This window comes from Pseudomonas sp. 22526 (assembly GCF_052044735.1).
GTDB classification, from domain to species: Bacteria; Pseudomonadota; Gammaproteobacteria; order Pseudomonadales; family Pseudomonadaceae; genus Aquipseudomonas; species Aquipseudomonas piscium.
This window is the reverse complement of sequence record NZ_JBQENK010000002.1, coordinates 254,100-364,076: the sequence shown is the minus strand read 5'-3', so window position 1 is coordinate 364,076 and position 109,977 is coordinate 254,100. Positions and strand designations below refer to the sequence as shown.

At 63.0% G+C, this 109,977-nt stretch carries 111 protein-coding genes and 1 pseudogene (1 of these 112 cut by a window edge); 62 read left to right on the top strand and 50 right to left on the bottom strand.

Annotated features, from left to right (window positions below; all coding sequences use genetic code 11):
• The 3 genes in view from ACTJKT_RS04085 to tldD are tightly spaced (at most 58 nt apart) and all read left to right on the top strand, a layout consistent with a single transcriptional unit that may run on beyond the window.
• A protein-coding gene (locus tag ACTJKT_RS04085; RefSeq protein ID WP_440786272.1) for a YhdP family protein crosses the window boundary here: on the top strand, positions 1 to 207 show its 3' end. The gene continues 3,597 nt to the left of window position 1, outside the view; the window shows 207 of its 3,804 coding nt (coding positions 3,598-3,804); its start codon lies off the left edge, out of view; its stop codon occupies positions 205 to 207.
• Between the two features lie 58 nt (positions 208 to 265).
• The gene (locus ACTJKT_RS04080) at positions 266 to 1,105 is read left to right on the top strand and encodes a carbon-nitrogen hydrolase family protein (RefSeq protein ID WP_440786271.1); all 840 of its coding nucleotides are present in this window, start codon (positions 266 to 268) and stop codon (positions 1,103 to 1,105) included.
• Between the two features lie 27 nt (positions 1,106 to 1,132).
• Positions 1,133 to 2,575: a metalloprotease TldD gene (tldD, locus tag ACTJKT_RS04075; protein WP_007929903.1), complete on the top strand. Its 1,443-nt coding sequence runs from the start codon at positions 1,133 to 1,135 to the stop codon at positions 2,573 to 2,575.
• Positions 2,576 to 2,623: 48 nt separating this feature from the next.
• On the opposite strand, the gene yjgA is transcribed toward tldD, so the two are convergent.
• Positions 2,624 to 3,145 (bottom strand): ribosome biogenesis factor YjgA, encoded by a 522-nt coding sequence (gene yjgA / locus ACTJKT_RS04070; protein ID WP_025806420.1) that lies wholly within the window; start codon positions 3,143 to 3,145, stop codon positions 2,624 to 2,626.
• Positions 3,146 to 3,253: 108 nt separating this feature from the next.
• Here yjgA and pmbA point away from each other — a divergent pair, with 108 nt between their 5' ends.
• The 6 genes from pmbA (at position 3,254) to ACTJKT_RS04040 (ending at position 8,634) form a co-directional block, all read left to right on the top strand.
• Entirely contained in the window at positions 3,254 to 4,600 is a 1,347-nt protein-coding gene (gene pmbA, locus ACTJKT_RS04065; protein WP_440786270.1) for a metalloprotease PmbA, read from the top strand.
• Between the two features lie 252 nt (positions 4,601 to 4,852).
• A complete protein-coding gene (locus tag ACTJKT_RS04060; RefSeq protein WP_007929895.1) occupies positions 4,853 to 5,248 on the top strand; it encodes a hypothetical protein in 396 nt (131 codons plus the stop codon).
• The gene (locus ACTJKT_RS04055) at positions 5,241 to 6,617 is read left to right on the top strand and encodes a class II fumarate hydratase (protein WP_440786269.1); all 1,377 of its coding nucleotides are present in this window, start codon (positions 5,241 to 5,243) and stop codon (positions 6,615 to 6,617) included. Before ACTJKT_RS04060 ends, ACTJKT_RS04055 begins: the two co-directional genes overlap by 8 nt.
• Before the next feature lie 27 nt (positions 6,618 to 6,644).
• Positions 6,645 to 7,094, top strand: coding sequence for a hypothetical protein (locus tag ACTJKT_RS04050; protein ID WP_440786268.1), 450 nt, complete (start codon positions 6,645 to 6,647; stop codon positions 7,092 to 7,094).
• A 1-nt stretch (position 7,095) separates the two neighbouring features.
• Positions 7,096 to 7,707, top strand: coding sequence for a superoxide dismutase (locus tag ACTJKT_RS04045; protein ID WP_440786267.1), 612 nt, complete (start codon positions 7,096 to 7,098; stop codon positions 7,705 to 7,707).
• Between the two features lie 33 nt (positions 7,708 to 7,740).
• Positions 7,741 to 8,634, top strand: coding sequence for a ZIP family metal transporter (locus ACTJKT_RS04040; RefSeq protein WP_440786266.1), 894 nt, complete (start codon positions 7,741 to 7,743; stop codon positions 8,632 to 8,634).
• Positions 8,635 to 8,664: 30 nt separating this feature from the next.
• Here the strand turns inward: ACTJKT_RS04040 and ACTJKT_RS04035 are convergent, their stop codons facing one another.
• From ACTJKT_RS04035 to ACTJKT_RS03990, 10 genes are all read right to left on the bottom strand, one after another.
• Positions 8,665 to 8,937: an HPr family phosphocarrier protein gene (locus ACTJKT_RS04035; protein WP_025806425.1), complete on the bottom strand. Its 273-nt coding sequence runs from the start codon at positions 8,935 to 8,937 to the stop codon at positions 8,665 to 8,667.
• Between the two features lie 16 nt (positions 8,938 to 8,953).
• Entirely contained in the window at positions 8,954 to 9,811 is an 858-nt protein-coding gene (gene rapZ / locus ACTJKT_RS04030; RefSeq protein WP_038630614.1) for an RNase adapter RapZ, read from the bottom strand.
• 2 nt (positions 9,812 to 9,813) lie between these two features.
• A complete protein-coding gene (gene ptsN / locus ACTJKT_RS04025; protein WP_063428375.1) occupies positions 9,814 to 10,278 on the bottom strand; it encodes a PTS IIA-like nitrogen regulatory protein PtsN in 465 nt (154 codons plus the stop codon).
• A 12-nt stretch (positions 10,279 to 10,290) separates the two neighbouring features.
• Positions 10,291 to 10,596 (bottom strand): ribosome hibernation-promoting factor, HPF/YfiA family, encoded by a 306-nt coding sequence (gene hpf, locus ACTJKT_RS04020; RefSeq protein ID WP_007929872.1) that lies wholly within the window; start codon positions 10,594 to 10,596, stop codon positions 10,291 to 10,293.
• A 79-nt stretch (positions 10,597 to 10,675) separates the two neighbouring features.
• Complete coding sequence (locus ACTJKT_RS04015) at positions 10,676 to 12,169, bottom strand: RNA polymerase factor sigma-54 (RefSeq protein WP_009047001.1); 1,494 nt, start codon at positions 12,167 to 12,169, stop codon at positions 10,676 to 10,678.
• A gap of 182 nt (positions 12,170 to 12,351) precedes the next feature.
• A complete protein-coding gene (gene lptB / locus ACTJKT_RS04010) occupies positions 12,352 to 13,077 on the bottom strand; it encodes an LPS export ABC transporter ATP-binding protein (protein ID WP_007929870.1) in 726 nt (241 codons plus the stop codon).
• Positions 13,077 to 13,622 carry a lipopolysaccharide transport periplasmic protein LptA gene (gene lptA / locus ACTJKT_RS04005; RefSeq protein ID WP_007929869.1) on the bottom strand — a complete coding sequence of 182 codons (546 nt, stop codon included), beginning with the start codon at positions 13,620 to 13,622 and terminating at the stop codon, positions 13,077 to 13,079. Before lptA ends, lptB begins: the two co-directional genes overlap by 1 nt.
• The gene (gene lptC / locus ACTJKT_RS04000; RefSeq protein ID WP_025806428.1) at positions 13,609 to 14,181 is read right to left on the bottom strand and encodes an LPS export ABC transporter periplasmic protein LptC; all 573 of its coding nucleotides are present in this window, start codon (positions 14,179 to 14,181) and stop codon (positions 13,609 to 13,611) included. The genes lptA and lptC overlap by 14 nt, the downstream gene beginning before the upstream one ends.
• 8 nt (positions 14,182 to 14,189) lie before the next feature.
• Positions 14,190 to 14,714 (bottom strand): KdsC family phosphatase, encoded by a 525-nt coding sequence (locus ACTJKT_RS03995; RefSeq protein WP_092417979.1) that lies wholly within the window; start codon positions 14,712 to 14,714, stop codon positions 14,190 to 14,192.
• Positions 14,714 to 15,688 carry a KpsF/GutQ family sugar-phosphate isomerase gene (locus tag ACTJKT_RS03990; RefSeq protein WP_025806429.1) on the bottom strand — a complete coding sequence of 325 codons (975 nt, stop codon included), beginning with the start codon at positions 15,686 to 15,688 and terminating at the stop codon, positions 14,714 to 14,716. Before ACTJKT_RS03990 ends, ACTJKT_RS03995 begins: the two co-directional genes overlap by 1 nt.
• 275 nt (positions 15,689 to 15,963) lie before the next feature.
• Between ACTJKT_RS03990 and ACTJKT_RS03985 the strand changes: the two genes are divergently transcribed.
• The 10 genes from ACTJKT_RS03985 to hisC all read left to right on the top strand — a co-directional run bounded on the left by ACTJKT_RS03985 (position 15,964) and on the right by hisC (position 23,928).
• A complete protein-coding gene (locus ACTJKT_RS03985) occupies positions 15,964 to 16,773 on the top strand; it encodes an ATP-binding cassette domain-containing protein (RefSeq protein WP_009042197.1) in 810 nt (269 codons plus the stop codon).
• The gene (gene mlaE, locus ACTJKT_RS03980; protein ID WP_440786265.1) at positions 16,773 to 17,570 is read left to right on the top strand and encodes a lipid asymmetry maintenance ABC transporter permease subunit MlaE; all 798 of its coding nucleotides are present in this window, start codon (positions 16,773 to 16,775) and stop codon (positions 17,568 to 17,570) included. The genes ACTJKT_RS03985 and mlaE overlap by 1 nt, the downstream gene beginning before the upstream one ends.
• Positions 17,570 to 18,037, top strand: coding sequence for an outer membrane lipid asymmetry maintenance protein MlaD (gene mlaD, locus ACTJKT_RS03975; protein ID WP_097305599.1), 468 nt, complete (start codon positions 17,570 to 17,572; stop codon positions 18,035 to 18,037). Before mlaE ends, mlaD begins: the two co-directional genes overlap by 1 nt.
• A gap of 10 nt (positions 18,038 to 18,047) precedes the next feature.
• Positions 18,048 to 18,701 carry an MlaC/ttg2D family ABC transporter substrate-binding protein gene (locus ACTJKT_RS03970; RefSeq protein WP_097305598.1) on the top strand — a complete coding sequence of 218 codons (654 nt, stop codon included), beginning with the start codon at positions 18,048 to 18,050 and terminating at the stop codon, positions 18,699 to 18,701.
• A complete protein-coding gene (locus ACTJKT_RS03965) occupies positions 18,698 to 19,003 on the top strand; it encodes an STAS domain-containing protein (RefSeq protein ID WP_440786264.1) in 306 nt (101 codons plus the stop codon). Before ACTJKT_RS03970 ends, ACTJKT_RS03965 begins: the two co-directional genes overlap by 4 nt.
• A 115-nt stretch (positions 19,004 to 19,118) precedes the next feature.
• Positions 19,119 to 19,370 carry a BolA family protein gene (locus ACTJKT_RS03960; RefSeq protein WP_007929860.1) on the top strand — a complete coding sequence of 84 codons (252 nt, stop codon included), beginning with the start codon at positions 19,119 to 19,121 and terminating at the stop codon, positions 19,368 to 19,370.
• Positions 19,371 to 19,392: 22 nt separating this feature from the next.
• Positions 19,393 to 20,658: a UDP-N-acetylglucosamine 1-carboxyvinyltransferase gene (gene murA / locus ACTJKT_RS03955; RefSeq protein ID WP_025806432.1), complete on the top strand. Its 1,266-nt coding sequence runs from the start codon at positions 19,393 to 19,395 to the stop codon at positions 20,656 to 20,658.
• A 127-nt stretch (positions 20,659 to 20,785) separates the two neighbouring features.
• On the top strand, positions 20,786 to 21,421 hold the full coding sequence (gene hisG / locus ACTJKT_RS03950; RefSeq protein ID WP_440786263.1) for an ATP phosphoribosyltransferase: 636 nt from the start codon (positions 20,786 to 20,788) through the stop codon (positions 21,419 to 21,421).
• 123 nt (positions 21,422 to 21,544) lie between these two features.
• Entirely contained in the window at positions 21,545 to 22,873 is a 1,329-nt protein-coding gene (gene hisD / locus ACTJKT_RS03945; RefSeq protein ID WP_210688315.1) for a histidinol dehydrogenase, read from the top strand.
• A 2-nt stretch (positions 22,874 to 22,875) separates the two neighbouring features.
• Complete coding sequence (gene hisC / locus ACTJKT_RS03940; protein WP_440786262.1) at positions 22,876 to 23,928, top strand: histidinol-phosphate transaminase; 1,053 nt, start codon at positions 22,876 to 22,878, stop codon at positions 23,926 to 23,928.
• A gap of 53 nt (positions 23,929 to 23,981) precedes the next feature.
• On the opposite strand, the gene algW is transcribed toward hisC, so the two are convergent.
• Positions 23,982 to 25,136, bottom strand: a complete 1,155-nt coding sequence (algW, locus tag ACTJKT_RS03935) for a Do family serine endopeptidase AlgW (protein WP_025806436.1) — start codon at positions 25,134 to 25,136, stop codon at positions 23,982 to 23,984.
• Positions 25,137 to 25,238: 102 nt separating this feature from the next.
• Here algW and ACTJKT_RS03930 point away from each other — a divergent pair, with 102 nt between their 5' ends.
• The 3 genes from ACTJKT_RS03930 (at position 25,239) to cysN (ending at position 29,050) form a co-directional block, all read left to right on the top strand.
• The gene (locus ACTJKT_RS03930) at positions 25,239 to 25,997 is read left to right on the top strand and encodes a Nif3-like dinuclear metal center hexameric protein (RefSeq protein ID WP_025806437.1); all 759 of its coding nucleotides are present in this window, start codon (positions 25,239 to 25,241) and stop codon (positions 25,995 to 25,997) included.
• Positions 25,998 to 26,221: 224 nt separating this feature from the next.
• Entirely contained in the window at positions 26,222 to 27,139 is a 918-nt protein-coding gene (gene cysD, locus ACTJKT_RS03925) for a sulfate adenylyltransferase subunit CysD (RefSeq protein ID WP_007929849.1), read from the top strand.
• Between the two features lie 12 nt (positions 27,140 to 27,151).
• Positions 27,152 to 29,050: a sulfate adenylyltransferase subunit CysN gene (cysN, locus tag ACTJKT_RS03920; RefSeq protein ID WP_097305593.1), complete on the top strand. Its 1,899-nt coding sequence runs from the start codon at positions 27,152 to 27,154 to the stop codon at positions 29,048 to 29,050.
• A 130-nt stretch (positions 29,051 to 29,180) separates the two neighbouring features.
• Here cysN and ACTJKT_RS03915 read toward each other — a convergent pair whose 3' ends face one another.
• The 3 genes from ACTJKT_RS03915 to ACTJKT_RS03905 all read right to left on the bottom strand — a co-directional run bounded on the left by ACTJKT_RS03915 (position 29,181) and on the right by ACTJKT_RS03905 (position 32,587).
• Positions 29,181 to 30,086 carry an acyltransferase gene (locus tag ACTJKT_RS03915; RefSeq protein WP_440786261.1) on the bottom strand — a complete coding sequence of 302 codons (906 nt, stop codon included), beginning with the start codon at positions 30,084 to 30,086 and terminating at the stop codon, positions 29,181 to 29,183.
• Positions 30,087 to 32,186: a phosphate acetyltransferase gene (pta, locus tag ACTJKT_RS03910; RefSeq protein ID WP_440786260.1), complete on the bottom strand. Its 2,100-nt coding sequence runs from the start codon at positions 32,184 to 32,186 to the stop codon at positions 30,087 to 30,089.
• Positions 32,187 to 32,248: 62 nt separating this feature from the next.
• The gene (locus tag ACTJKT_RS03905; protein ID WP_080693479.1) at positions 32,249 to 32,587 is read right to left on the bottom strand and encodes a DUF3565 domain-containing protein; all 339 of its coding nucleotides are present in this window, start codon (positions 32,585 to 32,587) and stop codon (positions 32,249 to 32,251) included.
• On the opposite strand from ACTJKT_RS03905, the gene ACTJKT_RS03900 reads away from it, so the two are divergent.
• The 3 genes from ACTJKT_RS03900 to ACTJKT_RS03890 all read left to right on the top strand — a co-directional run bounded on the left by ACTJKT_RS03900 (position 32,556) and on the right by ACTJKT_RS03890 (position 34,970).
• A complete protein-coding gene (locus ACTJKT_RS03900) occupies positions 32,556 to 33,041 on the top strand; it encodes an FKBP-type peptidyl-prolyl cis-trans isomerase (RefSeq protein ID WP_007929845.1) in 486 nt (161 codons plus the stop codon). The genes ACTJKT_RS03905 and ACTJKT_RS03900 overlap by 32 nt on opposite strands.
• A 135-nt stretch (positions 33,042 to 33,176) precedes the next feature.
• The gene (locus tag ACTJKT_RS03895; RefSeq protein ID WP_097305590.1) at positions 33,177 to 33,659 is read left to right on the top strand and encodes a glutathione peroxidase; all 483 of its coding nucleotides are present in this window, start codon (positions 33,177 to 33,179) and stop codon (positions 33,657 to 33,659) included.
• A gap of 207 nt (positions 33,660 to 33,866) precedes the next feature.
• Complete coding sequence (locus ACTJKT_RS03890) at positions 33,867 to 34,970, top strand: NADH:flavin oxidoreductase (protein ID WP_440786259.1); 1,104 nt, start codon at positions 33,867 to 33,869, stop codon at positions 34,968 to 34,970.
• A gap of 121 nt (positions 34,971 to 35,091) precedes the next feature.
• Here the strand turns inward: ACTJKT_RS03890 and ACTJKT_RS03885 are convergent, their stop codons facing one another.
• Together ACTJKT_RS03885 and cysZ are read right to left on the bottom strand one after the other, a co-directional pair.
• Positions 35,092 to 36,291, bottom strand: a complete 1,200-nt coding sequence (locus tag ACTJKT_RS03885) for a glycosyltransferase family 4 protein (protein ID WP_440786258.1) — start codon at positions 36,289 to 36,291, stop codon at positions 35,092 to 35,094.
• 40 nt (positions 36,292 to 36,331) lie between these two features.
• On the bottom strand, positions 36,332 to 37,087 hold the full coding sequence (cysZ, locus tag ACTJKT_RS03880; protein WP_440786257.1) for a sulfate transporter CysZ: 756 nt from the start codon (positions 37,085 to 37,087) through the stop codon (positions 36,332 to 36,334).
• Positions 37,088 to 37,399: 312 nt separating this feature from the next.
• On the opposite strand from cysZ, the gene trxB reads away from it, so the two are divergent.
• Positions 37,400 to 38,356 (top strand): thioredoxin-disulfide reductase, encoded by a 957-nt coding sequence (gene trxB, locus ACTJKT_RS03875; RefSeq protein WP_025806445.1) that lies wholly within the window; start codon positions 37,400 to 37,402, stop codon positions 38,354 to 38,356.
• A 195-nt stretch (positions 38,357 to 38,551) separates the two neighbouring features.
• On the opposite strand, the gene ACTJKT_RS03870 is transcribed toward trxB, so the two are convergent.
• The 6 genes from ACTJKT_RS03870 to ACTJKT_RS03845 all read right to left on the bottom strand — a co-directional run bounded on the left by ACTJKT_RS03870 (position 38,552) and on the right by ACTJKT_RS03845 (position 41,658).
• Positions 38,552 to 38,893, bottom strand: coding sequence for a HopJ type III effector protein (locus ACTJKT_RS03870; RefSeq protein ID WP_440786256.1), 342 nt, complete (start codon positions 38,891 to 38,893; stop codon positions 38,552 to 38,554).
• On the bottom strand, positions 38,886 to 39,182 hold the full coding sequence (locus ACTJKT_RS03865; RefSeq protein ID WP_009047021.1) for a DUF1244 domain-containing protein: 297 nt from the start codon (positions 39,180 to 39,182) through the stop codon (positions 38,886 to 38,888). The genes ACTJKT_RS03870 and ACTJKT_RS03865 overlap by 8 nt, the downstream gene beginning before the upstream one ends.
• A 94-nt stretch (positions 39,183 to 39,276) precedes the next feature.
• Positions 39,277 to 39,648 (bottom strand): dihydroneopterin triphosphate 2'-epimerase, encoded by a 372-nt coding sequence (folX, locus tag ACTJKT_RS03860; protein WP_007929829.1) that lies wholly within the window; start codon positions 39,646 to 39,648, stop codon positions 39,277 to 39,279.
• Positions 39,649 to 39,650: 2 nt separating this feature from the next.
• Positions 39,651 to 40,211 (bottom strand): GTP cyclohydrolase I FolE, encoded by a 561-nt coding sequence (gene folE / locus ACTJKT_RS03855; protein ID WP_025806447.1) that lies wholly within the window; start codon positions 40,209 to 40,211, stop codon positions 39,651 to 39,653.
• Positions 40,212 to 40,232: 21 nt separating this feature from the next.
• Positions 40,233 to 40,943, bottom strand: a complete 711-nt coding sequence (gene folM / locus ACTJKT_RS03850) for a dihydromonapterin reductase (RefSeq protein WP_440786255.1) — start codon at positions 40,941 to 40,943, stop codon at positions 40,233 to 40,235.
• A 145-nt stretch (positions 40,944 to 41,088) separates the two neighbouring features.
• Entirely contained in the window at positions 41,089 to 41,658 is a 570-nt protein-coding gene (locus tag ACTJKT_RS03845) for an antibiotic biosynthesis monooxygenase (RefSeq protein ID WP_440786254.1), read from the bottom strand.
• Between the two features lie 213 nt (positions 41,659 to 41,871).
• Between ACTJKT_RS03845 and ACTJKT_RS03840 the strand changes: the two genes are divergently transcribed.
• Entirely contained in the window at positions 41,872 to 42,831 is a 960-nt protein-coding gene (locus tag ACTJKT_RS03840; RefSeq protein ID WP_440786253.1) for a MerR family transcriptional regulator, read from the top strand.
• Between the two features lie 30 nt (positions 42,832 to 42,861).
• Here the strand turns inward: ACTJKT_RS03840 and ACTJKT_RS03835 are convergent, their stop codons facing one another.
• Both ACTJKT_RS03835 and ACTJKT_RS03830 read right to left on the bottom strand, forming a co-directional pair.
• Positions 42,862 to 43,467 carry a hypothetical protein gene (locus ACTJKT_RS03835; RefSeq protein WP_440786252.1) on the bottom strand — a complete coding sequence of 202 codons (606 nt, stop codon included), beginning with the start codon at positions 43,465 to 43,467 and terminating at the stop codon, positions 42,862 to 42,864.
• A gap of 55 nt (positions 43,468 to 43,522) precedes the next feature.
• Positions 43,523 to 43,996, bottom strand: coding sequence for a PAS domain-containing protein (locus ACTJKT_RS03830; RefSeq protein WP_440786251.1), 474 nt, complete (start codon positions 43,994 to 43,996; stop codon positions 43,523 to 43,525).
• A gap of 155 nt (positions 43,997 to 44,151) precedes the next feature.
• Here ACTJKT_RS03830 and ACTJKT_RS03825 point away from each other — a divergent pair, with 155 nt between their 5' ends.
• Positions 44,152 to 44,607, top strand: coding sequence for a flavodoxin (locus tag ACTJKT_RS03825; protein WP_016701722.1), 456 nt, complete (start codon positions 44,152 to 44,154; stop codon positions 44,605 to 44,607).
• Here the strand turns inward: ACTJKT_RS03825 and ACTJKT_RS03820 are convergent.
• Positions 44,588 to 45,484 carry a LysR family transcriptional regulator gene (locus ACTJKT_RS03820; RefSeq protein WP_440786250.1) on the bottom strand — a complete coding sequence of 299 codons (897 nt, stop codon included), beginning with the start codon at positions 45,482 to 45,484 and terminating at the stop codon, positions 44,588 to 44,590. The genes ACTJKT_RS03825 and ACTJKT_RS03820 overlap by 20 nt on opposite strands.
• A gap of 109 nt (positions 45,485 to 45,593) precedes the next feature.
• On the opposite strand from ACTJKT_RS03820, the gene ACTJKT_RS03815 reads away from it, so the two are divergent.
• The 9 genes from ACTJKT_RS03815 (at position 45,594) to ACTJKT_RS03775 (ending at position 56,538) form a co-directional block, all read left to right on the top strand.
• Positions 45,594 to 45,980: a CidA/LrgA family protein gene (locus ACTJKT_RS03815; protein ID WP_007929806.1), complete on the top strand. Its 387-nt coding sequence runs from the start codon at positions 45,594 to 45,596 to the stop codon at positions 45,978 to 45,980.
• Complete coding sequence (locus ACTJKT_RS03810; protein WP_025806455.1) at positions 45,970 to 46,656, top strand: LrgB family protein; 687 nt, start codon at positions 45,970 to 45,972, stop codon at positions 46,654 to 46,656. The genes ACTJKT_RS03815 and ACTJKT_RS03810 overlap by 11 nt, the downstream gene beginning before the upstream one ends.
• Before the next feature lie 152 nt (positions 46,657 to 46,808).
• Entirely contained in the window at positions 46,809 to 47,591 is a 783-nt protein-coding gene (locus ACTJKT_RS03805; RefSeq protein ID WP_440786249.1) for a class II aldolase/adducin family protein, read from the top strand.
• Positions 47,591 to 48,493 (top strand): alpha/beta fold hydrolase, encoded by a 903-nt coding sequence (locus ACTJKT_RS03800; protein WP_440786248.1) that lies wholly within the window; start codon positions 47,591 to 47,593, stop codon positions 48,491 to 48,493. The genes ACTJKT_RS03805 and ACTJKT_RS03800 overlap by 1 nt, the downstream gene beginning before the upstream one ends.
• A 213-nt stretch (positions 48,494 to 48,706) precedes the next feature.
• Positions 48,707 to 49,618, top strand: coding sequence for an SDR family oxidoreductase (locus ACTJKT_RS03795; RefSeq protein ID WP_025806458.1), 912 nt, complete (start codon positions 48,707 to 48,709; stop codon positions 49,616 to 49,618).
• Positions 49,619 to 49,723: 105 nt separating this feature from the next.
• Complete coding sequence (locus ACTJKT_RS03790; protein WP_440786247.1) at positions 49,724 to 50,080, top strand: hypothetical protein; 357 nt, start codon at positions 49,724 to 49,726, stop codon at positions 50,078 to 50,080.
• Between the two features lie 577 nt (positions 50,081 to 50,657).
• Entirely contained in the window at positions 50,658 to 52,451 is a 1,794-nt protein-coding gene (locus ACTJKT_RS03785; RefSeq protein ID WP_440786246.1) for a DUF1302 domain-containing protein, read from the top strand.
• Positions 52,452 to 52,474: 23 nt separating this feature from the next.
• Entirely contained in the window at positions 52,475 to 53,842 is a 1,368-nt protein-coding gene (locus tag ACTJKT_RS03780) for a DUF1329 domain-containing protein (protein ID WP_440786245.1), read from the top strand.
• Positions 53,843 to 53,991: 149 nt separating this feature from the next.
• Positions 53,992 to 56,538, top strand: a complete 2,547-nt coding sequence (locus tag ACTJKT_RS03775) for a LuxR C-terminal-related transcriptional regulator (RefSeq protein WP_440786244.1) — start codon at positions 53,992 to 53,994, stop codon at positions 56,536 to 56,538.
• Between the two features lie 27 nt (positions 56,539 to 56,565).
• Here ACTJKT_RS03775 and ACTJKT_RS03770 read toward each other — a convergent pair whose 3' ends face one another.
• On the bottom strand, positions 56,566 to 57,357 hold the full coding sequence (locus ACTJKT_RS03770; RefSeq protein ID WP_440786243.1) for an IclR family transcriptional regulator: 792 nt from the start codon (positions 57,355 to 57,357) through the stop codon (positions 56,566 to 56,568).
• Positions 57,358 to 57,523: 166 nt separating this feature from the next.
• On the opposite strand from ACTJKT_RS03770, the gene hmgA reads away from it, so the two are divergent.
• The 4 genes from hmgA to ACTJKT_RS03750 all read left to right on the top strand — a co-directional run bounded on the left by hmgA (position 57,524) and on the right by ACTJKT_RS03750 (position 62,388).
• The gene (gene hmgA, locus ACTJKT_RS03765; protein ID WP_025806463.1) at positions 57,524 to 58,828 is read left to right on the top strand and encodes a homogentisate 1,2-dioxygenase; all 1,305 of its coding nucleotides are present in this window, start codon (positions 57,524 to 57,526) and stop codon (positions 58,826 to 58,828) included.
• A gap of 3 nt (positions 58,829 to 58,831) precedes the next feature.
• Positions 58,832 to 60,136, top strand: a complete 1,305-nt coding sequence (fahA, locus tag ACTJKT_RS03760) for a fumarylacetoacetase (protein WP_440786242.1) — start codon at positions 58,832 to 58,834, stop codon at positions 60,134 to 60,136.
• Between the two features lie 15 nt (positions 60,137 to 60,151).
• Positions 60,152 to 60,790, top strand: a complete 639-nt coding sequence (maiA, locus tag ACTJKT_RS03755; RefSeq protein ID WP_440786241.1) for a maleylacetoacetate isomerase — start codon at positions 60,152 to 60,154, stop codon at positions 60,788 to 60,790.
• Positions 60,791 to 61,008: 218 nt separating this feature from the next.
• A complete protein-coding gene (locus tag ACTJKT_RS03750; protein WP_440786240.1) occupies positions 61,009 to 62,388 on the top strand; it encodes an MFS transporter in 1,380 nt (459 codons plus the stop codon).
• 479 nt (positions 62,389 to 62,867) lie between these two features.
• Here the strand turns inward: ACTJKT_RS03750 and ACTJKT_RS03745 are convergent, their stop codons facing one another.
• Entirely contained in the window at positions 62,868 to 63,671 is an 804-nt protein-coding gene (locus ACTJKT_RS03745; protein ID WP_440786239.1) for a SirB1 family protein, read from the bottom strand.
• Between the two features lie 183 nt (positions 63,672 to 63,854).
• Here ACTJKT_RS03745 and ACTJKT_RS03740 point away from each other — a divergent pair, with 183 nt between their 5' ends.
• The 4 genes from ACTJKT_RS03740 (at position 63,855) to ACTJKT_RS03725 (ending at position 68,168) form a co-directional block, all read left to right on the top strand.
• A complete protein-coding gene (locus ACTJKT_RS03740) occupies positions 63,855 to 64,874 on the top strand; it encodes a Leu/Phe/Val dehydrogenase (protein ID WP_440786238.1) in 1,020 nt (339 codons plus the stop codon).
• A 97-nt stretch (positions 64,875 to 64,971) separates the two neighbouring features.
• A complete protein-coding gene (pdhA, locus tag ACTJKT_RS03735) occupies positions 64,972 to 66,069 on the top strand; it encodes a pyruvate dehydrogenase (acetyl-transferring) E1 component subunit alpha (protein WP_440786237.1) in 1,098 nt (365 codons plus the stop codon).
• Complete coding sequence (locus ACTJKT_RS03730) at positions 66,062 to 67,048, top strand: alpha-ketoacid dehydrogenase subunit beta (protein WP_440786236.1); 987 nt, start codon at positions 66,062 to 66,064, stop codon at positions 67,046 to 67,048. The genes pdhA and ACTJKT_RS03730 overlap by 8 nt, the downstream gene beginning before the upstream one ends.
• A gap of 10 nt (positions 67,049 to 67,058) precedes the next feature.
• Positions 67,059 to 68,168, top strand: coding sequence for a dihydrolipoamide acetyltransferase family protein (locus ACTJKT_RS03725; RefSeq protein ID WP_440786235.1), 1,110 nt, complete (start codon positions 67,059 to 67,061; stop codon positions 68,166 to 68,168).
• A 156-nt stretch (positions 68,169 to 68,324) separates the two neighbouring features.
• On the opposite strand, the pseudogene ACTJKT_RS03720 reads toward ACTJKT_RS03725, so the two are convergent.
• Positions 68,325 to 68,582: pseudogene (locus ACTJKT_RS03720) on the bottom strand (YebG family protein); the annotation flags it as partial.
• Between the two features lie 352 nt (positions 68,583 to 68,934).
• On the opposite strand from ACTJKT_RS03720, the gene ACTJKT_RS03715 reads away from it, so the two are divergent.
• Entirely contained in the window at positions 68,935 to 69,435 is a 501-nt protein-coding gene (locus ACTJKT_RS03715; RefSeq protein ID WP_440786234.1) for a phosphate-starvation-inducible protein PsiE, read from the top strand.
• On the opposite strand, the gene ACTJKT_RS03710 is transcribed toward ACTJKT_RS03715, so the two are convergent.
• The 3 genes from ACTJKT_RS03710 to ACTJKT_RS03700 all read right to left on the bottom strand — a co-directional run bounded on the left by ACTJKT_RS03710 (position 69,432) and on the right by ACTJKT_RS03700 (position 72,859).
• A complete protein-coding gene (locus tag ACTJKT_RS03710) occupies positions 69,432 to 69,761 on the bottom strand; it encodes a DUF3509 domain-containing protein (protein WP_063428423.1) in 330 nt (109 codons plus the stop codon). The two genes, ACTJKT_RS03715 and ACTJKT_RS03710, sit on opposite strands and share 4 nt — an antisense overlap.
• Positions 69,762 to 69,979: 218 nt before the next feature.
• Positions 69,980 to 71,281 carry a serine/threonine transporter gene (locus tag ACTJKT_RS03705; protein WP_440786233.1) on the bottom strand — a complete coding sequence of 434 codons (1,302 nt, stop codon included), beginning with the start codon at positions 71,279 to 71,281 and terminating at the stop codon, positions 69,980 to 69,982.
• Positions 71,282 to 71,482: 201 nt separating this feature from the next.
• A complete protein-coding gene (locus ACTJKT_RS03700) occupies positions 71,483 to 72,859 on the bottom strand; it encodes an L-serine ammonia-lyase (protein WP_440786232.1) in 1,377 nt (458 codons plus the stop codon).
• A 135-nt stretch (positions 72,860 to 72,994) separates the two neighbouring features.
• On the opposite strand from ACTJKT_RS03700, the gene ACTJKT_RS03695 reads away from it, so the two are divergent.
• Positions 72,995 to 73,942: a LysR substrate-binding domain-containing protein gene (locus ACTJKT_RS03695; protein WP_007932401.1), complete on the top strand. Its 948-nt coding sequence runs from the start codon at positions 72,995 to 72,997 to the stop codon at positions 73,940 to 73,942.
• Between the two features lie 212 nt (positions 73,943 to 74,154).
• Complete coding sequence (locus tag ACTJKT_RS03690) at positions 74,155 to 74,562, top strand: HPF/RaiA family ribosome-associated protein (protein WP_009047054.1); 408 nt, start codon at positions 74,155 to 74,157, stop codon at positions 74,560 to 74,562.
• Positions 74,563 to 74,705: 143 nt separating this feature from the next.
• On the opposite strand, the gene ACTJKT_RS03685 is transcribed toward ACTJKT_RS03690, so the two are convergent.
• From ACTJKT_RS03685 to ACTJKT_RS03665, 5 genes are all read right to left on the bottom strand, one after another.
• Complete coding sequence (locus ACTJKT_RS03685; RefSeq protein WP_440786231.1) at positions 74,706 to 76,046, bottom strand: ATP-binding cassette domain-containing protein; 1,341 nt, start codon at positions 76,044 to 76,046, stop codon at positions 74,706 to 74,708.
• Positions 76,030 to 76,770 (bottom strand): DUF6875 domain-containing protein, encoded by a 741-nt coding sequence (locus ACTJKT_RS03680; RefSeq protein WP_440786230.1) that lies wholly within the window; start codon positions 76,768 to 76,770, stop codon positions 76,030 to 76,032. Before ACTJKT_RS03680 ends, ACTJKT_RS03685 begins: the two co-directional genes overlap by 17 nt.
• Before the next feature lie 697 nt (positions 76,771 to 77,467).
• Entirely contained in the window at positions 77,468 to 79,828 is a 2,361-nt protein-coding gene (gene fecA, locus ACTJKT_RS03675) for a TonB-dependent Fe(3+) dicitrate receptor FecA (RefSeq protein WP_440786229.1), read from the bottom strand.
• 230 nt (positions 79,829 to 80,058) lie between these two features.
• Positions 80,059 to 81,024, bottom strand: a complete 966-nt coding sequence (locus ACTJKT_RS03670; RefSeq protein ID WP_440786228.1) for a FecR domain-containing protein — start codon at positions 81,022 to 81,024, stop codon at positions 80,059 to 80,061.
• A gap of 22 nt (positions 81,025 to 81,046) precedes the next feature.
• Positions 81,047 to 81,535: a sigma-70 family RNA polymerase sigma factor gene (locus ACTJKT_RS03665; RefSeq protein WP_440786227.1), complete on the bottom strand. Its 489-nt coding sequence runs from the start codon at positions 81,533 to 81,535 to the stop codon at positions 81,047 to 81,049.
• Positions 81,536 to 81,754: 219 nt separating this feature from the next.
• Here ACTJKT_RS03665 and ACTJKT_RS03660 point away from each other — a divergent pair, with 219 nt between their 5' ends.
• From ACTJKT_RS03660 to dacB, 4 genes are all read left to right on the top strand, one after another.
• Positions 81,755 to 82,060, top strand: a complete 306-nt coding sequence (locus ACTJKT_RS03660; protein ID WP_440786226.1) for a DUF3649 domain-containing protein — start codon at positions 81,755 to 81,757, stop codon at positions 82,058 to 82,060.
• Complete coding sequence (locus tag ACTJKT_RS03655; RefSeq protein WP_440786225.1) at positions 82,057 to 83,631, top strand: PepSY-associated TM helix domain-containing protein; 1,575 nt, start codon at positions 82,057 to 82,059, stop codon at positions 83,629 to 83,631. The genes ACTJKT_RS03660 and ACTJKT_RS03655 overlap by 4 nt, the downstream gene beginning before the upstream one ends.
• Positions 83,632 to 83,952, top strand: a complete 321-nt coding sequence (locus ACTJKT_RS03650) for a DUF3325 domain-containing protein (RefSeq protein WP_440786224.1) — start codon at positions 83,632 to 83,634, stop codon at positions 83,950 to 83,952.
• A gap of 145 nt (positions 83,953 to 84,097) precedes the next feature.
• The gene (dacB, locus tag ACTJKT_RS03645; RefSeq protein ID WP_440786223.1) at positions 84,098 to 85,546 is read left to right on the top strand and encodes a D-alanyl-D-alanine carboxypeptidase/D-alanyl-D-alanine endopeptidase; all 1,449 of its coding nucleotides are present in this window, start codon (positions 84,098 to 84,100) and stop codon (positions 85,544 to 85,546) included.
• 144 nt (positions 85,547 to 85,690) lie between these two features.
• On the opposite strand, the gene ACTJKT_RS03640 is transcribed toward dacB, so the two are convergent.
• The gene (locus ACTJKT_RS03640; RefSeq protein WP_440786222.1) at positions 85,691 to 86,566 is read right to left on the bottom strand and encodes a helix-turn-helix domain-containing protein; all 876 of its coding nucleotides are present in this window, start codon (positions 86,564 to 86,566) and stop codon (positions 85,691 to 85,693) included.
• Positions 86,567 to 86,826: 260 nt separating this feature from the next.
• On the opposite strand from ACTJKT_RS03640, the gene ACTJKT_RS03635 reads away from it, so the two are divergent.
• Positions 86,827 to 87,726 (top strand): DMT family transporter, encoded by a 900-nt coding sequence (locus tag ACTJKT_RS03635; protein WP_440786221.1) that lies wholly within the window; start codon positions 86,827 to 86,829, stop codon positions 87,724 to 87,726.
• A gap of 304 nt (positions 87,727 to 88,030) precedes the next feature.
• Here ACTJKT_RS03635 and ACTJKT_RS03630 read toward each other — a convergent pair whose 3' ends face one another.
• On the bottom strand, positions 88,031 to 89,005 hold the full coding sequence (locus ACTJKT_RS03630) for a 2-hydroxyacid dehydrogenase (protein ID WP_440786220.1): 975 nt from the start codon (positions 89,003 to 89,005) through the stop codon (positions 88,031 to 88,033).
• Between the two features lie 238 nt (positions 89,006 to 89,243).
• Positions 89,244 to 90,212 (bottom strand): LysR family transcriptional regulator, encoded by a 969-nt coding sequence (locus ACTJKT_RS03625; RefSeq protein ID WP_440786219.1) that lies wholly within the window; start codon positions 90,210 to 90,212, stop codon positions 89,244 to 89,246.
• Between the two features lie 263 nt (positions 90,213 to 90,475).
• Here ACTJKT_RS03625 and ACTJKT_RS03620 point away from each other — a divergent pair, with 263 nt between their 5' ends.
• From ACTJKT_RS03620 to ACTJKT_RS03605, 4 genes are read left to right on the top strand one after another with little or no spacing between them, the layout of a single operon-like run.
• Positions 90,476 to 91,987: an efflux transporter outer membrane subunit gene (locus tag ACTJKT_RS03620; RefSeq protein WP_440786218.1), complete on the top strand. Its 1,512-nt coding sequence runs from the start codon at positions 90,476 to 90,478 to the stop codon at positions 91,985 to 91,987.
• Between the two features lie 24 nt (positions 91,988 to 92,011).
• The gene (locus ACTJKT_RS03615; protein ID WP_440786217.1) at positions 92,012 to 94,219 is read left to right on the top strand and encodes an FUSC family protein; all 2,208 of its coding nucleotides are present in this window, start codon (positions 92,012 to 92,014) and stop codon (positions 94,217 to 94,219) included.
• Positions 94,209 to 94,409 carry a DUF1656 domain-containing protein gene (locus tag ACTJKT_RS03610; RefSeq protein WP_007930063.1) on the top strand — a complete coding sequence of 67 codons (201 nt, stop codon included), beginning with the start codon at positions 94,209 to 94,211 and terminating at the stop codon, positions 94,407 to 94,409. Before ACTJKT_RS03615 ends, ACTJKT_RS03610 begins: the two co-directional genes overlap by 11 nt.
• Before the next feature lie 10 nt (positions 94,410 to 94,419).
• Positions 94,420 to 95,286 carry an efflux RND transporter periplasmic adaptor subunit gene (locus ACTJKT_RS03605; protein WP_440786216.1) on the top strand — a complete coding sequence of 289 codons (867 nt, stop codon included), beginning with the start codon at positions 94,420 to 94,422 and terminating at the stop codon, positions 95,284 to 95,286.
• A 108-nt stretch (positions 95,287 to 95,394) separates the two neighbouring features.
• Here the strand turns inward: ACTJKT_RS03605 and ACTJKT_RS03600 are convergent, their stop codons facing one another.
• From ACTJKT_RS03600 to ACTJKT_RS03585, 4 genes are all read right to left on the bottom strand, one after another.
• On the bottom strand, positions 95,395 to 96,420 hold the full coding sequence (locus tag ACTJKT_RS03600) for a sel1 repeat family protein (protein ID WP_440786215.1): 1,026 nt from the start codon (positions 96,418 to 96,420) through the stop codon (positions 95,395 to 95,397).
• 237 nt (positions 96,421 to 96,657) lie between these two features.
• The gene (locus tag ACTJKT_RS03595) at positions 96,658 to 97,653 is read right to left on the bottom strand and encodes a hypothetical protein (RefSeq protein ID WP_440786214.1); all 996 of its coding nucleotides are present in this window, start codon (positions 97,651 to 97,653) and stop codon (positions 96,658 to 96,660) included.
• 235 nt (positions 97,654 to 97,888) lie between these two features.
• Entirely contained in the window at positions 97,889 to 98,713 is an 825-nt protein-coding gene (locus ACTJKT_RS03590) for an SDR family oxidoreductase (protein WP_440786213.1), read from the bottom strand.
• A 35-nt stretch (positions 98,714 to 98,748) separates the two neighbouring features.
• Complete coding sequence (locus ACTJKT_RS03585; RefSeq protein WP_440786212.1) at positions 98,749 to 99,213, bottom strand: multidrug transporter; 465 nt, start codon at positions 99,211 to 99,213, stop codon at positions 98,749 to 98,751.
• A 184-nt stretch (positions 99,214 to 99,397) separates the two neighbouring features.
• Between ACTJKT_RS03585 and ACTJKT_RS03580 the strand changes: the two genes are divergently transcribed.
• The 5 genes from ACTJKT_RS03580 (at position 99,398) to ACTJKT_RS03560 (ending at position 102,266) form a co-directional block, all read left to right on the top strand.
• Entirely contained in the window at positions 99,398 to 99,805 is a 408-nt protein-coding gene (locus ACTJKT_RS03580; protein ID WP_097305550.1) for a PAAR domain-containing protein, read from the top strand.
• The gene (locus ACTJKT_RS03575) at positions 99,802 to 100,338 is read left to right on the top strand and encodes a DUF4123 domain-containing protein (RefSeq protein ID WP_440786211.1); all 537 of its coding nucleotides are present in this window, start codon (positions 99,802 to 99,804) and stop codon (positions 100,336 to 100,338) included. The genes ACTJKT_RS03580 and ACTJKT_RS03575 overlap by 4 nt, the downstream gene beginning before the upstream one ends.
• On the top strand, positions 100,331 to 100,717 hold the full coding sequence (locus ACTJKT_RS03570; RefSeq protein ID WP_440786210.1) for a hypothetical protein: 387 nt from the start codon (positions 100,331 to 100,333) through the stop codon (positions 100,715 to 100,717). The genes ACTJKT_RS03575 and ACTJKT_RS03570 overlap by 8 nt, the downstream gene beginning before the upstream one ends.
• Positions 100,718 to 101,082: 365 nt before the next feature.
• Positions 101,083 to 101,538 (top strand): Tox-REase-5 domain-containing protein, encoded by a 456-nt coding sequence (locus tag ACTJKT_RS03565; protein WP_440786209.1) that lies wholly within the window; start codon positions 101,083 to 101,085, stop codon positions 101,536 to 101,538.
• Between the two features lie 14 nt (positions 101,539 to 101,552).
• Positions 101,553 to 102,266 (top strand): Imm52 family immunity protein, encoded by a 714-nt coding sequence (locus ACTJKT_RS03560; protein ID WP_440786208.1) that lies wholly within the window; start codon positions 101,553 to 101,555, stop codon positions 102,264 to 102,266.
• Between the two features lie 118 nt (positions 102,267 to 102,384).
• On the opposite strand, the gene ACTJKT_RS03555 is transcribed toward ACTJKT_RS03560, so the two are convergent.
• The 6 genes from ACTJKT_RS03555 to ACTJKT_RS03530 all read right to left on the bottom strand — a co-directional run bounded on the left by ACTJKT_RS03555 (position 102,385) and on the right by ACTJKT_RS03530 (position 109,836).
• Complete coding sequence (locus tag ACTJKT_RS03555; RefSeq protein WP_440786347.1) at positions 102,385 to 102,777, bottom strand: hypothetical protein; 393 nt, start codon at positions 102,775 to 102,777, stop codon at positions 102,385 to 102,387.
• A 463-nt stretch (positions 102,778 to 103,240) separates the two neighbouring features.
• Positions 103,241 to 104,212, bottom strand: coding sequence for a hypothetical protein (locus ACTJKT_RS03550; RefSeq protein WP_440786346.1), 972 nt, complete (start codon positions 104,210 to 104,212; stop codon positions 103,241 to 103,243).
• 572 nt (positions 104,213 to 104,784) lie between these two features.
• Complete coding sequence (locus ACTJKT_RS03545; protein WP_440786207.1) at positions 104,785 to 106,236, bottom strand: mannose-1-phosphate guanylyltransferase/mannose-6-phosphate isomerase; 1,452 nt, start codon at positions 106,234 to 106,236, stop codon at positions 104,785 to 104,787.
• A 174-nt stretch (positions 106,237 to 106,410) separates the two neighbouring features.
• A complete protein-coding gene (locus ACTJKT_RS03540) occupies positions 106,411 to 107,064 on the bottom strand; it encodes an alginate O-acetyltransferase AlgF (protein ID WP_440786206.1) in 654 nt (217 codons plus the stop codon).
• A gap of 16 nt (positions 107,065 to 107,080) precedes the next feature.
• Complete coding sequence (locus tag ACTJKT_RS03535) at positions 107,081 to 108,259, bottom strand: alginate O-acetyltransferase (RefSeq protein WP_440786205.1); 1,179 nt, start codon at positions 108,257 to 108,259, stop codon at positions 107,081 to 107,083.
• Positions 108,260 to 108,270: 11 nt separating this feature from the next.
• Complete coding sequence (locus ACTJKT_RS03530; protein ID WP_440786204.1) at positions 108,271 to 109,836, bottom strand: MBOAT family O-acyltransferase; 1,566 nt, start codon at positions 109,834 to 109,836, stop codon at positions 108,271 to 108,273.
• Positions 109,837 to 109,977 lie beyond the last annotated feature (141 nt).

The following is a 109,977-nucleotide window of genomic DNA, read 5'->3' as shown; positions in this document are numbered from 1 at the left end:
CAGGTGGATTCGAAGCTGCTGGTGACGTTGCCGGTGACCAACAATCTGCCGATCGCTGCGTTGATCGTCGGTGCGCCGGCGGTCGGCGGAGCGCTGTTTCTGATCGACAAGCTGATCGGCGACCGGGTGTCGCGCTTCGCCAGCGTCCAGTACAGCGTCAAGGGACCCTGGAAAGACCCGAAAATCACCTTCGACAAGCCTTTTTGAAAAACCGCGGCCCGGGCCTATGGAGTAGCATGGCCACATATCCAACCTGGAGTGCGCCATGTCTCTTGCGGTGATTCAAATGGTCAGCCAGAGCGACGTGCTGGCCAATTTGCAGCAGGCGCGAAACCTGCTGGAACAGGCTGCTGTCGGCGGTGCGCGGCTGGCCGTGCTGCCGGAGAATTTCGCCGCCATGGGCCGTCGCGACGCGGCGGCCATCGGTCGTGCCGAGGCCCGGGGCGAAGGCCCGATCCTGCCCTGGTTGAAACAGGCCGCACGCGACCTCAAGTTATGGATAGTGGCCGGCACCTTGCCGCTGCCTCCGGTGGACCAGCCTGAGGCCAAGGCCCGTGCCTGCTCGCTGCTGATCGACGAGCACGGCGAGCAAGTGGCGCGTTACGACAAGCTGCATCTGTTCGATGTGGATGTGGCCGACAATCGTGGCCGTTACCGGGAGTCGGATGACTATGCTCATGGAGAGCAGGTGGTGGTCGCGGATACGCCGGTGGGCCGGGTTGGCCTGACCGTGTGCTACGACCTGCGTTTCCCCGAGTTGTACAGCGAATTGCGAGCCGCCGGGGCGGAACTGATCAGCGCTCCTTCGGCGTTCACCGCGGTGACCGGCGCGGCGCATTGGGACGTATTGATCCGCGCCCGGGCCATCGAGACCCAGTGCTACCTGCTGGCGGCGGCGCAAGGCGGTATTCATCCGGGACCCCGGGAGACCTTCGGCCATGCGGCCATCGTCGACCCCTGGGGACGGGTGCTGGCGCAACAGGATCAAGGCGAGGCCGTGCTGCTGGCCGAGCGCGACAGCAGCGAACAGGCGTCCATCCGGGCGCGTATGCCGGTGGCCAGTCACCGGCGCTTTTTCTCGCAAGGCGCGCAGCGACTTGCTTAAGAACGACGAATTTAAGGCGTAAAGCATATGAGCGGGTTGTTATCTTCAGTCAGTGAACACCTTCTGGCGCCCGGCGGCGTGACCCTGGAAAGCCTGCAGGGCGTGCTCGGCGATCTGGCCGGCCCGGGTATCGATGCCGCCGACCTGTATTTCCAGGGGCAGATTTCCGAGTCCTGGTCGCTGGAAGACGGCATCGTCAAGGAAGGCAGCTTCAATCTGGACCAGGGCGTTGGCGTGCGGGCGCAGTCGGGTGAGAAAACCGGCTTTGCCTACAGCAATGCCATCACCCTTGAAGCGCTCGGTTTGGCTGCCCGGGCCGCGCGTTCGATTTCCCGTGCCGGGCAGAACGGCACTGTGCAGGCCTTTACCACCCAGGACGTGGCCCAGCTGTATGCGCCGGACAACCCCCTGGAAGTCATCAGCCGCGCGGAAAAGGTCGAGCTGCTCAAGCGTGTCGACGCCGCGACCCGGGCCCTCGACCCACGCATCCAGCAGGTCAGCGTCAGCATGGCCGGGGTCTGGGAACGCATCCTCGTCGCTTCCACCGATGGCGGCCTGGCGGCGGATGTGCGGCCGCTGGTGCGTTTCAACGTCAGCGTGATCGTCGAGCAGAATGGCCGCCGCGAGCGTGGCGGTCATGGCGGCGGCGGGCGTACCGATTACCGTTATTTCCTCAGTGAAGACCGCGCCATGGGGTATGCCCGTGAGGCCTTGCGCCAGGCCCTGGTCAACCTGGAAGCCATCCCCGCGCCAGCCGGCACCCTGCCAGTGGTGCTGGGTTCCGGTTGGTCCGGCGTGCTGTTGCACGAAGCGGTAGGCCATGGCCTGGAAGGCGATTTCAACCGCAAAGGCAGTTCGGCCTACAGCGGCCGCATGGGCGAGATGGTGGCCTCGAAACTCTGCACCATCGTCGACGACGGCACCCTGGCCGGGCGGCGCGGCTCGCTGAGCATCGACGACGAAGGCACCCCGACCGAATGCACCACCCTGATCGAGAACGGTGTGCTCAAGGGCTACATGCAGGACAAGCTCAATGCCCGACTGATGGGCGTGGCCCGCACCGGTAACGGCCGTCGCGAGTCCTATGCGCACCTGCCGATGCCGCGCATGACCAACACCTACATGCTGGGTGGCGAAAGCGATCCGGCGGAAATCATCGCCTCGGTGAAAAAAGGCATCTACTGCGCCAACCTGGGTGGCGGTCAGGTGGACATCACCAGTGGCAAGTTCGTGTTCTCCACCAGCGAGGCCTACCTGATCGAAGACGGCAAGATCACTGCTCCGGTCAAGGGCGCGACCCTGATTGGCAACGGGCCGGAAGCCATGAGCCGGGTGTCGATGGTCGGTAACGACCTGGCGCTGGACAGCGGCGTGGGGACCTGTGGCAAGGATGGGCAGTCGGTGCCGGTGGGTGTCGGCCAGCCGACCTTGAAGATCGATGCGATCACCGTGGGTGGCACGGGCGCTTGAGGCGTGAAGCGGCGGGTGGGTTGCAGGGCAACCCACCCGAGTCGAGGCTCAGCGCAGACCGCGTTGAGTCTCGTCCAGCTCGCGGATGTATTTGAAGATTTTACGGCTGGAGGCAGGTGGCTTGTTATGCGCTACCTCATGCTGGGCCTGACGAATCAGGGAGCGCAGCTGCTGACGATCCGCTTCCGGATAGTCGGTGACGAACTTCTCCAGGACCGCGTCATCGCCCGCGATCAAACGATCGCGCCAGCGCTCCAGGCCATGGAAACGTTCGTTGTACTGGCGAGTCGAGGCGTCGAGCTGGTCCAGCAGCACCAGGATCGCGCTGGTGTCTTGATCGCGCATCAGCTTGCCGATGAATTGCAGGTGGCGTTTACGCGCGATATGGGCGACATGCTTGGGTGCATCCGCCAGGGCTCGGCGCAGAGCGTCGGTCAACGGCAGTTTGTTCAGCAAGTCGGGCTTGAGTGTTGTAAGGCGCTCGCCGAGGTCAACCAGAGCATGCAGCTCGCGTTTGACCTGGGATTTGCTTTTCTCCCCATCGAGGGAGTCGTCGTAAGAATCAACCATGGTGGCAGTCCGCAAAGAAACGCCGCCATGATAACCAGTCGGGGGCCGCTTGTCCGGCCCGGTCGCTCGAAGGCCTTAACCGAAAGCAGAATTTGAGTGGAGAAAACCATGAGTGCAGCACAAAGCGTCGGCCCGCAGGCTTTGCCGGCACTGCAGGAACAAGTCGAGCAGATCATCGCCGAGGCCAAGCGCCAGGGTGCCAGTGCCTGCGAAGTGGCGGTTTCTCTGGAGCAGGGCCTGTCGACTTCGGTTCGCCAGCGGGAAGTGGAAACCGTCGAATTCAATCGCGACCAGGGTTTTGGCATCACGCTGTACGTCGGTCAGCGCAAGGGCTCGGCCAGCACTTCGGCCAGTGGTCCCGAAGCGATTCGCGAAACCGTCGCCGCGGCCCTGGCCATCGCCAAGCACACCTCGGAAGACGAAAGCTCGGGGCTGGCCGATGCCGCCCTGATGGCCCGGGACGTGCCGGACTTCGACCTGTTTCACGCCTGGGACATCAGCCCGGAGCAAGCCATCGAACGGGCGCTGGCCTGTGAAGCCGCGGCCTTTGCCGCCGACAGCCGGATCAAGAACGCCGACGGCACCACCCTGAGTACCCACCAGGGCTGCCGTGTGTATGGCAACAGCCACGGTTTTATCGGCGGTTATGCTTCGACTCGTCACAGTTTGAGCTGCGTGATGATCGCCGAGGCCGACGGCCAGATGCAGCGTGACTACTGGTACGACGTCAACCGCCAGGGCCATCTGCTGACGGATCCGGTAACCATCGGCCAGCGCGCCGCGCAACGGGCCGCGAGCCGCCTGGGCGCGCGCCCGGTACCGACCTGCGAAGTGCCGGTGCTGTTTTCCGCAGAACTGGCTGGCGGATTGTTCGGCAGCTTCCTCGGGGCGATTTCCGGCGGCAACCTGTACCGTAAGTCGTCCTTCCTCGAGGGCGCGCTGGGGCAGCGGCTGTTCCCCGAGTGGCTGACCATCGATGAGCGTCCGCACTTGATGCGCGCCCTGGGCAGTTCGGCCTTCGATGGCGATGGCCTGGCCACCTACGCCAAGCCTTTCGTCGAGAACGGCGAGCTGGTGTCCTATGTGCTGGGGACTTATTCCGGGCGCAAGCTCGGCCTGCCCAGCACCGCCAACGCCGGTGGCGTGCACAACCTGTTCGTGACCCATGGCGAGGAAGACCAGGCGGCCCTGCTGCGCCGCATGGGCCGGGGCCTGCTGGTCACCGAACTGATGGGCCAGGGGCTGAACATGGTCACCGGCGATTACTCCCGCGGCGCGGCCGGTTTCTGGGTCGAAAATGGCGAAATCCAGTTCGCTGTCCAGGAAGTCACCATTGCCGGCAACATGCGCGACATGTTCAAGCAGATCATCGCTGTCGGTAACGATCTGGAGCTGCGCAGCAACATCCGCACCGGTTCGGTATTGATCGAACGCATGACGGTCGCGGGCAGCTAAGTCGTAACGGCGTCAACAAAAGCGCGCGTCCCATCCGGGGCGCGCGCTTTTTTATTGCCCGGCTTTTTGAACGCTGGCGATCCGGGTAGGAGCGAGCTTGCTCGCGAAGCGCATTGCCTGCCGCCGCACCCTTGTCTGACAGAACACTTATCGCGAGCAAGCTCGCTCCTACAGGGGGCGCGTTGATCACGAACTTGTTTTGATTCTCAATATCATATAATAATAAATCTCATTATCGAATGAGCCCAGGTCATGAGTTCTGCCTTGCACGAGCAGCCTTACCTCGAAAGCTGGCGCTGGATGAGTCGCCAGATCCGTTGTGCCCTTGATCCGGACGAGCCGCGCCTGATCGAGCATTACCTGGCCGAAGGGCGCTACCTGGCGTGCTGCACCGCCACCTCGCCCTGGCTGATCGCCGAAACCTCATTCCGCCTGCTGCTCGATACCGCCACCGATACCGCGCTGCCCTGGCATTGGCGCAGCCAGTGCCTGGACCAGGCCTGGCGCCCGTTGCGTGACCTGGAACGCCTGTCTTTCTGCAAATGCCGGCTCAAGCGCTGGCAAAGCCATGCCTGGCAACTGGCGACCTGCTCGTTGCTGCCATCCATTCCCCTTATCGAACTGGTGCAAGGATTTCCCGATGAGTAATACCCGTATCGAACGCGACAGCATGGGCGAACTGCATGTTCCGGAGCAGGCGCTGTATGGCGCACAGACCCAACGTGCGGTGGATAACTTTCCCATCAGTCACCAGCGCATGCCGGCGCAGTTCATCCGCGCGCTGATCCTGGCCAAGGCGGCCGCGGCCAAGGCCAACGTCGAACTCAAGCAACTGAGCGAATCTCAGGGCAAGGCCATAGTCGACGCTGCCCAGGGCCTGCTGGAAGGCGACTTCATGCAGCACTTCCCGGTGGATATCTTCCAGACCGGGTCCGGCACCAGTTCCAACATGAACGCCAACGAAGTCATCGCCACCCTGGCCAGCCGCTTGCTCGGCGAGCCGATCAACCCCAACGACCATGTGAACTGCGGGCAGAGCAGCAACGACATCATCCCGACCACCATTCACGTCAGCGCCGCGTTGGGCCTGCATGAACAGCTGCTGCCGGCGCTGGTGCATCTGGTACAGGTCATCGAGCGCAAGGCGGTGGAGGTCCATCCGTTCATCAAGACCGGCCGTACCCACTTGATGGATGCGATGCCGGTGCGCATGAGCCAGGTGCTGGAAGGTTGGGCGCAGCAGCTCAAGGCCAATATCGGCCACCTGCAGGATCTGCTGCCGAGCCTGCAATCCCTGGCCCAGGGCGGTACCGCGGTGGGCACCGGGATCAACGCGCACCCGCAGTTCGCCGCGGGTTTCAGTCGGCAACTGAGCAGCCTGACCCAGGTGCAGTTCACGCCGGGCAAGAACCTGTTCGCCCTGATCGGCTCCCAGGACACCGCGGTGGCGGTCTCCGGCCAGCTCAAGGCCATCGCGGTCACCTTGATGAAGATCGCCAACGATCTGCGCTGGATGAACTCCGGGCCCTTGGCCGGCCTCGGCGAAATCGAGCTGGAAGGGCTGCAACCGGGCTCCTCGATCATGCCGGGCAAGGTCAACCCGGTGATTCCGGAAGCCACGGCGATGGTGGCGGCCCAGGTGATCGGCAACGACACCACGATCACGGTGGCGGGGCAGTCGGGCAACTTCGAGCTGAACGTCATGCTGCCGATCATTGCGCAGAACCTGTTGAGCAGCATCGAGCTGCTGGCCAACTCCAGCCGCCTGCTGGCGGACAAGGCGATTGCCAGCTTCAAGGTCAACGAGCCCAAGCTCAAGGAAGCGCTGTCGCGCAACCCGATCCTGGTCACGGCGCTCAACCCGATCATCGGTTACCAGAAGGCCGCTGAAATCGCCAAGACCGCCTACAAGCAGGGGCGCCCGGTGATCGACGTGGCCCTTGAACACACTGATCTGTCACGCAGCCAGCTGGAGATCCTGCTCGATCCGGAAAAACTCACCGCGGGCGGCGTGTAAATCCCGACATTGCTTTGGAGGTTCACCATGGAGCACTGGAAACGCACGATCGAAAGGGCAAACCGTTTCTTCATGCAGGGCGACCTGGTGGATGCCCGTGAGTATTACTTGCAGGCCCTGGCCCTGGCGCAGGTGTTGTTCGAGCGCTGGAGCGATGCCGATGAAGCGGTGGCGGCCTGTGTCATCTCCCATCACAACCTGGCGGACCTGCACCTGCGCCTGAACCAGCCGGAGGAGAGCGCGGAATACCTCTGCGCCATCCACCAGCGGCTGTTGCAGACCATGCAGGACAACCGCCTGGCGCCGGCGCTGCGGGAAGCCGCGCTGCGCCAGAGCAGCAAGACCTATGTCGAGTTGCTCAACTTCATCGGTGAGCACGGTGAATACCCCCGTACCCACCGCCTGCTGGAGAGCAATGTCGCGCAATCGACTTCCGGCGCCGCGACCCCGAATGCCCCTCATTACGGAGCCCATTGATATGTCCTTTACCTTGCCTGCATTGCCCTACGCCTACGATGCCCTGGAACCGCACATCGATGCGCAGACCATGGAGATTCACTACACCAAGCACCACCAGACCTACATCAACAACCTCAACGCGGCCGTGGAAGGCACCGAATGGGCTGACTGGTCGGTGGAGAAACTGGTGGCGGGGGTCCAGCAGTTGCCGGAGAAGCTGCGGGCTGCGGTGATCAATCAGGGCGGCGGGCATGCCAACCATTCGTTGTTCTGGGCGGTGATGGCGCCGACCGGCGGAGGCAAGCCGGACGGCGCGTTGGGCCAGGCAATCGACGAGCAGTTGGGTGGTTTCGAGAGTTTCAAGGAGGCCTTCACCAAGGCCGCGCTCACCCGCTTCGGCAGCGGTTGGGCCTGGCTCAGCGTGACCCCGCAAAAGACCCTGGTTGTCGAGAGCAGCGGCAATCAGGACAGCCCGTTGATGAACGGCAATACCCCGATTCTCGGTCTGGACGTGTGGGAGCACGCGTATTACCTGCGTTACCAGAACCGGCGTCCGGAATACATCAATGCGTTCTACAACGTGATCAATTGGCCTGAAGTAGCCCAGCGCTATCAGGCCGCGCTGGTTTGAGCCCCCACCTATAAAAAAGACCTAAGGCTGACTATGGGCACTGAAACACTGACGATCAGCAGCGGACGGATGTTTCGTTATGCGTTCGGTTCGCTGTTGCTGTTGGCGGGTACTGCATTGCTGGTTGCCCAGGGCTTGTCCTGGCTGGACCTGGAGCCGCGCTTGTTGCGTGCGTTGCAGGGTGGGGCGGTGTGTGCCCTGGGAACTGCGCTGGGGGCAGTGCCGGTGCTGGTGATTCGCAAGATGCCGCTGGCGCTGAGTGACACCCTGCTGGGGTTTGGCGCCGGGGTGATGCTGGCGGCCACGGCATTTTCGCTGATCGTGCCCGGGATTGCCGCAGCGGAAAAACTCGGTTTATTACCCTGGGCTTCGAGTGGCCTGATCAGCTTCGGCATCATGCTCGGCGCCTTGGGGCTGTTTCTGGTGGATCGCAAGGTGTCGGGGGGCTGCCCGGAGAAATTGGTGGGCACCCTTGAGCACCCGGTCATCCCGCCGCGTATCTGGTTGTTTGTGTTTGCCATCATCGCCCACAACATTCCTGAAGGAATGGCCGTAGGCGTGTCCGCGGGTGGCGGCATGCCGGAGGCGGACAGCCTGGCCATGGGGATCGCCTTGCAGGATGTGCCCGAAGGCCTGGTGATCGCCCTGGTGCTGGCTGGCGCCGGCATGTCCAGGGTCAAGGCGTTCCTGATCGGCGCCGCGTCAGGCCTGGTGGAACCGGTGTTCGCGTTGCTTTGTGCGTGGCTGGTGAGCCTGGCCGAGATGCTGTTGCCGCTGGGACTGGCATTGGCGGCAGGGGCCATGCTGCTGGTGGTCACTCATGAAGTGATCCCCGAATCACGCCGCAACGGTCATGAAAAGCTGGCCAGCCTGGGCTTGTGTATCGGTTTTTGCCTGATGATGGTCATGGATACGGCACTCGCTTGAGTGCCTTTCGGCAGGTTTGCCCTGCCGAACCTACTCGCCTTCGTCGAAGAAGTTGTTGATCAGTGCCACCAGCGCTTCCAGCGCCTCCTGCTCCTGGTCGCCTTCGGTCTTCAGATGAATCCTGGTGCCCTTGCCGGCGGCCAGCATCATCATTGCCATGATGCTCTTGCCGTCGACCATCGACTCCGGGGTTCTCCCGGCGCGGATCTGGCAAGGAAACTGGCCGGCCACGCCGACGAACTTTGCCGAGGCACGGGCATGCAGACCCAGTTTGTTGATGATTTCAATTTCCAGAGCAGGCATCGCGGGGTAGATCCTTTCAGCTAAGGTCGCGGTGGCGAACCTGGACGTTCTTCAGGGACTTTTGCAGGACTTGGCCCAGGCGTTCGGTCAGGTAGACCGAGCGGTGATGGCCGCCCGTGCAGCCAATGGCAATAGTAACGTAGGCGCGGTTGCTGGCGGCGAAACGGGGCAACCATTTCAGCAGGTAGCTGGAGATGTCCTGGAACATTTCCTCGACATCCGGCTGGGCGGCCAGGTATTCGGCGACCGGCTGGTCGAGCCCGGACTGGTCGCGTAACTCGGGCTTCCAATAGGGGTTGGGCAGGCAGCGCACATCGAACACCAGGTCGGCGTCGACCGGCATGCCCCGCTTGAACCCGAAGGACTCCACCAGAAAGGCAGTGCCCGGCTCTGGTTGGTTCAACAGGCGCAACTTGATGGTATCGCGCAGTTGATACAGGTTCAGGTTGGTGGTGTTGACCTTGAGGTCGGCCAGGTCGGCAATCGGACCCAGCAGATGGCTTTCGTCTTGGATCGCCTCGGCCAGCGAGCGGTTGTTGCTGCTCAAGGGGTGGCGACGGCGGGTTTCGGAAAAGCGCTTGAGCAGGGTTTCTTCGTCAGCGTCCAGATACAGCACATCGCACTGGATATGCCGGCTGCGCACTTCCTCGAGCAGTTCGGGGAAGCGCGACAGATGGCTGGGCAGGTTGCGGGCGTCGATCGACACGGCGACCAGTGGCTGCGTCAGTTCGGTATGGATCAGCGCCCGCTCGGCCAGTTCGGGCAACAGCCCGGCCGGCAGGTTGTCGATGCAGTAGTAGCCATTGTCCTCGAGTACATCGAGGGCGGTGCTTTTACCTGAGCCGGAGCGGCCGCTGACGATGATCAAGCGCATGATTACTGACCGTTCTGTTCGTCCAGGACAACCTTGTACAAGGCTTCGTTGCTGCTGGCGCTGCGCAGCTTGTCGCGTACTTCTTTGCGGTCCAGCATGCTGGCAATCTGCCGGAGCAGTTCCAGGTGCGCATCGGTGGCGGCTTCCGGGACCAGCAGTACGAACAGCAGGTCGACCGGGGCGCCGTCGATGGCGTCGAAATCGATGGGAGCGTCCAGGTGCATCAGGGCACTGATGGGCGCCTCACAGCCTTTGAGGCGGCAGTGTGGAATGGCGATGCCGTTGCCAAAACCGGTGGAACCCAGTTTTTCACGGGCAATCAGGCTTTCGAAGACATCTTGCATCTCCAGATCAGGCACTTCGCGGCTGATCAGGTTGGCAATTTGTTCGAGGGCGCGTTTTTTACTGCCGCCCGGCACGTTCACCAGGGAACGGCCGGGGGTCAGGATGCTTTCAAGTCGGATCATGGGAGGGGAGTGTTAGCGACCCGTGCCTTGGAGAAGGTGGAGTTGCTTTTCCTTATGCTTTTTCAGTTGGCGGTCAAGCTTGTCCGTGAGCAAGTCGATTGCGGCATACATGTCGTCATGTTCTGCATTGGCGACGACTTCCCCACCATGGATGTGCAGCGTGGCCTCGATTTTCTGCTTCAGTTTTTCGACGGCCAGCGTTACCTGCACATTGGTAATCTTGTCAAAGTGCCGCTCCAGTCGGTCGAGTTTTTCGCCGATGTAAGCGCGCAGGGGTTCGGTCACTTCCAGTTGGTGTCCACTGATGTTGACTTGCATACAGCTTCTCCTTCGTTGCCAGTGCATAAAGCGGCAGGTCGATTGACCTGCCACTGAAACGCTGTGGCGAGCCCGGCGGCTACATCAACCGCTTCCGTTCGCTGGAAGGCGCGATCCCCAGGGATTCGCGGTACTTGGCGACGGTACGACGGGCTACCTGAATGCCTTGTGCCTCCAGTAAACCAGCGATCTTGCTGTCACTCAACGGCTTTTTCTGATTTTCCGCGGCGACCAGTTTCTTGATGATCGCGCGGATCGCCGTGGACGAGCATTCACCGCCTTCGGAGGTACTTACGTGGCTGGAGAAAAAGTATTTCAGTTCATAAATGCCCCGAGGGGTATGCATGAATTTTTGCGTGGTCACCCGTGAAATCGTCGATTCGTGCATGCCCACCGCTTCGGCGATGTCATGCAGGACCAGCGGTTTCATCGCCTCATCGCCGTACTCGAGGAAGCCGCGCTGATGCTCGACGATCTGGGTGGCGACTTTCATCAGGGTTTCGTTGCGGCTCTGCAGGCTCTTGATGAACCAGCGGGCCTCCTGCAGCTGATTGCGCATGAAGGTGTTGTCGGCGCTGGTGTCGGCGCGCCGCACGAAGCCGGCGTACTGCGGGTTGACGCGCAGGCGCGGCACGGACTCCTGGTTCAGCTCCACCAGCCAGCGTTCGTTGTCCTTGCGCACTATGACGTCGGGGACCACGTATTCGGCTTCGGTGGATTCGATTTGCGAACCAGGCCGTGGGTTGAGGCTCTGTACCAGCTCGATGACCTGGCGCAGTTCGTCTTCCTTGAGCTTCATGCGCCGCATCAGCTGGCTGTAGTCGCGGCTGCCGAGCAGGTCGATGAAGTCGGTGACCAGGCGCTTGGCTTCAGTCAGCCAAGGGGTCTTGGCGGGCAGCTGGCGCAGTTGCAGCAGCAGGCATTCGCCCAGGTTGCGGGCGCCGATGCCGGCGGGTTCGAACTGCTGGATGCGGTGCAGGACGGCCTCGATTTCGTCGAGTTCGATGTCCAGCTCCGGATCGAAGGCTTCGAGGATTTCCTCGAGGGTTTCATCCAGATAGCCCTGATTGTTGATGCAGTCGATCAGGGTCACGGCGATCAGGCGATCGGTGTCGGACATGGGCGCCAGGTTCAACTGCCAGAGCAGATGGCTCTGCAGGCTTTCGCCGGCCGAGGTGCGGGTGGTGAAGTCCCACTCGTCGTCATCGTTGCTGGGCAGGCTGCTGGCGCTGGTCTGGTAGACGTCTTCCCAGGCGGTGTCGACCGGCAGGTCGTTGGGAATGCGCTCGTTCCATTCGCCGTCCTCGAGGTTGTCCACCGTCGGGGCGGTTTCCTGGTAGGAGGGTTCCTGGATATCGGTATTGGGTTTCTGCTCGGCGTTGTCGGCCAGCGGATCGGTGTTATCGAAGTCGTCGCCTTCTTCCTGGCGCTCGAGCATCGGGTTGGACTCCAGGGCCTCCTGGATTTCCTGTTGCAGGTCCAGGGTCGACAATTGGAGCAGGCGGATGGCCTGTTGCAGCTGCGGTGTCATCGTCAGCTGCTGGCCCATTCTGAGGACTAGCGATGGTTTCATGGCAGGGGCTTAACACCTTATTCGCCGGCGCACATGCGCCATCCACTACAGGGCGCGTGAGCGCCAAACATAAGCAAATTATATGCCTGAAACTGAAGTGTTTGCCTAGAGCGCTGTAACAATAAAAACAGCAGGGTTTTATTGGGGCGGGCGCTCTGGCGACCAGCCAAACACCTCAGGGCTTACAGGCGGAACTCATGGCCCAGGTAAACTTCCTTGACCAGCTCGTTGGCGAGGATGGTTTCGGCGTCGCCTTCGGCGATCAGCTGGCCGTCGTTGACGATGTAGGCGGTTTCGCAGATATCCAGGGTTTCACGGACGTTGTGGTCGGTGATGAGCACGCCGATGCCCTTGGCCTTCAGGTGGTGAATGATCTGCTTGATGTCGCCTACCGAGATCGGGTCCACGCCGGCGAAGGGTTCGTCGAGCAGGATGAACTTGGGTGCGGTGGCCAGGGCGCGAGCGATTTCCACGCGGCGACGTTCACCACCGGAGAGGCTCATGCCGAGGTTGTCGCGAATGTGGTTGATGTGGAATTCCTGCAGCAGGCTTTCCAGTTCCTGGCGACGGCCGGCCTTGTCGAGCTCCTTGCGGGTCTCGAGGATGGCCATGATGTTGTCGGCCACCGAGAGCTTGCGGAAGATCGAGGCTTCCTGCGGCAGGTAACCGATCCCGGCGCGGGCGCGGCCGTGCATCGGCTGGTGGCTGACATCCAGGTCGTCGATCAGGATACGTCCCTGATCGGCCTGGACCAGGCCGACGATCATGTAGAAGCAGGTGGTCTTGCCGGCGCCGTTGGGGCCGAGCAGGCCGACGATCTGGCCGCTGTCGATGGACAGGCTGACGTCACGCACGACCTGGCGGCTCTTGTAGCTCTTGGCCAGGTGCTGAGCTTTCAGAGTTGCCATTACTGGGCCTTTTCGTCAGTTTTCTTTTTCGGCTGGATGACCATGTCGATCCGTGGGCGCGACTCGGTGACCTTGCTGCCGGTGGCGCGGCCGGCGCTGGCCAGCTTCTTGTTGGTGTCGTAGACGATTTTCTCGCCCTGGGTGATGTTGCCATCCTTGTCGACGACTTTGGCGCGGTCGATCAGCACGACGCGGTTCTGCGCGGCGTGGTACTGGATGGTCACGCCGTAGCCCTGGACCGGCTTGGTGTCGCCCTGGGTTTGAATCTGTTCGAAGTAGGCCAGGTTGCCCACCGAGGTCACCACGTCAATGTCACCGGTCTGGGTGCGGGTGATGGTCACGGTATTGCCGGTGACCTTCATCGAGCCCTGGGTGATGATCACGTCGCCTCTGTAGGTGGCTACGCCATTCTTGTCGTCCAGTTGAGCGTCGTCGGCCTGGATGCGGATGGGTTGCTGGCTATCGTTCGGCAGAGCCCAGGCGCTCACGCTTCCCAGTGCTGCGCCCAGACCGAGCAAAATAGGGAGGGTTTTAACGAGCCTCATACTGTCCTCTTACGTTCGATAGCAGGTTCATCCTGCCGTCTTTCAAATACGCTTTCATTCCCTTGCCAGTCGTCACGCCGCCGGCGCCGTCGATTCTAACGTCTTGATCGGTCTGCGCATATTGCTTCTGCGGGAATACTGTCATGCGGGTCGTGGTGATCAGCAGGTTGCGATTTTTCTCGTCGGTGCGGGAAACCCGTACCGAATCGATCAACTCGACCTGGGTGCCATCCGGGTTGACTTCGCCGTGCTCGCTCTGGACGTGCCAGGGGAAGGCGGTGCCGCGATACATCTGCAGGTCCGGCTTGGTCAGCAGCGTCACCTCGCTGGCCTTGAGGTGTTCGACCTTGTCGGACGTCATTTCGTACTGCAGCTTGCCGTCGGGCAGGTACTGCACGCTACGGGCGTTGATGGCGTAGTAGTCGATGGCGCTTTCGTCGACCTGCGCGACCGGCTTGTCGAGGAAGCGTTCCGGGCTGATGTTCCAGTATCCCACCGCCAGGAACAGCACGGTGATGATGCCGAAGATCAGGATGTTGCGAATCTTTTTGCTCAGCATGGGAGGCTCTATAAGTAGGCGGCGTGGGCCGCTTCAAGGCTGCCTTGGGCGCGCAGGATCAGCTCGCAGAACTCGCGGGCGGCACCTTCGCCGCCACGGGCCTGGGTGACGCCATGGGCGTGTTCGCGGACAAAACTGGCGGCATTGGCGACGGCCATGCCCAGGCCGACCCGGCGGATCACCGGCAGGTCCGGCAGGTCGTCGCCCAGGTAGGCGACCTGTTCATAGCTTAGGCCCAGTTGGGCAAGAAGCCCGTCCAGCACCACCAGTTTGTCCTCGCGGCCCTGAAACAGATGGGGTATCCCCAGGTTCTTCGCCCGGCGCTCGACCACCGGCGTCTTGCGTCCGCTGATGATTGCCGTCTGTACGCCCGCGGCCATCAGCATCTTGATGCCCTGGCCATCGAGGGTGTTGAAGGTCTTGAACTCGCTGCCGTCTTCGAGGAAGTACAGGCGACCGTCGGTCAGTACGCCGTCGACGTCGAATACCGCCAGCTTGATGTTCTTGCCGCGTTGCAGCAGATCCGTGCTCATTACATGACTCCCGCGCGCAGCAGGTCGGACAGGTTGAAGGCGCCGATCGGGCGATCGTCCTTGTCCACCACGACCAGTGCGTTGATTCGATTGTCTTCCATGATTTTCAGGGCTTCGGCCGCCAGCATTTCGGCGCGGGCGGTCTTGCCGTGAAGGGTCATGACTTCATCGATGGTGGTGTGGTGAATATCGATGGTGCGGTCCAGGGTGCGGCGCAGGTCGCCGTCGGTGAAGACCCCGGCCAGGCGCCCGTCGGCCTCGACAATGACGGTCATGCCCAGGCCCTTGCGGGTCATTTCCATCAAGGCATCCTTGAGCAGGGTGCCACGCTGGACCTGTGGCAGCTGTTCGCCGGCATGCATGACGTTCTCGACCTTCAGCAGCAGGCGCCGGCCCAGCGCGCCGCCCGGATGGGAGAAGGCGAAGTCTTCGGCGGTGAAACCGCGGGCTTCCAGCAGCGCCACGGCCAGGGCGTCGCCCATGACCAGGGCGGCGGTAGTCGAGGAGGTCGGGGCCAGGTTCAGCGGGCAGGCCTCTTGCTCGACCTGGACGTTGAGGTTGACCTCGGCGGCCTTGGCCAGCGGTGAATCAGGGTTGCCGGTGATGCTGATCAACTGGATGCCCAGGCGCTTGATCAGCGGCAACAGGGTCACGATTTCATTGGTCGAGCCGGAGTTGGACAGGGCCAGGATCACGTCGTCCCGGGTAATCATGCCCATGTCGCCATGGCTGGCTTCGGCCGGATGGACAAAAAACGCGGTGGTGCCGGTGCTGGCCAGGGTGGCGGCGATCTTGTTGCCGATATGCCCGGACTTGCCCATGCCGACCACGACTACGCGGCCTTTGCTGGCCAGAATCATCTCGCAAGCGCGTACGAAATCTGCGTCGATATGTGGCAGCAAGCCTTGTACGGCTTCTATCTCGAGGCGGATGGTGCGTTGTGCCGATTGAATCAGGTCGCTGGATTGGCTCATGTCAGAAATCGTATAGCCTGATGAAAAGGCGGCGATTATAGCGGTAATGATCGATTCCCTCACGCAAGTTCGTCAGCCTTTGTCCTTCCATAGGCTGGAATTGCCCTGTAAAGCCCGTTTTAGCCTGTCGTGAACCTGAACACGGATGGCTTCGGCCTTGGGGGCTCCGTATCAGCAGTGATATAGTTCGCCGCCAGTTCGGCCTGCCCTGGGTGCATGTACTCCCGGCAGGGAGCCAAGCGTCCGAGTGAGAGGCTGCATCGCAAGGAGTTTAGATGAGTGCCGATAACGCCTACGCGGTCGAGCTGAAGGGACTGTCCTTCAAGCGCGGTGCGCGCAGCATCTTCAATAATGTCGATATCCGTATTCCACGGGGCAAGGTCACCGGCATCATGGGGCCTTCCGGTTGCGGCAAGACCACGCTCCTGCGGTTGATGGGCGCGCAGTTGCGCCCCAGCAGCGGTGAAGTCTGGGTCAACGGCCAGAACCTGCCCAAGTTGTCGCGCGGCGATCTGTTCGACGCCCGCAAGCAGATGGGCGTGCTGTTTCAGAGCGGCGCGCTGTTCACCGATCTCGATGTGTTCGAGAACGTCGCCTTTCCGCTGCGCGTTCATACCCAGCTGCCGGATGAAATGATCCGCGATATCGTCCTGCTCAAGTTGCAGGCGGTCGGGTTGCGCGGTGCCATCGACCTGATGCCCGACGAGCTGTCCGGCGGCATGAAGCGTCGTGTGGCCCTGGCCCGGGCCATCGCCCTGGACCCGCAGATCCTCATGTACGACGAGCCGTTCGTAGGCCAGGACCCGATCGCCATGGGCGTGCTGGTGCGCCTGATCCGCCTGCTCAACGACGCGTTGGGTATCACCAGCATCGTGGTTTCCCATGATCTGGCGGAAACCGCGAGCATCGCCGACTACATCTATGTGGTGGGCGATGGCCAGGTGCTGGGGCAGGGCACGCCCGACGAATTGATGGATTCCGATAACCCGCGGATCCGCCAGTTCATGAAAGGCGACCCCGACGGTCCGGTACCCTTTCACTTTCCAGCGCCTGATTACCGCGCAGATCTTCTGGGGAAGCGCTGATGCGCAAAGTATCTTTATTGGAGCGAATTCGTCTGTTCGGTCGCTCGGGCATCGACGTTCTCGCGGTGCTCGGGCGTTCGAGCCTGATGTTGTTTCACGTGTTGTTCGGCCGCGGCAGCATCGGCGGCGGCTTTGGCCTCTTGGTCAAGCAGCTGCATTCGGTGGGCGTGATGTCCCTGGTGATCATCGTGGTCTCCGGGATATTCATCGGCATGGTACTGGCGCTGCAGGGCTTCAATATCCTGTCCAGCTACGGTTCGGAGCAGGCGGTGGGGCAGATGGTCGCCCTGACCCTGCTGCGTGAACTGGGGCCGGTGGTCACTGCATTGCTCTTCGCCGGCCGGGCCGGTTCGGCGCTGACCGCGGAAATCGGCAACATGAAAGCCACCGAACAGCTCTCCAGCCTGGAGATGATCGGTGTCGACCCGCTCAAATACATTGTCGCGCCACGTCTGTGGGCCGGTTTCATTTCCCTGCCGTTGCTGGCGATCATCTTCAGCGTGGTGGGCATCTGGGGCGGTTCGTGGGTGGCCGTCGACTGGCTGGGAGTCTATGAAGGTTCCTACTGGTCGAACATGCAAAACAGCGTGACGTTCAATGAGGACGTGCTCAATGGCATCGTCAAGAGCATCGTTTTCGCCTTTGTCGTGACCTGGATCGCCGTATTCCAAGGCTATGACTGCGAGCCCACTTCAGAGGGGATCAGTCGTGCCACTACCAAGACCGTTGTGTACGCCTCGTTGGCCGTACTCGGCCTGGACTTTATTCTGACCGCCTTGATGTTTGGAGATTTCTGATGCAAAACCGCACCCTGGAAATCGGTGTCGGCCTTTTCCTGCTGGCTGGCATCCTGGCTTTGCTGTTGCTTGCCTTGCGGGTCAGTGGCTTGTCCCCGACCTCGAGCACCGATACTTATAAACTTTACGCCTATTTCGACAATATCGCCGGTTTGACGGTCAGAGCTAAAGTGACCATGGCCGGTGTGACCATCGGCAAGGTCACGGCTATCGATCTGGACCGTGACAGTTTCACTGGTCGGGTCACGCTGCAGTTGGAAAAGCGCGTAGATAACCTGCCGACCGACTCGACTGCATCTATCCTGACCGCTGGGCTGCTTGGCGAGAAATACATTGGTATCAGCGTCGGCGGCGAAGACTCGTTGCTCAAGGATGGCGGGACCATCCACGACACCCAGTCTTCACTGGTACTTGAGGACCTGATCGGTAAATTCCTGCTCAATACCGTTAGCAAAGACGCCAAATGAGGATTTTTTCATGATCTCTACCTTGCGACGTAGCCTGTTGGTATTACTGGCGGCCTTGCCGTTGATGGCTCACGCCGTGGCGGCGCCTTCCGCGCATGATCTGGTACAGGACACCACCAACCGTCTGCTGGCCGACCTGGCCGCCAACAAAGAAAAGTACAAGCAGGACCCGCAAGACTTTTATGCGGCGCTGAACAGCATCGTGGGTCCGGTCGTGGATGCCGAAGGCATTTCCAAGAGCATCATGACGGTCAAGTACTCGCGTAAGGCCACGCCGGAGCAAATGCGCACCTTTGAGGAGAACTTCAAGAAGGGCCTGTTCCAGTTCTATGGCAACGCCTTGCTGGAGTACAACAACCAGGGCATCGTCGTTGACCCTGCCAGGGACGAGTCGGGAGACCGTACCAGCGTCGGCATGACGGTCAAGGGCAGCAACGGCGCGGTCTATCCTGTGTCCTACACGCTGGAGAAGATCAACGGCGAGTGGAAGCTGCGCAACGTGATCATCAACGGCATCAATATCGGCAAGCTGTTCCGCGATCAGTTCGCCGATGCCATGCAGCGCAACGGCAACGACCTGGACAAGACCATCAACAATTGGGCTGGCGAAGTGGCCAAGGCCAAGGAAGCGACCGAAAACTCGCCAGAGAAGGTCACGCAATGAGTGAGTCGGCCGTCCGTCTGGGTGAAGCCGGCGAACTGCTGATCAGCGGTGTGCTGGACTATCGTTCCGGCCCGGGCCTGCGCAAGCAGGGGCAGGCCCTGATCGGCTCCAGCACTGCAGCGGAACTGGTGCTCGACTGTTCTGCGGTAGAGAAGTCCAGTAGCGTCGGCTTGTCGTTGCTGCTGGCCTTCATGCGCGATGCCGCGGCAGCTGGCAAGGCCGTCAGCATCCGCGCGTTACCTGAAGACATGCGCGAAATCGCCGAGGTTTCCGGTTTGACCGAGCTGCTGGCACAGCCTTAGCAACCCATCGACAAGCAAGCCCCCCGTCAGAGTCCTGCTATGCGGGGTTCGCAGGCGCGGGGCTTTTTTGTATGATGTCCGACCCGCGCGCACAGGGCGCCGATTGAGGTTGAGCATGCAGGCCAACGAAGTGAAGAGCTTCCTTGAAGGAAAGCTGTCCGAGACTCTTTCATCCGTTCAGGTAGAAGTTGAGGGCGAAGGCTGCAACTTTCAGCTGAACGTGATCAGTGACGAACTGGTGGCCTTGAGTCCGGTCAAGCGTCAGCAGAGCATCTATGCCCATTTGAACCCGTGGATCGCCGATGGCAGCATCCATGCGGTCACTATGAAATTTTTCAGCAGCGCGGCCTGGGCCGAGCGCACCTGAGCCCAAGGGCGTCGAGATTCTTATGGATAAATTGATTATTACCGGCGGCGTTCGTCTTGATGGCGAGATCCGCATTTCCGGGGCAAAGAACTCTGCCCTGCCGATTCTGGCTGCAACCCTGCTGTGCGATGGCCCGGTCACGGTCGCCAACCTGCCGCACCTGCACGATATCACCACCATGATCGAGCTGTTCGGTCGCATGGGCATCGAGCCTGTGATCGACGAGAAGCTCAGCGTCGAAATCGACCCACGCACCATCAAGACCCTGGTTGCTCCTTATGAGCTGGTCAAGACCATGCGTGCCTCGATCCTGGTGCTGGGCCCTATGGTTGCCCGTTTCGGCGAAGCCGAAGTCGCGTTGCCTGGCGGTTGCGCCATCGGTTCGCGTCCGGTCGACCTGCACATCCGTGGCCTGGAAGCCATGGGCGCGGTGATCGACGTCGAAGGCGGCTACATCAAGGCCAAGGCGCCTGAAGGCGGCCTGCGCGGCGCGCACTTCTTCTTCGATACCGTGAGTGTGACCGGTACCGAGAACATCATGATGGCCGCCGCCCTGGCCAAAGGCCGCAGCGTGCTGCAGAACGCCGCCCGCGAACCTGAAGTGGTCGACCTGGCGAACTTCCTCAACGCCATGGGCGCCAAGGTTTCCGGCGCCGGTACCGACACCATCACCATCGACGGTGTCGAGCGCCTGCACTCGGCGATCTACAAGGTCATGCCTGACCGTATCGAGACCGGCACCTACCTGGTCGCCGCCGCCGTGACCGGTGGCCGCGTGAAGGTCAAGGACACCGATCCGACCATCCTCGAAGCCGTCCTGGAAAAACTCAAGGAATCCGGCGCCGAAGTCACCACCGGCGAGGACTGGATCGAGCTGAACATGCATGGCAAGCGTCCGAAGGCCGTCAACGTGCGTACTGCGCCGTACCCGGCGTTCCCGACCGACATGCAGGCCCAGTTCATCTCCCTCAACGCCATTGCCGAAGGCACGGGCGCAGTGATCGAGACCATCTTCGAAAACCGTTTCATGCACGTCTATGAGCTGCACCGCATGGGCGCGAAGATCCAGGTCGAAGGCAACACCGCGATCGTCACCGGCACCGAAATCCTCAAGGGCGCGCCAGTCATGGCCACCGACCTGCGGGCTTCGGCCAGCCTGGTGATCTCGGCCCTGATGGCCGAAGGCGACACCCTGATCGATCGCATCTACCACATCGACCGTGGTTACGAGTGCATCGAAGAGAAGCTGCAGATGCTCGGCGCCAAGATCCGCCGCGTACCGGGCTAGTTTGCGTGATGGGCACAGGGACGTGCCCCAAGGTTTGGTTCCAAGTCGAGCCTGTGTTCAGGCTCGATGCGTGTCTGGCGCCGTTTGCGACCGGGCATGAGTATCCTGATAAGGACTTACGTTTCCCATGTTGACCATCGCACTGTCCAAGGGCCGCATCCTTGATGACACCTTGCCGCTTCTGGCTGAAGCCGGCATCGTGCCTACCGAGAATCCGGACAAGAGCCGCAAGCTGATCATCCCCACGACCCAGGCCGATGTGCGCTTGCTGATCGTGCGCGCCACCGACGTGCCGACCTATGTCGAACATGGTGCCGCCGACCTCGGCGTGGCCGGTAAAGATGTGCTGATGGAATACGGCGGCCAGGGCCTGTACGAGCCGCTGGACCTGCAGATCGCCCAGTGCAAGCTGATGACCGCCGGTGCCATCGGCGTGGCCGAGCCCAAGGGCCGCCTGCGCGTCGCCACCAAGTTCGTCAACGTCGCCAAGCGCTACTACGCCGAACAGGGTCGCCAGGTCGACATCATCAAGTTGTACGGCTCGATGGAGCTGGCGCCGCTGATCGGCCTGGCGGACAAGATCATCGACGTGGTCGACACCGGCAACACCCTGCGGGCCAACGGCCTGGAGCCCCAGGAGCTGATTTCCATGATCAGTTCCCGTCTGGTGGTCAACAAGGCCTCCATGAAAATGCAGCACGCCCGCATCCAGGCACTGATCGACACCCTGCGCAAAGCAGTGGAGTCGCGACACCGCGGTTGATTCACTCGCGCGGCGCCAGCCGCGCCCGTCTATCCGTGTCATAGCCAATTTTCTCAGGTGCCCGCGCGAATGGACTGGTAGCTTAGGGTGCCTGAGCATTAGCCATTCAATGAGGCCCTCGCTATGACCGCTCCCACTGCAATTCGCCGACTCAACGCTGCTGACCCGGATTTCGCGCATCATCTGGATCATCTGCTGAGCTGGGAAAGTGTGTCTGACGACTCGGTCAATCAGCGGGTGCTGGACATCATCAAGGCGGTGCGTGAGCGCGGCGACGCGGCGCTGGTGGAATTCACCCAGCGTTTCGACGGCCTGCAAGTGGCGTCCATGGCCGACCTGATCCTGCCGCGCGAGCGCCTGGAACTGGCCCTGACCCGGATCACCCTGGCCCAGCGCGAAGCCCTGGAAAAGGCCGCGGCGCGGGTGCGCAGCTACCACGAAAAACAGAAGCAGGACTCCTGGAGCTACACCGAGGCCGACGGCACGGTGCTGGGCCAGAAGGTCACGCCGCTGGATCGCGCCGGCCTGTATGTGCCGGGCGGCAAGGCGTCTTATCCATCCTCGGTATTGATGAATGCCATCCCGGCCAAAGTCGCTGGCGTCACCGAAGTGGTGATGGTGGTGCCGACCCCGCGTGGCGAGGTCAATGAACTGGTGCTGGCCGCGGCCTGCATCGCCGGCGTCGACCGGGTGTTCACCATCGGTGGCGCCCAGGCCGTTGCCGCCCTGGCCTACGGTACCGAGAGCGTGCCGCAGGTGGACAAGGTGGTCGGTCCGGGCAACATCTATGTGGCCACCGCCAAGCGTCACGTATTCGGCCAGGTCGGCATCGACATGATCGCCGGTCCTTCGGAGATCCTGGTGGTCTGCGACGGCCAGACCGATCCGGACTGGATCGCCATGGACCTGTTCTCCCAGGCCGAGCACGACGAAGACGCCCAGGCGATCCTGGTCAGCCCCGACGCCGCGTTCCTCGATCAGGTCGCCGCCAGCATCGCCAAGCTGCTGCCGACCATGGAGCGCGCGGAAATCATCAATACCTCGATCAATGGCCGTGGCGCCTTGATCCAGGTGCGCGACATGCAGCAGGCCATCGAAGTGGCCAACCGCATCGCCCCGGAGCACCTTGAACTGTCCGTCGCCGATCCCCAGGCCTGGCTGCCGCAGATCCGTCACGCCGGCGCGATCTTCATGGGCCGTCACACCTCCGAGGCCCTGGGCGACTACTGCGCGGGCCCGAACCACGTGTTGCCGACTTCCGGCACGGCGCGTTTCTCCTCGCCGCTGGGGGTGTATGACTTCCAGAAACGTTCGTCGATCATTTTCTGCTCCGAGCAGGGCGCTTCCGAACTGGGCAAGACCGCCTCGGTGCTGGCCCGTGGCGAGTCGCTGAGCGCCCACGCCCGCAGTGCGGAATACCGGATCATCGCTGACCAGGAACAGGGGCAATAAGCATGAGTAAATTCTGGAGTCCGTTCGTCAAGGACTTGGTGCCCTATGTGCCGGGCGAACAGCCGAAGCTGACCAAACTGGTCAAGCTCAACACCAACGAAAACCCTTACGGCCCGTCGCCCAAGGCGCTGGCCGCGATGCAGGGCGAACTGAACGACAACCTGCGCCTGTACCCGGACCCCAACAGCGACCTGCTCAAGCAGGCGGTGGCCCGGTACTACGGGGTGCAGAGCAACCAGGTGTTCCTCGGCAACGGTTCCGACGAAGTGCTGGCGCACATCTTCCACGGCTTGCTGCAGCACGACCAGCCGCTGCTGTTCCCGGACATCAGCTACAGCTTCTATCCGGTGTATTGCGGCCTGTACGGCATCGACTTCGACGCGGTGCCGCTGGACGAGCAATTCCAGATCCGCCCAGCCGATTACGCCAGGCCGAACGGCGGAATCATCTTCCCCAACCCGAACGCGCCGACCGGCTGCCTGCTGGCCCTGGAGGCCGTCGAGCAGATCCTCGAGGCCAGCCCGGATTCGGTCGTGGTGGTGGACGAGGCTTACATCGACTTCGGCGGTGAAACCGCCATCAGCCTGGTGGACCGCTATCCGAACTTGCTGGTGACCCAGACCCTGTCCAAGTCCCGTTCGCTGGCTGGCCTGCGGGTCGGCCTGGCGGTGGGGCACCCGGACCTGATCGAGGCGCTGGAGCGGATCAAGAACAGCTTCAACTCCTACCCGCTGGATCGCCTGGCGATAGTTGGCGCCGCGGCGGCGTTCGATGATCGCGAGTACTTCGCCAAGACCTGCCAGCTGGTGATCGACAGTCGCGAGCAGGTGGTGGCGCAGTTACGCGCCAAGGGCTTTGAAGTGCTGCAGTCGGCCGCCAACTTCATCTTTGCCCGTCACCCACGACATGATGCGGCGGGCCTGGCGGCCAAGCTGCGGGAGCAGGGGGTGATTGTCCGGCACTTCAAGCAGGAGCGGATTGCCCAGTTCCTGCGGATCAGTATCGGTACGCCGGAGCAGAACCAAGCCCTGATCGACGGCCTGGGCGAGCTGTAAGCCCTACCGCGAGCCAGCTCTCTCCTGTTGGAGCGAGCTGGCTGGCGATGCTTTTACTCTTTTTCCTTGACCGGTGCCGGTGGCGGGCGCAGGCCGATTTCGGCGGTGAGCTTGAGCTCCTTGCCGTTGCGCATCACCTGGATGCTGACCTTGTCGCTGGGTTTGATCCGCGCCACCTGGTTCATCGAGCGACGGCCATCGCCGGCCGGCTCGCCATCGATGCTGAGAATCACGTCCCCCAACTGCATGCCGGCCTTTTGCGCCGGACCGTCGCGGAAAATCCCCGCCACCACGATGCCCGGGCGCCCGGACAAGCCGAAGGATTCGGCCAGTTCCTGGGTCAGCGGCTGCACCTCGATGCCCAGCCAGCCACGAATCACCTGGCCGTGCTCGATGATCGACTTCATCACCTCCATGGCCAGCTTGATCGGGATGGCGAAGCCAATGCCCTGGGAACCGCCGGACTTGGAGAAGATCGCCGTGTTGATCCCGGTCAGGTTGCCGTTGGCATCCACCAGCGCGCCGCCGGAGTTGCCCGGGTTGATCGCCGCGTCGGTCTGGATGAAGTCTTCGTAGTTGTTCAGGCCCAGCTGATTGCGCCCGGTGGCGCTGATGATGCCCATGGTCACGGTCTGGCCGACCCCGAACGGGTTGCCGATGGCCAGGGTCACGTCACCGATGCGGATGCTGTCGGAGCGCCCGACGGTGATCGAGGGCAGGTTCTTCAGGTCGATCTTGAGGACCGCCAGGTCGGTTTCCGGGTCGCTGCCGATCACGTGGGCCAGGGTTTCGCGACCGTCCTTGAGCGCGACCACAATCTGTTCGGCGCCGGAGGTCACGTGGTTGTTGGTCAGCAGATAACCTTCGGGGCTCATGATCACCCCGGAACCCAGGCTCGACTCCATGCGCTGCTGCTTGGGCAGGTTGTCGCCGAAGAAGCGGCGGAACTGCGGGTCCTCGAACAAGGGATGCGCCGGTTTGTTGATGACCTTGGTGGTGTACAGGTTGACCACCGCCGGCGCGGCGATCGCCACGGCATCGGCATAGGACACCGGGCCTTGGCGCAGCGCCTTGGTTTGCGGAGCTTGCTGCAGGTTGACGTCCAGGCTGGGCAGGCCGACCCATTGCGGGTAACGCTGAATTATCAGCAACGCGATAAGCACGCCGGCCAACAGCGGCCAGCCAAAAAAACGCAGAGCCTTGAGCATTGAGCAAGTCCTGAGAGGTTGCAGGCCGCCCGGGACGGCCCATAATGTCGCGCATTATACGAGGCCGCGCGCGCCTCTGAACGGGATATTTAGGAGTCTTTTATGGCCGTTGCCCTGAGCACTCTGGTAGAGGAGGCGGACCGCTACCTGGGCAGTTCGCGAATCGCCGATTACTGCCCCAATGGCCTGCAGGTCGAAGGCCGGCCACAGGTGATGCGCATCGTCAGCGGCGTCACGGCCAGCCAGGCGCTGCTCGATGCTGCGGTGGAGGCCAATGCCGATCTGGTGCTGGTGCATCACGGCTATTTCTGGAAAGGCGAGAACCCCTGCATCACCGGCATGAAGCAGCGCCGGCTGAAAACCCTGCTCAAGCAGGATATCAGCCTGCTGGCCTATCACCTGCCGCTGGACCTGCACCCGGACGTCGGCAACAACGTGCAACTGGCGCGGCAACTGGATATTACTGTGGAAGGCCCGCTGGACCCGGACAACCTGAAGATCGTCGGGCTGGTCGGCTCCCTCGCCGAGCCCATGACCGCGCGGGACTTCGCGCGCAAGGTCCAGGAGGTGATGGGGCGCGAGCCGCTGGTGGTCGAAGGCAGCAAGATGATCCGGCGTGTCGGCTGGTGCACCGGTGGCGGCCAGGGCTATATCGACCAGGCGGTGCTGGCCGGCGTCGACCTGTACTTGAGCGGCGAGGCTTCGGAGCAGACCTTCCACAGCGCTCGGGAAAACGACATCAGTTTTATCGCCGCCGGCCATCACGCCACCGAGCGTTACGGCGTGCAGGCGCTGGGGGATTACCTGGCCCGTCGCTTCGCCCTCGAGCACTTGTTCATCGACTGCCCGAACCCTATATAAAGTCTTGTCCTGTAGCCGCTGCCGCNTCAAGAGCACGCCTGTCGCGCAGTCGATCGCAGCCTGCGGCAGCGGCTACGGAGAGGCGTAAACACAGCAAACAGGCGGGTATATTCATATACCGTTTCGATCTAGCTGGCGTCCTGATTAGAAGAGGTCGCTGTGCTAGCATGCCCCGCTCGAACACGGCCCGCAGGCCGTCCATAAGAAAGCTTTCGTGAGTAGCCATGGTCGACAAACTGACGCATCTGAAACAGCTGGAGGCGGAAAGCATCCACATCATCCGCGAGGTGGCCGCCGAGTTCGACAACCCGGTGATGCTGTACTCCATCGGTAAAGACTCCGCCGTGATGCTGCACCTGGCGCGCAAGGCGTTCTTCCCGGGCAAGCTGCCGTTTCCGGTGATGCACGTCGACACCCAGTGGAAATTCCAGGAGATGTACAAGTTCCGCGATCGCATGGTCGAAGAGCTGGGCCTGGAACTGATCACCCACGTCAACCCGGAAGGCGTTGCGCAGGGCATCAACCCCTTCACCCACGGCAGTGCCAAGCACACCGACATCATGAAGACCGAGGGCCTCAAGCAGGCGCTGGACAAGTACGGTTTCGATGCGGCGTTCGGCGGTGCCCGGCGTGACGAAGAGAAATCCCGCGCCAAGGAGCGCGTGTACTCGTTCCGCGACAGCAAGCATCGCTGGGACCCGAAGAACCAGCGCCCCGAGCTGTGGAACGTCTACAACGGCAAGGTCAACAAGGGCGAGTCGATCCGCGTCTTCCCGCTGTCGAACTGGACCGAGCTGGACATCTGGCAATACATCTACCTCGAAGGCATCCCGATCGTGCCGCTGTACTTCGCCGCCGAGCGTGAAGTGATCGAGAAGAACGGCACCCTGATCATGATCGACGACGAGCGCATCCTCGAGCACCTCTCCGACGAGGAGAAGGCCCGCATCGTCAAGAAGAAGGTGCGTTTCCGTACCCTTGGCTGCTACCCGTTGACGGGCGCGGTGGAGTCCGAGGCCGAAAGCCTGACGGACATCATTCAGGAAATGCTCCTGACGCGAACTTCCGAGCGCCAGGGCCGGGTCATCGATCACGATGGCGCCGGTTCCATGGAAGACAAGAAACGTCAGGGCTATTTCTAAGTAGGGTCTAACATGTCGCATCAATCCGAATTGATCAGCGAGGACATCCTCGCCTACCTGGCCCAGCACGAACGCAAAGAACTGCTGCGCTTCCTGACTTGCGGTAACGTCGACGACGGCAAGAGCACCCTGATCGGGCGCCTGCTGCACGACTCGAAGATGATCTACGAAGACCATCTGGAAGCCATTACCCGCGACTCGAAAAAAGTCGGCACCACCGGTGACGACATCGACCTGGCGTTGCTGGTCGACGGCCTGCAGGCCGAGCGTGAGCAGGGCATCACCATCGATGTCGCCTACCGCTACTTCTCCACCGCCAAGCGCAAATTCATCATCGCCGACACCCCCGGCCATGAGCAGTACACCCGCAACATGGCCACCGGTGCTTCCACCTGCGACCTGGCGATCATCTTGGTGGATGCCCGTTACGGCGTGCAGACCCAGACCCGTCGCCACAGCTTCATCGCCTCCCTGCTGGGCATCAAGCACATAGTCGTGGCCATCAACAAGATGGACCTCAAGGACTTCGACCAGGGCGTGTTCGAGTCGATCAAGGCCGACTACCTGAAGTTCGCCGAAGGCCTGAAGATGAAGCCCACCAGCCTGCACTTCGTGCCGATGTCGGCCCTCAAGGGCGACAACGTGGTGAACAAGTCCGAGCGCTCGCCGTGGTACACCGGCCAGTCGCTGATGGAGATCCTCGAGACCGTGGAAGTGGCGGGCGACCGCAACTTCACCGACCTGCGCTTCCCGGTGCAGTACGTCAACCGTCCGAACCTGAACTTCCGCGGTTTCGCCGGGACCCTGGCCAGCGGCATCGTGCACAAGGGCGACGAAGTCGTGGTGCTGCCGTCGGGCAAGAGCAGCCGGGTGAAGTCCATTGTCACCTTCGAAGGCGAGCTGGAACATGCCGGCCCGGGCCAGGCCGTGACCCTGACCATGGAAGACGAGATCGACATCTCCCGTGGCGACCTGCTGGTGCATGCCGACAACGTACCGCCGGTGACCGACAGCTTCGAAGCCATGCTGGTATGGATGGCCGAAGAGCCGATGCTTCCGGGCAAGAAATACGACATCAAGCGCGCCACCAGTTACGTGCCGGGCTCCATCGCCAGCATCGTCAACAGGGTCGACGTGAACACCCTTGAAGAAGGTCCGGCCAGCGCTCTGCAGCTGAACGAGATCGGCAAGGTCAAGATTGCTCTCGACGCGCCGATCGCCCTCGACGGTTACGACAGCAACCGCACCACCGGTGCCTTCATCGTCATCGACCGCTTGACCAACGGTACCGTCGGCGCCGGCATGATCGTCGCCCAGCCTGTGGTCCATGGCAGCGCCACGCACCATGGCAAGCTGGCCCATGTAGCCACCGAGGAGCGCGCCCAGCGCTTCGGCCAGCAGCCGGCCACAGTACTGTTCAGCGGCCTGTCCGGCGCTGGCAAGAGCACCTTGGCCTACGCGGTCGAGCGCAAGCTGTTCGACATGGGCCGTGCGGTGTTCGTCCTCGACGGCCAGAACCTGCGTCACGACCTGAACAAGGGCCTGCCCCAGGATCGCGCCGGGCGCACCGAGAACTGGCGTCGTGCCGCGCACGTGGCGCGTCAGTTCAACGAAGCCGGCCTGCTGACTCTGGCGGCATTCGTTGCGCCGAGTGCGGAAGGTCGTGAACAGGCCAGGGACCTGATCGGCAAGGAGCGTCTGCTGACGGTCTACGTCCAGGCCTCGCCGGCGGTCTGCGCCGAGCGTGATCCGCAGGGCTTGTACGCCGCTGCTGGGGATAACATCCCGGGCGAGTCCTTCCCGTACGATGTGCCGCTGGATGCCGATCTGGTGATCGACACCCAGTCCGTGTCGCTGGAAGAGGGCGTCAAGCAAGTGCTGGAACTGCTGCGCAAGCGCGGCGCGATCTAAGCCTTAGCGGCCGATAAAAAGCCCGCCGTCGAGTGATCGACGGCGGGCTTTTTTGTGGCTTCGAGATTGCTATCGCGGGCAAGCCTCGCTCCTACAGANNNCCCGCGATGAGGCCCTTGCAGGCGCTCGGTTACTTCTCCGGATACTCCCGATGCATCTGCTCCAGCAGCGCATCCTTGTTCTGCCACAGCTGGTTGATCCAGCCCTGGAACTCCAGGCGGTACGCGCCATCCTGGTCGTAGTTCTTGCCGATGAACTGCGGTGGAATCGGCAGCTCCTCGAAATGCACCACCACCTCATTGACCTTGCCGCACAACAGGTCCCAGTAACCCGGCTGGCCCGCCGGGTAGTGGATGGTGACGTTGACGATGGACTCTAGTTGCTCGCCCATGGCGTCCAGCACGAAGGCGATGCCGCCGGCCTTGGGCTTGAGCAGGTAGCGGAACGGTGAGGCCTGTTGCGCGTGCTTGGCCTTGGTGAAGCGTGTGCCTTCGACGAAGTTGAAGATGCCCACCGGGTTGTCGCGGAATTTCGCGCAGGTCTTGCGGGTGGTCTCCAGGTCCTTGCCCTTTTTCTCCGGATGTTTTTCCAGGTAGGCCTTGGAGTAGCGCTTCATGAAGGGGAAGCCCAGGGCCCACCAGGCCAGGCCGATCACGGGGACCCAGATCAGCTCCTGCTTGAGGAAGAACTTCAGCGGGCGGATACGGCGGTTGAGCACGTATTGCAGGACCATGATGTCGACCCAGCTCTGGTGGTTGCTGGTGATCAGGTACGAGTGCCGGTAGTCCAGGCCGTCGAGTCCGCTGAGGTGCCAGCGGGTGTGCCCGAGCAGGCTCATCCAGGCCTTGTTGTTGCTGATCCAGGCTTCATGGATATGGCTCATCAGCCAGTCGGTGAAGCGCTGGGCCGCGGGGAAGGGCAGCAGCAACTTGAAGATCGCCACCACGAACAGCGGGGTGCAGCAGACGATGGTGTTGAGCGCCAACAACAGCGAGGCGATCACGCCGCGCAGCGGTGCAGGTAGAAAGTCCAGCATTTACACATCCAGAGGTCGGTTGGCGGCTTGAATTGCGGTCAGGGCGATGGTGTAGACGATGTCGTCGACCTGGGCGCCACGGGGCAGGTCGTTCACCGGTTTGCGCAGGCCTTGCAGCATCGGCCCGAGGCTGACGCAGTCGGCGCTGCGCTGCACGGCCTTGTGGGTGGTGTTGCCGGTGTTCAGGTCGGGGAACACGAACACCGTGGCCTTGCCGGCGACCTGGCTGTTGGGTGCCAGTTGTTGGGCCACGGCCTCGTTGGCCGCGGCGTCGTATTGCAACGGGCCGTCGATCAGCAGCGAACTCTGGGCTTCATGGGCCAGCAGGGTGGCTTCGCGGACTTTCTCCACTTCTTCGCCGCTGGCCGATTCGCCGCTGGAGTAGCTGATCATCGCTACCCGCGGGGTGATGCCGAACGCAGCCGCCGAGTCGGCGCTTTGCAGGGCGATCTCGGCCAGTTCGCTGGCGCTCGGGTGCGGGTTCATCACGCAGTCGCCGTAGACCAGCACCTGCTCGGGGAACAGCATGAAAAACACCGATGACACCAGGGTGCAGCCCGGCGCGGTCTTGATCAGCTGCAGGGCCGGGCGGATGGTGTTGGCGGTGGAGTGGATCAGGCCGGAGACCAGGCCATCGACTTCGTCCAGGGCCAGCATCATGGTGCCGATCACCACCGGGTCTTCCAGTTGCTGTTCGGCCATCGGCGCGTTGAGGCTCTTGCTCTTGCGCAGCGCCACCATCGGCTCGACGTAGCGTTCGCGGATCTGGTCCGGGTCGATGACTTCCAGGCCTGGCGGCAACTCGATGCCCTGGGCCCGGGCGACCGCCTCGACGTCCGCCGGCTTGGCCAGCAGCACGCAACGGGCGATGCCGCGCGCCTGGCAGATGGCCGCGGCCTGCACGGTCAGCGGTTCGCTGCCTTCGGGCAGGACGATGCGCTTGTTGGCTTCCTGGGCGCGCTGGATCAACTGGTAGCGGAACACCGCTGGCGACAGGCGCATTTCCCGCGGCGTGCCGCAGCGCTGGTGCAGCCACTTGGCGTCCAGGTGGCTGGCGACGAAGTCGGTGATGATCTCCGCGCGCTCGCGGTCATCGATGGGGATTTCCTTGTTCAGGCCATTCAGCTGGTTGGCGGTGTCGTAGGAGCCGGTGCTCACCGACAGCACCGGCAGGCCGGCATTCAAGGCGCCGCGGCACAGCTCCATGATCCGCGGATCGGGCAGGGTGTCGCTGGTCAGCAGCAGCCCGGCCAGGGGCACGCCGTTGATCGCCGCCAGGCTCACGGCGAGGATGATGTCGTCGCGATCGCCGGGTGTCACCACCAGTACGCCGGGCTTGAGCAGCTCCACGGTGTTACGCATGGTGCGCGCGCAGATGATGATCTTGGTCATGCGCCGGCTTTCGTAGTCGCCGGCGTTGAGCACCTGGGCGCCCATCAGGTCGGCCACGTCGCGGGTGCGCGGCGCGTTCAGTTCCGGCTGGAAGGGGATGCAGCCGAGCAGGCGGAAGTCGCCGCTGCGCAGCAGGGGCGAATGCTCCTTCAGGCGGGCGGAAAAGGCGTCCATGCTTTCGTCGGTGCGCACCTTGTTGAGGATCACCCCCAGCACTTTCGGGTCGCGCGGGCCGCCGAACAGCTGCGCCTGCAACTCCACGCGACCGGACAGCTCGGTGAGCACTTCGTTTTCCGGGGCGGACACCAGGATCACCTCGGCATCCAGGCTTTTCGCCAGGTGCAGGTTGACCCGTGCGGCATAGCTGGCGCTGCGGGTCGGCACCATGCCTTCGACCACCAGCACGTCCTTGCCGACGGCCGCCTGCTGGTAGAGGGTGATGATTTCTTCCAGCAGCTCGTCCAGCTGGCCGTCGCCGAGCATCCGTTCGACATGGGCCAGGCCCAGCGGTTGCGGCGGTTTCAGGCCGTGGGTGCGGGCCACCAGCTCGGTCGAGCGCTCAGGGCCGGTATCGCCTGGGTGAGGCTGGGCAATGGGTTTGAAGAAGCCGACCTTGAGGCCGGCCCGTTCCAGGGTACGCACCAGCCCGAGGCTGATGGAGGTCAGACCCACACCAAAATCGGTGGGCGCGATAAAAAAAGTTTGCATGCGGATTCTCGACGGGTGCATGGCAACGGTGAGGCGCTTAGGTTTAATGCTCTACCGGAAATTCAGGCGCCAAGGTTAGCGCTAACCGAGCCTTGTGCGCACCAACCGCAGGCAAAGGGCTGGCCTATTTTTTCCCTGCGTTTTAGCGGATCCAGGATCCACGCCCGGGATTGCCAGGGCGGCTGGTGGCGCAGGTGCTGGGTATGGCCACAGGACAGCTCGACGACCCAGTGGCCGTCTTCATCCTGATGAAAGCCGACGACAGTCGGGCCTGGCGTTAAGTTCCGTTTGTCCGGGTTCCGTTCGCTTTCGGGCGATTGCTTCGCTAAACTTGGACGTTCTTCATTCTTATGCAAAAGGTCTCGCCCCATGCTGATCGCCGCCAATAAGGCTGTCTCCATCGACTATACCCTCACCAACGACGCTGGTGAGGTCATCGACAGCTCTGCCGGCGGCGCCCCGCTGGTCTACCTGCATGGCGCAGGGAACATCATTCCAGGTCTGGAAAAGGCCCTGGAAGGCAAGAACGTCGGCGACGAGCTGAGCGTTGCCGTTGAGCCGGAAGATGCCTACGGCGAATACGCCGCCGAACTGGTCAGCACCCTGAGCCGCAGCATGTTCGAAGGCGTCGACGAACTGGAAGTGGGCATGCAGTTCCACGCTTCCGCTCCGGACGGCCAGATGCAGATCGTCACCATCCGCGACCTGGACGGCGACGATGTGACCGTCGACGGCAACCACCCGCTGGCCGGCCAGCGCCTGAACTTCAAGGTCAAGGTTGTCGACATCCGTGACGCCAGCCAGGAAGAAATCGCCCATGGTCACGTCCATGGCGAAGGTGGCCATCACCACTGATTTCTGCGCTAAGCTCAAGTCTGACTGGAGAGGCGCCCTAGGGCGCCTTTTTAGTCGGCGACTTTTCTTGCCGGGCAACAGGCGGTACTGTCGAGTGGCTGTTTTCTGGAAGAACACGGGAATTTGGAGTTCGTCATGAGTGCTTTTCACGACCTTAAATTGAAAGCCCTGGATGGTCAGGAGCTACCGCTCGCGCCTTTCAAGGGGCACGTCGTGCTGGTGGTCAACGTCGCCTCCAAGTGTGGTCTGACACCACAATACGCGGCGCTGGAGAACCTCTACCAGCAATACAAGGGCCAGGGGTTCAGCGTGCTGGGCCTGCCGTGCAATCAATTCGCCGGGCAGGAGCCGGGCTCCGAGCAGCAGATCCAGGAGTTCTGCAGCCTCAACTACGGGGTGACCTTTCCGTTGAGCAGCAAGCTGGAAGTCAACGGTCCGGAGCGCCATCAGTTGTACCGTCTGCTGGCGGGCGAAGGGGCGGAATTTCCGGGCGACATCACCTGGAACTTCGAGAAGTTCCTGCTGGGCAAGGACGGCCGCGTCCTGGCGCGTTTCTCCCCGCGCACCGCACCCGATGATCCGGCCGTGGTCCAGGCCATCGAAAAAGCCTTGAGCTGAATCTGCACGCCGGGCCCCGCTGCCCGGCCAGTTTTACCGCGCGTTCGCGCACCTCTCGCTTCTCTGCGCTTTGGCACCTTAATCACCCTGATCAATAGTGCTGGGCGTTGCCTGGGGCACGGAATATTATCGCCATCATAAGGCCGTCGGCGTACCCGCCCGACCTGCCGCTTCCCGCGATTCAGACCCTCAGCCCTGGAGTACAGCATGCCCGTTCAAGCCTTGTTCAAACCCTTTCAGCTGGGTGCCCTGGAGCTGTCGAGCCGTGTGGTGATGGCGCCGATGACCCGGTCGTTTTCCCCGGGCGGCGTGCCGAACTCGAAAGTCATCGAGTACTACCGTCGCCGCGCCGCGGCCGGGGTCGGCCTGATCATCACCGAAGGCACCACGGTCGGGCACAAGGCCTCCAACGGTTATCCGAACGTGCCGCGCTTCTATGGCGAAGCGGCCCTGGCCGGCTGGAAGAAGGTGGTGGACGCGGTGCACGCCGAAGGCGGCAAGATCGTTCCACAGCTGTGGCATGTGGGCAACGTGCGCCGTCTGGGCACCGAGCCGGATGCCAGCGTGCCGGGTTACGGCCCGTCGGAGAAACTCAAGGACGGCCAGGTGGTGGTCCATGGCATGACCCAGGACGACATCCACGAGGTGATCGCGGCCTTCGCCCAGGCCGCCAAGGATGCCCAGAGCATCGGCATGGACGGCGTGGAGATCCACGGCGCCCACGGCTACCTGGTCGACCAGTTCTTCTGGGAAGGCAGCAACCAGCGCACTGACGAGTACGGTGGCGATCTGGCCCAGCGCTCGCGGTTTGCCATCGAGCTGATCCAGGCCGTGCGCGCCGCGGTGGGCCCGGGCTTCCCGATCATCTTCCGCTTCTCGCAGTGGAAGCAGCAGGACTACAGCGCCCGCCTGGTACAAACCCCCGAGGCTCTGAGCGAGTTCCTCAAGCCGCTGGCGGACGCCGGTGTGGATATCTTCCACTGCTCCACCCGGCGTTTCTGGGAGCCGGAGTTCGAGGGTTCCGAACTGAACCTGGCCGGCTGGACCCGCCAGCTCACCGGCAAGCCGACCATCACCGTGGGCAGCGTCGGCCTCGACGGCGAGTTCCTGCAGTTCATGGTCAACACCGACAAGGTGGCGCAGCCGGCGAGCCTGGAAAAACTTCTGGAGCGTCTGAACAACGATGAGTTCGACCTGGTGGCGGTAGGCCGTGCATTGCTGGTGGACCCGGACTGGGCGCAGAAGGTGCGTGACGGCCGCGAGCAGGACATCCTGCCGTTCAGCCGTGAGGCGTTGATGACGCTGGTTTAAGCGCAGCCTCTGGAATGCTATCGCGGGCAAGTCGGATCGCCGCCCGCTCGCTCCTACACGAACGGTGATCCTGTAGGAGCGAGGCTTGCCCGCGATGCTTTTGGCTCTGATGTTTTCAGCGCTAGGGCAACAACCGCCCCTCAGGCACCACCACTTCTTCCATGCAGGCACCACGCAGCTGGGTTTCAAACTGCTCGATGATCGCCGCCCAGCCTTGGCGGCTGGCATGCTGGCGGGCATTGAGGCGCACCCGGCGCAAAGTCTCGGGCTCCTCCAGCAGCCAGTTGGCCGCATCGCAGAACGCACATTCGTCCCCAGGCATCGCCAGCACACCGTTGTAGCCATGGCGAATATGCTGGGCCGCCGCGGCCTGGTCGTAAGCCACCACGGCCAGCCCCGAGGCCAGGGCCTCGAGCACCACATTGCCGAAGGTTTCGGTCAGGCTCGGGAACAGAAACAGATCCCCCGACGCATAGTGACTGGCCAGCGCTTCGCCGCGTTGCGAGCCACAGAACACGGCGTCCGGCAACTCCTTCTGCAGGACTGCGCGTTGCGGGCCATCGCCCACCACGATCAACTTCATGGCCTGCTGTGGATAAGTGTTCTGCAGCTGGGTGAAGCAGCGTTTGAGCAGGCCCAGGTTCTTCTCCGGCGCCAGGCGGCCAACGTGAATCACCGCGATATCGTCGTTGCCCAGGCCCCAGCTTTCGCGCAGCTCGTTGAGGCGTTTGGCCGGGTGAAACAGCTGGCTATCGACCCCGCGCGACAGCAGCGCCAGGCGCTCGAAGTTGCGCCGCTCCAGCTCCAGGCGCTGGCTGGCGCTGGGCACCAGGGTCAGCTTGGAGCGGTTGTGGAACCAGCGCAGGTAGTGGGTCAGCAGGCGTGTCAGCAAACCCAGGCCGTACTGGCTGGAGTACTGCTGGAAGTTGGTGTGGAAACCGCTGACCACGGAAATCCCCAGGCGCCGCGCCGCTCGCAGCGCGGACAGGCCCAGCGGGCCCTCGGTGGCGATGTACAGCACATCCGGGCGATGGCGTTTCCAGCGCCGCAGCAGCTTGTGCATCGACGACTGGCCCCATTGCAGCCCCGGATAACCCGGCAGCGGCCAGCCGCGGCACAGCAGCAGCCCCTCGTCGCTGACCCGGCTCTGATCGCTGCCCTGGCGCGGGCGAATCAGTTCCACCTGGTGTCCACGGGCGCGCAATCCATCGCACAGGCGGCCAAGGGTATTGGCCACGCCATTGATTTCCGGTGGGAAGGTTTCGGTGATCAGAGTGATATGCAGAGCTGTCGTCATGGCCTCAGTGTCAGCCGAGGCCATGTCGTCATTGTGACGTTGCGGTGATGGATTTGTGACCCGCTCAGCCTTGCTGGGCCACCAGGTTTTCCGCGCCGCGCTCGCGCACCCAGAACAGCGTCGCCCCGGCCACCGCCGCCGGCATCATCAGGATGTTGACCACCGGGATCAGCAGCACCAGATAGACGATCCCGCCAAAGCTCATGCTCTGCCAGCGCTTTTCCCGCAGCCAGGCGAGCATCTCGTTCCAGCCCAGCTTGTGGTTGTCCGCCGGGTAGTCGATGTACTGGATCGCCATCATCCACACGCCGAACAGCAGCCACAGCGGCGCGGCCACCAGGTTCACCACGGGAATGAAGGACAGGATGAACAGGCCGATGGCCCGCGGCAGGAAATAACCCAGCTTGCGCATTTCCCGGGCCAGGGTGCGCGGGATCATGGCCAGCAGTTCGGCCCAGCTGAAGGGCGGGAAGTTGTCGGTGCCGCGGACCACCACTTCGACTTTCTCCGCGAGGAAACCGTTGAAGGGCGCGGCGATCACGTTGGCCAGCATGGTGAAGGTGAAAAACACCATCAGCAGCACCAGCACCACGAACAGCGGCCAGAGGATGTAGCCGAGAAAGCTCAGCCAGTCCGGCAGGGAAGGCATCAGGGTGTCGACCCACAGGCTGAACTGTTGGCCGGCGAAATAGATCAATCCGACGAACAGCACCAGGTTGATGGCCAGGGGCAAAAGGACGAACAGACGCAAGCCGGGGCTGAGTACCAGCTTGAGGCCTTCGCGCAGGTATTGCGGGCCGGACAGAACGGGGGCGGGCATAAGGAGCTCCGTGCAAGGGGAAAACGCGCCGACCTTACCGGCTTTGCCCCACCGGCGAAAGCGCGGTCGTTAGGTCGACATCAACTGTAACAAAGGCGCCGGTAAATACACCGATACCGGATAGAGACCTCCTATGAGCTGGATTGTTAAACCGTATTTCCTTAATCTTCGCCCCCTCTATACGCTGCACCCATTATTTTTTGGACGGGCGAACCTGAAGCCTTCCCCAAGTGCTTTCGCCGTCCTTTTTTATTCCAGCCGGCAATCCGGCGTTCCGCGCCAGTGATCCGGGCCGGTCGATAGGAGTGAGTCATGTCTGATGTACGTCATTCGCGTGTGATTATTCTCGGTTCCGGCCCTGCCGGTTACAGCGCCGCGGTCTATGCCGCCCGCGCCAACCTGAAGCCGCTGCTGATTACCGGCATGCAGGCCGGCGGTCAGCTGACCACCACCACCGAAGTCGACAACTGGCCGGGTGATGTCCATGGCCTGACCGGCCCGGCGCTGATGGAGCGCATGCGTGAACACGCCGAGCGTTTCGAAACCGAAATCGTCTTCGATCACATCAATGCCGTGGACTTCGCCGCCAAGCCTTACACCCTGACCGGCGACAGCGCGACCTACACCTGCGACGCCCTGATCATCGCTACCGGCGCCAGCGCCCGCTACCTGGGCCTGCCTTCGGAAGAAGCCTTCATGGGCAAAGGCGTATCGGCCTGCGCAACCTGCGACGGTTTCTTCTATCGCAACAAGCCAGTGGCCGTGGTCGGTGGCGGCAACACCGCTGTCGAAGAAGCCCTGTACCTGGCCAACATCGCCAGCAAGGTCACCCTGATCCACCGTCGCGATACCTTCCGCGCCGAGAAGATCCTGATCGACAAGCTCAATGCCCGGGTTGCCGAAGGCAAGATCGAGCTCAAGCTGAACGCCAACCTGGACGAAGTGCTGGGCGACAACATGGGTGTCACCGGTGCGCGCCTGAAGAACAACGACGGCAGCTTCGACGAGATCAAGGTCGACGGCGTGTTCATCGCCATCGGCCACACTCCGAACACTTCGCTGTTCGAAGGCCAGCTGGCGCTGAAGGACGGCTACCTGGTGGTGCAGGGCGGCCGTGAAGGCAACGCCACCGCGACCAGCATCGAAGGTATCTTCGCCGCCGGTGACGTGGCCGACCACGTCTACCGTCAGGCCATTACCTCGGCCGGCGCCGGCTGCATGGCTGCGCTGGACACCGAGCGTTACCTGGACAATCTGCAGAACGCTTGATTCTCAGACCCTTGAAATGAAAAAACCGGCCCAGGCCGGTTTTTTTATGGATCACTGAATCCTGTAGCCGCTGCCGAGCAGCGCGAGGCTGCGATCAATCTAGGCGGTATCCGACGAAGTGGGTGCGCTTTCGATCTCGCAGGAGGTCCTGCGGACCTATCGCAGCCTGCGGCAGCGGCTACAGGGTTTATGGTCTCAGGCCTTGCGGGTCAGTGGCTGCTGCGCAAACTTCACACCCGCTAGGCCATGGGCGATCAGCGCGCGGATATTGCCGTGGTCGCTGCCTTCAGGGGTGGCCAGCACCGAGCGGTAATGCTCGCCGAACGCCAGCAGCGCTTCTTCATCGCTCAAGCCTTCCAGCAGGGCCAGGCCCAGGGTCTTGCACGAACCTTCGTTCTGCCCGGCGGCGTTCTCCACGCCACCGTTGTCGAAGGCCTGCGGCTGGTAGTCGTAGCCGGCGGCGATAAAGGCCAGGGTGTCGGCGAAGGCGTGCTCGCCGCTCTTGAGGCTGGCGCGCAAGGTGTTCAGGTCAGTCATGGGGTTTTCCTTTGGCGAACGCCGCTTGCTGCTCGGCGCTGGCTTCTTTCTGGTAGAGAGTCTTCCACTCGGCGTAGGGCATGCCATACACCACTTCACGGGCGTCATCGAGGCTGACCTCGATCTGGCGCTCGTCGGCCTCGGCCTTGTACCACTTGGACAGGCAGTTGCGGCAGAAGCCGGCGAGGTTCATCAGGTCGATGTTCTGCACGTCCTTGCGGCTGTCCAGGTGCGCGACCAGGCGGCGGAAGGCGGCGGCTTCGAGTTCCAGGCGTTGTTGCTCGGTCATAAGGTTCACTGCATATAGAGGGATGGGGATAGCGGCAAGTTACAAGCGGCAAGCTGCAAGTCAAAGCAGACCGGCTTTTACTTGCAGCTTGTAGCTAACGACTTGCGGCTAAGGTAATCGACACCGACTCGGCGAAACGCAGGGCATGGGGTTTGTCGACTTCGACCTCGGCGTACAGCACCGATTCGTTGGCCATGATCAGATCGAGGATTTCCTGGGTCAGGCGCTCGAGCAGGGCAAAGCGGTTGCCCTCCACGTGGGCGATGATCGCCTTGGTGATGGTGCGGTAGTTCAGCGCATGGTCGATGTCGTTGTCGCGCACGGCTTCTTGCGCGGCATACAGGATGGTCAGGTTGATCAGCACATCCTGCTTGTTGAGGATCTCGTCCTCGTTGATTCCGATGAAGGTCCGCAGGCACAGGTCCTTGACCCGGATGCGAGCCATTCCTGGCTGAAGTTGTGGCATTGCTACTTGCTCCGTCCGATCAATTGCAGGAATTCCTGGCGTGTGGTGCTCGACTCGCGAAAGGCGCCGAGCATCACCGAGGTGTGCATGGTCGAGTTCTGCTTCTCGACACCGCGCATCATCATGCACATGTGCTGGGCTTCGACGACCACCGCGACGCCGGCGGCCTGGGTCACCCGCTGCACCGCGTCGGCGATTTCCCGCGTGAGGTTTTCCTGGATCTGCAGGCGGCGGGCGAACATGTCGACGATCCGGGCGATCTTCGACAGGCCCAGCACCTTGCCGGTGGGAATATAAGCCACATGGGCCTTGCCGATGAAGGGCAGCAGGTGATGTTCGCACAGGGAATAGAGTTCGATGTCGGCGACTATGACCATTTCATCGTTGTCGGAGGCGAACAGCGCGCCATTGACTACCTCGTCCACCGACTGGCTGTAGCCATGACACAGGTACTGCATGGCCTTGGCCGCGCGTTGCGGGGTGTCGAGCAGGCCTTCGCGCTCGGGGTCTTCGCCGAGATCCTTGAGGATCTCGCGGTAATGCTGGGGCAGGGAAAGAGTCATGCAACGTCCTCGCGGGAAGCCTTACTTGAGGTGCCGCCCGCCGTTGACGGTCAGGGTAGTGCCGGTGACATAAGGGTTGTCGAGCAGATAACGCAGGCTCTGGTAGACCACCTCGCAACCGGGCTCGATGCCCAGGGCGGACTTGGCCAGGGCCTTGGCGCGGTAGGCCGCGTCGTCGTCGGGATTGAACATTAACAGAGCCGGGGCGATGCCGTTGACCTTGATCGTCGGGGCATATTTCGCCGCGAAGGACAGGGTCAGGCTGTCGAGGCCGGCCTTGGTGGCGCAATAGGCGATGTGCTTGCTGCTGCCGCGGCGGGTGACGTCGTCGCCGATGTGCACGATGTCGGCGGGGCTGGACCGCCGCAGCAGGTCGGCGCAATGCAGGTTGATCAGGTAGGGCGCGAGCATGTGCACGCTGAACATGTCGGCGAAGGCCGCGCTTTCCTGGCCAGGTGTTTCTTCCAGCCATTGCGAGGCGTTGTGCACGATCGCCCGCAGGCTGTCGGTGTGGTCGTGCAATTGGCTGATGAAGGCCTGGATCCCGGCTTCGCTGGAGAAGTCGGCGAACAGGGCAGTCGCGCCACGCTCGCGCAAGGCCTGCACGCCCGGGCGTTCGGTGCGGTAGCTGACGATCACCCGGTGACCCTCTTCCAGCAGGCGCAAGGCGCAATGCAGGCCGACACGCTGGCCGGCGCCGGTGATCAGGATCGGGGCAGGGGAAGTAGTCATGAACGGCTCGCGTCGCAGGTAGAGCAAAACTATATACCAGCGTGCGGTGTAGCGTGCCTGTCAGTGTCCATCGCGAGCAGCTCGCTCCCTGTAGGAGCGAGCTTGCTCGCGATGCTGGCGGCGCGGTGTATCGGCCGGGCGCGTTTCAATGATTCTGCGCGGAAGGCGCCGTCGGTAGCGGACGGGCCGGCGTGCCGTTCAACCAACCGGACAACAGGTGGGTGGACAGCGGAATGAACCAGTAGACCATCAGCGGCGTCAGGGCCAGGGTGCTGACGAGCACGCGCGGCACCAGGCTGAGTTCGCCCAGCAGCGGGTTGAGGATGAAGTTGAAGATCAGCGACACCGGGAAGAACGCCAGCCAGATGGCCACCGCCTGCTTCCAGCGCGGTGGACGCTGGCCGACTGCGCCGAACCAGCCGTCTATGCCACTGACCCGGTGTTCATGGGGATGGGCGAACAGGTCGCTGCCGCGGGCCAGCCAGGCGGTGCGCGAGGCGGAGTGTTCCCAGACGTGCAGGGTCTGCTCGTCGGCGAAGCGGAAGATGATCTGGAATTCGTCATCGTCGGGCGGCGGGGCGAGCACGCCGGAGCCGAGATAACCGGGGAAGTCGGTGGCCAATTGTTCGCCTTCGCGCAGCCAGGCGATCAGGTCCTGGTAACGGCCATCGGCGACACGCCGGGCGACCATCAGGGTGACGGGTGAGGTAGACATTATGTATCTCCGTAAAACCAATGCGTTGCCTGGGTAAGGCAGTACGCCGGACGCAGCACCGGGGTATTGGGCTGCGTCTAGGAAGCAAGCAAGGATTATTCCTGATTGTGACAAATACACCAGAGGCAGCGGTCGCTTTGCCCTGTATTGAGGAACTGTCACCGATGGGGGGTAGAATGGCTGTCACTTTATCCATCGGTGTTTTCTGCCCAGATGCCCGTCATTACTGAACTTGCCCGCCCGGCACAGCCCCTCGACCCAGCCTCGCAGGACGATCTGTTTCCAATCCGGGAAGTTTCACGGCTCACGGGGATCAACCCGGTGACCCTGCGGGCCTGGGAGCGTCGTTATGGGCTGATCCAGCCGACGCGCACCGAAAGTGGGCATCGTTTGTATTCGATGCACGATGTCGAGACAGTCCGCGAGATCCTCGGCTGGATCGACCGTGGTGTCGCGGTCAGCAAGGTCGGCAAGATCCTCGCCAAGACCCGGGCCGCCCGCGAGGCACCGCAGGCCATGCCGGGCGCCAGCGAATCGGACGATTACCTGCAGTGGCAGGGGCAACTCAAGCGGGCAGTCGGCGGGTTCGACGAACCGCATCTGGAGCGGCTGTACGGCCAGATCTTCTCCAGCTATTCGCTGTCGGTGGTGTTCCAGGACATCCTCATGCCGTTCTGGCGGCAGCTGGCGCAGCACCAGGAACCTTACGGCCACACCAGCGAATGGCTGTTCTTCGATCAGTTCCTGCGGTCGCGAATCTCCCAGCGCCTGCTGTCGCAGCGCGGCAGCCAGCCGCGCCCGGTGCTGCTGGCGGCGCTTGCCGGGCAATGCCGGGAGCTGGAGTTGCTGGTGGCGGCGCTGATGCTGGGCAGTGCCGAGGTGGAAGTCCGGGTGCTGGCGCTGGGGCAGCCGTTCGACGAACTGACCCTGGTCTGCGAAAAGATCAAACCCCAGGCGCTGGTGCTGTTTTCCAATCACGCCCCGGCGCCGGAGCTGCCTCGGCGCTTGAACCGCCTGGCGCTGACCCTGGAGTGTCCGCTGATGCTGGCGGGGGATGTTGCCGAATTGGCCCAGGACAGCCTGAGCGCTTCGCCGGTGGGCTGTCTGGGCAATGACGGGTGTTTGATGATGCAGCGTCTGCGGCGGTTTCTCAGCGGTACGCTCGATACCTGAGCTCATGCCCAGGCAGGGAAAAGCGCGACCTCAGACGTGCAGGTTGGGGTGGGCCAGGCGGTGCTGTTGCAGGATGAACTGGCGCAGGCGCTCGGTTTCATCCTGGTCGCTCTGGTTCAACCTATAGGCATAGAAGCCAGCGTCGGTCTGGCGTTCGAGGCGGCCACGCAGGGCGATGCGCTCGTAGCCGGATGGGCTGAACCACTGGGCGAACTGCTTCGGCGCTTTGGTCCGGTTGCGGATTTCCAGCAACACGCTGTTGAACGACACCTCATGCACCCACAGCGCGGTGGGCTGCCCCTTGGCGTTTTCCAAGGCCACCGGCTCCGCCAGGGTCAGGCGCCATGGGCGGACCCTCGGCCCGTCCTCGAAGATGCTCGGCACGCCCAGGCGCAGATGCAGGGCGTGGAATTCGTCTTCCACCAGGTGCAGGGGAAAGGTCATCTGCTGGTTTTCAAAGTGCGCCTGGATGGTCACCTGCTCGTTGGCCGCCAGGCGGGTGAGCAGGTCGCGGATCTGTGAGCCCCCGTTGACCAGCAGGCTCGAGTTCGCATCCCGCACGTTGAGTTGCGGGTTGTGCTGCATGGTCTGAATGAAGTCCAGTTCATCCTGGGTGAGGAGAGCGTCACGGCGCATGATGTTGCTCGACGGAGAAAGTGACAAAATCATTGGTGATTAAGCGTACTGACAACTAATTCGGCATCTTGTTAGAGCCGCTCGTCGCCTGGAAAACGGCGAGTTCCGCGCGGGCTTCGGCCAGCTCTTTTTCCACCTGCGCCAGCCGTTGCTGGGCCCTGACCTGGGCCGTCACATCTTTCTGCACACCGACAAAATAGGTCAACTGGTCGCTTTCGTTGAACACCGGAGTGATCGACAGCTCGTTCCAGAAGTGACTGCCGTCCTTGCGGTAGTTGCGCAGCACCTGGCGGCAGGGCTGGCCGCTATCCAAGGCCTGGCGGATCAGCGGGATTCCCGGCTGGTCACGGTCGCCCGATTGGAGAAAGCGGCAGTCCTGATAAAGCACCTCGTCGGCACTGTAGCCGGTGAGTCGTTCGAACGCCGGGTTCACGTAGATAATGATGTTGTCTTCGCCTTCCTGTTCGGCGACGACAATCCCGTCATTGGAGGCGTTGATCACCAGTTGCAGCAGGTGGGCGTTGATCATCGGAAGCTTCCGCAAGCGATCGGCAGGTGGCGGCAATTCTAAGACATGGCGCGAAGCTGTCCACTGGCCATTACTGGTAAATCGCGCTACAAGGCTGGATTTTTTCGTGCAACTGTTAATATCCCAGTCTTTTACTCAGCTTCAGGAACAGATTGATGAAAGTCGCCATCCTTTCCGGCTCGGTGTACGGCACGGCTGAAGAAGTCGCCCGGCACGCCGCCAAGCTCCTCAATGCCGCAGGTTTCGAGGCCTGGCACAACCCGCGCGCGACCCTGGCGGATGTCCAGGCGTTCGGCCCCGAGGCTTTCCTGGCCGTGACCTCGACCACCGGTATGGGCGAGCTGCCGGACAACCTGCTGCCGCTGTATTCGGCCATTCGCGATCAACTGCCGGCGGCCTGGCGCGGTTTGCCCGGCGCGGTGATCGGCCTGGGCGATTCGAGCTATGGCGATACCTTCTGTGGCGGTGGCGAGCAGATGCGCGAGCTGTTCGCCGAGCTGGGCGTGCGGGAAGTGCTGGAGATGCTGCGCCTGGATGCCAGCGAAAGCGTGACCCCGGAAACCGACGCCGAGCCTTGGCTGGCCGAACTGATCAGCGCTCTGCGCGGCTGACCGGACGCTCGCGCAGCAGCGCCAGCCAGGCTTGCGCGGCCTTGGACAGATAGGCGCCCTGACGCCAGATGAAGGCGATGTCCCAGCGCAGGTAGTCGGGGGCTTTCAGCGTCAGGCGCACGACGCCTGGCCGGACCAGGCCGCGCGCCACCACGCTGGGCAACAGCACCACACCTTGCCCGGCGGCCACCAGGGCGGCGAGAAAGTCCGCCTGGCCGCTGCGCCCACCTTCCTTCGGGGTGAACCCCACCTGCTGACAGGCCTGCAACAACCGGTCGTTGAGCACAAAGCTGCGCTGGTAAAGCAGGAACGGCGTGTCCGCCAGTTCCTCCAGGCGCACCTGGGCCTTGATCGCCAGCGGATGATCGGCCGGTAGCAAGGCATCCAGCGGTTCGTCGCAGAAAGGCTGGTAGGCGAAGGTCGGATCCTTGGGCGTCAGGCTGCCGCCGATCTCCAGCTCACCGTTGAGCACCGCCTGCTCGATATTCAGGCTGCCGCCTTCCAGCAGCTGCACGCTGATGTTCGGATAGCGCCGGCGGTACTCGGCGAACAGGCTGGCAAACAATGCGTCGCTGCCCAGCAAGGGCAGGCCCAGGCGCAATTCCCCGCGGGCCAGTTGGCTCAGGTCGTCCAGTTCGCTGAACAGCTCGTTGCGCAGGCGCAGCATGCCTTCGGCGCGTTGCAGCACCACAGTGCCGGCGGCGGTGAGGTGAATGTGCGAGCCTTGGCGATCCAGCAGCGGTGTGCCCAGGCTCTGTTCCAGCTGGGCGATCTGCTTGCTCACCGCCGACTGGCTGATGTGCAGGGTCTTGGCGGCCTGGGTGAAGCCGCCTTGCTGAATCACTTCGACAAAGCTGCGCAGCTGTTTGAAGTCCATGTTTGGGTCCCTGCTCTGAATTCCATTCTGGAATGACTTCCAGTCTAACAATTCGCTTCGGTGATGGCAGGCGCTTGCATAAAATGCAGGCCTGCGAGGACCGAATTCCATGAACGCTTCCACCTTGAAACACTTGGGTCGCCTGTTATCCGAACTGGCGGTGTTGCTGGCCATTTATCTGTTCGGCTGCCAGCTGGCCGGGTGGCTGGCGTGGCCGATTCCTGGCGGGGTGATCGGCCTGGCCTTGCTGCTGTTGGCGTTCGCCCTGGGCTGGGTCAAGCCAGCGGCGTTGCAGATGGGCGCGGGTCTGCTGATGGCCGAGATGCTGCTGTTCTTCATTCCGGCGCTGATGAGCCTGTTGGACTACGGTGGCCTGCTGCGCCAGGACGGCTGGCGGATCCTGCTGGTGATTGGCGTCAGTACGCTGATGGTGATGCTGGTCACCGCGTTCACAGTGGAATGGGTGTGCCGCTGGAGAATGCGCCATGACGCTTGAGCCCATGCCGATGTTCTGGCTGTTGCTGACACTCGCGGCTTATCTGTTCAGTCGCTGGATCTACCGGCGCACCGGCCGCTACCTGCTGTCGCCGCTGATCCTGGTGCCGGCCCTGTTGCTGGCGATCGCCGTGCCGCTGCACACCGCCTATGCCGAATACTCCGCCAACACCCATTGGCTGATGCTGGTGCTGGGACCGGTCACTGTGGCCTTCGCGGTGCCGATCTGGCAGCAGCGGCAGCTGTTGATGCGCCATTGGTCGGCATTGCTCCTGGGCATGCTGGCGGGCAGCGCGGCGTCCATCGCCAGCTCCTTCGGACTGGCGCGGGTGCTGGCCCTGGACAGCTCGGTGACCATGTCCCTGGTGCCGCGTTCGATCACCACTCCCTTTGCCATGCCGCTGGCCCATGACCTGGGTGGCGTGCCCGAACTGACGGCAGTGTTCGTGATGTTCACCGGGGTGTTCGGCGCCATGCTCGGCGGTGTCCTGCTCAAGTGGCTGCCGCTGCGCAGTGCCCTGGCTCGCGGTGCTTTGTTCGGGGTCGGCGCCCACGGCGCCGGGGTCAGCCGCGCCCATGAAGTGGGTGGGGAAGAGGGCTCGGTGGCGGGGCTGGTGATGGTTCTCACGGGCCTGCTGAACCTGTTCGCCGCTCCTTTATTGGCGTCGTTGCTTTGACGTTACCCGCACCCTTTTGAATTAAAGCGACCAATGACTCGCTCGGTCAGTAAGCTGGCTGGCAATGCAACTACCTGAATTCGGGTGGCTGACTAGACTGATCTCCACGTCCAAAAAAAATAATAAAAACTGCCGTCACTGAGGTCCTTGCCGTGAGCCTATCCTCCGTTCAGCCGACATCGAGTGTGAAAGACCTGGTCAGCGCCGCCGAATGGCAAACCCGCGTCGATCTTGCCGCCTGCTATCGCCTGGTGGCGATGCATGGCTGGGACGATCTGATCTTCACCCACATCTCCGCCAAGGTCCCTGGCACCGAAGATTTCCTGATCAACCCGTTCGGCCTGATGTTCCATGAGATCACCGCCTCCAGCCTGGTGAAGGTCGACCAGGCCGGCAACAAGCTGATGGACAGTCCCTACGAGATCAACCCCGCCGGCTACACCATCCACAGCGCCGTGCACGAAGTGCGGCACGATGTGGCCTGCGTGCTGCACACCCATACCGCGGCAGGGGTCGCGGTGTCCGCGCAGCAGCAGGGAGTGTTGCCCATCAGCCAGCAGTCGCTGTTCGTGCTGTCGAGCCTGGCCTATCACGCCTATGAAGGCGTGGCCCTGAACCACGAGGAAAAGGCCCGGCTGCAGGCCGACCTCGGCGACAGCAATTTCCTCATGTTGCACAACCACGGTCTGCTGACCTGTGGTGGCACCATCGCCGACACCTTCCTGATGATGTTCACCTTCCAGCGCGCCTGCGAGATCCAGGTGCTGGCGCAGAACGGTGCGGCGCAGTTGATCGCCATCGAGCCGCAGATTCTGGCCGGGGCCAAGGCGATGATCGCCGGGGTCACCAAAAGCGCTCAAGGCATGGGCGGTGCGCTGGCATGGCCGGCACTGCTGCGCAAACTCGATAAACAAGACATGGGTTATAAACTCTGATGCCTATTGCCGAGATTCCTCTGTGCGTGTGGCGCAAGCGCGGACATAGTTTCGTGTTTCGCGGCCATGCCATTCGCTACTGGACCGCAGGGCAGGGCGAGCCGCTGCTGCTGATCCACGGCTTTCCCACCGCTGCCTGGGACTGGCATTACCTGTGGCAACCCCTGGCCCAGCGCTATCGAGTGATCGCCTGCGACATGCTGGGGTTTGGCGATTCGGCCAAGCCGCGGGACCACGAATACAGCCTGTTGGAGCAGGCGGACCTGCAACAGGCCTTGCTCGAACACCTGGGGGTCGATACCCCCGTGCACCTGCTGGCCCACGACTATGGCGACAGCGTCGCCCAGGAAATGCTCGCCCGGCACTACGAAGACCGCTGCAACCTGGCCAGCTGTGTCTTCCTCAATGGCGGCCTGTTCCCGGAAACCCATCGTCCGGTGTTGACGCAGAAGCTGCTGCTCAGCCCGCTGGGCTGGATGCTCGGCCGCGCCTTCAGCCGTGAGGGGCTGGCCAGGAGTTTCAGCCAGATCTTCGGCCCGCAGACCCGGCCCAGCGAAAGCGCCCTGGACGATTTCTGGAGCCTGGTGGAGGCCAATAACGGCCCGCGGATCCTGCACAAGCTGATCGGCTACATTCCCGAGCGCCGGGTGCAGCGCGACCGCTGGGTGAGTGCGATGCAGCGCGGCGAGGTGCCGCTGCGGGTGATCGACGGCGCGGTGGATCCGATTTCCGGGGCGCACATGGTCGAGCGTTACTGCGAACTGATTCCCAACCCGGATACCGTGCTGCTGGCCGGTATCGGTCACTACCCGCAGAGCGAAGCCCCGGTCCAGGTGCTCAAGCACTATCTGGCCTTTCGCGACAGCCTGGAGTTTCCACCACGGAAACTGGCCTGCTCCTGAGAGCCCGAGCTGTCCGTAGTGACCGCGGTTCTGCGACCTTGGCCTGTGCGCGCCAGGCGCTGATGCGCCCTGCCATATCGTTACCCCTCGATCATCCCCCTGCCTTATTGCGCACCATTCAGCTTCAGCCGTGTTTATTGTGACCGCCAGCCGCGTGCCTGACACTCGAAGCCATTGTCCGTCTGTTGTCCATCTGGCCTGTGGGAGTTCGGTATGAGTGAGTCTGTGCGCTTCGAGAATAAAGTCGTGATCGTCACCGGTGCCGGCGGCGGTCTGGGGCAGGCTCACGCATTGCTGTTCGCCAGACACGGGGCGAAGGTGCTGGTCAACGACCTGGGCGGCTCGACCCAGGGCGAGGGCGCCAATGCCTCGGCGGCGGACCGGGTGGTGGCGCAGATCCGCGAAGCCGGCGGCATCGCCGAGGCCAACCACGACTCGGTGACCGACGGCGACAAGATCGTACAGAACGCCCTGGATGCTTTCGGCCGCGTAGATGTGGTGGTGAACAACGCCGGCATCCTGCGCGACAAGACCTTCCACAAGATGGAAGACGCCGATTGGGACCTGGTGTACCGGGTCCATGTCGAAGGCGCCTACAAGGTGACCCGCGCCGCCTGGCCGCACATGCGCGAGCAGGGTTATGGCCGGGTGATCTTTACCGCGTCCACGTCCGGCATCTACGGCAACTTCGGCCAGTCCAACTACGGCATGGCCAAGCTCGGCCTTTACGGCCTGACCCGCACCCTGGCCATCGAAGGCCGCAAGAACAACATCTTGGTCAACGCCATCGCGCCAACCGGCGGCACGCGGATGACCGAAGGGCTGATCCCGCCGCAGGTGTTCGAGCAACTCAAGCCCGAGCTGGTCAGCCCGCTGGTGGTGTACCTGGGCAGCGAGAACTGCCAGGAGACGTCCGGCCTGTTCGAAGTCGGCGGCGGCTGGATGGGCAAGGTGCGCTGGGAGCGCAGCCTGGGCCTGGGCTTCGATCCGCGCGAAGGTTTCTCCCCGGAAGATGTCGCCGCCAACTGGCAGCAGATCTGCGACTTCGAAGGCGCGGCGCACCCCAAGGACAATATCGAAGCCTTGAGAGAGATGATGCAGAACCTGCAGAAATACACGATCTGAAGCAGCCTGCCAGCCGACCCGTACAGCCGCGGTCTGCGCGGCTGTACGCCTGATGCGTGGGTCACTATGCTCGTCGAACATCGACCGCATAAGGACCCGCAGCCCATGTACGAATCCAAGACCCAGCCGCTGTTATCGCGCTTGCTGTTTCTGCGCCGCTTGTTTCTGCACGTCCTGGCCACCCTGGGCCTGATCGGTATCTCGCTGTTGCTGGGGATTGCCGGGCATCTGTATTTCGAGCCGGATGTCAGCGGCTACGACGCCTTGTTCAACGCCGCGATGATGCTCGGCGGCATCGGGCCCGCGGCCATGCCCGCCACGGCGGGGGGCAAGCTGTTCTTCGCCAGCTACGGCCTCTATACCAACCTGGTGTTCGTTGCCGCCTTCGGCCTGATCCTGGCGCCGGTGGCCCATCGTCTGTTGCATCGTTTCCACTGCGAACCCGACGAGCCCAAAGGTTGAAATGCCTCCCTGTAGGAGCGAGCTTGCTCGCGAAGAACGTCAACGATGATGCGGTGTGGTGATGAAGCGCCGCTTTGCGGCTATCGCGAGCAAGCTCGCTCCTACAGGCATAAAAAAGGCCGCTGCAAGGCAGCGGCCGAAGGAAGACGTTAGATCAAGGAGCAACAAATCAACGTCAGTGAACACCCGGTGAAGATCTGAATATCCTTGCTTCAAACCTTCTGAATCCTTGTGCCCCCAAGGTGGCGTGATCACACCTCTGGGCGACTCTGCGTGGCGGTTTGCCGTGAGAGCGAGGCCAGAATAAGGGCTGGCTGCTCAATGAAAAATAGCGATTGCCGACAAGGACTGTTACAGCCTGGGCAATAGTAGTGCACAGCGCGCGGACCTGCCCGGCAAGGGCGCAATCCATCCACCTGATACCCGTCCATCCAGCCCGTCGATGTGCCGCGCAAAGGCCCGGCTGAAGGGGGCATTCATCCTTTCGAGCGACAACGCGAATACCTCCTTGGTGCGCTTATCGCTCCTGTGCGCCGGCAGTAGGGTGAGGCCTTCTGTCACTCACCGGGGAAGACGCATGACAAAAACAACAATGCGCGCCATCTTCACACCGCGGGCGCTGGCCGTCGCGGTGGCCTTGGGGGGCTGCGCCCAGGCGCAGGCCGTTTCATTCAACATCGGGGAGATCGAGGGGCAGTTCGATTCTTCGCTGTCCATCGGCGCCAGCTGGGGCATGCGCGATGCCGACAAGGACCTGGTGGGTGTGTCCAACGGCGGTCGCGGGCAGTCCTCCACCGGCGACGACGGGCGCCTGAACTTCAAGAAGGGTGAGACCTTCTCGAAGATCTTCAAGGGCATCCACGACCTGGAACTGAAGTACGGCGACACCGGCGTCTTCGTGCGTGGCAAGTACTGGTACGACTTCGAACTCAAGGACGAAGACCGCGAGTTCAAGCCCATCAGCGACCACAACCGCAAGGAGGGCGCCAAGTCTTCCGGCGGGCAGATCCTCGACGCCTTCATCTATCACAACTACTCCATCGCCGACCTGCCGGGCACTGTGCGCGCCGGTAAGCAGGTGGTCAGTTGGGGCGAGAGCACCTTCATCGGCAACTCGATCAACAGCATCAACCCGATCGACGTCTCGGCGTTTCGCCGCCCGGGTGCCGAGATCAAGGAAGGCCTGATCCCAGTGAACATGCTGTTCGCTTCCCAGGGCCTGACCGACCAGCTGACCGTGGAAGGTTTCTATCAGCTGGAGTGGGACCAGACCGTGGTCGACAACTGCGGCACCTTCTTCGGCAACGATGTGGTGGCGGACGGCTGCACCACTGGCTACACCGTCGGCAGCCCGGCGATCCGGCCGCTGCAACCGATTGCCGCGGCGTTTGGCCAGGGCTTCACCGTAGCCCCCGAAGGCGTGGTGATCGGCCGCGCCGGCGACCGCGATGCCCGCGACTCCGGGCAGTGGGGCACCGCCCTGCGCTGGCTCGGCGACGACACCGAGTACGGCCTGTACTTCATGAACTACCACGCCCGCACCCCGACGGTCGGCACCATCACCGCCGGCAGCAGCACCCTGGCGAGCATCCCGGGGATCGTCAGCACCGCCAACAGGATCGCCCCGGGCACCGGTTCGGCCCTGGCCCAGAGCGTGATGCTCGGTCGTGGCCAGTACTACCTCGAATACCCGGAAGACATCCGCCTGTACGGCGCCAGCTTCTCCACCACGCTGCCCACCGGCACCGCCTGGACCGGCGAGATCAGCTACCGGCCCAACGCCCCGGTGCAGGTCAACACCAACGACCTGACCCTGGCCCTGGTCAACCCCATCGCCGGTGGCCTGGCGTCGCCGGTGAGGACCTCGGCGGGGGCCGACAACACCGGTTACCGGCGCAAGGAAATCACCCAGGTGCAGAGCACCCTGACCCAGTTCTTCGACCAGGTGCTGGGCGCCGACCGCCTGACCCTGGTGGGCGAGGCGGCGATCGTGCATGTCGGTGGCCTGGAGTCGAAAAGCCAGCTGCGCTACGGCCGCGACTCGGTCTACGGCCAGTACGGTTTCGGCGGCGATACCGAGGGTTTCGTCACGGCCACGTCCTGGGGTTATCGAGCCCGGGCGATCCTCGATTACAACAACCTGATCGCCGGGATCAACCTCAAGCCCAACCTGTCCTGGTCCCACGACGTCCACGGCTACGGGCCCAACGGCCTGTTCAACGAAGGCGCCAAGGCGGTGAGCCTCGGAGTCGATGCCGACTACCGCAACACCTACACCGCCAGCCTCAGCTACACCGACTTTTTCGGCGGCGACTACAACACCCTCAAAGACCGCGACTTCCTCGCGTTGAGCTTTGGCGTGAACTTCTGACCCGACCCAGGAAGGACAACTTTATGCGCAAGACGATTTTGCAATGCGGTGCTCTGGCCTTGACCCTGCTGGCGGTCAACGTGATGGCGGCGGTCACCCCGCAGGAAGCGGACAAGCTCGGCACCAGCCTGACCCCGCTCGGCGCGGAAAAGGCCGGCAATGCCGACGGCTCGATCCCGGCCTGGACCGGCGGCATCGGCAAGAACGCCGGGGCGGTGGACGCCAAGGGCTTCCTCGCCGACCCGTTCGCCAGCGAGAAGCCGTTGTTCACCATCACCGCGGCGACTGTCGACAAGTACAAGGACAAGCTGTCCGACGGCCAGGTGGCGATGTTCAAGCGCTACCCGGAGACCTACAAGATCCCGGTCTACCCGACCCATCGCACCGTCGGCCTGCCGGCGGAAATCTACGAGTCGGCCAAGCGCAGTGCCTTGAACGTCACCGCGATCAACGACGGCAACGGCCTGGCCAATTTCACCGGCAACCGCTACTACGCCTTCCCGATTCCGAAGAACGGCGTGGAAGTGTTGTGGAACCACACCACCCGTTATCGCGGCGGCAACCTGCGCCGCATCATCACCCAGGCCACGCCGCAAACCAATGGCAGCTACACGCCGATCCGCTTCGAGGAAGAGGTGGCGGTGCCGCAGCAGATCCCGGACCTGGACCCGGAAAAAGGCGCCAACGTGCTGACCTTCTTCAAGCAGGCGGTGACCGCTCCGGCGCGCCTGGCCGGTAACGTGCTGCTGGTGCACGAAACCCTCGACCAGGTGAAGGAACCGCGCCTGGCGTGGATCTACAACGCCGGCCAGCGCCGGGTGCGCCGCGCCCCGCAAGTGGCCTACGACGGGCCGGGCACCGCGGCCGACGGTCTGCGCACCTCGGACAACTTCGACATGTTCTCCGGCGCGCCGGACCGCTACGACTGGAAGCTGGTGGGCAAGAAGGAGATGTACATCCCCTACAACAGCTACAAGCTGGATTCGCCGAGCCTCAAGTACGACGACATCATCAAGGCCGGGCATATCAACCAGGACCTGACCCGCTACGAGCTGCACCGGGTCTGGGAAGTGGTCGGCACGGTCAAGCCGAGCGAGCGGCATATCTACGCCAAGCGCCACATGTACATCGACGAGGACAGCTGGCAGGTGGCCCTGGTGGATCACTACGACGGTCGCGGCCAGCTGTGGCGGGTGGCCGAAGGGCATGCGCAGTTCTATTACAACGCCCAGGTGCCGGCCTACACCCTCGAAGCGCTGTACGACATCATCGCCGGGCGCTACATCGCCCTGGGGATGAAGAACGAAGAGAAGCACAGCTTCGAGTTCGGCTTCGCCGCCAAGGCTGCCGACTACACCCCGGCCGCCCTGCGCGCAGCCGGCGTTCGGTAAGGCCCGGGATACAAACGATGGCAAAAGGCGACCGATCGGTCGCCTTTTTTATGGGCGCGGATCAGCGCGCTGAATACTTCTCAACAAGCACCGGCGACAAGGCTAGGGTGAGGGTACGCAGGCTAAAACTATAAAAAAGGCACGCCGCAATGACCGCCATGACCCCCTGTCCTGGATTCCTGCCCCGTTTGTCCTCCCACCACCTGTCCCGCAGCCGTCTGAGTGCCCCGCTTCTGGCATCGCCGACGCGGGTAAAACTGCTCTGTGCGCCGGCCGGCAGCGGCAAGACGGCCTTGCTTGCCGAGTGCCTGTTGCAGGCGCCGGTCGAATGCCGGGTGTGCTGGTTGCCCCAGGCCGGGGCGGTGCAGACACCGGCGCAACTGTGCGGCGAGCTGGCGCGGGCGCTGGGCCTGGCCGCATCGGACGAGGCTGCGGTGCTGGACCACCTGGCGCATGTGCAGAGCCCGACCTGGCTGTTCCTCGACGACTACTGTCGGGTCGCCGCGCCGCAGCTGGACTTGCTGCTCGACCGCCTGCTGGCGATCGGCAACCCGGCGCTGACCTGGTGGCTGGGCGGTCGCCGCCGGCCGCAATGCAACTGGCCGCGGCTGCTGCTCGACGACCAGCTCTACGAATGCACGGGGCCCGAGCTGGCCTTCACCCAGGACGATATCGAGCGACTGCTGCAACAGTTGCCGCAACCCTTGTCGATCCACACTGCCAGCCGGATTTTCCAGCGCAGTGCCGGCTGGTGCGCCGGCGTGCGCATCGCCCTGCTCGAAGGCAGCGACCTGGCGGCCGCGCCGTGCCGACAGGGGCGGCCCAATACCCTGCTGGAATACCTGGAGCACGAGCTGTTCAGCGTGTTGCCGGCGGAACTGTCCGAGGTCTGGCATGTGCTGGCGCACCTGCCGCGCTTCAATGCAGCCTTGTGCGAGCACCTGTTCGGCGCCGGGGAGGGCGCCCACTACCTGCGGGCGTTGCAGGAGCTGGGCTGCTTTATCGAACCCTGGGACCCTGCGCCGGAGTGGCTGCAAGTGTTCGCCCCTTTGGCCCGGCTGATGCGCGACGAGCCCTGGCCGGCGGGACGCTCCTGGCATCGCCGCGCCTGCCAGTGGTTCGCCGCGCAGGAGGACTGGCAGGCGGCGTTCGAGCAGGCATTGCTGGCGCAGGAATACGAAGTGGCGGTCAGCCTGTTGCAGCACTTCAGTTTCGAGCAACTGTTCGAGCAGCAGAACGTGGTGTTGCTGTTGCGTCTGCATGAGCAGCAGGGCGACGAGTTGCTGCTCGGCAGCCCGCAGTTGGTGGGGCTGTTGACGGCGGCCTTGCTGTTCGCCGGGCGCTTCGACCAGGCGCAACATTGTGTGGCGCAGATGGCGCGTTTCGCGCCGCAGCCGACGGCCTCCGGGCAGCGGCAGCTGGTGGCGCGCTGGCAGGCGCAGCAGGGCTGGTTGCTGCATCTGCAAGGGTTGATGGAGCCGGCGCGGATGCATTTTCTCGAGGCGCTGACCGAACTGCCGGCCCATGCCTGGCCGATCCGCCTGCTGTGCCTTTCGGGGCTGACCCAGCAGGCCTTGCTCAGGGGCGAGCTGGACGTGGCGCAGATGCTCAGCCGCGAGGCACTGTGCCTGGCTCGGGCCCAGGATTCATTGGTGTTCGAAGCGCTGCTGGAGCTGGACCATGCGCAGTTGCTGGAGCAGCGTGGGGCGCCCCACAGGGCGCAGAGCCTGCTGGATGAGGTGCAGCAATTGTTGAGTCGCCAGGCTTATCGGGTCGGCCCGCTGCTGGGTCGGATCGCCTTGCGTCGCGGGCGCCTGGCCTTGCGTCAGGGCCAGGCGGAACAGGCCGCCGGGCATTTCCAGAACGGGCTCGAGCTCTGTCTGCTCAGCCATGACAAACGCGCCTTGTACGGATTTCTCGGCCAGGCATTTCTCGCCGCCAACCAGGGCGATTACGCCTATGCCTTTGTACGCTTGCGCGATGCCGAGCGACTGATGCAGCAACGGCAGATTCCCGACACTGTGTACCGCGCCGTGCTGCTGCAGGTCAGCAGTGTGTTCTGGTTGCAGCAGGGGCGGCCGGAATTGGTCCAGGAGGCCTTGAGGCGGGTGCTGCGTCACTACCGCGGGCCGCAGGCGCGCCAGGCGCCACCGGCCAGCCTCGAGCTGATTCCGCGTATCGAGTACCTGCTGGTGCTGGCCGAGGTCTACCTGCAGCGCGCCGAGGCACCTGTGGCAACTTTGCAGCGCCTGCTCGAACAGGCCCGGCAACGAGGCATGCTGTGTTTGCAGACCGAGTTGCACCTGGCCCTGGCCGAGGTCGCTTTCCTGCTGGGGGATCGGGCGTTGTCCGCCCGTGCCTTGCAGGAGGGGCTGGAGCTCGGTGCGCGGTGCAACCTGCACCAGGCGTTGCATGAGTTGCGCCTGCGTCAGCCGCGGATGTTTGACCTCCAGCCGATGGCCGAACCCGAAGCGCCTATGCCGCTGCCGGCGGCAGGGGAGAGCCCGCTGAGCCAGCGGGAACTGGAGGTGCTGCAACTGATTGCACTGGGCAGCTCCAACCAGCAGATCGCCGAGCAGCTGTTCATTTCCCTGCACACGGTGAAAACCCACGCGCGGCGCATTCACAGCAAGCTCGGGGTGGAGCGCCGCACTCAGGCAGTGGCCAAGGCCAAGACGTTGGGGTTGATGTCGTAGCCGCAGCCCGAGGCAGCGGCTACAGGTTCAGGGTTGGTAGCCCATGCGCCAGCTTACCGCCTGGGACGCCGCCAGCAGGCGTTGCGCCGCCGGGCCGTTTTCGTCGGCGTGGAACAGCGAGGTCGGGCCGACCACCGTCAGCACGGCGGCGACCTTGCCGGTGGCGTCGAACACCGGCGCCGACAAGGCATCCACGCCGGGCATCAGCAGGCCGTGCACATGGTGCAGGCCGCGCTGGCGAATCAGCTCGCACAGGGCGGCATACACCTGATCGTCCGCCAGCGCATGGGGCGCGTGGGCCTTGAGTTCCTGTTCGCGCAAATCGACGGTCTCGCGGTTCGGCAGGTAGGCGCCGAACACCAGCCCGGTGGACGAGCTGAGCAGCGGCAGCACCGAACCCAGTTGCGTCACCACCGTCACCGCGCGCACGGCGGGTTCGATATGCACCACGGTCGCGCCCTGGTTGCCCCATACCGCGAGAAAGCAGGTCTCGTTCAACTCATCCCGCAGCTCGGCCAGGGGCAGGGCGGCGACCTTCAACACGTCCATGCTGCCCAGCGCCGCCATGCCCACCCGCAAGGCCTCGCGGCCCAGGCCATAGTGGTTGGTGGCGGTGTTCTGTTCGGCGAAACCGCTGGCGATCAGCGCTTGCAGATAACGGTGGACCTTGCTCGCCGGCATCTGCACGTGTTCGGCCAGGCGTGACAGCGAGGTGGCGGGCGACAGCTCGGCCAACGCCTTGAGGATGTCGGTGCCGACCTCGGCCGAGCGGACTTTCTGTTTACCGTTGCTATCGCTGGTGCTGCGCGGCTTTTCCATGGAGGCGGTGTGATCCCGGGACGAATGGGCGTCTTTATAGCTTGACGGTCAATACCAATCAAATTACGTTATCCGTAATTGGATTACGATAAAAATAACGCAGGCGTGCCCAGAGCTCTTCCCATGGAGTCGCAGGCCGCTGCCAACTCCACTTCCAGGAGGCTCCATGAACCTCGATTCCACGGCGTCCGGGCTTGCGTACCAGTCGGGCTTCGGCAACCAGTTTTCCAGCGAGGCCTTGCCAGGCGCCTTGCCCGTCGGCCAGAACTCCCCGCAAAAAGCCCCCTACGGCCTCTACACCGAACTCTTCTCCGGCACGGCCTTCACCATGGTCCGCAGCGAAGCGCGGCGCACCTGGATGTATCGCATCCAGCCATCGGCCAACCACCCGGCGTTCGTCAAGCTGGATCGCCAGCTGGCGGGCGGGCCGCTGGGCGAAATCACGCCCAACCGGTTGCGCTGGAACCCGCTGGATATTCCGAGCGAGCCCACCGATTTCATCGACGGCCTGGTGAATATGGTCGCCAACTCGGCGGCGCAGAAACCGGCCGGGATCAGCATCTATACCTATCGCGCCAATCGCTCCATGGAGCGGGTGTTCTTCAACGCCGACGGCGAGTTGCTGCTGGTGCCCGAACAGGGCCGCCTGCGTATCGCCACCGAGCTTGGGGTACTGGAAGTCGAGCCGCTGGAGATCGCGGTATTGCCTCGCGGCCTGAAATTCCGCGTCGAGCTGCTGGACCCGCAGGCCCGCGGCTACATCGCCGAAAACCACGGCGCGCCCCTGCGCCTGCCCGACCTGGGGCCGATCGGCAGCAACGGTCTGGCCAACCCGCGGGACTTCCTGACCCCGGTCGCCCACTACGAAGACCTCAAGCAGCCCACTACCCTGGTGCAGAAGTTCCTCGGCGAGCTGTGGGGCTGCGAGCTGGATCATTCGCCGCTGAACGTGGTGGCCTGGCACGGCAACAATGTGCCGTACAAATATGACCTGCGCCGTTTCAACACCATCGGCACCGTCAGCTTCGACCACCCGGACCCGTCGATTTTCACCGTGCTGACCTCGCCCACCAGCGTGCACGGTCTGGCCAACCTCGACTTCGTGATCTTCCCGCCGCGCTGGATGGTGGCCGAGAACACCTTCCGGCCGCCGTGGTTCCACCGCAACCTGATGAACGAATACATGGGCCTGATCCAGGGCGCCTACGATGCCAAGGCCGAAGGTTTCGTACCCGGCGGCGCTTCGCTGCACAGCTGCATGAGCGCCCATGGGCCGGATGGCGAAAGCTGCACCAAGGCCATCAACGCCGAGCTGCAACCGGCCAAGATCGACAACACCATGGCCTTCATGTTCGAGACCAGCCAGGTGCTGCGCCCGAGCCAGTTCGCCCTGGAGTGCCCGCAATTGCAGAACGACTACGATGCTTGCTGGGCCTCGCTGCCCGCCACCTTCAACCCGAATCGGAAATAACCCATGAATCAGCCAACCATCACCCGCAGCTGGGTTGCCTCCGCCAACGATCATGCCGACTTCCCGTTGCAGAACCTGCCGCTGGGGGTGTTCAGCCACAAGGGGTCGGCGCCACGCAGCGGCGTGGCCATCGGCGAGCACATCTTCGACCTGGAAGCGGCGCTCGACGCCGGGCTGTTCGAGGGCCTGGCCAAGGCCGCGGTGGAAGCCACCCGTGGCGGCCAGTTGAATGCCTTTTTCGAACTGGGCCGCTCGGCCCGCGTCGCCCTGCGCGAGCGCCTGCTGGAGTTGCTCGGCGAAGGCAGCAGCCTGCGCGGCAAAGTCGAGGCCCAGGGTGCGAAGCTGCTGCCCCTGGCCGCCCATTGCCAGATGCACCTGCCGGCGAAGATCACCGACTACACCGACTTCTATGTCGGCATCGAGCACGCGCAGAACGTCGGCAAGCTGTTCCGCCCGGACAACCCGCTGCTGCCGAACTACAAGTACGTGCCGATCGGTTACCACGGTCGCGCCTCCACCATCCGTACTTCCGGTGCCGACGTACGCCGTCCGAAAGGCCAGACCCTGCCCGCCGGCCAGAGCGAGCCGACCTTCGGCCCATGCGCGCGGTTGGACTACGAGCTGGAACTGGGTATCTGGATCGGTCAGGGCAACGAAATGGGCGAGCCGATCGCCATTGGCGATGCCGCCGAGCACATCGCCGGCTTTTGCCTGCTCAACGACTGGTCGGCGCGGGATATCCAGGCCTGGGAATACCAGCCGCTGGGCCCGTTCCTGTCGAAAAGCTTCATCACCAGCATCTCGCCGTGGGTGGTGACGGCCGAAGCCCTGGAGCCGTTCCGCCGTGCCCAGACGCCACGTCCCGAAGGCGACCCGCAGCCGCTGTCGTATCTGCTGGACAAGCGCGACCAGGCCGCCGGTGGTTTCGATATCGAACTGGAAGTGCTGCTGCTCACCGAGAAGATGCGCGAGCAAGGCTTGCCGGCCCACCGCCTGACCCTGAGCAACACCCAGTACATGTACTGGACCGTGGCGCAGATGGTCGCCCACCACAGCGTCAACGGCTGCCAGTTGCAGGCCGGCGACCTGTTCGGTTCGGGCACCCTGTCGGGCCCGCAAAGCAACCAGTTCGGCAGCCTGCTGGAGATCACCGAAGGCGGCAAGAAACCGATCGAGCTGGCCTCCGGCGAAGTGCGCAAGTTCCTCGAGGACGGCGACGAAATCATCCTGCGCGGCCGCTGCCGCCGCGAAGGTTTCGCCTCCATCGGTTTCGGCGAATGCCGCGGCAAAATCCTGCCTGCCCGTTAAGAAGAGGTGCGCGTCATGGAGCTCTATACCTACTACCGCTCGACCGCTTCCTACCGGGTGCGCATCGCCCTGGCGCTCAAGGGCCTGGATTACCAGGCGCTGCCGGTCAACCTGCTGGTTCCCGCCGGCGGTGCCAACCGCCAGCCGGAATACCTGCGGATCAACCCCCAAGGCCGCGTGCCGGCCTTGCGCACCGATGACGGCGAGCTGCTGATCCAGTCGCTGGCCATCATCGAGTACCTGGAGGAACGTTATCCACAGGTGCCGCTGCTCTCCAAGGAGCTGGCGGCCCGTGCCCACGAGCGGGCGGTGGCGTCGCTGATCGGTTGCGATATCCATCCGCTGCACAACTCCAGCACCCAGAACCTGCTGCGCCAGTGGGGCTACGACGAGACCCGGGTGCTGGAGTGGATCGGCCACTGGATCGGCAACGGCCTGGCGGCGGTCGAGCAATTGATCGGCGAGCAGGGGTATTGCTTCGGCGAGCAACCTGGGTTGGCCGACACCTTCCTGATTCCCCAGCTGTATGCCGCCGAGCGCTTCAAGGTGCCGCTGGACGCCTACCCGCGGATTCGCCGGGTCGCCGCCCTGGCCGCCGAACACCCGGCGTTCCAGAAGGCCCATCCGGCCAACCAGCCTGATACACCTGCCTGACCTGTGTAGCCGCTGCCGTAGGCTGCGATCGCCCCAAAGGGGCGTGGATCTTCNGGCCTTCGGCCTTATCGCAGCCTGCGGCAGCGGCTACAGGAGACAGGCCCGCGGGAGCCGCTCGCTCCCGCGCCCGAAGATGTACCCAAGACCGATCATTGCCGCCCAAGAGCAATGACGGTCTGCCGGCTCCCATAACCATAAAAACCAGCAGGTACCTTGCGATGCACAATCAGATTGCCAGCTTCCGGGAGGCGCTCGACGCTCGTCCCGTGTCGCGTTATCAGTGGTTGCTTCTTCTGCTTCTGGCCCTGTTGCTGGTCACCGACGGCTACGACGCCCAGGTGCTGGGTTATGTGGTGCCGGCCCTGGCCCAGGACTGGGGCCTGGAGAAAGCCGCGTTCGGCCCGGTGTTCAGCGCCAACCTGCTGGGCCTGACCCTGGGCTCGCTGGCGGTGACGCCGTTGGCGGACCGTTTTGGCGTGCGGCGCATCCTGCTGGCCTGCGTGCTGATCTACGCCAGCCTCACCGTGATGATGGTGTTCGCCGATTCGCTGAACAGCCTGATGGTCGCGCGTTTTATCTGCGGCATCGGCATGGGCGGGGCGATGCCCAGCGCCATGGCGCTGATGTCGGAGTACTCGCCGCCGCGCCTGCGTACCCTGATGGTCACCCTGGCCGCCTGCGGTTTCTCTTTCGGTGGCGCGGCCGGCGGTTTTGTTGCCGCGGGCTTCATCGACAGCTTCGGCTGGCAGGCGGTGTTTCTCGCCGGCGGTGTCACGCCGTTGCTGCTGTTCCCGTTCCTGGTCTGGTTCCTCCCTGAGTCGCTGCCGCGCCTGCTGCGCGATCAGCCGCCTTATGCACGCCTGCGCAAGGTCACTGCGCGCATGTTGCCGGACTGGCAGCCACCGGCCGCCTCGGCCGCGCAGAACCAAGCCGAGCAGGGCAGCAAGCTCACGGTGATCGAGTTGTTCCGCCACGGTTATGCGCGCCCGACGCTGCTGATCTGGTCGACCTTTTTCGTCAGCCTGATCCTGCTGTATTTCATGATCAGCTGGTTGCCGTCGCTGTTGTTGGAAAGCGGCCTGGGCCTGAACGAAGCGAACCTGGTGACCTCGATGTTCCTGTTCGCCGGTACCCTGGGGGCGATCTGCATGGCCTGGTTCGCCGACCGCCTGAAACGCAAGGTGCGGCTGCTCTCGGCGGTGCTGGCCGGCGCAGCGCTGTGCACCATTCTGCTGGGCCTGAACCACGACAACCCGCGCTACCTGGTAGCCTTCGTCTTCGCCGCCGGCTTCTGCATCATCGGCGGCCAACTGACCCTCAACGCCTTCGCCAGCAACTTCTACCCGGCCCACGTACGCGCCACCGGCACCGGCTGGGCCCTGGGTGTCGGCCGCTTCGGCTCGATCCTCGGACCGCTGTTCGGCGGCCTGCTGCTGGCGATGCACATCCCGGTGCAGCAGATCTTTTTCTTCTGCGCGATTCCGGCGGTGATTGCGGCGCTGCTGATCATCCAGGTGCGCTCGCCCGAAGGCCTGCCAGCGAGCACGCCCGAGCCCCTGGACTCGCTGGCCGCGAAGCTCGCCCGCGACCAACGCTGACCCTTGCCCCTGTAGGAGCCTTGCTGCCGATAGCGTCCGGCCTGACCACCGCGTCGCCTTCATCGCCGGCAAGCCTGGCTCCTACAGAAACCCCACCCGTCTTCTGTAGGAGCGAAGCTTGCTCGCGATAGCGTCCGGCCTGATACACCGCGTCGTCTTCATCGCCGGCAAGCCTGGCTCCTACAGAAACCCCACCCATCTTCTGTAGGAGCGAAGCTTGCTCGCGATAGCGTCTGCCTGACACACCGAGTCGCCTTCATCGCCGGCAAGCCTGGCTCCTACAGAAACCCCGCCCGCCTTCTGTAGGAGCGAAGCTTGCTCGCGATGGCGTCCGGTCTGGCCCACCGCGTCGCCTTCATCGCCGGCAAGCCTGGCTCCTACAGAAACATCGTCCGTCTTCTGTAGGAGCGAAGCTTGCTCGCGATGGCGTCCGGTTTGGCACCCCGCGTCATGTCCAGCGTCGGCAAGAATGGGGGCTGTCAGTGCACGATGCTGTTGGGCGGCAGGTGCCCCAGGCGTTCGGTCAGGCGCAGGCGCTGGATCGGGTCTTCGCTGAGCAGCAGGGCGTGCTCCAGGTCGAAGCGTTCGGCGTTGGGGCAGTCCAGGTGCTGGTAGAGGCTGGCGCGGGCCAGGTAGTCGGAGGCGCTGCCGTTGCCCAGTTCCAGGACCCGCTCGGCATCGATCAGCGCATTGAGGTGGTCGTCGTGGCTCAGGTGCAACTGGCGCAGGTTGCGCGACAGGCGCTGGAGCATCTGCTGTGGGCTGGCCGTGGCCAGGTGCTCGGCGGTCAGCTTGATGTTCGGTCCGTACTGGCGCTCCAGCAGTTCACGGCAGTCGTTGGGGTACAGGCGGCGCCCACCGCAGGGATCGAGCAGGTGATCGGCGCCGGGCACGCGCAACAGAAAGTGCCCGGGGAAGTTGACCCCGACCATGGGGATTTCCAGGCGCCGCGCCAGCTCCAGGGCGATCAGCCCCAGCGCCAGCGGTTGCCCGCGCCGGGTGTGCAGCACTTTGTCCAGCAGCGCCGCCTGCGGGCGCAGCGGCAGGAACTCGTCCTGCTGGAAACCCAGGTCGTTCATGCGCCGCAGCAGCGGCTGGCCCAGTTCGCTGACCGGCAGCAGCGGCAAGCCGGAGCTGACCCGCTGTTGCAGCTCCTTGAAATCCTGCAGCAACTGCTCGGTCGATACCTCTTTGTCGTGCTCGGCGGCGATCCACAGCGCCGCCTCGAAAAACGCGGGCGGGGACTGTTGCAGGCAGGCGAAAAAAGCTTGGCGCGGGTTCATTGAAATCTCCGGCGAATGCCTCGTTTTAGCCCCGTCGCGGGCGTTCGTCCAGTGGCGCACACATGCCGTAGCAGGTTATTTCCTAAAGCCTGAAAAGGCGCCGGGCTTATTCCCGCGCACTCCAGCAATTTTCATGCACAAGCCTATACTGGCGACTACAAGAAGTGATTCGGGAGCCCGACGATGTTCGCTCTCATGCAAAGCACTCGCCTTGAATCGCTGCACCTGAGCGTTGACTCGGCCACCGGGTTGAAGGCGGTGATCGCCATTCATAGCAGCCGCCTGGGGCCTGCCCTGGGAGGCTGTCGTTACCTTGCCTACCCCGACGACGAAAGTGCCGTGGTCGATGCCGTGCGCCTGGCCCAGGGCATGAGCTACAAGGCCGCCCTGGCCGGCTTGCCCCATGGCGGCGGCAAGGCCGTCATCATCCGTCCGCCCCATGTCGAAAGCCGCGCCGCGCTGTTCGAAGCCTTCGGCCGTTGCGTCGAGCAACTCGATGGCCGCTACATCACCGCCATCGACAGCGGCACCTCGGTCGCCGACATGGACTGCATCGCCCAAACCACCCAGCACGTCACCAGCACCACCGCCTCCGGCGACCCGGCGCCCCATGCCGCCATGGGCGTGTTCGCTGGCATTCGCGCCACCGCCATGGCCCGTCTCGGCAGCGACAACCTCGAAGGCTTGCGGGTCGCGATCCAGGGCCTGGGCAATGTCGGCTTCGCCCTCGCCGAACAACTGCATGCCGCGGGTGCCGAGTTGCTGGTCAGTGATATCGATTCCGGCAAGGTGCAACTGGCCATGGAGCAACTGGGCGCCCACCCGATCGCCAACGAAGCCTTGCTCAGCACGCCGTGCGACATCCTCGCGCCCTGCGGGCTGGGTGGCGTACTCAACAGCCACAGCGTGGCGCAACTGCGCTGTTCGGCGGTGGCCGGCTCGGCCAATAACCAGCTGACCAACCTGCTGGTCGCCGACCAGCTGGAAAACCGCGGCATCCTCTACGCGCCGGATTACGTGATCAACGCCGGCGGGCTGATCTACGTTTCGCTCAAGCATCGCGGTGAAGACCTGGCGACCATCACCGCCCACCTGTCGAAGATCAGCCAGCGGCTCACCGAAGTCTTCGCCCACGCCCAGGCTGAAAAGCGCTCCCCGGCGCGGGTGGCCGACGATTTGGCGGAGCGCGTGCTGTACCGCTAGGGGCGCAGGCCTTACCCGGCCATTTCGCCCTGTAGGCCCCGCGCCACAAGCGCGAGGCGCAACGACTGCACGCTGGACCCGGCGTGCCAGGAGCCATGTGATGCCTCACAAGGTTGCACTTCCCTATACCCGCTATTTGTCCCCGGACGGCCAGTTGCTCGGCGACCTGCCGGCCTGGGCCGACGACTTCAATCTGCTGACCCGGCTCTACCGGCAGATGGTCCTGACCCGCCTGTTCGACCAGAAAGCCGTGGCCCTGCAACGCACCGGACGCATCGGCACCTACGCGCCGACCCTCGGCCAGGAAGCCATTGGCGTGGCCATCGGCAGCCTGATGCGGGCCGAAGACGTGCTGGTGCCCTATTACCGCGACACCGCCGTGCAGCTGATGCGCGGAGTGCGCATGGAGGAGATCCTGCTGTACTGGGGCGGCGACGAGCGCGGCAGCGATTTTGTCGACCCGGCGGTGGCCGAGGATTTCCCGATCTGCGTGCCGATTGCCACCCAGGCCCTGCATGCCTGCGGCGTGGCCAGCGCGTTCAAGATCCGTGGCGAGCATCGGGTGGTGGTGACCACCTGTGGCGACGGCGCCACCAGCAAGGGCGACTTCCTCGAGGCCCTCAACGTGGCGGGCACCTGGCAGTTGCCGGTGGTGTTCGTGGTCAACAACAACCAGTGGGCGATCTCGGTGCCACGGCGCATCCAGTGCGGTGCGCCGACCCTGGCGCAGAAGGCCATCGGCGCCGGCTTCCACGGCGAACAGGTCGATGGCAACGACATGCTCGCGGTCTACGACCGAGTGCAGGTGGCCCTGGAGCGTGCCCGGCATGGCAAGGGACCGGTGCTGCTGGAGTGCCTGAGCTATCGCCTGGGCGACCACACCACCGCCGACGATTCCACGCGCTATCGCGCCGCAGATGAGGTCAAGCAGGCCTGGCTGGAAGAGCCGATCAAACGCCTGCAACGCTTCATGGTCGGGCAGGGCGTCTGGGAGGGAAACCGCGAGCAGGCGCTGATGGCGGAATGTCAGGCGCTGGTGCAGCGTGCTGTGGATAACTTCGACGCGGCGGGCACCCAGGCCCCCGAGTCGGTACTGGACCATGTCTACGCACAGTGGCCGGCGGCCCTGGCCGAACAGCGCGAGATGTTCCTCGAACGGCTGGCGCGGCGTGCGGGAGGTAGGGACCATGAGTAACGGCACATTCAGCTTGCTGGAGGCGGTGAACCTGGCGCTGCACCGGGCCATGGCCGAGGACGAGAACGTGATTGTCCTGGGTGAGGACGTGGGGGTGAACGGCGGGGTGTTCCGCGCCACCCTGGGGCTGCGCGACAGTTTCGGCTTCAAGCGGGTGATCGACTCGCCACTGGCGGAAACCATGCTCGGCGGTCTGGTGATCGGCATGGCCGCCCAAGGCCTGAAACCGGTGGTGGAAATCCAGTTCATGGGGTTTATCTACGCGACCATGGAGCACCTGGTGTCCCATGCCAGCCGCATGCGCAACCGCACCCGCGGGCGCATCACCTGCCCGATGGTGCTGCGCACGCCCATGGGCGCGGGCATTCGCGCGCCGGAGCACCATAGCGAAAGCACCGAGGCGCTGTTCGCCCATATCCCGGGGCTGCGGGTGCTGGTGCCGTCCTCGCCGGCGCGGGCCTATGGCCTGCTGCTGGCGGCTATCGACGATCCCGACCCAGTGCTGTTCCTCGAGCCGACCCGCCTGTACCGCATGAACCCGCAACCGCTGGTGGACGACGGCAAGCGCCTGCCGCTGGACAGTTGTTTCACCCTGCGCGAAGGCAGCGACATCACCCTGGTCAGCTGGGGGGCGAGCATCGTCGAGACCCTGCAGGCCGCCAGCGTGCTGGCCGAGCAGGGCGTGTCGGCGGAGGTGATCGACGTCGCCTGCATCAAGCCGCTGGACCTCGACACCCTGGAAGCCTCGGTGCGCAAGACCGGGCGTTGCGTGATCGTGCACGAGGCGCCGCGCACCTGCGGCGTTGGTGCGGAAATCGCCGCCAGCCTCTACGAACGGGCGTTGCTGGAATTGCAGGCGCCGATCCTGCGGGTCACCGCGCCGGACATTCCACCGCCGCTGTATCGCCTGGAATCGCTGTACATCCCCGGCGTCGAAGACATTCTTCACGCCTGCGACAGCACCCTGAACTTCGCCTGAGGAGGCTGCGATGAAATATTTCAAACTGCCCGATCTGGGCGAAGGCCTGCAGGAAGCGGAGATCGTCGAATGGCACGTCAGGGCCGGCGATGTGGTCAAGGCCGATCAGTTGCTGGTGTCGGTGGAAACCGCCAAGGCCCTGGTGGACATTCCCGCGCCCTATGACGGTGTGGTGGCGAAAACCTACGGCGCGCCGGGCGACATCCTGCATGTCGGCGAACCCTTGCTCGGCTACGAAGGCGAGGCGGATGCCGGCACCGTGGTCGGGCGCCTCGAAGGTGGCGGGGTCAGTCAGGAAGACCGGTTTTTTGTCGGCGCCGCGCCCTCGACCCGCGAACACATGGCGGTCCGCGCCACGCCAGCGGTGCGCCAACTGGCCCGGCAACTGGGCGTGGATGTGAATGCCCTGAGCGGTTCGGCCAAGGACGGACTGATCAGCCGCGGCGATGTGGAAAGCGCCGCGCAGCAGGAACGCGAGCGGTTCGGCGGCGACCGGCTGCGCGGGGTACGCCGCAGCATGGCGCTGAACATGGCCCGCTCCCATGCCGAGGTGGTGCCGGTGACGATTTACGGCGATGCCGACCTGCATCGCTGGGGCCAGGCCCGTGATCCGCTGATCCGCCTGGCCAAGGCGCTGGCGGCGGCCTGTGCAGTGGAGCCGGTGCTCAACAGCGCGTTCGACGGCAAGACCCTGTCGATCAAGCAACACCAGCACCTCGACCTGGGCATCGCCGTGGACACCCCCGATGGCTTGTTCGTGCCTGTGCTGCGCAATGTCGGCCAGCGCGACGCGGCGGACCTCAAGGCCGGGGTGACGCGGCTGCGCGCCGATGTGCAGGCTCGCTCGATCCCACCCAAGGAGATGATGGGCGCGACCCTGACCCTGTCCAACTTCGGCACCCTTTTCGGCCGTTATGCCAACCCGGTGGTGGTGCCGCCGCAAGTGGCGATCCTCGCCGCCGGGGTGATCCGCGACGAGCCGGTGGCTGTGAACGGCGCGGTGGCGGTGCATCCGCTGCTGCCGCTGTCCCTGACCTTCGATCATCGGGTGGTCACCGGCGGCGAGGCGACGCGGTTTTTCAAGGCGTTGGTCGAAGCGCTGGAGCAACCTGAGCTTTAGTTTTCCACAGGCATGAAAAAGGCCCTGAGCCAGAGACTCAGGGCCTGTTCAATTCGAGCCTGCTTACTTGGCGGCTTTGCTCGCCTTGGCGGGCTTGGCCGGTGCTGCGGGTTCCGCGGCTTCGGGCGCTGCCAGCGGAGCCTCTGGCTCGGCCGCCGCAACCGGCGCGCTGAGCAGTTCGGACAGGGCGTCCGGCTGGCTCTTGAAGGCCTTGGCGAACACATCGCGGTTCTTCGCCATGTAGATCCCGGCTTCTTCCACCTGCTGCTCGCTCAGGGAAGGCACAGCTTTTTGCAACACTTGCGCCAGCAATTCAGCCAGTTCGAGCATTTTGTCATGACGGTCAGCTTCGGCTTTATCCATGAACAAGCGCTCCAGATCTCGGCTGCTGCGGTATACCACTTCGACGGCCATTCACCACCTCACATGCCTTCACGATAATGGGTCTTTGCTACTACTGTATTTATATACAGCTCGCAGAATAAGCGAATCCTGCTGCTTTGAATAGTGGCTTTTTAATCTAGACGGGTTTCGGGGTTTGTCAGCCCTCCCCTGTAGGAGCGAGCTTGCTCGCGATCCGCGCANCAGCGGCCATTCAGACGCTATCGCGAGCAAGCTCGCTCCTACAGATTGCCGCCGGCCTGAACGTGCCTTGTCTGCATCAGCCACCATCTCACTCCCCGACGCTGGCCTTTTTTCTGCATGCAGAACAACCGTCACGTCCAACCCGCATCATCCGGTCGAACCGACCTAAGGAAAAACCATCGTGAAAATCAATTGGGCCGAGAAACTGCGGCAGAACGTCCATCAGCTGGCCGAGTCCCTGGGCAACCTGTTCGTCGAGACCTTTCACTACCTGGCGCTGTTCGCCATCGGCGCGGTGACGGCCTGGGCGGCGGTGATGGAATTTCTCGGGATGCTCGAAGCAGGTCATATCAAGATCGATGACATTCTCCTGCTGTTCATCTACCTCGAACTGGGCGCCATGGTCGGCATCTACTTCAAGACCAACCACATGCCGGTGCGCTTCCTGATCTACGTGGCGATCACCGCGCTGACCCGCCTGCTGATCTCCAACGTGTCGCACCACAATCCGCCGGACCTGGGGATCATCTACCTGTGTGGCGGCATCCTGCTGCTGGCCTTCGCCATCCTGGTGGTGCGCTATGCCTCGTCGCAGTTCCCGTCGGTGAAGATCGAACACCCGCAACGCAAAGTCGGCGCGGGTTCCAGCGAGCACCCTGAAGTCGAGAAGGGCGAGCTTTAAATCGCCAGGGTCAGGGGCGGCCGGTTAGCGGGCCGGCCCTTGGCGGTCGGCAGCGGCAGCTTGAAGCTGTCGCTGTTGGTCATGGCTTCGAGGATGGCCACCGCGCTGTGGCCCTGCTCGATGGCGATGCCGAACTGAATGCTTTGCACCAGGCGCTTGAGCCGCTGCGGATCGTTGCGCTGCTCGGCGCTGATCATGCGTTTGGCCACGACCCGGCCGGCCTTGGACAGGGTCAGCATGATGCTGCCGTCCAGGCCCTGGATGCTCAGGTTGACCCGGTATTCCGGGGCGAAGGCATCGGTAATCAGCTGAAAGGGATTGTCCATGTGCGTCACCGCCTGATTGTATCGTGCAGTCATTGACCGGCCGGGATCGGGATTAGTTCGCAGGTCCAGACCACTGGCAGGCCGTTCGCCGAGGTTTGTTAACGTCCGTATTCCTCGGGTCTTGCAAAGCAAAGGGCATGCCGGGAAAACCGTCGGCCAATAAACCCGGGGGCGAAAAAAAACGGACCAAATGGTCCGTTTTTCTTTGGCTACCCGTTTCAGGGCATGAACGAATAAATGATCGCTGACAGTGCGATCAGGCCGATCAGCACCACGAACAGATTCGACAGCTGGCCCGAGTACTGGCGCAACGACGGCACCCGCCGGATCGCGTACATCGGCATCAGGAACAGCAGGCAGGCGATCACTGGCCCGCCCAGGGTTTCGATCATGCCGAGGATGCTCGGGTTGAAGGTGGCCACGGCCCAGCAGGTCAGGACCATGAACAGCGCGGTGCAACGCTCCAGCCAGCGCGACGACAGGCTCCGGCCACGGCTGCGCAGGCTTTTCACGATCAGCCCCTGGAAACCTTCGCTGGCGCCGATGTAGTGGCCGAGGAAGGATTTGGTGATGGCCACCAGCGCGATCAGCGGCGCCGCGTAGGCGATCACCGGGGTCTGGAAGTGGTTGGCCAGGTACGACAGGATCGAGATGTTCTGCGCCTTGGCCGCGGCCAGGTCGGCGGGCGACAGGGCCAGCACGCAGCTGAAGCAGAAGAACATCACCGTCAGCACCATCATGCCGTGGGCCACGGCGAGGATGCCGCTGCTCTTGCGTTCGGCCTGGGCGCCGTAGTGGCGCTTCTGGTCGACGGCGAAGGCCGAGATGATCGGCGAATGGTTGAACGAGAACACCATCACCGGGATCGCCAGCCACAGGGTCTTGAGGAACAGCGGCATGGACATGCCGTCATTGGCCGAGGCGAAGAAGGCGCCGTTCCAGTTCGGGATCAGGCTGAGGGCCAGCAGCAACAGCGCGGCGACAAAGGGATAGACCAGCACGCTCATGGCCCGCACGATCACGCCCTGGCCGCAACGCACGATGGCCATCAGGCCGAGGATCAGCACCAGGGACAGGATCGCCCGCGGCGGTGGCGTCATGTGCAGCTGGTGTTCCATGAAACTGCCCAGGGTGTTGGTCAGCGCCACGCTGTACACCAGCAGGATCGGGAAGATGGCGAAGAAGTAGAGCAGGGTGATCAGCTTGCCGGCGCCGATGCCGAAGTGCTCTTCCACCACCTCGGTGATGTCGCCAGAGCGCCCGGACAGCACGAAGCGGGTCAGCCCGCGGTGGGCGAAGAAGGTCATCGGGAAGGCCAGCAGTGCCAGCACGATCAACGGCCAGAAGCCGCCGACCCCGGCGTTGATCGGCAGGAACAGGGTGCCGGCGCCGATGGCGGTGCCGTACAGGCCGAGCATCCAGGTGGTGTCGTGTTTGCTCCAGCCTTTGCTGGCGGTTGCGGTGTCGCGGGCAGTCTCTACAGCAGGGTTTTCGGCAGCGGGTGTTCGTACATCGGTCATCGGTATTGCCTCGTTATTATTTTTGCTCGGGCTCACGTATTGCAGGCGGTCAGGCCGTTTGAAAACGTAGCGAGCGAAGGCAAGACAAGGCAAAAACAGGCGAGGAAGCGGAGTGTAGGGGCCTACATGAGCATTCCGAGCCTGTTTTTAACGCAGTATTGCCGAGCGCAGTAGTTTTCATACGGCCTGGGGGAATGCTCCTCAGCACTCCACCCAACTCACGGCCAGGCCGCCCCGTGAAGTTTCTTTGTATTTATCGTGCATGTCGGCGCCGGTATCGCGCATGGTGCGGATCACCCGGTCCAGGGAAATGAAGTGTTTGCCGTCGCCGCGCAGGGCCATCTGGGTGGCGTTGATCGCCTTCACCGCGGCGATTGCGTTGCGCTCGATGCAGGGCACCTGCACCAGGCCGCCGACCGGGTCGCAGGTCAGGCCGAGGTTATGTTCCAGGCCGATTTCGGCGGCGTTTTCCAGTTGCTCCGGCGTGGCCCCGAGCACCTCGGCCAGGCCCGCGGCGGCCATCGCGCAGGCGGAGCCGACCTCGCCCTGGCAGCCGACTTCGGCGCCGGAGATCGAGGCGTTTTTCTTGCAGAGGATGCCCACCGCGGCGGCGCCGAGGAAGAAGTCGATCACGTCGTCGTCCGACGCTTCGGGGTTGAATTTCATGTAGTAATGCAGCACCGCCGGGATGATCCCCGCCGCGCCGTTGGTCGGTGCGGTGACCATGCGCCCGCCGGCGGCGTTCTCCTCGTTCACCGCCAGGGCGAACAGGTTGACCCACTCCATGGCCGACAGGGTCGAGCTGATGACGTTGGGCTTGCCGATTTCCAGCAGGTTGCGGTGCAGCTTGGCCGCGCGGCGCGGCACATCCAGGCCGCCGGGCAGGGTGCCTTCGTGGCGCAGGCCCTGCTCGACGCATTCGCGCATCACCGACCAGATGTGCAGCAGGCCGCTGCGGATTTCGGCATCGCTGCGCCAGGCCCGTTCGTTGGCCATCATCAGTTCCGAGACCCGCAACTGGTGCCGTTGGCACAGGGCCAGGAGTTCCACCGCGCTGTTGAAGTCGTAGGGCAGCTCGACGCTGTTGGCCGCCGGGGCGCCTTCGGCCACTTCGGCTTCCTCGACGATAAAACCGCCGCCCACCGAGTAGTAGGTCTGCTGCCACAGCAGGCCATCCGCGCCGAAGGCCGACAGCGACATGGCATTGGGGTGGTAGGGCAGGCTTTCGTCGAGCAGCAGCAAGTCGCGGTGCCAGTCGAAGGCGATGGTCGAGCGCCCGCCGAGGCTCAGCTCGCCGCTTTCGCGCAGTTGCTGGATGCGTGGGCCGATGCTGCTTGGGTCGATGCTGTCCGGCCATTCGCCCATCAGGCCCATGACGCAGGCGCGGTCGGTGGCATGGCCGACGCCGGTGGCGGACAGCGAGCCGTACAGACGGATTTCCACCCGCTGCACCTGCGCCTGCAACCCTTGCTCGAACAGCCCCTGGGCGAAGGTCGCGGCGGCGCGCATCGGGCCGACGGTGTGGGAGCTGGACGGGCCGATACCGACTTTGAAAAGATCGAAAACACTGATAGCCATGCTAAAGCCTTACAAGCAATGGAAGAGAAATCGCTGCCATTTTTTGTAGGCCGAGCGTTAGGTCGGCGATACTGCCTAGCTCGGTCAAGACTGACCAACGAATTTTCCTAAGACAGCCTTTAGCAGGACTAAACGATGAGCCGTCAGTTTCATGCCCAGACCTACGTCTGGCTGCATGTGTTTTCCTGTGCCGCGCGGCACTTGTCGTTCACCCGTTGCGCGGAAGAGCTGCACATCACCCCGGGGGCGGTCAGCCAGCAGATCCGCCTACTGGAAGAGCGGCTCGGTTTTCGCCTGTTTCACCGCCGCGCCCGTGGGGTGGAACTGAGCGCCGAGGGGCAGCGGCTGGCGATCACGGTGAACGAGGCCTATGGCAGCATCGACGCCGAACTGCGCCGGCTGGATGCCGGGATGATCAGCGGGACCTTGCGCCTGCGCTCGATCCCGTCGTTTCTCGGCAAGTGGCTGACCCCGCGTTTGCCCCGGCTGCAGCAGCGTTTTCCGGACATTCAGCTGCGGCTGGTGGCCGAGGACAGCAGTGTGGCCTTGCATGAAGGCGATTTCGACCTGGCCATCGACCTCAACGACGGCAGTTATCCGGGGCTGTTATCCACAGCCCTGCTGGATGAGCAGATATTTCCGGTCTGTGCCCCAGGCCTGTTGCGCGGGCGGCCGCCGCTGCACGGTCCGGCGGACCTGGTGCATTTCCCGCTGCTGCACGACATCACCGCCTGGCGCGGCAGCTATGAGTACGCGGAGTGGGAGTTCTATCTCAATGCCATCGGCTTCGAGGGCGCGGATGTGCGGCGTGGGCACACCTTCAATCGCAACCACCTGACCATCGAGGCGGCGACTGCCGGGATGGGGGTGGCGATTGCCCGACGTACCCTGCTCAACGATGAACTGGAACGCGGCACCCTGATCGTGCCGTTCGGCCTCGCGGTGCCCAATCACAAGCGTTACGTGCTGCTGTATGCGCCGGGCGCGCTGAGCCATCCGGGCGTGCGCGCGGTGCACGACTGGCTGGTGGAAGAGGCGGAGATATTTCGCGGTTTGCACCCGCTGGGAGGGGGGCACGGGTAAGCAGAAAGGACAGGGGAGTGGGGCGACCCAACTCCCGACATTAACAGCGCTTTTGCGCTTTGTCCGGCTTTATTTGCGAATAGATATTTATCTTTTTTAAGGGGTTGAATTGTTCTGCGCTCTGCCCAACTCTGTAACCAAGAGGCCGCAAAAAGTACGCCCTCAGGGGCACGCGGTTCCTCTCGCGAGCTAGCTGAAATAAGGGAAGAACTATGCAAATCCAGGTCAATAGCGATAACCATATTCAAAGCAGCATCCGACTGGAGGAGTGGGTACGTACTACCATTGAGAGCACGCTCGAACGCTACGAGGAGGACCTGACCCGAGTCGAGGTTCATCTGCGGGACGAGAACGGCGACAAGCCCGGTCCCCACGATTTGCGCTGCCAACTGGAGGCGCGGCCAAAAGGCCATCAACCGATTTCCGTGACCCACAAAGCCGAATCCCTGGAACTGGCCATCGAAGGAGCGGCCACCAAGCTGGAGAATTCCCTGGAACACCTGTTCGGCCGGTTGCGCAACAAGCGCGCCGCGGCAGCGCCAAGCGCCCGCGCCGGTCAGGCCGACGCCTTGCTTGAAGAGGAATTCCTGGAAAACGAACAGGCCGCGCTCAATAGCTGACGGCTGAGTTACTTTTCAAACAGCTGCACAACGGATGTTTGTAGGTCATAGACATCTGATGCAGGCCCTCATCGGAGGCATACACATAAAGGCCATCGCAGTGCGATGGCCTTTTTTGTTGGGCTGGTCTGGGTAGAGCGTTTTCAGACCGCCTCTTGAAAATGCCGCACTTCAATAATCAATGTTTCCTCGGCTTTCTGATCCAGGATGTTGCTGACCAGTATCTTGTTCTGATGGTCTAAGTTTGCATCCCACTCATCCAGCAGGATGAGTGGCGCTTGTTGACTCAATACATGAAGGAGTTTTTGAACCTGGCTTTCTCCAGTGGAAAGCGCGGTCTCGATTTCATGAAAGCTTGCGTGGTTTGGCAGCAGAATCGATTCGGTGAATTCTGATTTGATCAGTTTCAATAAAGACGATTTCCCAGAGCCATTCTTGCCTGACACGAGCAATCTTCCTTTTGAACTGGCGAATGTGCGAATGTCATTGAGCAACTGATCAATGGGGATGGTTTTCCCGTCCGCGGTATCGCAAATCGATATGTCGTTACGAATGACCTGTTGGTTGAGGTTCAGCGGTTCCAGGGTCTTGGTGAAGCTCAATAAATTGCTGATTCTCTTGCGAAAGTATACGTACTTGCTGTTATACAGACTCATTGAGTGAACGTTGCCGAATACCTGTAGGGAGCGCGGTAAGATTGCAACAAGCATTCCCCAGGGGACAGACTGGCTCAGAGGTAGTCCTTGCAGATATACCAGAGTCAATGCGACGGCTATACATATCGGTAGGCACGCGGCCAGCTGTTCAAGCCTCGTGTAATAGAGAGAGGACTTGAGGAAGTCCGCGATCAATAATCTGGACGATGCCTCCGAGTAGTCGATCATGGAGGAGTTGGCATTCAGATAGTAATCCCAAAGTGAACTTGTACGCTTGACTACGTTAAGTCTCTTTTGTTGTATCTGTGTGGCGCAGGTATTGATTCTGCTTTTCATTGCCTTTACCAGGAAGTATGAAATCAGAATCGAGGCTGTCATCAATATGGCAATATGAATCCCAAGTACCCAATAAAACACATAGATCGTGGCTATGATATTGGCATACACGGAAGTCATGCCGAAATAGAGGTTTACGGTGCCGTCCAGAGTCGTCGGTACTTCACTTCCCAGCCAGCCCTGGACATTTTTGCGATTTGTTTCAGATGAAAGGGGTTGATTGTGACGAAGATGCTCGTAAACAGAGAAGATGTACTTCTCCCATAAATCAATCTTCAGCTTTGCTGAAATGAACTCTACAACGGAGCTGATCAGGTATCCCAGCAGGGCAAATGAGAAGAAAAGGATTATTCGAGTTTTCAACAGTTGGTAGTCTTGCAGTGAAAGAGCCGCACCTGCCATGGCGATATAATAGGTCGATATGGCCAGGGATACTTGTTGGGCGATGATCAATGCAATGCCCGATATGAAGTATCTATTGGAGGTAAACATGCGTTGCTCCTTTAAGAACTACAGCAATAATACCGATGATGATGGAGAGCAACATCAGTCGGAAAATACAATCCAATAGAATTCTTATGCTGTATCGCCTGATGATCTTTCTTGAGACAGAGACCTGGCGTATTTCGTACGCTGAAGATCGACCGGTTTCGAAGCGACGAACATATGATTTGAGAAATTTCAGGCGAGTGAAAATGCTGTAATGCTTTGGTTCGAGAAAAACTAAATCACCAGCGGTGATTTCTCGCATCACAAGAGTTGGGGTAGGTGTTCTCAGAGGGAAAAAGTCAGGGCTGTGAAGGCTTTTTGCATTGCTGTCTTTGTAGAGGGCGCCAAGCATTAAAAAGGACTCTACACATTTTACTTTGTTATCTACATGAATTCGTAATAGGAATTCCAGATCAAAATCATCGGGAAGCAGGATAATCAAGGCACGGCCAAGCTTATTGTCATCCCGCTTGCTCTCCATGAACCTGATGCATTGCTCTATGAAAGCAGCCCAGTCGTTGTGGTCATGGAAGTCGGCAAAGCTGAAATACAGCGTTTCGTTTTTAAGGGCTCCGGCGATAAATGGGCAGACAGCTCCATTTCGATAAGGATGTCTGGCTGTCAAGAACCGGGTCACATAAGGCAGTGTCAGTTTGTAGGCTTTTGCTGCGAAGCCAGGGACCCTATCCTCATCAAAGTCGGAGATAGAGTAGAAGTTTGAACTCATAGTGAACATGCTCGCTTTTAACCCATTATCAGAACCTCTTTGCAGGCAAAGAGGTTCTCCACAGTCAAACGATCATGTTTACCACTTCCAGCCTTCGCAGCCGCCGGCCGCGAAAGACTGGCAAATGGAAGTTCTAGAGATGATTTTCATCAGAATGTTTTTCCTCCTGGGTTTGAACTCGATATCCATACCTTTATTAGAGAAGGCAACAGAGGCCGGGGAAGTAAAGTCGTTTTGCATAGCAAGCTCCAATTGAGGTTGTCCGTGAGATCGATACTCCTGGAAAGGATGGGCATCACGTGACTGACTACTGCCTTCAATTCATCGTCATTGCTGTGTGCAACCAACATCGGATTTTTATAGATTTAATTTGTTATATGGTTATTTCTTAATGACAGGTCGCAAGGCGGAGCGGCTGGTTTTTGGCGTCGTTGTAATCGATTACTGAACTTTTGGTTTGAACGCTTTGAGAAACATGTCGAGCTGTGTTGTCAGCCTCGATGCCATCGTCAGCGAGTTCGTTCCAGCAGCGGAATGATTTGGTGTTCTGTAGGAGCCAGGCTTACTGGCGATGAGGGCGACGCGGTGTGTCAGGTCGGACGCTATCGCGAGCAATCGAGCGTCGACCGGCCGCTCCTACAGAAGCAAGGTGGTGCGCTGTTCTGTAGGAGCCAGGCTTGCCGGCGATAGCGTTGGATCAGAACGCCACAGAGGTCTGTACGTACAGGGTCCGTGGTTCGCCCACGTATTTGCCTTTGTTGTTGTCGTCGAACGAGCGGGTGAAGTATTGGTGGTTGAAGATGTTCTTCACCCCGACCGCCACGTTCAGGTCCGACAGTTGCGGGCCGAAGTCGTAGGCGGCGCGGCTGCTGAACAGCATGTAGCCGGGAATCCGCCCGGTGCTGCCGTCGGCGCTTTCGGCGGAGGTGTTGGCGTTGTCGGCGAACTGGCTGCTCTGGTAGCTGCTGTCGACGTTCAGCTTCCACGGGCCTTCGGTGTAACCGATACCGAGGGTGCCCTTGTGCTTGGACGAGAACGGCACGCGGTTGCCCTTGTTCGGCCCGTCTTCACGGATGGTGGCGTCGACGTAGGCGTAGGTGGCATACACATCGAAACCGGCCAGTGCCGGGCTCAGGCCGTCCAGCGCGTAATTGACGCTGGTCTCGATGCCCTGGTGACGGGTTTCGCCACGGGCGATCACCGAGTCGTTGGTCTGGTTGCTGTCGTACTGATTGTCGAAGTTGATCAGGAACGCGCCGATCTCCGCCCGCAGGGCGCCGTCGTCATAGCGGGTGCCCAGTTCCCAGGTACGGGCCTTCTCCGGTTTCACTTCGCCGCTGCTCACGCGGTTGGGCATCTGGCTGTACTGTACGCTGCCGAACGAACCTTCGGTGTTGGCGTAGAGGTTCCAGCTGTCGGTCAGGTGGTACATCACATTCAGCGCCGGCAGCGCGGTGTTGTAGTCACCCTTGTACTTGACGTTGGTCAGGTTGTTGGTCTGCTGGGACTCGATCATCTCGTAGCGGATGCCCGGGGTGAGGGTCCACTTGCCGATATCGATGCGGTCGTCGACGAAGAACGCATTGGCCTCGGTGCCGCCGCGGGTATCGCGGTCGTTGCGGCTGCTGGTGTTCGGCAGTTGCTGGTTGGCGCTGATCGGCGTGCGGTAGCGCAACTCGTGCCCGGCCTCGTTGATGTAGCGGTAGCCGATGCCCAGCTCATGGCTGGTCGGGCCGAGGTCGAAGCCCTGGGCGAAGCGGGTTTCGATGCCGCGCACCCAGTACTCGCGTGGCGACAGCGAGAGGAAGCTGCCCTGGTCCAGGTAGCCGCTGCGCAGGGTCTTGGTGAAGAAGCTGTTGACGGTGAATTCGCGGCGATCTTCCTGGTAGCGGTAGCCGAAGTTGATCAGCGTGCGACGGCCCCAGAATTTGTCGTACGGGCGGGTCGACTGATACGGGTCGGCCTTGTAGTCGGCAACGTTGAGGCCGCCGGGCATGTCCGCTTCGCCCTCGTAGTACTGGGCCATGGCGTTGAAGCTGTTGGCGTCGTCGAGCTGGTAGTGGCCCTTGAGGATCAGGTCGTCGATCTGCGTGTCGCTGTGTTCGCGCCAGTCGCCGCCACGGGTGCCGGAGTACAGCAGGGCGCCGCCCAGGCCGTTGTCGGCGGTGCCACCGGCCAGCAGGTTGCCGGTGGTCTTGAAGCCGTCATGGCTGGAGGACGGGCTGGTCTCGGTCTGGAAGCCGCCCTTGACCGTGGGCGCATCGGGGATGGCGCGGGTCACGAAGTTGACGATGCCGCCGACGTTCTGCGGCCCGTAGCGCACAGCGCCACCGCCACGCACCACGTCCACGGCGTCCATGTTGCCCATGCTGACCGGGGCGAAGGACAGCTGCGGCTGGCCATAGGGCGCGAAGGGCACCGGAATGCCGTCCATCAGCACCGTGGAGCGCGAGGCCAGGCGCGGGTTGAGCCCGCGAATGCCGAAGTTCAGCGCCATGTCGTGGCTGCCGGTGCCGTTATTTTCCGGGGCGTTGACCCCGGGAATGCGGTTGAGCACGTCGCGGGCCTGGGTCGCGCCCTGGCGTTCGAACTCTTCGCGGCGGATCACGTCACGGGCACCGGGGTGTTCGAAGACGTTGGTCTGCGCCGCATCGCCCAGCCAGTCGCCGACCACGCTGGACGTGCCCAGCTCCAGGGCGGCCGGTGCGCCCTCGGCGCTCACCGGTTGCAGGCTGAAGGCATTGCCGCCTTCGGCGCGGGCTTGCAGGCCGGTGCCCTTGAGCAAGGCATTCAGACCTTCTTCGGTGGTGTAGCTGCCTTCCAGGCCCTGGCTCTGCACGCCACTGGTGACCTGGGAGCCAAAGGAAATCAGCACCCCGGCTTCACGGCCGAACTGGTTCAGGGCGTTTTCCAGCGACGACGCCGCGATGTGATAGTCGCGGGCCGGGCCGTCGGCGGCCATGGCCAGCGGCAGGGCGGCCAAGCTCAGGCTGGCGCCCAGCAGCAACTGGCGCAGGGTGCGGGCGAGGGGCGTAAGGCGGGTGGGGTGCTGGGGCATGGACATCGATCCTGAGAAGGTTGCAGTCAAGGGGGCTTTCCTTCTCTGTCACGCGAGGGCTGGAAAACGGCTCACACAAAATGAAAAAAATCTGGTGTTGGGGGAAAAACATTAAATTGGCGTCGACCTGTAGCCGCTGCCGAAGGCTGCGATCGGCCCCGAAGGGGACGTGCTCTTGAGGCCCTCGAAGGCCCTTCGGGCCTTATCGCAGCCTTCGGCAGCGGCTACAGTCAGGCGCGGGCTTCGACCGTGACCCAATAACGGGTGAAGCGCCTGACCTTCACCGGCAGGCTGATTTCCAGCAGGTCGAGGATCCGTTCGCTGTCGTCCAGTGGATAACTGCCGGAGATCAGCAGGTCGGCGACCCGTGGATCGCAGTTGAGCTGGCCGCGACGGTAGCGGCCCAACTCGTCGAGGAAGTCCGCCAGGCGCATATGGGCGGCCACCAGCATGCCGTCGCTCCAGGCGCCGCTGCCGGCGTCCAGCGGCCGCGGGTTTTCCCAGGCGCTGCGGGTGAAGCTCAATTGTTGCCCCTTGTTTACCAGCAACGGCGTTCCCGAATAATCCGACGGGCTGAGGCTGACGTTGCCCTCGAACACCGCCAACTGGGTGCGCTGGCTGAACTGGCGCAGGTTCAGCCGTGCGCCTTGCGGGCGTAAAACGCCCTGGGCGCTCTGAATCAGCAGTGGCCGGCTGTCGGCCGCGGTGGTCAGCAGGATCTCCCCGGCCAATAGCCGGATCAGCCGTTGCTGGCCGTCGAAACTCACGTCCACCGCACTGTCGGTATTGAGTTGCAACTGGCTGCCGTCGCTCAGTTGCAGCTTGCGTCGCTGGCCCACCGGGCTGCGGTAATCGGCCATCAGCGGGGTCAGCGGATTGTGTTCGCGCAAGCCCCAGGCCGCGGCGGAACCGGCGCCGAGGATCAGCAGCAGTTTCAGCGCCTGGCGCCGGCTGGAGGACTTAGACCCATTGAGCGCGGCATGGGCCAGGGGCGAAGACAGGCCGCGCAGCCGCGAATTGACCCGCTGGATATGCTCCCAGGCGCGCTGATGTTCGCTGTGGGCGTCGTGCCACTGCTGCCAGGCCAGTTGCTGGCGCGGGCTGAGCGGCCCCGCCTGCATTTCGATCAGCCAGTGCACGGCCTGTTCGGCGACCTGGGCGCCGATCTCCGGCGGGCGGGGAAGGGCAGCATTCATAGGGTTGGGTTCATGGCGGGGTTCACAGGGCGAAGTAGCAGCGCAGGGCTGCCTTGTGCAGGTGGCGCTTGACCGTGGCGATGGAGATCCCCAGTTCGCGGGCGATCTCGCCGTGTTTCAGGCCATCGACCTGGGCCAGCAGGAACGCGCGTTTCACCAGGCGCGGCAAACCGTCGAACAACTGGTCCAGCTCCAGCAGGGTCTGCAGGATGATCGCCTTGTCCTCTTCGGATGGCGCCAGCAGTTCCGGCATCTGCGCCAGCGTCTCGAGGTAGGCCCGTTCCAGGTCCTGGCGCCGGTAATGGTTGCACAGCACCCGCTTGGCGATGGTGGTGAGGAACGCCCGTGGCTCGACGATCGACGGCGTTTCCCGGGCGCTGAGCACGCGGATAAAGGTGTCCTGGGCCAGGTCGGCGGCGCTGTCGGGGCAGCCGAGCCGACGCCGCAACCAGCCGTTCAGCCAGCTGTGATGGGCGTGATAGAGGACTTCGACGGTAGAGGAGTGAGCCAAGCCGAACGCTCCGGCAGCATGAAGATGCTTAAGAGAACAAGAATTGTTCGCATTGTAGTGGTCTGACAGGGCATTGGGCAATCAACCCGGACCGGCGGAAGATCCCGCGGCGGGTCAGTGAATTTTTGCACATGAGAATATTTATCATTAATATTGCGCCGACTTGAGCCCGGGTGGGGTTTTCCCTGTGCCGGGCGGTCCTGGTTTCAAGGTCGAAACATGAAAAGCAAAGTTGCTGCAATTCCCTCTTCCTATCGTCTGGCTGTGACGTCGCGGGTACTGGCCGCGGTGTTCGGCGGTTACCTGCTGGCGGCGTTGTCCAGCGTCTGCATGACCCTGCTGCTCCCCGTCTCCCGCGCCGATGCGGTGGTCGGCGGCATGATGACCTCCTTCCTGTTCTACCTGGTGGCGGTGCTCTGGTGCTTTGCCTGCCGCACGGCCTGGCAGGCCTGGTTCGGCTTGCTGCTGCCGGCGCTGGTGTTGGCGGCGATTTCTGCGTTGGCGTACTGGATGAATCTCTCATGAAGGAGGGATTTCGCCAGTCCATGGCCTGGCTACATACCTGGGCCGGACTGGTATTCGGCTGGCTGCTGCTGGCGATTTTCCTGACCGGTACCCTGGCCTACTTCAAGGACGAAATCAGTCACTGGATGCAGCCTGAAGTGCCGTCGCGCTCGGTCAGCAACGAAACCAGTGTGATCCTCGCCCAGAGTTATCTGCAGCAGCACGCCCAGGGCGCCTCGCGCTGGTTTATCAGCCTGCCCGATGTCCGTGAACCGGGCCTGTCGGTGATGTGGCAGTTTCCGGGCAAGCCCGGCGAGCGCGGCGCCTTCACCCAGAAGCTGCTGGACCCGGCCACCGGCGCTGAGTTGCAGGCTCGCGATACCCGCGGCGGCGAGTTCTTCTACCGCTTCCATTTCCAGTTGCAGATGCCCCATCCGTGGGGCCGCTGGTTGTCCACCGCGGCGGCCATGCTGATGTTCGTCGCCTTGATCAGCGGCATCATCACCCACAAGAAAATCTTCAAGGACTTCTTCACCTTCCGCCCCCGCAAGGGCCAGCGCTCCTGGCTCGACGGGCACAACGCGGTAGGCGTGCTGGTGCTGCCGTTCCACCTGATGATTACCTACAGCAGCCTGGTGATCTTCATGTCGATGGTCATGCCGGCGAGCATCCTGGCCACCTACGGCAACGACACCCGGGCGTATTTCAACGAGGTGTTTCCCGCCAGCAAAAACGCCCCGGCCGCTGGCAAGCCGGCGCACCTGGTGCAACTCGAACCGCTGCTGGAGCAGGCCCGCGAACAGTGGCCGGGCGGCCGCGTGGGGCGCATCACGGTGAACAATCCGGGGGACGCCAATGCCTCGGTGAATGTCATGCGCCATGGCGGCGACCAGGTGGTCCGCGACTTTGGCAACGTGGTCACGTTCGACGGGGTCAGCGGCAAGCTGTTGCAGGTGTCGCCGCCGCAGTCGACGGCCCTGGCCATCAACGGCAGTTTTTACGGGCTGCACATGGGCCTCTTCGCCGGGCCGTTGCTGCGCTGGTTGTACTTTATCTGCGGCCTGGCCGCCACCGCGATGATCGGCACCGGGCTGGTGATCTGGCTGGGCAAGCGCCAGCTCAAGCATGCCAAGAGTGGAGTGACGCCCTTCGAACTGCGCCTGGTGGAAGTGCTGAACATCGCCAGCATGTCCGGCCTGGTGCTGGCCGTCGCCGCCTTCTTCTGGGCCAATCGCCTGTTGCCGGTGAGCCTCGCCGAGCGGGCGGACTGGGAAGTGAACAGCTTCTTTATCGTCTGGGGCCTGAGCCTGCTGCACGCCGCGCTGCGCCGCGGGCGCAAGGCCTGGGTCGAGCAGCTGGGCCTGGCGGCGTTGTTGCTGGCCAGCGTGCCGCTGCTGGATGCGCTGACGATGCCCGATGTGCTGGATGGTTTCCTGGTGCACGGCGACTGGGTCCGCGCCGGGTTCGACCTGACCTGCCTGGCGGCGGGGCTGTTCCTGGCCTGGGGGGGCTGGAAGATGTCGCGTCCTGTTGCCCATCCTGCCGCTGCCGTCCGCGCACGGCGGGCCACCCTTGAAGCCGAGGCCAACTGAATGCTCCTGGCGCTGCTGCTGTGTTACCCAGGCTTTGCCGGGTTGTGCCTGTCGATGGACCGTCATCACGCCGAACTCCTGGGCTACAAGCCCACGGCCCGTCGCCGTGGTGGTCTGCGCATTGGCGGCTGGCTGCTGCTGGCCGGTTCGCTGTGGGCGGCGATCGCTGCGGCCGGCTGGGGCCTGGGCTTGGTGCAGTGGTGCGCGGCCTTGATGCTCAGCGCCTTGTCGCTGGTGCTGTTGCTGCCGTATCAACCGCGCCTGGCGTTGTTGGCGGCCGGGCTGGGACTGCTGGTCAGCCCGCTGGCCGCGTTGGCGTAATAAGCGTTCTACGGCGCCCGGCCTGAGGGGCCGGCTTCGATTGTTCGTTGACACGAACCCCTCGCCAATCGTTATCTGGGCGCCCGTCGCAACCGCTGCAAGGCTGTTGGCGCGGGTTCGAGGTCATCAAGGAAATACGTTTTTCATGGGTTCAGCACATCGTTTCTACACTCGCGGGCTGGGGTTGTTCCTGGCCTTGTCACTGGCGGCTTGCGCCAGCCATCCCGGCGCCCGCTACGCCGCCAACCTGGATCAGGTCCTGGCCGATCCGGCGCTCCAGGGCGCCACGGTATCGCTGACGGTGCGCGATGCCGAGAGCGGTGCGGCCTTGTATCAGCACAACCCCGACAGCCGCCTGATCCCGGCTTCGAGCCTCAAGCTGCTGACCACCGCCGCCGCGCTGGACGTCCTCGGCCCCGACTACCGTTTCGCCACCGAGGTGCTGGGCGACGGCGCGCAGCAGGGCGAGCGCCTGCAGGGCAATCTCTATCTGCGCGGTTCCGGCGACCCGAGCATGCAGGCCGCGGACTACCGGGAGCTGGCGGCGGCGCTGGCGCGCACCGGCATTCGTCAGGTCATGGGTGACCTGGTGCTCGACGACACCGCCTTCGATGACCAGCGACTCGGCGTCGACTGGGCCAGCGACGATGAAAGCCTGTATTACGCGGCGCAGATTTCCGCTCTCAATATTTCCCCCAACGACGACTTCGACGCCGGCAGCGTGCTGGTTTCGGTCACGGCACCGACTATGCCGGGAGCGCCGCTGGCGGTGCGCGTCAGCCCGGAAAACCGGCTGATGAGCCTGCACAACCAGGGCCGGGTCGGGACGACGGACAGCCTGCAGGTCGGCCGTGAGCATGGCAGCAACCTGTTGCTGGTCAGCGGCGCCTTGCCGCCGGGGCAGTCGCGGCGCCATTGGGTCAGCGTGTGGGAACCGACCCGCCTGGTGGCGGACGTGTTCCAACAAGCGCTGGCCGAACAGGGTGTGACGGTGCAGGGCCAGGTACGCATCGGCCAGTCCACCGCGCCCGCCGCCCGGGTGCTGGCCAGCCACTCGTCGATGCCGCTGGCGGGCTTGATCACGCCGCTGCTCAAGCTGTCGAACAACAACATGTCGGAAGTGCTGCTCAAGGCCATGGGCCGCAAGACCGCCAATGTCGGCACCGCCGCTGCCGGGGTGGCGGCCATCGAGGGCTTCCTGCGGCGCCAGGGCCTGAACCCGCAAGGGCTGGTGCAGGTGGACGGCTCGGGGCTGTCGCGGCGCAACCAGATTTCCAGCCAGAGCCTCAGCGACCTGCTGCTGGTGGCGCGCAAGCAGCCCTGGTTCGCCACCTGGTATGCGGCGTTGCCGGTGGCTGGCGATGCCCAGCGCATGACCGGCGGCACCCTGCGTTATCGCCTGCAAGGCACCGGGGCTGTGGATAACCTGCATGCCAAGACCGGCTCGATGCAGGGCGTGTCGTCGTTGTCCGGGTATCTGCGCGCGGCCGATGGCCGCCGGCTGGTGCTGGTGATGCTGTCGAACAACTACCGGGTCGATGGCGCGCGCATCAAGGCTCTGGAAGACCGGGTGACGCAGGTGCTGTTGCAATAAGACGGGGATCGGGGTTGCCTGACACATCGCCATCGCGGGCAAGCCTCGCTCCTACAGAAGATGAGCGCTGCTTTTGTAGGAGCGAGCGGGCGGCGATCCGACTTGCCCGCGATAAGAACGACGCGGTGTCGCTGACGGCTGCGCTCAGCCAAGAAACGCCTGGCGATATTCCCCGGGCGTGCCGCCCAGGGCCTGGCGAAAGCGGTTGGTGAAGTGGCTAGCGCTGGCGAAGCCGCAGGCCAGGGCGATCTCGCCCAGGGGCAGGCGGGTGCTGCGCAGCAGGTCGCGGGCATGCTTCAGGCGCCGCGCCAGCAGGTATTGATGGGGGGGCAGGCCGAAGCTTGCGCGGAACATCCGCGCGAAGTGGTATTCCGACAAGGCGCAGCGCGCGGCCAGTTGCCCGAGGCTGATGGGTTCGGCCAACTGGCTGTCGATGTATTCCACCAACTGCCGACGCTGGTGCGCCGCCAGCCCGCCCTTGAGGCGCAGGCCCTGGCGCAGGCCGACCTGGGTCAGCAGGGCGTGGCTGAGCATCTCGTGGGCCAGACTGCTGGTCAGCAGGCGTTCGCCGGGTTCGTCCCAGTTCAGCTGGATCAGTTGCCGAAAGCGCTTGGCCTGCTGCGGATCGTCGAGGAAGGTGTTTTCCTGCAATTGCAGCTCACGGGGTTCGCGGTCCAGCAGGGTCACGCAGCCCAGGGCAAATTGCTCCGGGCTGAAATACAGGTGGGCCAGGCGGATCTCGCCGTTGATCACCCAGGCCGAACGGTGCTCGGCGGGCAGGATGCACAGCTTGTCCGGGCCGCCCTTGGTCCCCGGCTGGCCGCGGCGAAAGGTCCCGGTGCCGCCGGCGATGTAGCACGACAGGGTGTGATGGCTCGGCGCTTCGTAGTCCTGGGCGTCGTGATGGTTGCTCCACAAGGCTGCGGCCAAGCCGTCACCGAGCTCGGCGCTGTGCTCCAGGCGAGCATTGGGCGAGCGGTTCAGGGCTTGAAAGACTTGCAGGGTTTCCAGTGCGGGCATGGCGGTCATGTCTGAAATTGAACTGCATTCTGTAGCCGCTGCCGCAGGCTGCGATAAGGCCGAAGGCCTTCAGCGATCTCAAGAGCACGTCTCTTGCGGAGCCGATCGCAGCCTGCGGCAGCGGCTACATGGCATGGTCTGCATCCTACTCCGTAGGCCGCGCGCTGCCAGCCCGGCAGCCGACAAAAGCGCAAGTTTATGCAAGCGCCCGGGCGCCCCATGGCCTGAGACTGGGTTGCCCTGCACAGGAGTCCCGCGCCATGAACCTCTCGCTTTATCTGCTCACCGTCCTGATCTGGGGCACCACCTGGATCGCCCTCAAGTGGCAGCTGGGGGTGGTGGCGATTCCGGTGTCCATCGTCTATCGCTTCGCCCTGGCGGCCCTGGTGCTGTTCGTCATGCTGCTGCTCAGCCGCAAGCTGCAGGTGATGAACCGCCGCGGGCACCTGATCTGCCTGGCCCAGGGGCTGTGCCTGTTCTGTATCAACTTCATGTGTTTCCTGCATGCCAGTCAGTGGATTCCCAGCGGCCTGGTGGCGGTGGTGTTCTCCACCGCGACCCTGTGGAACGCCCTGAATGCCCGGGTGTTCTTCGCCCAGAAGATCGCCCGCAACGTACTGCTGGGCGGGGCGCTGGGGCTGTTGGGGCTGGGCCTGCTGTTCTGGCCGGAACTGGCCGGCCATAGCGCCAGCCCGCAAACCCTGCTCGGCCTGGGGTTGGCGCTGTTGGGCACCCTGTGTTTCTCGGCGGGCAACATGCTTTCCAGCCTGCAACAGAAAGCCGGCCTCAAGCCCCTGACCACCAACGCCTGGGGCATGGCCTATGGCGCGGCGATGCTGGCGGCTTATTGCCTGGTCAAGGGTATCCCTTTCGATATGGAGTGGAACGCGCGCTATATCGGCTCGCTGTTGTATCTGGTGATCCCGGGTTCGGTGATCGGCTTCACCGCCTACCTGACCCTGGTCGGCCGCATGGGCCCGGAGCGGGCGGCCTACTGCACCGTGCTGTTCCCGGTGGTGGCGCTGAATGTCTCGGCCTTCGCCGAAGGTTACCAGTGGACCACCCCGGCGCTGGCCGGGCTGGTCCTGGTGATGCTGGGCAACGTGCTGGTGTTCCGCAAGCCGAAGCCGCTGGCCGCCCCCGGGCCTCGACTCGCCTGATTTGACCCGCCCTGTAGCCGCTGCCGAGCAACGCGAGGCTGCGAATGAGGTGGGCGGCATTCCGACGTAGCCCTCGCCAGGCCAACACCCGCGATTGACCTGCCAGATCAGGTCGCCTGGTTTTGCGACGGCTGCGCCGCCGATCGCAGCCTCGCGTTGCTCGGCAGCGGCTACAGGGTGTGCGGGTGTGTAGGTGGGCGGGGTTTCTGTAGGAGCGAGGCTTGCCCGCGATAGGCATGACGCGGTGTACCTGAGGCACCGCTATCGCGAGCAAGCTTCGCTCCTACAGAGGACCGTGCGGGTTTCAGCCTTTCCACACCTGCGGGTTGACCAGGTCCTGCGGGCGTTCGCCGAGCAGGGCGCTGCGCAGGTTGGCCAGGGCGCGGTTGGCCATCGCGTCGCGGGTTTCATGGGTGGCCGAGCCGATATGCGGCAGGGTCACGGCGTTTTTCAGCTGGAACAGCGGCGACTCGGCCAGCGGTTCCTTCTCGTAGACGTCCAGGCCGGCACCGCGAATCCTGCCGTTCTGCAGGGCTTCGATCAGCGCCGGCTCATCCACCACCGGACCGCGGGAGATGTTCACCAGGATCGCGCTCGGCTTCATCAGCGCCAGTTCGCGGTGGCTGATCAGGTGCTTGGTCTTTTCGCTCAATGGCACCACCAGGCAGACGAAATCCGCTTCGGCCAGCAACTGCTCGAGGCTGCGGTACTGCGCGCCCAGCTCCTGTTCCAGCGCGGGTTTGCGGCTGTTGCCGCTGTAGATCACCGGCATGTTGAAGCCCAGGCGACCGCGGCGGGCGATGGCCGCGCCGATATTGCCCATGCCGACGATGCCCAGGGTCTTGCCATGCACATCGCAACCGAACAGCGGTGCGCCGACGCTGGCCTGCCATTGCCCGGCCTTGGTCCAGGCGTCCAGTTCGGCGACGCGCCGGGCGCTGCTCATCAGCAGGGCGAAGGCCAGGTCGGCGGTGCTTTCGGTGAGCACGTCCGGGGTGTTGGTGAGCATGATCCCGCGTTCGTTGAAGTAGCCCAGGTCATAGTTGTCGTAGCCCACCGAGACGCTGGAAACCACTTCCAGCTGGCTGGCGTTTTCCAGCTGCGCGCGGCCCAGCTTGCGACCGACGCCGATCAGGCCGTGGGCATGGGGCAGGGCTTCGTTGAATTGCGCACCGATATCGCCCAGCTTGGGGTTGGGCACTATCACCTCGAAGTCCTGGCGCAGGCGCTCGATCATGTCCGGGGTGATGCGGCTGAAGGCAAGTACGGTCTTTTTCATCGCGGGAAAGCTCGTCGGGCGGAGGAGAATGCCAAGCAAGCTAACATTCCCCACGGGCTTTTTGTAGCGGCTGCGGCAGGCCGCTGGGGGTAAGGAGGTCTCGGGGAATGTAGCCGCTGCCGCAGGCTGCGATCGGCTCCGCAGGAGACGTGCTCTTGAGATCGCCGAAGGCCTTCGGCCTTNTTATCTCAGCCTGCGGCAGCGGCTACAGGGATGGGGGAGCCCCGAAGGGCTTTGTTCAATTGGTCATGCGCACGCCGCTGAGGCCGCCGCTCAGTTCATAGGCCGCCAGCTCCGCCTGATGGGCGGCGAGAATCTCCGGCAGGGTATTGCGCAGGTACTCGACCCAGGTCTTGATCTTGGCGTCCAGGTACTGGCGCGACGGGTAGATGGCGTACAGGTTCAGCTCCTGGGAGCGGTACTTGGGCATGACCCGCACCAGGGTGCCGTTGCGCAGGCCCTCGATGGCCGCGTACACCGGCAGCACCCCCAGGCCCATGCCGCTGGTGATCGCGGTTTTCAGCGCGTCGGCGGAGTTCACCAGGAACGGCGAGCCGTTGAGGGTGACCCCTTCCTGGCCCTCGGGGCCGTCGAACAGCCATTTGTCCAGGGCGATCACCGGGCTCACCAGGCGCAGGCAGGCATGGTTCGACAGGTCGCTGGGGCTGGTCGGGCAGCCATTGGCCTTCACATAGGCCGGCGAGGCGCAGACGATGCTGTAGGTGATGCCCAGGCGCTGGGAGACGAAACCCGAGTCCGGCAGTTCGCTGGCCAGCACGATGGACACGTCGTAGCCCTCGTCCAGCAGGTCCGGCACGCGGTTGGCCAGGGTCAGGTCGAAGGTCACGTCCGGGTGCGACTTGCGGTACCGGGCGATGGCGTCGATCACATAGTGCTGGCCGATGCCGGTCATGGTGTGCACTTTCAGCTGGCCGGACGGACGCGCATGGGCGTCGCTGGCCTCGGCCTCGGCCTCTTCGACGTAGGCCAGGATCTGCTCGCAGCGCAGCAGGTAGCGCTTGCCGGCCTCCGTGAGGGCGATGCGGCGAGTGGTGCGGTTGAGCAAGCGGGTTTGCAGATGGGCCTCCAGATTGGAGACCGCGCGCGAGACGTTGGCCGTCGTGGTGTCGAGCTGGACGGCGGCGGCGGTGAAGCTGCCGGCTTCGGCGACACAGCTGAAGGCGCGCATGTTTTGCAAAGTGTCCATGGGGTGCTCTCTCGGGAGATGGCAAATTGTGACACGAAGTAACAGATTGTTGGCTATTCCACCAAGGGATTATCGCGCGAACGGTAATAAAGATTCACAGGAATCCCAGCTTATCGCCGCAAAGCCCGCCGCCTAGAATTGCGCCGATCTGTAGGGGCCGGCTGCCGGAGCCCCGTGCAATGCGGTGGGTCAGTGACACCGTCTGGCGAGCAAGCTCGCTCCTACAGGGATCCGCCTTCTCCCTATTTCAGGAATTCGCAGCAGTGCCGCGTCGCATCAGCAGAGAGCTGAAGACTCTCAGTGTTTGGGCTTTATCGTTAGCAATCAGCGGCTGCATCGGAACCGGGGGCATTGCCCCGCAAGGCAAGGCACTACCGGCCAATACACTGGCCACCGACGAGGCGATCCAGAGCGCCGCGCGCGACGCCCGCTGGCCTGCCGCCCAGTGGTGGCAGGCCTATGGCGATGCGCAGTTGAACCAGTGGGTGAGCCTGGCCGTGCAGGGCAGCCCGAGCATGGCCATGGCCGCCGCCCGGGTGCGCCAGGCGCGTGCCATGGCCGGCATCGCCGAGTCGGCCGAGTCGCTGCAGATCAAGGGCGACGCTACCCTCAAGCGCCACAACTGGCCCACCGACCAGTTCTACGGCCCGGGCGAGCTGGCCAATAGCACCACCTGGGACAACAACGCCGCGCTCGGCTTCAGCTACGCCCTCGACCTCTGGGGCCGGGAAAGCAATGCCAGCGAGCGCGCCGTGGACCTGGCGCACATGAGCGCCGCCGAGGGGCGCCAGGCCCAGTTGGAACTGCAGAACAATGTGGTGCGCGCCTATATCCAGCTGTCGCTGCAATACGCCCAGCGTGACATCGTCCTGGCCACCCTGAAGCAGCAGGAACAGATTCTTGAACTGGCGCAAAAGCGCCTGGCCGGCGGCATCGGCACCCATTTCGAAGTCAGCCAGGCGCAGACCCCGCTGCCGGAAACCCATCGCCAGCTGGACGCCCTGGACGAAGAAATCGCCCTGGGCCGCAACCAGATCGCCGCCCTGGCCGGCAAGGGGCCGGGGGCGGGCGCGCAGTTGCAACGGCCGAGCCTGTCCCTGGCCGCGCCGCTGAAACTGCCGTCGGCCCTGCCCGCCGAACTGCTCGGCCAGCGTCCGGACGTGGTCGCCAGCCGCTGGCAGGTGGCGGCCCAGGCGCGCGGCATCGATGTCGCCCACGCCGGCTTCTACCCCAACGTCGACCTGGTGGGCAGCCTCGGCTATATGGCCACCGGCGGCGGGGCGCTGGAGTTCCTCACCGGCAAGAAGCTCAACTACAACGTCGGCCCGGCCATATCCTTGCCGATCTTCGACGGCGGCCGCCTGCGCGCCGAGCTGGGCGAGGCCGCGGCCGGTTATGACATCGCCGTGGCCCACTACAACCAGACCCTGGTCAACGCCCTGAAGAACATCTCCGACCAGTTGATCCGCCGCGAGTCCATGGACAAGCAGGCCGAGTTCGCCGCCGAGTCGGTGGCGTCGGCGCAGAAGACCTACGACATTGCCATGGTCGCCTTCCAGCGTGGCCTCACCGACTACCTCAATGTGCTCAATGCCCAGGGCATGCTGTTCCGCCAGCAGCAGGTCCAGCAGCAGGTCCAGGCCGCGCGCCTGAGCGCCCATGCCGAGCTGGTGACGGCCCTGGGCGGCGGTCTGGAGGCGGGACGGGATGTGCCCGAGGACAGCCGGACCCAACCGAGCAAGACCCCGGCCGCGCTCGCCATCTTTGACCATTAACAGCCGACCACCGAGAAGCTTGTCATGACTCCCTTGCCTGCACCCTTGCGCTGGCTGTACTCCCTTGAATGGCGCCGGGGTTTCTTCGACTGGGCACGCAGCGACGGCGTGACCTGGGTCTATATCTTCAAGGTCCTGGCTGCTGCGTTCCTCACCCTGTGGCTGGCCATGCGCCTGGAGCTGCCGCAACCGCGCACGGCGATGATCACCGTGTTCATCGTCATGCAGCCGCAGAGCGGCCAGGTGTTCGCCAAGAGCTTCTACCGCTTTCTCGGCACCCTGGCCGGCTCGGCGGTGATGGTGGCGCTGATCGCCCTGTTCGCCCAGAACACTGAACTGTTCCTCGGTTCGCTGGCGATCTGGGTCGGCATCTGCTCGGCCGGCGCCGCCCGTTATCGCAACTTCCGCGCCTACGGTTTCGTGCTCGCCGGCTACACCGCGGCGATGGTCGGCTTGCCGGCCCTGGCCCATCCGGACGGGGCCTTTATGGCGGCGGTATGGCGGGTGCTGGAGATCTCCCTGGGGATTCTCTGCTCCACCCTGGTCAGCGCCGCGATCCTGCCGCAGACCGCCAGCGCGGCGATGCGCAACGCCTTGTACCAGCGCTTCGGGGTGTTCGCCCTGTTCGTCACCGACGGTTTGCGCGGCCGCAGCCAGCGCGACGCGTTCGAGAGCGGCAACGTGCGCTTCATCGCCGAAGCGGTGGGCCTGGAAGGCCTGCGCAGCGTCACGGTGTTCGAGGACCCGCACATGCGTCGGCGCAACGGCCGCCTGAGCCGCTTGAACAGCGAGTTCATGGGCATCACCACCCGTTTCAACGCCCTGCACCAGTTGCTCGAACGCCTGCGCAGCAGCCAGGCCGAGTATGTGCTGGCGGCGATCAAGCCGGGGTTGCAGGACCTTGCCGAACTGCTGGACGGGTTCTCCGGCCGCGCCCTGACCAGCCCCGATGCCGCGCGCCTGGCCGAGCAGCTGGCGAGCTACAAGGCCGAGCTGCCGGCGCGGGTGCGCAGCATGCGCGCGCTGTTCCAGGAGCACGAACCGAGCGATGCCGAGCAGCTGGATTTCCACACCGCCTATGAGCTGCTTTATCGCTTCGTCGACGAGCTGCACAGCTATGCCCAGACCCACGCCTCCCTGGCCGAACACAGCCACGAGCGCGAGCGCTGGGACGAGCCCTTCACCCCACAGACCAACTGGCTGGCCTCGGCCGCCTCGGGGATCCGCGCCTCGTTCATCCTGATCGTGCTTGGCAGTTACTGGGTCGCCACCGCCTGGCCCAGCGGCGCCACCATGACCCTGATCGCGGCGGCCACCGTCGGCCTCTCGGCCGCCACGCCGAACCCGAAACGCATGGCCTTCCAGATGGCCTGCGGCACATTGATCGGGGCCGTGGTCGGCTTTGTCGAGATGTTCTTCGTGTTCCCCTGGATCGACGGGTTTCCGTTGCTCTGTGTGATGCTGGCGCCGGTGATAGTGCTGGGTTCGTTCCTCGCTTCACGCCCGCAATATGCCGGCGTGGGCCTGGGCCTGCTGATCTTCTTCAGCACCGGTTCGGTGCCGGACAACCTGACCCTCTACAACCCCTACGCCTTCATCAACGACTACATCGCCATGATCATGGGCATGCTGGTCTGCGCCGCCGCCGGGGCGATCATCCTGCCGCCCAACAGCCGCTGGTTGTGGCGCCGCCTGGAGCAGGACCTGCGCGGCCAGGTGGTGTACGCCATCAGCGGCAAGCTCAAGGGCCTGGCGTCGAGCTTCGAAAGCCGCACCCGCGACCTGCTGCACCAGGCCTATGGCCTGGCGGCGGGGCAGCCGCAGGTGCAGCGCGAGCTGCTGCGCTGGATGTTCGTGGTGCTGGAGGTGGGGCACGCCATTATCGAGCTGCGCAAGGAGCAGGCGATCCTTCCGGTGCACCCGGCCTACGCCGAATCCCAGCCGTGGCGCCAGGCGATCCGGGTGATGGGCCGCTCGCTGGTGCGGCTGTTCCTGCAACCGAGCCAGAGCAACCTGGAGCGCGCGCTGGTCGCGGTCGATCACGCGATCAGCCGGGTCCAGGCCAGCGACGAACCCTTCGCCCCGCACTTCGATACCTCGGTGTTGCGCCGGGTGAAGAGCTACCTGCACTTCATCCGTACTTCATTGCTCGACCCGCAATCGCCGCTGGCCGTCTATGCCGCGCCGCCAGCCGTACAGGCCCCGATCCAAGGACTTGAACATGCCTCGTGAAATCGCCTTCCACGGCGTGTACATGCCGACCATGACCCTGATGTTCTTCATCGCCGCGGCCCTGGCCTGGGCCCTGGACCGCTTCATCTCGGGTTATGACCTGTACCGTTTTTTCTGGCACCCGGCGCTGCTGCGCCTGAGCCTGTTCTGCTGTCTGTTCGGCGCCATGGCGCTCACTGTTTACCGTTGAGAGTCCCACGATGAAAAAGTTTTTCAGCCTGCTCGCGACCCTGCTGGTGCTGGCCCTGGCCCTGTGGATCGGCCGCACCCTGTGGGTGCATTACATGAACACGCCGTGGACCCGCGATGGCCGGGTGCGCGCCGACATCATCAACGTCGCCGCCGACGTCACCGGGGAAGTGGTGGACGTGCCGGTGCGCGACAACCAACTGGTGAAAAAGGGCGACCTGCTGATGCAGATCGACCCCGAGCACTACCAGATCGCGGTCAAGCAGGCGCAGTCGCTGGTGGCTTCGAGAAAGGCCACCTGGGAGATGCGCAAGGTCAACGCCCACCGCCGCGCCGATCTGGACAACCTGGTGATCTCCAAGGAAAACCGCGACGACGCCAGCAACATCGCCGACTCGGCCCTGGCCGACTACCAGCAGGCCCAGGCCCAGCTGGAAGCAGCCGAGCTCAACCTCAAGCGCACCCAGGTGCGCGCCGCGGTGGATGGTTACGTGACCAACCTCAACGTGCACCGCGGCGACTATGCGCGCATCGGCGAGCCGAAGATGGCGGTGGTCGACATGCATTCGTTCTGGGTCTACGGCTTCTTCGAGGAAACCAAGCTGCCCCATGTGCGCGTCGGCGATAAGGCCGATATGCAACTGATGAGCGGCGAGGTGCTCAAGGGCCATGTGGAAAGTATTTCCCGCGGCATCTACGACCGCGACAACCCGGAAAGCCGCGAGCTGGTCGCCGACGTCAACCCGACCTTCAACTGGGTACGCCTGGCCCAGCGCGTGCCTGTGCGCATCCATATCGACGAAGTGCCGGACGGCGTGCTGCTGGCGGCGGGGATTACCTGCACGGTGGTGGTGAAGGAGAGTGGGGAGGCACAGTGATCGGGGCGCTGCCGGGCGTGCCTGCGCGGCATCTCTGGCGAGCCGTCTCCCACAATATCTTGCGGGAGACGGCGGGCGACCAGGCGCTGGCGCGCCGGGGAACCAGGGTTACTTGTAGCTTTTCTGCATGATCGCCAGGGACTTCTTCGCCGTAGCTTCCAAGCCGTCGTCAAGGTGGTTGATGGCGACCACCAGCTTCGGGTTCTGCAGCACGTCGACACCGGGGTAACGCTGCTGGGCCAGCCGCGAGACGATGATGTACTGGGTCACCGCGTAATGCAGCTTGAACTTGCCGCTGTCCCGGGCCTTGGCGATGGCCGCTTTGACAAAGGCCTGGCGCTCGGCCGTCGTCATGCCCTTGAACAGGTCGGGGATATCGAAATGGATCTCGGCCGAGAAAATGGCCACCTCCTCAGCCCGCGCCTCGTCGTACATCACCTGCTTGCTGGTCACGCGCGCCTTCAGCTCGCTGAAGCGTTGTTCGCCTTCGGCCAGTTGCTCCGGGCTCATCTTGCCTTTCAAGGCATCCAGCTGGCTGGTGTCTTCGGTGTTATCGATGACCTTCAGCCAGGCATAGGCCTTCACCAGGTCGCCAGACTCTTCGGCGGCGTCGGCCAGGCTCTGCTGCGGTTCCGGGTTGCCATGCAGGGCCGAGCGCTCTAGCCAGCGGACGGCCAGATGCTTGTCTTGAGGGATGTCCTTGTCGCCGAACCAGTAGGTGGCGTACATGCCGTACTCGGCGCACCAGTCGTTCTGCGACGCCGAGTAGGCGATGTAGTTGAAGGACTCGCGGTCGCGCTCAGCCTTGGGTCTGTCCGTTTCCTGATCGGTGCTGGTGGACAGGTAGCAGAACGCCCGGGTGTAGTTCGGCGCGGCCATGGCGAAGCAGCTCTTGGCGTTCGTGTAGTCCTCGGCCTCGTACAGCTTGTAACCGGCGCCGTACAGCACATCGGCGTCCATGGCCGGGTTGCAGTATTCGTTGGCACTGACCTTGGGCAAGACGCTTTCCAGCGTCAGCTTGGGCAGGGTGTCATTCAGTTCGGGGATTTTCGGCTCGGTTTTTTCTGGAGCCGTGGTGGCGCAGGCCGCCAGCAAGACAGCCAATGCCAGTGGCAGCACGTTGAACGATTTCAATGGATATTCCCTGATCTGCGATTGAATTAAAGGCGCGCATGGAATCAGGCAGGGGCAAGACGCGAGAAAGGGAGCTTGAGCCGTTCCGTGCTTCAGTGTCGACGCCAGCGATTCCATGCTGTTTGGGCGCAAGCGCTCAAGGGCGTGCATTCTACGGGGATTGCAAGAGGGGACAAGTCGAACGGCGCGGCAGGGGTGGGCTTGTAAGCAAGCGCCGCCCCTGGCGCACGGGCGGCGTTACAGGGCTGTCTGACCGAGAATGACCCCGGCCTTCTTCACCGCCTCATCCACCTGCAGCTCTTTGTCGCTGAGCAGTTGTGCAATCTGCGGATTTTGCAGCACATCGACGCCGGCCTTCTGCAACTGGGCCTGGCGCGTGATGATCACATAAGCGTAGAGCTGGCCACGGGTGCTGAACTCGGGACGGGCGCTCACCCTGGCCACGGCCTGCTCCATGAGGGCATGACGCTCGGCCACGGACAGGCCCTTGAAGGTCTCGGGGTATTCCATATGGATGTTCGCCGAGTACACCGCGATGTTCTCCTCGCGGGCTTCTTTGCGCACCGCGTCCTTGCTGGTGACGATCTTGCTCAGTTGCTCGAAGCCTTGTTCGCCTTCGCTGAGTTGCTGCGGGTTCATCCGTTGTTTCAAGGCGTCGATCTGTGCCTGGTCATCGAGGACCTTGGCCCAGCTGTAGGCCAGCGGCAGATTGCCTTTGTTGCTATGCAGGCGCACCAGGGTCTGTTGCGCATCCGCATCGCCGTGACGCGCGGAGCGTTCCAGCCAGCGCAGGCCCAGGTCGCTGTCCGGGGTCTGCCCGCGCATGCCGTAGGTGAAGTTCTGGAACATGCCGAACTCGGCGCAGGAGTCATTCTTCCCCGCTGAATAGGCCATGTAGCCGAAGGCTTCGCGGTCGCGCTCGGCGCTGTCCTTGCTGCTGTCCTGTTCCGTGATGCTCGCCAGGTAGCACAGGGCCCGGTCGTGGGTGGGCGCGGCCATGATCAGGCAGTTGCGGGCTTGCTCGGGTTTGTCGTCGTTGTACAGCTGGTAGCCGATGCCATACAGCAGGTCGCTGTCCAGCTTGGGGTTGCAGTACTCGTTGGCGACGGCTTGCGGCAACAGCTCCTTGAGGCTGAGCTGGGGCAGGGTGGCGTTCAGCTCCTCGTCTGGCGACGGCGTGCAGCCGATAAGCGCGGTGACCAATACCAACGGCAGCAGGTGTTGAGGTTTCAATGGATATTCCCTGATCGACGATTGAATGGCGGCGAGCATGGAAGAGGGGGAGTTTCAGCGGTTCGCCAGCGATCCATGCGGCCTGATCGAGGCCCTGGAGGCCTCGAGTGCGCGCATTCTACTGGGATTGGGGGTGGGTACAACCACTTGCGTCGCTGGCAAGCCAGCTCCTACATGGAGCTTGCTGGAACCTGTGGGAACGGTCGGGCGACATTCCGCCGCCAGTGATCGACCGTTACAGCTTTGCGCCCAGACCAAAACGCTTCATCAGCACCTTGTCCAGCAAGCCTCTGGGCAACAGGCTGGCCATCAACGGCAATGCGCGGCTGCCATTACCAATCCGGACCAGACGCGCAGGCTTGTCCTGCTGCACCGCCTTGAGCAGCCTGGCGGCAAATTCATTGGCGGGCGTTGGGTGGTCCTGTGAGGCCCTGGCCCGTGCGCGGATGCCTTCGCGCAGCGGCCACCAAGGCGATTGTTCGGTGAGCAATTGCTCGGCTTGATGCCCGGCATTCTTGGCGAAGCTCGAGGCGATGGCCCCTGGCTGGACCTCCATCACCCGGATGCCGAACGGCGCCAGCTCCATGCGCAGTGCATCGCTCAAGGCATGTACCGCCGCCTTGGAGGCGCAGTAGGCACCGGCAAAAGGCGTGACCAGCACCCCCGACACGCTGCCGATATTCACCACCAGTCCTCGGCTGCGGCGCAGCACCGGGAACAGCGCCCGGGTCACGCCGACCAGGGCGAACACATTGGTTTCGAACTGCCGCTGCATGGCCTCGACACCGCCATCCAGCAGCGGGCCCATGGCACCGTAGCCGGCATTGTTGATCAGCAGGTCGAGGCCGCCGTGTTGCTGGTTGATGCGCTCGCCCAAGGCAGCGAGCGCCGGGCCGTCGTTGACGTCCAGTCGCACCGCGTCGAAACCCGCGGCTTGCAGCATGGCCACGTCCTCGGCCCGGCGGGCGGTGGGCAGCACGGTGAAGCCGGCGGCCTTGAAAACATCCGCCAGGGCGCGGCCGATGCCGCTGGAACAACCGGTGATCAGCGCAACGGGCATGGCGCGGTCCTTGTGCAAAAAGAGGGAAGGGGGAATCAGTCGGAGAAACTACCCTGCAAGCGCTCGGCGCGAAACTCCAGGGTTTGCGGGCGATAGCCGGGGCGCAGTGGCGGCAGGGGCAGGCAGTCTTGCCAATTGGCGCCGGCCTGCAACTCGCCGGGGCCGCGATAACGTGGGGCGCTGTACTGGTTGTCTGCGAGGTTCACGGTATCGCCGGGGGCGTAGGCGGCGACGCGCCAGCGCAGTTCGGTCAGCGGCACATCGTTGCCATTGTTCATCTTCAACAGCAGCGGACGATCCGCCGGGCAATGCTCGGGAGCGTAGCTGATACGCAATTCCAGGCGCGCCAGTTGCTGGGCTTCGCGGTTGTCCAGCCAGACCACCCACACCGCCACCAGGCCCAGGCCGAAAGCGGCGGCCATGGACACCGGCAAGGCCTTGGCGGGGTAGCGGACCAGCAGGATCAGCCAGGTGATAACCAGCAGAACGCCGATGAACATGAGGTGAACCTCGGGGGAAATAGAGCCGTCATCCTACCTAAGCGTAGGTGGGATTGGCCAACCCTGATCCCAGGACGGAGAGGGCGCGGCATTTCGGAAAGATTTTGAAAAGGATTGAGGATTGTCTGTTTTTCGAGCATTCGGCAGAGTCGGTTTTCTAGCCAGTTTCGATAGGGAAGTTGAAATGTCTGGGAAACCTGCCGCGCGCGTTGGCGATCCAACCGCCTGCCCTTTGCCTGGTCACGGTACCAATCCGATAACCAGTGGCTCGCCTGATGTCCTCTTTGATCACCTGCCCGCCGCACGGGAGGGTGACCCGACCGCTTGCGGTTCGGCATTGAACGCCAATGTCATTCCCAACGTACTGATCAACGGAAAACCGGTCGCTGTCCTGGGTTCCCTGGGCAGTCACGGCAATGTGGTTGTGGGTGGTTCGGGGACGATCATCATCGGCAACAGCGGCGGCGGTGCGGCGTCCTCCGCAGTAGCCGCACTCCCCTCCGTACCCGGATTATGTTTGAAGTGCCTGCTGCTGGCCGCTCAGCGCAATCAGACCTTTGTCCCGCTGGAAGCACTGGGGAGCAGCGCATGAGGCGTGTCGGCTCTTTATTCTGGCGGCTCTCGGAACCCACCGGTCCGTCGTCCAGACTGCTTGCCCTTATCGATGGTGCCCGCTATCTGACGTTGAACAAACGCCTTGAAGAGGCGGGCGACAGCATCCGTTTTCACTGGCTCCTGAGCGCAGGCGCACTGGATGAAATTAGCCATGCCGGCCCGGTACTGGTCGAGTTTCCAGACTCCAGGAGCGGTTTGCACGGGGCATTCGGCAATTGGCTGATTAGGCGGGACCAGCAGGCGCCGATGGTCTCCTGGCTTTGGAGTGATCAGCCTTTCGACGTCCTGCGCGATTATCACCAGAGCTTGTTGTTCAGCCAAATGCCGGATGGGCGCCGAGCACTGTTTCGTTACTACAGTCCCGAGGTCAGGCGTGCGCTGGACAAGGTGATATCACCCTCCCAGATCCAGCAGCTCATGCGTCATGTCCAGGACTGGCTGGTCTGGCAACCCCTGCAAGGTTGCTATCTCAGCTACGGTGTCGAGCAGGTGGGGGAGCAGCATGTTTGAGTTGAGTGCCGAGCAGCTTTCACAACTGGATGACATTCGTCAGAACGAAGTGTTTGAGCGGTTGTTACTGGAAGTACAGCAGGAGAACCCTGAATGGTTGTCCAGAAAGGGCCTGATGCCGGCTCTACAGATGTTGAAAGACCTGCGTGAGCGTGCGTGGAGTTTTGGCATCGGGGAGCCCGAGTCCGTCGAGCATTTTGTGCGACATGGATTGACCTTTACCGACTTTGACAAGCAGCCGGCCTTTATCGAGTTCATGAACAGGCCTGTAGCGGATAGCCCCGAGCGGCGGTTCGAGGATTACGAGGATATCGTGGCGTTCAGGATGAACATGCAGCACTGGCGGGACATGCAAGCCGCCGGGGAGATTCGACCATGAGTGGATTGGGGATTCTGCCAAGCACAGGGCCCATGGCTCTACGCATGACGCCTCGCTTGGGGCCACGTTTACCATTCGAGATTCCAGCCCCGACTCCCAGGCTGCCGATGCCCCCTCCACGGCCAATGCCGATGCCGGCTCCCAGGCCCACTCAGCCACTGCCGGCGCCCCGGCCAATCCCGCAGCCCGTCCCTTTGCCGCAGACGCAACCCCAGGCAAAACCCAGGGTGGATGCGCCTCCGACGACCGCTGAACGGACTCGGGAAGCCGAGCGCGACTGCAAGGTCAAACGGGACAAGGACTGTGTGAAATGCCCCCCCGAGCAGGGGACCATGACGATACCCAACAACGGCAAAGGTCATAGTATGTCCGCCCAGTCCGCGCTCTATCAGGCGTGGGTGACTGCTTTCCCGACGCCCTACGAGTGGTGGTGGAACAACACCTGGTGGGATGGTTTCGACAAACCGCGTTGCACCTTGCTGGAAGCCAAGGCCAATTACGCGTTCATGTTCATTCCGCTTGTCGGGCTGCCGCGCCCTTGGGCCAATGTGGAGAAAACCCTGATTACCCCGGCCGAGATACATTCCCTGAAAGCCCGGCCCAGCCCGCCGGTTTCGGTGGAATGGCATTTCCTGCAAAGGGTGGTCTATGAGTATTGTGCCGAACAGTATGCGGAGAAGGGGCTCACCAACCTGACCGCCTACTGGAACCCGATGCCGGGCACCAAGGATCATGATGAGTACATCAAGCAACGTGCAAAAGAGCAGAAAGAGTGGGATGAGTACCGCCGTGAAAATCCCGACCGTGTTTTTGAAGCCTGACTGAGGACGAGCGCTTGTTCAGAAAATTTTCATTCGTTCTGCGTTTCGACAAACAGAAGATCTCCGCGGTCCCGCATGAGGCGCAGTTGGAAAGAGCCGAGCGCTTTTTCCGGGGCCTTGGCGAGATCCATCCTCTGCTGCGGGACTGGTATCTGCAGGGCGGTTCCAGGGAGGAGTCCCTGCGCAAGCGGATCAATGACAACTTCGAGTACCTGCGTGAAGAGGCCCGGAGCAACCATAACGACGACTTCCCCACGAAATTGCAGTTTTCCGTGTGGAATGGCCTGGATGATCCCCTGAAGGGCGGGTTGGCCTTTCATTACAACGCACACGACCTGGACTCCGTCGCCAGCATGCGCTTCGAGGATGGCGGGGCGCTCGTGGCAGCCATCCCTGATGTGAAACCGGTGGTGATCGGCATCATCCAGTTGGCCGTTGAACTGTGGCCTGAACTTGACTGGTGTGTGCTTGCGCCAAAAGACCACTATTTGCGCACCAAGGTGTTCAAGGACCGGCAGACCCTCGGCTGGGTCGGGTTTTGTCCACAGGTGTTGCGGGCCGGGGATTTTCCGAGCGCCGACCAGCTCATTGACATTCCAAAACGCGGCACGCTGATCGTGAGTTGTCCACAGGTGATGGATGAGGGCAAACGGGCTGATGTCCAGCGAGTGGCGGAGATCGATATCAAGTTGGTGGAGTTGGGTTATCTGCCGCTGTTCATTAACTAGCTCAGCGGGCCTGGCCCGGGCATAAAAGAATCCCCCATCCAGCCGGCTGTGGATAGGAGCCACAGCCAACTGGATGGTGCTGCGACAGTGCTACTGCATCCGTACCCGCGAGCCACGTTCAGTGCTTAGTCAGTTTCAACAGTGCATACATAATCGAGCCCCAGACCAGAAGCACGACATCCATCCAGTTTCTGGTGGTCAGCAGGCGCTGGAGATGGGGAGGGAAGTTGTCTATGTCTTCCGAGGAAAGAAAGCCTCTGCGAACTGCAGGGCCAGGCCAAAGCATCGATCCTCGAACGGCGGCTAACATTAGAAAATGCGTGAACCATCCCTTGTGAGGAAGGCTGTCGGTCCAGCGATAAAAGTGCTGGCTCCGCTGCAGGGCATCCAGTATCTCTCTTAGGTAACGTCGACTCAGGTAGTAGCTGAACGAGATGTCTATCACGCCCAGTAGAAGTGGGCTGGCGACCAGCACGAGACCTGACCATGAGTACCAAAAACTTTTTCCCATCCTGGTCGTGTTACCTCGTAAATATCTTCCCCTGTTTTCTCCAGGCTCATCACCTGTGAATAGCTGTTGTGATGCCTTCAACTATCCAGTTTCAAAAGTGTGTAAACAATTACTGTCCATACGATCACAACACCATCCAGAGTGTTTTTTATAGCCAGAAGGCGTTTCAGTCGTGGAGGAAAGTTGTGTACATCCTTGGCGCAAAGGAAGCCTCTGCGAACGCCTGCGTTAGGGAAGAGCATCATTCCTCGAACACTGATAAACATTAGGAAATGTTCGAAGCATCCCTCGTACTGGAGTCTCTCAGTCCATCGATGAAAGTAAGAACTTTCCCGCAATGCTTCCAACATTTCCCGCAGGTAGCGGCGGCTTAAGTAGTAGCTGAATGTAAGGCTTACAAGGGCTAGCAGAATCGGGCAGAGGAGTAGTGCAAGAGCCATCCAGGAATACCAGAATTTTTCATCTACCATGGCTGCGTTCTCTCATAAATAATTTCCCCAATTCTCTCCCCAACCACATCACCAGAGTCTGTCCCCAGCGATGTGCCTACGCCTACCAAGGTTGCAACACATAGCACCCCGCCAATTGCGGTAGAGGCTCCGAGCGCTGCACAAATAAGCCTGCTTCCTGCCATTCCAGCTTCAGTGCCAAATATTCCTCCCACTGTCGTACCTGCAAACTTCCCCGTCTCAGTAAACATCACCTTCCTGCAACTCTCATCCCCCGACCCCGCCTGACAAACCTCCTGAACCCTCAACGCCGACGAAACCCCACCAATGGCAATGCCAATATACCCACCCGCCTGCATGTACTTCGCCGCACGGCTGACGGCGTTCACGTGGGTGGCGTATCCCGGGATCTGGCCAGGGGCGCCGGCTTTGTTCCAGTGGTGCACCAGGCTGCGGCTGGAGAGGCCGAGGGCGGTTTTCAGTTTGGGGTGGTCGCCCAGGGGCGTGTAGCCGCGCAGGCGGGTGGAGTTCAGCAGTTGCGCGTCCAGCTGTGCCAGCAGGCGCCGGCGGCGGGCGAGGAACTCGGGGGATCTGAGGTGGCCGTGTTGGCGGTAGCTGTCCTGATGCAGGCGTTCCATGTCTTGCAAGGTCTCGCGTAGTTTGTCCAGGTGTTTGCCCAGCACCGAGGTGCCGATGCCCAGCCAGGTCGAGGCCTGGCTGGTGAAACTGACGATCTCGGCCTGATGGCGAACCATGAAGTCGGCGGCTTCGGGCGTCAGGGGTTCGAGGGCGATCCTGACCTGCTCGGCGGCGAGCATGAGTTGCGCTTCCTCGTAGGTGCAGGCGTGGTTGGCCGGATCGCTGAGCACGATCAGGCTGCCGGCCTTGACCGTAGCGCCAAGGCCTGGATTGAGCGACAGGTATTTGGCCAGGACGCCCGGCGAAGGGCTGTCGAACAGACGGCGCTGCAGTTCGCTCAGCGGCATGCTCCGGGGCACGATGTAGAAGCCTGGGGCGACAGGCGTAGAGGGCTGGACCTGTGAGGGTTTCGCAGGAGCGTCAAGGCCTTGAGGTGTGGTCAGTATCGAGGTGTTTTTGGTACGTGCGCCTGGCAGTGGTGGATTCGGGTTGGCGGGGCGCAGCACACGGGGCATCGGCGTCGGTTCGCCACGGGAGTCGGTGGTGTATTTGTTGCCGGAGGGTTGCTCGGCCATTGCTGTTTTCGCTGTGTTTTCTAGCCTCGCGAAACACTAAACAGCGACAGGGATGAAGTCGTTGAGAGCTATCTGAAACGCCCAGTGGCGCTTTCTAAATGTCATGTAGGAATGGGGGAAAGCACCCTCTGTAGCCGCTGCCGAAGGCTGCGATCGACTGCGTAGCAGGCGCAGGATCTTGAGATCGCAGGAAGGCCTTTGGCCTTATCGCAGCCTGCGGCAGCGGCTACAGGGGATCATTCGCGCAAGAGGAGGGCAGGCGCCCGGGCATAAAAAAGCCCCCGCCCAACCGGCTGCGGATAGGGGACGCAGTCGGCTGGACGGGGGCTTCTTGTTCTGGCGGGTTACTGGGCGATGGTTTTCACCGCGACGCCGCGTTCCACTGGGGTGGAGCGGCCGTAGATGTCTTCGAAGCGTTCGATGTCGTCTTCGCCCAGGTAGCTGCCCGATTGCACTTCGATGATCTCCAGCGGGATCTTGCCCGGGTTGCGCAGGCGGTGCACCGAGGCGATCGGGATGTAGGTGGACTGGTTTTCGGTGAGCAGGAACACGTTCTCGTCGCAGGTGACTTCGGCGGTGCCGCTGACCACGATCCAGTGTTCGGCGCGGTGGTGGTGCATCTGCAGGGACAGGCACGCGCCCGGCTTGACCGAGATGTGCTTGACCTGGAAGCGCCCGCCCATGTCCACCGAGTCGTAGGAGCCCCACGGACGGTAGACCTCGCAGTGGTTCTGGGTTTCGCTGCGGCCCTGTTCGTTGAGGGTGTTGACCAGCTGCTTCACGCCTTGGACCTTGTCCTTGTGGGCGATCATCATGGCGTCCTTGGTTTCCACCACTACGATGTTTTCCAGGCCGATCACCGACACCAGTTTGCCGTTGCCGTGGATCATGCAATTGCGGCTGTCCTGGATCACCACATCGCCCTTGCTGACGTTGCCGTTGGCGTCCTTCTCGTGCACGTCCCACAGCGACGACCAGCAGCCCACGTCGCTCCAGCCGGCGCTCAGCGGCACCACGCAGGCGCGCTGGGTCTTTTCCATCACCGCGTAGTCGATGGAGTTGTCCGGGCAGCAGGCGAAGGTGGCCGGGTCGATGTCCACGGTGTCGGCGTCCTGGGCACTGCGCTCCAGGGTCAGCAGGCAGGTGTCGTAGATGTCCGGGTCGTGCTTTTTCAGCTCTTCGAGGAAGCGGCTGGCGCGGAACAGGAACATGCCGCTGTTCCAGAAGTAGCCGCCGGCCTCGACGAACTCGGTGGCGCGCTTGACGTCGGGTTTCTCGACGAAGTGCGAGACGCGGCTCACGCCTTCCGGCAGCAGCGCATCGTTGGTCGACTTGATGTAGCCATAACCGGTTTCCGGCTTGGAGGCCGGCACGCCGAACAGCACCATCTCGCCGCGCTCGGCGGCCACGGTGGCCAGGGCCAGGGCGCGTTGCAGGGCTTTCTGGTCTTCCAGCACGTGGTCGGCCGGCAGCACCAGCATCAGCTCGTCGCGACCTTCGTTGACCAGCATCATCGCGGTCAGGGCCACGGCCGGCGCGGTGTTGCGCCCGAACGGCTCCATCAGGATGCGCTGGGCTTCGAGTTTGCGCGCCGCCAGCTGTTCGTTGACGATGAAGCGGTGGTCCTTGTTGCAGACCACGATCGGCGTGTCCATGCCTTCGAACACCAGGCGCTCGAGGGTTTGCTGGAACAGCGTGTGTTCGCCGGTCAGGGCGAGGAACTGTTTAGGGAATTGCTTGCGCGAAAGCGGCCAAAGACGTGAGCCACTACCACCTGACAAGATCACCGGAATCATGTTGTTACTCCTTCAAAAATCGTTTGGGTTAGAGCTACTGCGTTCTGTCGTTTCACTCTCTTGTTTTTGTTGCGTATCCGGATTGACCAAGCGTTCCTCCGTAGGAGCCAGGCTTGCCGGNCATCGCCGGCAAGCCTGGCTCCTACAGGGGAGCGTCAAGCCGGAAAATTCATATCAGCGCGTCGAGACCGGGCGCTTGACCCAGACTGGCGACAGGCTGCTGCCATTGCCGGTGACGTAGAGCACTGCGGCTTCGCCGCGCTCCAGGGCGACCGGCTTGAGGTCGCTGACTTTTTTCTCGCCTTCGTACAGCGCGAAGCTGACCTTCACCGGGTTGATTTCACGTTCGCCACGGCCCTTGGCGGCTACCGCCTGGACCACGTCGGTCTTGCCGTCGGCGGTCTTCAGGGTCAGGGCCTTGTCGCTCAGGTTCTGCACCCGGACCAGGGACTTCTGCTTGTTCTTGAACGGCGGTTCCTCGATCAGTTGCGGCTGGCCGCTGGCGTTGTTGACCAGGGTGTAATAGTGGTCGGCGGCGAGTTTCACCGGCAGGCTCTGGCTGCCGACCTTGGCGGTGTAGTCGCCGCCGGGCATGAAGCTGAAGTCACTGCTGGCCAGCGGCGCGACGTCGCTGACATTGGTGCTGCCGACGGTGGCGCTGACTTCCTGGTTGCTGGCGTTGTAGAGACGCACGAAGGACGAACCTTTGGGCGCGGTCGGGCCGTAGAGGGCGGCGTCGCCGGCGAAGGCGGGCAGGGACAGGACGCTCATGCCGGCAGCCAGTGTGATTGCCTTGGCGAGACGACGCGGAGTGATAGTGAAAGTCATGGGTGTCACCTCTCTTTCAGTTTTGCGCCCGATCGGGCGTCTCGGATTTGTTGGTATTGATTGCTACGTTCTGTTGGCGGGCGCCGGCTTGTTTGAGCTCTGCGACCCACTGCGGGTCGGCGTCGCCGATATCGTTATTGACCGGCAGATATCGTTCGGGGAATTCCCAGATCAGCACCTGGGGCGGGCTGTTCTTGAAGGCATCGCTTTTCAGGTAGCTGAGCATCGGCAGCACCGGGCCGTGGCCGTCCTCGGCGTAGCTGACCACGTCGCTGTGCAGGGCCTCTTTGAGCGCGCCGACAAAATTCCAGTTGGGGTTGGCGCTGTAGCTGGTGCCCACCAGGGCCACCGGCACTTCGTTGTCGGCGAACAGTGCGTCGTCGGCGGCCGGCTGATCGTCGGCGGCGCGGGTCACGCGTTTTTGCAGCGGCTCCTTGGCCGGCATCAGGTCCTCGAACAGCGGGTCCAGGGGCAGGAACAGGCGCAGGTCGCCCTTGTGCACCACGGTCTGCTCGGCTTCGGTGACGAAGCGTTGCGGCTGGCCCATCAGCGGTGCCTTTTCGGCAATCGCCTTGGCCAACTGATTGGCGGCGACTTCGGCGCCGGCCGGGGTCCAGTGGGTGTCGGTGCGCAGGAACACTTGCTGGCCGTTCTGCTTGGCCTGTTGCAGCGGGCCCAGCAGGTCGGGGGCGAGGATCTTGTCGGCCGCCACGCGGGCGTGGAAATCCTTATAGAGGTTGGCGTGGATGCTGGCCGGCTGGACGTCGCCCAGGTGTTCCGGGTACAGGCGCACCTTGGCCGGCACTATCGCCATCACCAGTTTCACGCCTTTCTCTTTCAGGGCCTGGCGCACGCCTTCGACCAGCGCGTAGTTGCCTTGCAGGTTGAGTTCTTCGTTGACGATCGGGTGGAACTCTTCATCGCTGTACAGCCACTGGTCGCGGCCGAGCACCACGCCCGGACGACCTTCGTTGAACAGCTTGAAGTCCAGGGCCGCCCACAGGTTGGTGCCCAGGCGCTTGATCGGGAACTCGTCGTCGTAGTGGGTTTCCACGGCCTTGGCCCAGCGACCGTTGAGCACGGTGGCGTCGTTGTTGGTGCTGAAGCCGAAGAAGCTGCGCACCGACCACAGGCCCAGGACCATCAGGGTCACCAGGAACAGGGCGATGTAGAAGACGCGTAATGAGCGGGTCATGGTCAGATCCCTCAGAACTGGAAGTAAAGGAACGGCGAGAAGCTTTGCGCCGAGAGTTTGAGAATCGAGGCGATGAACAGCAGCAGCACCAGGGCGCGCATCACATAACGCGGCCAGTCGGCGACCCAGTAGGCCGGTTGTACCTGGGCTTCGACGCCCACGCTGTAGCCCGGCTGGTGGATGCTGCCCGGCTTGTCCCCCGGTACGGCCTTGATCAGGCCAGGCTGGGCGGTGGCCGGACCGTCGGCCTCGGTGTTGACTTCAGGCTTGCTCTTGACCGGCATCGGGTTGCGATACAGGTCACGCAGGCCGAAGAACGCCAGGGTGGCGTAGGCCACGACCAGGGTCGCCACTTGCAGGCCGGTGAGGCTGGCGCGGTTGAGTTCCGACAGCGACCAGTCGCCGAAGCTGAACATGGCGCCGTACATGCGCCCGGCGACGTGCAGGTTCTCGGCGCGGAAGATCACCCAGCCCATCACCACCAGCAGGAAGGTCAGCGCCCAGCGGATCGGGTTCAGGCTGCGTGGGGTGGTGTTGATGCCCAGGGCCTTCTCGATCGCCAGCCACATGCCGTGCCAGGCGCCCCAGACCACGTAGGTGATGTTCGCGCCGTGCCACAGACCACCGAGCAGCATGGTCAGGAACAGGTTGCGATAGGTCATCAGCGTGCCTTTGCGGTTACCGCCCAGGGTGATGTACAGGTAGTCGCGCAGCCAGGTCGACAGGCTGATGTGCCAGCGCCGCCAGAACTCGGTGATCGACTGGCTGATGTACGGCTGCTTGAAGTTTTCCATGAAGCGGAAACCCATCATCAGGCCCAGGCCGATGGCCATGTCGCTGTAGCCGGAGAAGTCGAAGTACAGCTGCGCGGTGTAGGCCAGGGCGCCGAGCCAGGCGTCGCCGGTGCTCGGGTTCTGCAGGGCGAAGCAATGGTCGGCGACCACTGCCAGGGTGTCGGCGATGAACACCTTCTTGATGAAGCCCTGCATGAAGCGCGTGCAGCCTTCGGAGAACTTGTCCAGGGTGTGGGTGCGGTTGTTGAACTGGTCGGCCAGGTCGCGAAAGCGCAGCACCGGGCCGGCGATCAGGTGCGGGAAGATCGCCACGAACGCCGCGAAGTCGATCAGGTTGCGGGTCGCCGGGGTGTCGCCGCGGTAGACGTCGATGATGTAGCTGATGGACTCGAAGATGTAGAACGAGATACCGATCGGCAACAGCACGTGGGTCAGGATAAACGGCTCCAGACCCATGGAGGTCATGATCGCGTTGAGGCTGTCCACACCGAAGTTGGCGTACTTGAAGTAGCCGAGGATGCACAGGTCCACCGCCACGCCGAGCAGCAGCCAGCGTTGGGCCGGTTTGGTCCTGACCCCGGCGGCACCGACTTTCAGGCCGATCCAGTAGTTCCACAGGGTGACGCCGGCGAACAGCGCCAGGAAGTCCACCCGCCACCAGGCATAGAACACGTAGCTGGCGATCAGCAGCAGCAGGTTGCGATAGCGTTGCCCGCTCAGGTAGTACAAGCCGAGAAAGATCGGCAAGAACAGGAACAGGAACACATTGGATGAGAAAACCATCCCGATCTCTCCATGTTTGACCAACAGTAAAGGGCCGGAGCCCCCCCAAACCCCCCCGTGAAAAACCGGGGAGGTGTATTGCATTCACCGACGCCGTCTGGCGTCCGTATGGACCATCACAACGCCCCTGTAGGAGCGAGG

Coding starts and splice junctions, on each gene's coding strand:
- ACTJKT_RS03750 (WP_440786240.1), top strand. CDS start 61,009: ATGCACAATCAGATTGCCAGCTTCCGGGAGGCGCTCGACGCTCGTCCC.
- ACTJKT_RS03615 (WP_440786217.1), top strand. CDS start 92,012: ATGACTCCCTTGCCTGCACCCTTGCGCTGGCTGTACTCCCTTGAATGG.
- ACTJKT_RS03995 (WP_092417979.1), bottom strand. CDS start 14,714: ATGAGCACGGATCTGCTGCAACGCGGCAAGAACATCAAGCTGGCGGTA.
- ACTJKT_RS03575 (WP_440786211.1), top strand. CDS start 99,802: ATGAGGCGTGTCGGCTCTTTATTCTGGCGGCTCTCGGAACCCACCGGT.
- pta (WP_440786260.1), bottom strand. CDS start 32,186: ATGCAAACTTTTTTTATCGCGCCCACCGATTTTGGTGTGGGTCTGACC.
- mlaD (WP_097305599.1), top strand. CDS start 17,570: ATGCAAAACCGCACCCTGGAAATCGGTGTCGGCCTTTTCCTGCTGGCT.
- ACTJKT_RS04040 (WP_440786266.1), top strand. CDS start 7,741: ATGGGCACTGAAACACTGACGATCAGCAGCGGACGGATGTTTCGTTAT.
- ACTJKT_RS03710 (WP_063428423.1), bottom strand. CDS start 69,761: ATGGACAATCCCTTTCAGCTGATTACCGATGCCTTCGCCCCGGAATAC.
- ACTJKT_RS03970 (WP_097305598.1), top strand. CDS start 18,048: ATGATCTCTACCTTGCGACGTAGCCTGTTGGTATTACTGGCGGCCTTG.
- fecA (WP_440786229.1), bottom strand. CDS start 79,828: ATGCCCCAGCACCCCACCCGCCTTACGCCCCTCGCCCGCACCCTGCGC.
- ACTJKT_RS03960 (WP_007929860.1), top strand. CDS start 19,119: ATGCAGGCCAACGAAGTGAAGAGCTTCCTTGAAGGAAAGCTGTCCGAG.
- hisG (WP_440786263.1), top strand. CDS start 20,786: ATGTTGACCATCGCACTGTCCAAGGGCCGCATCCTTGATGACACCTTG.
- ACTJKT_RS03695 (WP_007932401.1), top strand. CDS start 72,995: ATGAGCCGTCAGTTTCATGCCCAGACCTACGTCTGGCTGCATGTGTTT.
- ACTJKT_RS03670 (WP_440786228.1), bottom strand. CDS start 81,024: ATGAATGCTGCCCTTCCCCGCCCGCCGGAGATCGGCGCCCAGGTCGCC.
- ACTJKT_RS03930 (WP_025806437.1), top strand. CDS start 25,239: ATGGCCGTTGCCCTGAGCACTCTGGTAGAGGAGGCGGACCGCTACCTG.
- ACTJKT_RS03790 (WP_440786247.1), top strand. CDS start 49,724: ATGTACGAATCCAAGACCCAGCCGCTGTTATCGCGCTTGCTGTTTCTG.
- ACTJKT_RS04035 (WP_025806425.1), bottom strand. CDS start 8,937: ATGCCTGCTCTGGAAATTGAAATCATCAACAAACTGGGTCTGCATGCC.
- maiA (WP_440786241.1), top strand. CDS start 60,152: ATGGAGCTCTATACCTACTACCGCTCGACCGCTTCCTACCGGGTGCGC.
- folM (WP_440786255.1), bottom strand. CDS start 40,943: ATGACTACTTCCCCTGCCCCGATCCTGATCACCGGCGCCGGCCAGCGT.
- ACTJKT_RS03700 (WP_440786232.1), bottom strand. CDS start 72,859: ATGGCTATCAGTGTTTTCGATCTTTTCAAAGTCGGTATCGGCCCGTCC.
- ACTJKT_RS03900 (WP_007929845.1), top strand. CDS start 32,556: ATGCTGATCGCCGCCAATAAGGCTGTCTCCATCGACTATACCCTCACC.
- cysD (WP_007929849.1), top strand. CDS start 26,222: ATGGTCGACAAACTGACGCATCTGAAACAGCTGGAGGCGGAAAGCATC.
- ACTJKT_RS03545 (WP_440786207.1), bottom strand. CDS start 106,236: ATGATTCCGGTGATCTTGTCAGGTGGTAGTGGCTCACGTCTTTGGCCG.
- cysN (WP_097305593.1), top strand. CDS start 27,152: ATGTCGCATCAATCCGAATTGATCAGCGAGGACATCCTCGCCTACCTG.
- ACTJKT_RS04050 (WP_440786268.1), top strand. CDS start 6,645: ATGGAGCACTGGAAACGCACGATCGAAAGGGCAAACCGTTTCTTCATG.
- hmgA (WP_025806463.1), top strand. CDS start 57,524: ATGAACCTCGATTCCACGGCGTCCGGGCTTGCGTACCAGTCGGGCTTC.
- ACTJKT_RS03705 (WP_440786233.1), bottom strand. CDS start 71,281: ATGACCGATGTACGAACACCCGCTGCCGAAAACCCTGCTGTAGAGACT.
- ACTJKT_RS03815 (WP_007929806.1), top strand. CDS start 45,594: ATGAACGCTTCCACCTTGAAACACTTGGGTCGCCTGTTATCCGAACTG.
- ACTJKT_RS03530 (WP_440786204.1), bottom strand. CDS start 109,836: ATGGTTTTCTCATCCAATGTGTTCCTGTTCCTGTTCTTGCCGATCTTT.
- hpf (WP_007929872.1), bottom strand. CDS start 10,596: ATGCAAGTCAACATCAGTGGACACCAACTGGAAGTGACCGAACCCCTG.
- ACTJKT_RS03730 (WP_440786236.1), top strand. CDS start 66,062: ATGAGTAACGGCACATTCAGCTTGCTGGAGGCGGTGAACCTGGCGCTG.
- ACTJKT_RS03640 (WP_440786222.1), bottom strand. CDS start 86,566: ATGCCCGCACTGGAAACCCTGCAAGTCTTTCAAGCCCTGAACCGCTCG.
- ACTJKT_RS04055 (WP_440786269.1), top strand. CDS start 5,241: ATGAGTAATACCCGTATCGAACGCGACAGCATGGGCGAACTGCATGTT.
- ACTJKT_RS03800 (WP_440786248.1), top strand. CDS start 47,591: ATGCCTATTGCCGAGATTCCTCTGTGCGTGTGGCGCAAGCGCGGACAT.
- ACTJKT_RS03555 (WP_440786347.1), bottom strand. CDS start 102,777: ATGGGAAAAAGTTTTTGGTACTCATGGTCAGGTCTCGTGCTGGTCGCC.
- hisC (WP_440786262.1), top strand. CDS start 22,876: ATGAGTAAATTCTGGAGTCCGTTCGTCAAGGACTTGGTGCCCTATGTG.
- yjgA (WP_025806420.1), bottom strand. CDS start 3,145: ATGGTTGATTCTTACGACGACTCCCTCGATGGGGAGAAAAGCAAATCC.
- rapZ (WP_038630614.1), bottom strand. CDS start 9,811: ATGCGCTTGATCATCGTCAGCGGCCGCTCCGGCTCAGGTAAAAGCACC.
- ACTJKT_RS03825 (WP_016701722.1), top strand. CDS start 44,152: ATGAAAGTCGCCATCCTTTCCGGCTCGGTGTACGGCACGGCTGAAGAA.
- ACTJKT_RS03535 (WP_440786205.1), bottom strand. CDS start 108,259: ATGACCCGCTCATTACGCGTCTTCTACATCGCCCTGTTCCTGGTGACC.
- ACTJKT_RS03550 (WP_440786346.1), bottom strand. CDS start 104,212: ATGCCGCTGAGCGAACTGCAGCGCCGTCTGTTCGACAGCCCTTCGCCG.
- ACTJKT_RS03590 (WP_440786213.1), bottom strand. CDS start 98,713: ATGCCCGTTGCGCTGATCACCGGTTGTTCCAGCGGCATCGGCCGCGCC.
- ACTJKT_RS03810 (WP_025806455.1), top strand. CDS start 45,970: ATGACGCTTGAGCCCATGCCGATGTTCTGGCTGTTGCTGACACTCGCG.
- ACTJKT_RS03605 (WP_440786216.1), top strand. CDS start 94,420: ATGAAAAAGTTTTTCAGCCTGCTCGCGACCCTGCTGGTGCTGGCCCTG.
- ACTJKT_RS03690 (WP_009047054.1), top strand. CDS start 74,155: ATGCAAATCCAGGTCAATAGCGATAACCATATTCAAAGCAGCATCCGA.
- ACTJKT_RS03685 (WP_440786231.1), bottom strand. CDS start 76,046: ATGTTTACCTCCAATAGATACTTCATATCGGGCATTGCATTGATCATC.
- ACTJKT_RS03780 (WP_440786245.1), top strand. CDS start 52,475: ATGCGCAAGACGATTTTGCAATGCGGTGCTCTGGCCTTGACCCTGCTG.
- lptC (WP_025806428.1), bottom strand. CDS start 14,181: ATGCTGAGCAAAAAGATTCGCAACATCCTGATCTTCGGCATCATCACC.
- ACTJKT_RS03830 (WP_440786251.1), bottom strand. CDS start 43,996: ATGATCAACGCCCACCTGCTGCAACTGGTGATCAACGCCTCCAATGAC.
- ACTJKT_RS03870 (WP_440786256.1), bottom strand. CDS start 38,893: ATGACTGACCTGAACACCTTGCGCGCCAGCCTCAAGAGCGGCGAGCAC.
- hisD (WP_210688315.1), top strand. CDS start 21,545: ATGACCGCTCCCACTGCAATTCGCCGACTCAACGCTGCTGACCCGGAT.
- ACTJKT_RS03820 (WP_440786250.1), bottom strand. CDS start 45,484: ATGGACTTCAAACAGCTGCGCAGCTTTGTCGAAGTGATTCAGCAAGGC.
- ACTJKT_RS04060 (WP_007929895.1), top strand. CDS start 4,853: ATGAGTTCTGCCTTGCACGAGCAGCCTTACCTCGAAAGCTGGCGCTGG.
- ACTJKT_RS03630 (WP_440786220.1), bottom strand. CDS start 89,005: ATGAAAAAGACCGTACTTGCCTTCAGCCGCATCACCCCGGACATGATC.
- ACTJKT_RS03565 (WP_440786209.1), top strand. CDS start 101,083: ATGTCCGCCCAGTCCGCGCTCTATCAGGCGTGGGTGACTGCTTTCCCG.
- ACTJKT_RS03905 (WP_080693479.1), bottom strand. CDS start 32,587: ATGGAGACAGCCTTATTGGCGGCGATCAGCATGGGGCGAGACCTTTTG.
- lptA (WP_007929869.1), bottom strand. CDS start 13,622: ATGAGGCTCGTTAAAACCCTCCCTATTTTGCTCGGTCTGGGCGCAGCA.
- ACTJKT_RS04015 (WP_009047001.1), bottom strand. CDS start 12,169: ATGAAACCATCGCTAGTCCTCAGAATGGGCCAGCAGCTGACGATGACA.
- tldD (WP_007929903.1), top strand. CDS start 1,133: ATGAGCGGGTTGTTATCTTCAGTCAGTGAACACCTTCTGGCGCCCGGC.
- ACTJKT_RS03635 (WP_440786221.1), top strand. CDS start 86,827: ATGAACCTCTCGCTTTATCTGCTCACCGTCCTGATCTGGGGCACCACC.
- dacB (WP_440786223.1), top strand. CDS start 84,098: ATGGGTTCAGCACATCGTTTCTACACTCGCGGGCTGGGGTTGTTCCTG.
- ACTJKT_RS03795 (WP_025806458.1), top strand. CDS start 48,707: ATGAGTGAGTCTGTGCGCTTCGAGAATAAAGTCGTGATCGTCACCGGT.
- folX (WP_007929829.1), bottom strand. CDS start 39,648: ATGCCACAACTTCAGCCAGGAATGGCTCGCATCCGGGTCAAGGACCTG.
- ACTJKT_RS04045 (WP_440786267.1), top strand. CDS start 7,096: ATGTCCTTTACCTTGCCTGCATTGCCCTACGCCTACGATGCCCTGGAA.
- ACTJKT_RS03770 (WP_440786243.1), bottom strand. CDS start 57,357: ATGGAAAAGCCGCGCAGCACCAGCGATAGCAACGGTAAACAGAAAGTC.
- murA (WP_025806432.1), top strand. CDS start 19,393: ATGGATAAATTGATTATTACCGGCGGCGTTCGTCTTGATGGCGAGATC.
- ACTJKT_RS03865 (WP_009047021.1), bottom strand. CDS start 39,182: ATGACCGAGCAACAACGCCTGGAACTCGAAGCCGCCGCCTTCCGCCGC.
- ACTJKT_RS03985 (WP_009042197.1), top strand. CDS start 15,964: ATGAGTGCCGATAACGCCTACGCGGTCGAGCTGAAGGGACTGTCCTTC.
- mlaE (WP_440786265.1), top strand. CDS start 16,773: ATGCGCAAAGTATCTTTATTGGAGCGAATTCGTCTGTTCGGTCGCTCG.
- ptsN (WP_063428375.1), bottom strand. CDS start 10,278: ATGATCCGACTTGAAAGCATCCTGACCCCCGGCCGTTCCCTGGTGAAC.
- ACTJKT_RS03895 (WP_097305590.1), top strand. CDS start 33,177: ATGAGTGCTTTTCACGACCTTAAATTGAAAGCCCTGGATGGTCAGGAG.
- ACTJKT_RS03580 (WP_097305550.1), top strand. CDS start 99,398: ATGTCTGGGAAACCTGCCGCGCGCGTTGGCGATCCAACCGCCTGCCCT.
- ACTJKT_RS03625 (WP_440786219.1), bottom strand. CDS start 90,212: ATGGACACTTTGCAAAACATGCGCGCCTTCAGCTGTGTCGCCGAAGCC.
- ACTJKT_RS03965 (WP_440786264.1), top strand. CDS start 18,698: ATGAGTGAGTCGGCCGTCCGTCTGGGTGAAGCCGGCGAACTGCTGATC.
- ACTJKT_RS03610 (WP_007930063.1), top strand. CDS start 94,209: ATGCCTCGTGAAATCGCCTTCCACGGCGTGTACATGCCGACCATGACC.
- ACTJKT_RS03725 (WP_440786235.1), top strand. CDS start 67,059: ATGAAATATTTCAAACTGCCCGATCTGGGCGAAGGCCTGCAGGAAGCG.
- ACTJKT_RS04080 (WP_440786271.1), top strand. CDS start 266: ATGTCTCTTGCGGTGATTCAAATGGTCAGCCAGAGCGACGTGCTGGCC.
- pmbA (WP_440786270.1), top strand. CDS start 3,254: ATGAGTGCAGCACAAAGCGTCGGCCCGCAGGCTTTGCCGGCACTGCAG.
- ACTJKT_RS03835 (WP_440786252.1), bottom strand. CDS start 43,467: ATGCGCCGTGACGCTCTCCTCACCCAGGATGAACTGGACTTCATTCAG.
- ACTJKT_RS03745 (WP_440786239.1), bottom strand. CDS start 63,671: ATGAACCCGCGCCAAGCTTTTTTCGCCTGCCTGCAACAGTCCCCGCCC.
- algW (WP_025806436.1), bottom strand. CDS start 25,136: ATGCTCAAGGCTCTGCGTTTTTTTGGCTGGCCGCTGTTGGCCGGCGTG.
- ACTJKT_RS03890 (WP_440786259.1), top strand. CDS start 33,867: ATGCCCGTTCAAGCCTTGTTCAAACCCTTTCAGCTGGGTGCCCTGGAG.
- ACTJKT_RS03655 (WP_440786225.1), top strand. CDS start 82,057: ATGAAGGAGGGATTTCGCCAGTCCATGGCCTGGCTACATACCTGGGCC.
- trxB (WP_025806445.1), top strand. CDS start 37,400: ATGTCTGATGTACGTCATTCGCGTGTGATTATTCTCGGTTCCGGCCCT.
- ACTJKT_RS03540 (WP_440786206.1), bottom strand. CDS start 107,064: ATGACTTTCACTATCACTCCGCGTCGTCTCGCCAAGGCAATCACACTG.
- ACTJKT_RS03990 (WP_025806429.1), bottom strand. CDS start 15,688: ATGAGCCAATCCAGCGACCTGATTCAATCGGCACAACGCACCATCCGC.
- ACTJKT_RS03570 (WP_440786210.1), top strand. CDS start 100,331: ATGTTTGAGTTGAGTGCCGAGCAGCTTTCACAACTGGATGACATTCGT.
- ACTJKT_RS03740 (WP_440786238.1), top strand. CDS start 63,855: ATGTTCGCTCTCATGCAAAGCACTCGCCTTGAATCGCTGCACCTGAGC.
- ACTJKT_RS03650 (WP_440786224.1), top strand. CDS start 83,632: ATGCTCCTGGCGCTGCTGCTGTGTTACCCAGGCTTTGCCGGGTTGTGC.
- ACTJKT_RS03660 (WP_440786226.1), top strand. CDS start 81,755: ATGAAAAGCAAAGTTGCTGCAATTCCCTCTTCCTATCGTCTGGCTGTG.
- ACTJKT_RS03845 (WP_440786254.1), bottom strand. CDS start 41,658: ATGTCTACCTCACCCGTCACCCTGATGGTCGCCCGGCGTGTCGCCGAT.
- ACTJKT_RS03775 (WP_440786244.1), top strand. CDS start 53,992: ATGACCGCCATGACCCCCTGTCCTGGATTCCTGCCCCGTTTGTCCTCC.
- fahA (WP_440786242.1), top strand. CDS start 58,832: ATGAATCAGCCAACCATCACCCGCAGCTGGGTTGCCTCCGCCAACGAT.
- ACTJKT_RS03680 (WP_440786230.1), bottom strand. CDS start 76,770: ATGAGTTCAAACTTCTACTCTATCTCCGACTTTGATGAGGATAGGGTC.
- cysZ (WP_440786257.1), bottom strand. CDS start 37,087: ATGCCCGCCCCCGTTCTGTCCGGCCCGCAATACCTGCGCGAAGGCCTC.
- folE (WP_025806447.1), bottom strand. CDS start 40,211: ATGACTCTTTCCCTGCCCCAGCATTACCGCGAGATCCTCAAGGATCTC.
- lptB (WP_007929870.1), bottom strand. CDS start 13,077: ATGGCAACTCTGAAAGCTCAGCACCTGGCCAAGAGCTACAAGAGCCGC.
- ACTJKT_RS03915 (WP_440786261.1), bottom strand. CDS start 30,086: ATGCTGGACTTTCTACCTGCACCGCTGCGCGGCGTGATCGCCTCGCTG.
- ACTJKT_RS03840 (WP_440786253.1), top strand. CDS start 41,872: ATGCCCGTCATTACTGAACTTGCCCGCCCGGCACAGCCCCTCGACCCA.
- ACTJKT_RS03885 (WP_440786258.1), bottom strand. CDS start 36,291: ATGGCCTCGGCTGACACTGAGGCCATGACGACAGCTCTGCATATCACT.
- ACTJKT_RS03785 (WP_440786246.1), top strand. CDS start 50,658: ATGACAAAAACAACAATGCGCGCCATCTTCACACCGCGGGCGCTGGCC.
- ACTJKT_RS03585 (WP_440786212.1), bottom strand. CDS start 99,213: ATGTTCATCGGCGTTCTGCTGGTTATCACCTGGCTGATCCTGCTGGTC.